Raw genomic sequence first — 115343 nt, 5'->3', positions numbered from 1 at the left:
ACATTTTTTTTGCGTGAAACCAGCCCCAGTTGTTGCAACTCATGCAATGCAGCGCGCACCGTATGGCGGCTGGTGGAGTAGTGATTGCACAGCTCCATTTCCGTAGGAAGGAGACTGCCGACAGGGAAGCGGCCGGAAGCAATGCTCTCTGTCAGATGCTGTGCGATATCAACGAAATTGGATTTTGTTGGCAAATGATTCATACATCAATTATGACGCGGAAGTTCAAATACGTGTTGCGTCATATGTTCGGACATATTATATTCAATATGTCCGAACATAATAAAATATTCATGGGCGAGACAAATCCATTTCGCTATTTATTCATAGGTCTTTTATGTCGATCTCAGCTCTTCCGGCAGCTAGCACGGTTGTCGATTCCATTTTGTTTCGAGATGCTTTTGGAACGGCCGCAATGCGCGCGCTGTTCTCCGACCACGCATTGATTCAACGCTATATCGACGTCGAGGTCGCGCTGGCGAAAGCCGAGGCCCGGGTCGGCGTGATTCCCGCAGAAGCCGCCGCCGTCATTGCTGAAAAATCGACAATTGACCTTATCGACTTTGAGCACATGCGTCATGAGACCGACATCGTCGGCTATCCGATCCTGCCTCTGGTGCATCAGCTGGTCGGCATGTGCGGAGACGCAGGCCGCTATGTTCACTGGGGCGCGACGACACAAGACATCATGGATACCGCCGTCTCGCTTCAGGTGCGTGATGCCCTGGACATGGTTGCGGGCGATATCCGCGAACTGCGCAAGATTCTGGCGGACCTGGCGCTGAAACACCGTGATACGGCAATGGCCGGGCGCACGCATCTGCAGCAAGCCTTGCCTGTGACATTCGGCTACAAGGTGGCGATCTGGCTGGCCATGTTCGATCGCCATCAGCAGCGTCTGGCTGAACTGCGTCCGCGTGTGGCCGTCGTCGAATTCGCCGGCGCAGCAGGAACACTGGCGTCGCTGGGCGACAAAGGATTTGAAGTGCAGCGCGCTCTGGCAGAAGAACTCGGCCTGGGCGTGCCGGCGACGACATGGCACGTTGCGCGTGACGGCTTTGCCGAAGCCATCAATTTGCTGGCGCTGATCACCGGCTCACTCGGCAAGATCGCGCTCGACATCATGATCATGGCATCGACCGAGTTCGGCGAAGTCTACGAGCCGTTCGTAAAGGGACGGGGCGCCAGCAGCACCATGCCGCAAAAGCGCAATCCGATCTCCAGCGAGCTGATGCTGGCTGCCTCCAAGGCGGTGCGCCAGCATGCGGGGCTGATGGTGGATGCGATGGTGCAGGACTTCGAGCGCGCCACCGGACCATGGCACGCAGAGTGGATCGCGATTCCGGAGAGTTTTATTCTTAGCGCCGGCGCCTTGCATCAGGCGAAGTTCGCCTTGGGTGGACTGATCGTCGATACCGACCGCATGAAGGTCAATCTCGGCATCAGCAAAGGTCTTATTGTTGCCGAAGCGGTCATGATGGGCATGGCGCCTTTCACCGGCCGCCAGCAAGCGCACGACATCGTGTACGACGCTTGCCGCAGCGCCAACGAAAACGGCAGTTCGCTGGCGGATGCCCTGGCGGCGATGCCGGAAGTGACGGCGCATTTCGACAGAGCCACGATCGATCGCCTGACCGATCCTGAGAACTATCTTGGCCTCGCTCCGCAGATGGTGGACCAGGCCATTCAATTGTCCGGCGAAATCAAAGCCTGATCGTCGCCGAGGAGACATGATGACTACAACTTTCAAAAAAACACCCTGGTACCGCAAGCTCGGCATGCAAGTCTTGTTATCGCTTGTACTTGGCATTGCGGTCGGTTTTCTGTTCCCTAAATTTTCCCTGCAACTGAAACTGCTGGGAGATATGTTCCTGTCGCTCATCAAGGCCGGTGTGGCGCCGTTGGTCTTTCTGACCATCGTTCACGGGATCGCTTCGGCCGGGGACGTCAAGAGCGCGGGCCGTGTCGGCTGGCGTTCCATCGTCTACTTCGAAGTAATCTCGACCATTGCACTGGTGGTCGGCCTACTGGCGGGGAATCTGCTCGAGCTTGGCAGCAACATGAGCCACGTCACAGCGGGCGTTGCCTCGCCGGCAGCGGCCAAAGCGGAGACACAGAGTTTTGCATCATTCATCATGCACATCGTGCCGGATAATTTCATCGGCGCCTTCGCCAAGGGTGAATTGCTTCAGGTCGTCGTGCTGGCAGTGCTGGTCGGCATAGGTATTCTGGCAATCCCCGAAGGGCGTCGCGAGAAGGTCAACAGCGGCCTCGACTATATATCGGAAGTGCTGTTTTCCTTCATCAACCTAGTCATGAAGCTCGCGCCCATCGGCACATTCGGCGCCGTGGCATATTCCGTCGGCAGCAACGGCACCGCAGTTCTCGTTGCGCTGGCACAGCTGGTGCTGGGTTTCTACGGCGTCATTATCCTGTTCCTGGCGGTTGTTCTCGGTTCTGTTGCGAAGCTGGCCGGCTTCAGCCTGTGGCGCTTCCTGCGTTACATCAAGGAAGAAATCTTCATCGTGCTTGGCACCGCATCTTCCGAGAGTGCATTGCCGCGTTTGCTGATCAAGCTGGAACGTCTCGGATGTGCGAAACAGACGGTCGGTCTGGTGCTGCCTACCGGCTACGCATTCAATCTCGACGGCACATCCATTTTCATGGCGATGGGGGTGATGTTCATCGCGCATGCCTATGGCGTTCCCCTCCATCTGGATCAGCAGCTCGGCATTCTGGTGCTGATGCTGTTGACTTCAAAAGGAGCGGCCACGGTGTCAGGAGGTTCTTTCGTCGTGTTTGCGGCAACGGTGACATCGACAGGTATTTTGCCGATAGAAGGCCTGGCGGTCATCTTCGGCGTATATCGGTTCTTGTCGATGGCGATCGCAACATGCAACACGATAGGTAACAGTGTGGCCACCGTGGTGGTGGCAAAGTGGTCAGGGACCTTCGATGCTGTCACGGCGGAAAAGCATCTGTATCCAGAACGCTATCCCCAAATGATGGCCGAGGATGAAAACCTGAACAGCATCAACAGACCGCAAGACATTCGAATTTAGTTGCAGTTTTTCAGTCGAGCCGACTATCTGTCATGGATAGTCGGTTTTTTACCTATTAATTTGTCAGGGATGGTGTCTCTCGGTTGTTGTGAGCGCCGCAGTGGGGTACAACATGTTTTCAAAAATTTCAATCAAGGCCCGGCTAATCGGAGCGATCTTCGTTTTGGTCTCTCTCATGCTTGCTGTCGGCGTCATTGGGCAAATATCCAATCGCGCCGGCGAGGCGGCCTTGCACGAAACCTATTCTGTGCAGCTCGCTTCAGCGCTGGCGATCGGAGAGTCCAAATACAACCTGGCGGTCGCACGCATCGCCATCGACCGCGCATTGCTGCATCCGGAATCGGGTGACATCAAGGCGCTGGTCGACAAGACCAGGGACTATCTGAAAGTATCCGACAACGCCTGGCGCCGCTATCTAGATCTGCCGAAGACCGCGGAGGAAGAAACGATTGCAAAAGATGTTTCCGCCAAGCGCAATACGTTCATTCAGCAGGCGTTGGAACCCTCCCTGGCGGCCCTGCTGCGCGGTGATGCAACGTCGGCCGATAAGATAACCATGCAAGTTGCTCCGCCAATGGCGCTGGCATTTACCAAGAGCGGAACGCAGCTGGATCAGTATCTGTTAAAGCACGGTCAGGAGAACTACGAAGGGTTCAGCAGCGAGTTTCACGAGATGGGTTTCATCTCCGTCGGCATGATTGTTCTCGGCGTCGCCGTGGGTATCCTGTGCGGCTGGGGATTGCAGCGCGCCATTGCACGTCCGCTGAATCAGGCGCTGACCCACTTCTCGGCAATCGCCGACGGCGATCTGGGCCGCGACATCCTTGTTCAGTCGCAAGACGAGATGGGCAAACTGATGAGCGGCTTAAAAACCATGCGTGACGGATTGCGCGCCACCGTCACCGCCGTGCGCCGTTCGGCCGATTCGATGGCAACGGCGACGAGTCAGATTGCCTCCGGCAATGCCGATTTGTCGCAGCGAACGGAAGAACAGGCTGCGTCGCTGGAGGAGACTGCCGCAAGCATCGAGGAATTGACCGGTACGGTAGGCCAGAATTCGGAAAGCGCGCGCCAGGCAAATGCCATTGCGAGTGAGGCCGAATCGATTTCCATCCGCGGCGGAGAAGTGACCGGCAAAGTAGTGCATACCATGCGCGACATAAAAAGCAGCTCGGATCAGATGTCGGCCATCATCAGCGTTATAGACGGCATTGCATTCCAGACCAACATTCTTGCACTCAACGCCGCTGTTGAAGCCGCCCGTGCAGGGGAGCAGGGCAGAGGCTTTGCCGTGGTCGCCAGCGAAGTGCGGGCGCTGGCGCAACGCTCTGCGGTAGCGGCAAAAGAAATCAAGCAGCTCATCGATGAATCAGTCAGCAAAGTCGACAGTGGCACCGTACTGGTCGAGCAGGCCGGCGCCACCATGCAGGATATTACAGACGCCGTGCGGAAAGTAAGCTCCATCATTCGTGAAATTTCGGTTGCTTCGGATGAGCAAAAAGACGGCATAGATCAGATCAACAAAGCCGTCGCGCAAATGGATGGCGTAACACAGCAAAACGCGGCTCTCGTCGAAGAAGCGGCGGCAGCTTCGATGTCTCTTCAAGAGCAGGCCCGGACATTGCAAGATGCCGTATCAAAGTTTCAGTACGATAGCGCCGAGATCGCCCCCTTCCCGGGGCTGCATACCGGCGCCGGCAAGCTGGCGACGTATTCCGGGCGCGTGTTGCCGGTGCGTTCCCGGCTTGGCTGATTCCTGAGTTCTGTCCAAAAATCAAGTCGGATCACCACTTTCCCGAGTAAAAGATGAGTACATCAAGAATAGAGAAGGATGCTTTCGGTCCCGTTGAGATTCCCGCGGATCGGTATTGGGGCGCGCAGACTCAGCGGACATTAGCGGTGTTCGGTACTGCAGAAGAGCATTTCCCTGCTGCGCTGATTCACGCATTCGGCCTGCACAAGCGTGCAGCCGCGCGCGCCAACCTTGAGTGCGGCGTGCTCGATACGCAACTGGTGAAAGCCATCGAACAAGCCGCTGTCGAAGTGAGCGAAGGGAAATGGGATACGCATTTCCCTCTGAGCATCTGGCAAACCGGCTCAGGCACGCAGACAAACATGAATGCGAATGAAGTCATCGCCAATCGCGCCAATGTACTGCTTGGAGAGGGGCTCGGTACGAAGCATCCGGTTCACCCGAACGATCATGTCAATGCATCGCAGTCGTCCAATGACAGCTTTCCGACCGTCATGCACATCAGCACAGCGTTGCAGCTCACCAGTCAGCTTCGGCCGGCGCTCGTTTCCTTGCATGCAGCGCTGGAAGAGCGTGCGCTGGCGTTCAGCGATGTCGTCAAGATTGCCCGCACGCACCTGATGGATGCTGTGCCGACAACAATGGGGCGTGCGTTTTCCGCATACGCATATCAGTTGCAAGCGGCCGTGCAGCGCATCGATGACGTATTGCCGAGGATTATGCTGCTTGCACAAGGCGGCACTGCGGCCGGCACCGGATTGAATGCGCCGGCACTTTTTGCCGAACGCTTCTGTGCAGAACTTGCCGCCAGTACAGGATTGCCGTTTCAGGCGCATCCAAACAAACTGGAAGGCATGGCGGCGCACGATACGATGGTCGAGGTATCCGGTGTACTCAATACGATTGCGACTTCCTTGGTAAAGATCGCCAATGACATCCGTTTGCTGGGCTCGGGACCGCGCTGTGGTCTGGGCGAGTTGATTGTTCCGGATGACGGACTGACATCGTCGATCATGCCCGGAAAGCGCAATCCGACCATTGCGGAAGTACTGGTTCAGGCATGCTTCCAGGTGATGGGAAACCATCAGACCGTTACCCTTGCAGGCGCATCAGGTTTGTTTGAGCTGAACGTGGCGAAGCCCGTCATCATCTACAACGTGCTGCAATCAATTCGTATTCTGAGCAATACCTGCCGTACATTTTCGGAGCGTGTGGTAGCCGGACTCCAGGTGGATGCGGAGCGTCTGGCCACCAATGTGAGCGATGCGCTGTTGTCCGTTACCGTGCTTAATCCCGTCCTTGGCTATGACGCTGTCGCGCAGATTACTGCGCTCGCGCTGCGCGATCGGATTACGCCGCGCGCTGCAGCGCTGGCCTTGGGATGTATCGATGCAGAGACCTATGACCGCCTGGTTAATCCAATAGAGATAGCCGGCGTACGAAGCCCGGCGTCTTAGGCGCCGGCCATGCAGGCAGGCGCCGCGAAGTCGCTGGTCGGAGAGCCGCCACCGGATCAGCCGACGGTAATCGGTCTTTACGCGCACACATCATCGGGTGTTGTCTTCTCTCGCTGAAAATGAAAACGGCTTGCATCGCTGCAAGCCGTTTTCTATGGTGGTCAGCCGTTCTGTGCCGCAACTTGCCTTAGTGCTTGTCCATCACTGCTTCAGCAAGGTTTCCACCGCCAGAGCAATCGACAACAAGCGACGATCATTGCCGCCGGCAGCAGCCAGTCCCAGGCCGACCGGCGCCGTTCCTGCTGCATGGCAGGGCAAGGATAGCGCGCAGCCGTCGAGGAAATTGATCAGCGTCGGATTGCGCAGGATCAGGCCGTTGGCGGCGTAATAGGCGTCGTCGCTGGCTTGCAGGTCGGCGATCTTCGGCGCGACGATCGGCACCGTCGGCATCAACAGGGCGTCGTAACCGGCCAGCTGCTGCTCCACCTTTGCGATCCAGCGGCGACGGCTGTGCAGCACGTCGAGCAGGTCGGCGGCGCTCATGTCCTTGCCGCGCATGATGCGCGAGACCACGCGCTGGTCGTAGTGGTCCTTGCGTTCGGCGATCAGCTGGCGATGCCAGGTCCATGCTTCGGCTGCGGTGAAGCCGCCCTTGGCATTGATTGCCGCCAGTTCGTTGAAGGCGGGGACGTCCTGCTCGATGATCACGGCGCCGGCTGCCGACAGTTTTGCAATGGCGGCCTGCATGCTGGCGGCGACATGTTCATCCATGCCGTCGCGCACGATGTTGGTCGGATAGAGCAGGCGCAAGCCGCGTAACGGATGCGCCACGGGTGCGACGTATTCTTCGCCGGCCAGCACTGCGTCCATCATGGCGCAGCACAGAACGGTCGGCGCCATGGCGCCGATGGAGTCGAGATTTTCGGACAGCGGCAATACGCCTTGCATCGACACGCGGCGCGCGGTCGGCTTGAAGCCGGTGATGCCGCAGAACGCCGCCGGAATGCGGATCGAGCCGCCGGTATCCGAGCCGACGCCCGCCACTGCCATGCCGTCGGTGACGGAAACCGCAGCACCCGACGATGAGCCGCCGGGAATGCGTCCACCGTCCACATCGCGTTGCCATGGATTGCGCGGCGTGCCGTAGTGCGGATTGATGCCGAGACCGGAGTAGGCAAATTCCGTCATGTTGGTGCGGCCGACAATCACGGCGCCGGCAGCGATCAGGCGTTTGACGACGACTGCGCTCTCGGTCGCTGCGGGATAGCCGCGCAAGGCGACCGAACCCGCCAGCGTGGTTTCACCGGCGACGTCGAACAGATCCTTGATCGAGACCGGCAGGCCTTCGATCGGCGAGCGCACGATGCCGGCGCTGCGCAGCGTATCTGATGCAGTCGCGGCAGCGCGTGCAGAGTCGGCATAGAGACGCGTGAAAACGCGCGTGCCTTCGCCGTCGGCGGCAGCGGCGCGTTGCAGGGCGAGCTCGGTCAGTTCGAGCGAGGAGCTGTTGTCATTGCGCAGCTCTTCGCTTTGTTGATGGAGGCTTGGAATCATGATGGGAATATCAGGAGTGGATCAGGCGACTTCAGCAAGAATTTCTGCTTCATAAGAATGACGCAGTGCGCGTTGGCGGCGCGGATCGAACAACTCCATCGTGAACGACGTCGCAGGACGGATGCCGCCGATGGCGCCGACCGTACCGCAGGTCATGCCGCAGCCATCCGGCAGAATTTGCTTGCCGTCGGTGAAGCGCGCGATCAGGTCTTGCGGCGTGCGCAGGCTGGCCAGTGTGCCTTCCTGGTACAGCACTTCCTTGTCGTCTTCCTTGATCCACGACCGGATCACCAGTTCGTCCCAATAGTCGGCAACATCGGCCAGCTTCCACGCGGAAGAGGCGACGGGTTTGACGCAGGCTTGTTTAGAGAACGCCACGCTGTGCGCTTCCAGCTTGCGGTCGGTGTGATCCGACGCGATGCTGACGTACAGTTCGCCGCCGGCGTTGAAGACGAAGGTTTCCACTTCGCCGGACGATTCGCCGCCCAGCACCTGCACTGCGGACGATTGCGTCAACTGGTTGCTCGACACGCGGTAATACAGCGGAACGGCGCTTGGGCGCTGGATGCCGAGGGCGGCCAGTTCTTCGATGTGATGCTCGATGGCCGCCATGTCGCGACCGGCCCAGCCGGCGATGATCAGCGTGCGGATGTCGATGTTCAGCGATGTTGCTTCAATTTGGAATGAGAGTTTCATAAGGCCACTTCAGGTACGTAAAAAGGGTGCGCCGCCGTGCAGAAACAAACGACAGAGGGGTGGCGGCGCGGGGAAACGAGGGAAACGAGGTGCGCAGTGCGCGGTGCTGCTCAGCTCAGCGCGTCAGACTTTCTTGATGAAGACGATCACCAGGAAGCTCGCGGCAAATTCCAGCGCGGCGACAAAATACAGGCCGGACGACAGCGAACCGGTGCTGGTCTTGAGCGCGCCGATCATGTACGGCGCGACGAAGCCTGCCAGGTTGCCGATCGAGTTGATCAGCGCAATGCCGCCTGCCGCTGCGGTACTTGCCAGGAAGGCAGCCGGGATCGACCAGAACACCGGGAAGGCTGCCAGGATGCCGATTGCCGCCAGTGTCAGTGCGCACAGCGCCATGACGGCGTTGCCCAGCGTCAGGCCGGTCAGGATCAGGCCGATGCTGGCGATCAGGGTAGCGATGGCGCTATGCATGCGGCGTTCGCCGGTCTTGTCGGAATGGATGCCGTTCCAGATCATGGCCAGCGTGCCGGCGATGAAAGGGATGGCGGAGATCAGGCCGATCTGCAGATTGCCCTTGACGCCGATTTCCTTGATGATCGACGGCGTCCAGAAGGCGATGGTGGCGTTGCCGCTGACCACGCAGAAATACACGGCGGCACACAGCCAGACGCGGTAGTTGCTACAGGCATCCTTGAAGGACAGATGCTTGCCGGCAGACTTGTTCTCTGCGATCAGCGCATGGGTGACGGCTTGCTGCTCTGCAGTCGACAACCATTTTGCGTTGGCTGGTTTTTCCGGCAGGTACATCAGCACGAAGATGCCGGCGATCAGCGACGGAATGCCTTCGAGGATGAACAGCCATTGCCAGTTGGCCAGGTGGCCGACGCCTTCCATCTGGCTCATGATGGTGCCGGCGATCGGACCGCCGACGGCGCCCGCAATCGCGAACGAAGTCATGAACAGGCCGTTGACGCGCGCGCGGCGTTGCGCCGGGAACCAGTAGGTCAGGTACAGCACTACGCCCGGGAAGAAGCCGGCTTCGAATACGCCCAGCAGAAAACGCAGGATATAAAAGGAAGTCGGTGAAGTCACATACGCCATCGCCATCGAGGCCAGGCCCCAGAGGATGGTGATGCGCGCCAGCGTTTTGCGGGCGCCGATTTTTTCCAGCAGCAGATTGCTCGGGACTTCAAACAGGAAGTAGCCGATGAAGAAGATGCCGGCGCCGAGGCCGTAGATCGCTTCGGAGAATTGCAAGTCCTGCAGCATCTGCAGCTTGGCGAAACCGACGTTGACGCGGTCGATCCACGCCAGCACGAACAGAAAAACCAGGAAGGGGATCAATCGCCAGGCGATTTTCTTGTAGGTGACTTCCAGGTCTGCGGCGCCAGTGTTGGCGTCGGAGCGCGGTAGGGAGTCCAGTGCTGAGGTTGAATTGGTCATGCTTGCCTTCTCCTGCTTTGAGATTGATTGAGCGGCCATTCATTCTCACAGCACGAGAACACTCCGGACATCAGGAGTATTGGGTGGAAATCGAAGCTGGAAAAATTCCTGGCGGAAATCTGTCGTTTATTTTTGCGCCGGTGTTTGCATCCGGGGCCATGAACGATCTGCTGATCTTGTGTAAATTCAGTATGCGCAGTAGGTCCGGCGCTGTCCAACAAGAAATTGTTGGCGCAAATGATTGGAAAATCTTATGAGCAAAAATGGACGGCTCGCTGCGCAGTTATGGTGCTCGGTTGCAACTTCCTGCAACTGCATCCAGGCCTTGCCGGCATTGACGATGCGAGGAAATCTATTGCGCCTGTGATGGCAGGCGCGCGATCTCGTGTCCCCAATTGAGTGCGAAGTCGGCAGCGGTTTCCTGGGCGATACGGGCCACTGTCTCGGTCAGCGGATTCTCGTTGTCGGAGCGGAAGCAGGCCAGCATCACCAGCGCCGGGAATTCCACATCGACGCGCAGCGTGTGCAGGATTTCTTCATTGAGTTCGCGCTGGATGATTGCCGGCGGCACTGCCGCCACGCCGAAACCGTCAGTCACCAGCCGGATCATGGTGGCGACCGAGGCGATGCAATTGATATGCAGTGCGCCGCGTTCGCTGTCGGAAAAGATGCGCTCGATCGCCGCATGCGGTCCCGAGTTGCGTGCAAAGCTGATGATGGGGAAGGTCGCCAGATCGGACAGGCTCAGGGTCTCGCTGCCGATATTGAGCTTAGGGCTGCCGACCCAGCGCATCGGGAATTCGCACAGGTTGAGATTGGTGATGTGGGTGCCGATGACCGGCTCGGCCTGCAGCACGATGTCCAGCGCGCCCTTGCTGAACTGTTCGCGCAGATGAATGGTGGTGTCGCTGGCGATTTCGATTTGCAGGCGCGGAAACATCTTGTGCACGCGCCCGATGAAATCCGGAAACCAGCTGTGCACGATCGATTCGATCACGCCGATGCGGATCACGCCGGCGTAGACCTGCTTGTCCGACATGTCGTCCTTCATCTCGCGCATCAGTTTGACCATGCGTTCCGCATACACCAGCGCCTTGCTGCCGTCGGTGGTCAGCGTCACCTCGCGCGCGCCGCGGTCGAACAGGCGTACGCCGAAATCCTGCTCCAGCGTCGCGATGCGGCTGGACACCGCCGCCTGCGTGGTGTGCAGGCGCTCGGCTGTCAGGCGGAAATTCTTCAGCTTGGCCAGCCAGACGAAAGTTTCGAGGAAGCGGATATTCATGATGGATGTCGGTCGATGCCGTCTGGAACGATTGCAGCAGAGATGGCTAGATAAGCGAGAGGATACGGCATCGCGCGCCGGTTCGCTATTTTTCAACCCTGTTTGCGCTTCCTGGTCAGCGTTCAGTCAGTGTTTTTTTGCGCCGCCAGCGCCATCGGCGGCGAAGGGATAGAATCCTTCGCACGTCGCGCTGCGCATTTCAGGATGCCCGATGCCAGCCATACAAGTCAAGCCAGCCAGAGGACACTCATGCCAGTCACCGCTATCGATCACATCCAGCTCGCCATGCCCGTCGGAGGCGAAGACGCCGCCCGGCGTTTCTTCGGCGATATTCTCGGCATGCCCGAGTTGCCCAAACCTGCCGCCCTGCAGGCGCGCGGCGGTTTGTGGTTTCAGTGCGGCGTGCTGCAGCTGCATCTGGGCGTCGACAAAGAGTTTCAACCGGCGCTCAACGCGCATCCCGGCCTGATCGTCGACAAGCTGGCGCCCATGCTGGCCGAACTCAAGGCCGGCGGTTTCCCGGTGCAGGAAGATGCGCCGATTCCCGGCTTCATCCGTATCTATACTGCTGACCCCTTCGGCAATCTGATCGAACTGCGGGAAATTGTGCCGCGTTAAGCAGATCATCCGCACTGTCCGCAGTGTCTGTACTGTTGCTGAAATAGCGCATCGCGGACTCTGCTCCTTTGTTTCTCCTCGCGCCGGCATCCAGCCGGCGCTTTGTCATTCGTTTCTGCTTCGCTGCAGCAAAAGCACAGCGAACGGACTTGTCTTGTCTGCGCAAAAATCAGCCGGATTTTCACGATCGTCAATGTGCACCTTGTCAATTTCTCGGCACTTGTTCGTGATGAATTTGCGCACTCCGCTTTGGTGCAGTGCAGCCAATTTTCTCTCTATTGAGGTGCATTTTCACCTTGCATTCGCGTGATAAAGGTGCATCTGTTTTTACTTTCATTTTTGAAAGGATATTTTCTTTACTTTTCAAAATAATGAAAATATATTTACATTTTTGCCGTTATTGCTCATCGGCGCATTTTCATTTTTCCGGGCCGCTTTTCTTTTCAGCGTCGTATGCACAATCAAAAACACGCATCCTTGCAGGGCGGCGGCGCAGTAGCGCGGGTGCTGGGCAAGCTGTATCCGAATCTGTCGAAGGCGCATCGCAAGACCGCCGACTATGTGCTGGCGAACACTTTCCGTGCCGCCACCATGACTATCGACGAGCTGTCGGAAGCTGCGGGGATTTCGCTGGCGACGGCGAACCGCTTTGCGCATGCGCTGGGCTTTGACGGCTATGCGCCGTTTCGCAATGCGCTGGTTGCCGATTTCGCTTCCTCGCTGGCGCCGGTGGAAAAGATGCGTCATGAAGTGCAGAAGAGCGCCACCAGCGCGGAAATTATTTCCGCCGCCTTGAGCAACGACATCCGCAACATCGAAGCGACACGCCAGGCGCTGGTCGCCGAGCATTGCGACCAGGCGGTGGAGATGATCCTGAAAGCCGACCGCATTTTCGTCATCGGCTTCGGCGCCAGCGCTTTCCTGGCCGGGATCATGGTGCATGCTCTGGAACCGTTCTGCCGCACCGTCTTGTCGGGCGTGCATCCGGGCGGACCGTCGCAGACCGGCCGCCAGTTCTTCAAGCTGGATGAGCGCGATGTGGTCATCGCCATGGCGTATCCGCGCTATGCCACCGACACCGTACGGCTGGCGCGCCGTGCGGTCGAGAAGGGCGCCAAGCTGATCGCTTTCACCGATCTGCCGCATTCGCCGCTGGTGCCGCTGGCCGACGTGACGATTTATTCGCAGACCGAAAGACAGATGTCGCCGACGTCCGATGCGGCGGCGCTGGTGCTGATCCAGGCGCTGTGCGACGCGGTCGCGCATCGCGCCAAGCGCTCGGTGCAGGCGGCATCCGAAATGACGGAATTCGTTTTGCCCTGGCTGTACCAGGCGGAACAGTACGAACAAGGCAAGAGCCCGGCGCGCGCAAGCGGCAAGGCAATCAAGAACAACGCGGTTAAAAGCAATGCGGTCAAGAGCAACGTGATCAAGAAAACCGCTGCATCAGGGACAAGCAAAGCATGAACACTCCAGTTATTGCCATACACGGTGGCGCCGGCACCATCACGCGCAGTGCGCTGAGCGAGGCAGATGAGGCAAGTTACCATCGCGAACTCAAGGCCATCCTGACATCGGCGCAAGCTGTGTTGACGGCCGGCGGTTCGGCGCTGGATGCCGTGACCGAAGCGGTACGCTTGCTGGAAGACTGCCCGCTGTTCAATGCCGGCAAGGGCGCGGTCTACACGCGCGCCGGCACGCATGAGCTTGATGCCGCCATCATGGACGGCGCCACGCTGAAAGCCGGCGCCGTCGCCAATGTGACCTGTGTGCGCAACCCGGTCATCGCGGCGCGCACCGTGATGGAAAAGAGCGCACACGTGCTGCTGGCAGGTTGCGGCGCCGATGCGTTTGCGCGCCAGCAGGGACTCGATATCGTCGATCCGACGTATTACCAGACTGAAGCGCGCCACCAGCAATGGCTGCGCGTGCGCGAGCAGAGCGGGATGATGCTGGATCACGATGCGGCGTCGTTCACCTTCAGGGAGTCGGCGCACGGAACGAATAAGGTTGATCCGATTGATCCGGACAACAAATTCGGCACCGTCGGCGCTGTCGCACTCGACATGCACGGCAACGTCGCCGCAGCGACTTCCACCGGCGGCATCACCAACAAGCAAGTCGGCCGTGTCGGCGATACACCACTGATCGGCGCAGGCTGCTATGCCGCCAATGCGACAGCTGCGGTCTCGGCCACCGGTACCGGTGAAGTGTTCATGCGTACCGTTGCCGCCTACGATGTCGCGGCGCGCATGGCATACGCCGGCGCGACCTTGCAAGAAGCCATGGAGCAAGTCGTCATGGAAGTGCTGCCGGCCTACGAAGGACGCGGCGGCCTGATCGCGGTCGACGCCGGCGGCAACCTGGCGCTGACGTTCAACACCGAAGGCATGTATCGCGGTTATGCCCGTGGCGGCGACACGCCGGTCACGGCAATCTACAAGTAGTGAAGGACGCAACAGAAATGGCAACGCAAGATCAAGCATCAAAGAACGCTCAGGGCGCGAAGGATCAGGACGCAAAGCGCGTGCTGACCGTCGACAATCTCGGCGTCACCTTTACCGGTTCCGAGCGTACGGTGGAAGCCGTGCGCGGGCTGACTTTCCACGTCGACAAAGGCGAGACGCTGGCTATCGTCGGCGAGTCGGGCTCCGGCAAGTCGGTGTCGTCGCTGGCGATCATGCGCCTGATCGAGCATGGCGGCGGCCGTATTGTGTCCGGCAGCATGCAATTCCAGCGCCGCAACGGCAGCACGCTGGATCTGGTCAAGGCGCCGCAGTCGACGATGCGCAGCATTCGCGGCGCCGAGATCGCGATGATTTTCCAGGAGCCGATGACGTCGCTGAATCCTGTCTTCACCGTCGGTGAACAAATTGCCGAATCGATCCGCCTGCATCAGAACATGAGTCACAGCGCCGCCAGCGCAGAAGCGCTGCGCATGCTGGAGATGGTGCGCATCCCGGAAGCCAGGCGTGTGCTTGGCCGTCACCCGCATCAACTGTCGGGCGGCATGCGTCAGCGCGTGATGATCGCGATGGCCCTGTCCTGCAAGCCGTCGCTGCTGATCGCCGACGAGCCGACCACGGCGCTGGACGTGACGATCCAGGCGCAGATCCTGCAACTGATCCGTTCGCTGCAGGAAGAAATGCACATGGCGGTGGTGTTCATCACCCATGACATGGGCGTAGTGGCGGAAATAGCCGACCGCGTTGTCGTCATGTGCCGCGGCGACAAAGTGGAAGAAAACGATGTGCGCAGCATCTTCGCGGCGCCTGCGCATCCTTATACACAAGGTTTGCTGGCCGCAGTGCCGCGCCTGGGGGCGATGACGGGCACTGATACGCCGTCGAGATTCGGCATTGCCGCCAGCGCCGAAGCCAAGCCGGACGCCATCGCGGAAGAGTTGCAGGCAGCCTCCGAGATCGCGCAACAGCGCCAGCCCATCCTCAAGGTCAGCGACCTGACCACGCGTTTCGACGTCAAGAGCGGCATCTTCGGCCGCGTCAAACAGCGCGTCCATGCAGTCGAACGCGTCAGCTTCGATCTGTATGCCGGCGAGACGCTGGCCATCGTCGGCGAATCCGGTTGCGGCAAATCGACCACCGGCCGTTCCCTGCTGCGCCTGGTGGAGATCAGCGGCGGCAAGGTCGAGTTCGGCGGCCGCAATCTGGCAGAGTTGCCGCGCGAAGAGTTGCGTGAGTTGCGCCGCGACATCCAGTTCATTTTCCAGGATCCGTTCGCGTCGCTCGATCCGCGCATGACGGTCGGCTATTCCATCATGGAGCCGATGCTGGTGCACGGCATGAAAGAGGGCGCGCAGGAACGCGTCGATGCGCTGCTGACCCGCGTCGGTTTGCTGCCGGAACATGCGCAGCGCTATCCGCACGAATTTTCTGGCGGCCAGCGCCAGCGTATCTGCATTGCGCGCGCACTGGCGCTGAATCCGAAGATCGTCATCGCCGACGAATCGGTGTCGGCGCTGGACGTGTCGATCCAGGCGCAGATCGTCAACCTGATGCTGGACCTGCAGGCTGAGCTGGGCATTTCGTTCATCTTCATTTCGCATGACATGGCGGTGGTGGAACGCATCAGCCACCGCGTCGCCGTGATGTACCTGGGACAGATCGTCGAGATCGGTCCACGCCGCGCTATTTTTGAAAATCCTCAGCATCCTTACACCCGCAAGCTCATGGCCGCCGTGCCGGTGGCCGATCCGGAACTGCGCCATCTGAAGAAAGGTTTGCAAAATGATGAGATTCCAAGCCCCATTCGCGCCATCGGAGACGATCCGCTGGTCGAACCTCTGAAGCAAGTCGGCCCCGGCCATTTTGTTGCAACACATCGTATTTCCGCAGCTTTTTAGTTACTTTTTAGTTCGTCATCGCTTCATTCATCACTTAGATCACTTAGAAACTCAGGAGCCTAACCATGACTACCCAAACTTCCCGTCGCGGCACAACTGTCCTCCGATGGATGGCGCTCGGCGCCATCGGCACCACGCTGCAATTCGCCGCCGTGCACGCCTGGGCCGCCAAGAGCGTCACGCTCGCAGTTGCTTCCACGTTCACTACCATGGATCCGTATGACGCCAACGACACGCTGTCGCTGGCCGTGACCAAGTCGTTCTACCAAGGCCTGTTCGCCTTCGACAAGGACCTGAAGCTGGTCAACGTGCTGGCCGAAGGCTATCTGGTCAGCAAGGACGGCCTGGAATACACCATCCGCCTGCGCCAGGGCGTGAAGTTCCACGACGGCACCGTGTTCAAGGCTGACGCCGTGAAAGCCGTGATGGATCGCGTCACCAATCCCGACAACAAGCTCAAACGCTACAATCTGTTCAACCGCGTCGCCCGCACCGAAGTGCTGAACGATTACACCGTCAAGATCGTCCTGAAAGAGCCGTTCTCGGCCTTCATCAACGTGCTGGCCCACCCATCGGCGGTGATGATCTCGCCGACCGCGCTAAAGCAATACGGCAACAAGGACATCGCCTTCCATCCGGTCGGCACCGGTCCGTTCAAGTTCGTCGAATGGAAGCAAACCGACTACATGAAGGCCGAGAAATTCTCGGGCTACTGGAAGGCCGGTTATCCGAAAGTCGACGAAGTGGTCTGGAAGCCGGTAGTCGACAACAACTCGCGTGCCGCCATGATGCAGACCGGCGAAGCGCAATTCACTTTCCCGCTGCCGTACGAGCAGGCTGAGCTGCTCAAGGGCAAGGGCGCACTGGACATCGTCACCGGTCCGTCGATCATCCAGCGTTACATGTCGATGAACGTCAAGCAAAAGCCGTTCGATAACGTCAAGGTGCGCCAGGCGATCAACTACGCGATCAACAAGGATGCGCTGGTCAAGGTTGCCTTCAGCGGCTATGCATTCCCGATGGACGGCGTGCTGCCGCAAGGCGTCGACTACGCAGTCAAGACCGGCCCATGGCCGTATGACGTGAAGAAGGCCAAGGCATTGCTGGCCGAAGCCGGCTATCCGAACGGTTTTGAAACCGAACTGTGGTCCGCATACACCCACACCACTGCGCTGAAGATCATCCAGTTCCTGCAACAGCAACTGGCGCAGGTCGGCATCAAGGTCAAGGTGCAGGCAATGGAAGCAGGTCAACGCGTAGAGAAGGTGGAAAGCGCACCGAATCCGGATACCGCGCCGGTGCGTCTGTACTACGCCGGCTGGTCGTCGTCGACCGGTGAAGCTGACTGGGGCCTGCGTCCGCTGCTGGCTTCCGAAGCTTTCCCGCCGAAGCTGTTCAACACCGCTTACTACAAGAGCGACAAGGTTGATGGCGACATCGCTCAGGCGCTGACCGTGACCGACCGCGCGCAGAAAGCCGCGCTGTACAAGGATGCGCAAACCGAAATCTGGAAGGATGCGCCATGGGCCTTCCTGGTCACGGAAAAAGTCCTGTACGCACGTAGCAAGAACCTGAAGGGCGTGTATGTGATGCCTGATGCATCGTTCAACTTTGACGACATCGAACTGAAATAAGCCGCCTTTTGCACCAAGTCCGTCGCTCCGACGCAAGCCGGAGTCCATTGTCGATGTTGAACGATACGACGATACGACGATACGACACTGGGTCCCAGCGTTCGCTGGGACGACGGATTGTGTGATTTGCGAGAGCGCCGGATTACACCGTCGCCGTCGTTCCAGCGCACGCTGGAATCCAGTGACGTCAGCAGCAACCCGGCAGCCGCTGAGCGGTAAGCGAACAGCAAACAAGCAGTAAAGAAGTAATAAAAAAGCACCGCGTTACTAACCGGCATCAGTCGGACAAGCCAGCGCGGCAAACGAATTTTCAGCGGAGCGGCGTATGGCCCACACCGGTCAAGGACGCCGCTTCCCGAGTTGTTGAATCATTGCAGGACGCGCCATGTTTTCTTATGTTTTAAAACGTCTTCTGGGCCTGATCCCGACCTTGTTGCTGGTCGCGGTGATGGTGTTCCTGTTCGTCCACCTGTTGCCCGGCGATCCGGCGCGACTGGCCGCCGGTCCGGAAGCCGATGAGACGACCGTGGCGCTGATCCGCGCCGACCTCGGTCTGGATCAGCCAATCCACAAGCAGTTCGTGCGCTTCTTCGTGAATGCGGCGCATGGTGATTTCGGCACGTCGCTGCGCAGCAAACTACCGGTCAGCCAGGAAATCATGGAGCGCTTCTGGCCGACTTTGTGGCTGACCGTGACCAGCATGGTCTGGGCAGTCATCTTTGGTTTATTCATCGGCGTTTTTTCAGCAGTCTGGCGTAACGAATGGCCGGACCGTGTCGGCATGACGCTGGCGGTGTCGGGGATTTCCTTTCCGCCATTTGCGCTGGGTATGGTGTTCATGGAAGTGTTCTCGGTGCAACTGGGCTGGCTGCCGACCGTCGGCGCCGACAGCTGGCGCCATTACATCCTGCCGTCGCTGACGCTGGGCGCCGGTGTGGCGGCGATCATGGCGCGCTTTACGCGCTCGTCCTTCATCGAAATCATGAAGGAAGACTTCGTCCGCACCGCGCGCGCCAAAGGTCTGACCGAGCGTATCGTGATCGCCAAGCACTGCCTGCGCAATGCGCTGATTCCGGTGGTCACGATGATGGGCCTGCAGTTCGGCTTCTTGCTGGGCGGCTCCATCGTGGTCGAGAAAGTCTTCAACTGGCCCGGCATGGGACGCCTGCTGATCGACGCCGTCGAGATGCGCGACTATCCGATCATCCAGGCCGAGATCATGCTGTTCTCGCTGGAATTCATTTTCATCAATCTGATTGTCGACGTGCTGTATGCCGTCATCAATCCGAGCATCCGTTACAAGTGAGGCAGAGCATGTCGACTTCCACTACCCCTGCCGCAAATACCGCCGCTGCAACAACCGCCGCTGCAACAACCGCAATAACGGCGGCCAAACCGATCCGCACGCCCTGGAGCGAATTCTGGCGCAAATTCAAGAAGCAGCCGCTGGCGCTGGTGGCCGGCGGCTTCGTGTTGGTCCTGGTGGTGATTGCGATTCTGTCGCCTTACATTTCGCCTTACGACGCTGAAAACTATTTCGACTACGACGCGCTCAATGCCGGCCCGTCGCTGCAACATTGGTTTGGCGTCGATTCGCTGGGACATGACATCTTCAGCCGTATTCTGGTCGGCACGCAGTTGTCGCTGGCGGTAGGTTTCTCATCAGTGGCGGTGGGCGCCATCGTCGGGACCTTCCTCGGGCTGGTCGCCGGCTACTACGAAGGCTGGGCTGATCGCGTCATCATGCGCATCTGCGACGTGCTGTTCGCTTTCCCGGGCATCTTGCTGGCGATTGCGATTGTGGCGATTCTCGGCAACGGCATGACCAACGTGATCATTGCGGTGGCGATTTTCAGCATTCCGGCGTTTGCCCGGCTGGTGCGCGGCAATACGCTGTCGCTCAAGCAACTGACCTATATCGAAGCGGTGCGCAGCATCGGCGCCAACGACATGACGATCATCCTGCGTCACATTTTTCCGGGCACGATTTCTTCCGTGGTGGTGTATTTCACGATGCGTATCGGCACCTCGATCATCACGGCTGCGAGCTTGTCCTTCCTCGGTCTGGGTGCACAGCCGCCGACGCCGGAGTGGGGCGCCATGCTCAATGAAGCGCGCGCCGACATGATGACGTCGCCGCATATCGCAATCTTCCCGAGTCTGGCGATTTTCCTGACGGTGCTGGCGTTCAACCTGCTGGGCGATGGCCTGCGCGATGCGCTGGATCCCAAGCTTGATCAGAAATAATCAACATCACTGACTGAAACCGAGAGCGCGGACATGGTCCGCCCGCAAGGCAATGAGCAACAATTTTCCTCCCCACATCGCTCCCCACATCGGCACGCTGCCCGCAGGCGCAGGCAACAGCATCGCCGATGTACCCGGCGTCACGGTCGGCCACTGCACGCTGAACTACGGCGGCATCCAGACCGGCGTGACCGTTGTGCGTCCGCATGGCGGCGACCTGTTCCGCGAAAAGATGCCGGCTGCCGCCGTCACCCTGAACGGCTTCGGCAAAAGTGTCGGCCTGATGCAGGTGGAAGAACTGGGTGTGCTGGAAACGCCGATTGCAATGACCAACACTTTTGCCGTAGGTGTGGTTGCGACCGCACAGACGCGGGCCGCGGTGGCGGACAATCCCGAAATCGGCCGCAGTCTGCCCAGCGTGAATCCGCTGGTGTTTGAATGCAACGACGGTTACCTCAACGATCTGCAAGCATTCTCCGTGGAAGAGCAGCACTACCTGCACGCACTGCAAAACGCATCCGACGTGGTTGTGCAGGGCGCCGTCGGCGCCGGTCGCGGCATGTCCTGCTTTGAACTCAAGGGCGGTATCGGCAGCGCCTCGCGCAAGGTCGCCATCGGTTCTGCCGGGTACACCGTCGGAGCACTGGTGCTGGCCAATTTCGGCAAGCTGGCGGATCTGATCATTTCCGGCGATCCGCTGGGACGCACGCTCAAGTGCATGCAAAAGAAAAACGTCGAGCCGGAGAAGGGTTCCATCATCATGCTGATCGCCACCGATGCGCCACTCGATGCACGCCAGTTGCGCCGCCTTGCCGCGCGCACCGGCGCAGGCCTGGCGCGTACCGGATCGGTGTATGGTCATGGCAGCGGCGATATCGCGTTGGCTTTTTCTACCGCGCAGACCGTGCCGCATCAAGTTGAGGCAACATCGCCGGCCATGCAATTCACCTGCTTGCACGACGGCTTGCTGGACCCCTTGTTCCATGCGGTTGCCGACAGTACCGAGCAAGCTATTCTTAACGCCTTGTTTTCTGCCGAAGCAGTCAAGGGGCGGGATGGAAACCAGCGCCGGACATTGAGCGAACTACTGGCCGAACTCGCCACCATGGAGCACGCATGAACGTACTGATTTCTGTCGACATCGAAGGCATTGCCGGTGTCTTCCATCCTGAACAGACACGTCCCGGCAACGGCGAGTACGAACGCGCCCGCCGCCAGATGACCGAAGAGGCCAACGCCGTCATTCGCGGCGCCCTGGCCGGCGGTGCGCAAGAGATCGTCGTCAACGACTCTCACGGCAGTTTCCGCAACCTGTTGCCGGACCTGTTGCATCCCGCTGCGCGCATGGTGCTCGGCAAACCGCGTGTGTTGGGCATGATGGGCGGCGTGGAAGGCCGCATCGATGCTGTCATGATGGTCGGCTATCACTCGCGCTCGCAGACGCGCGGCATCCTGGCGCATACGATCAACAGCTTTGCATTTTCACGCGTAGCGTTCAACGGCGTGGAACTCGGCGAAGCCGGCGTCTATGGCGCGCTGGCAGGCGAGTATGGCGTGCCGGTGATTTTCGGCAGCGGCGACGATGCATTTGTGGAAGAGACGCAGCCCTTGTTTCCCCATGCACACTTTGCTGAAATCAAGAAGGCTCACGGCGCCAACAGCGGTGATTCTCTCTCTCCGCAACAGGCCTGTATCTTGCTCGAAAAGAGCGCTCAGGAAGCCGTGCAGGCGGCGCGCTCCAGGCAGATGCCGAAGTACCGCATCGAAGTGCCGGTCACCTGCCGTCTGCAGGTACAGACGCCGGCGCTGACCGACTTGTTCTGTCAGTTGCCGATCGTGGAGCGGGTGGACGCGGTGACGCTGAAGTTCGATGCACCGACGGTGGAGTTTGCCGTGCGTGTGCTGAACAGTTTGTCGGCCATGTCGTTCATGTTGCGCTAGGTTTGCAGAATTCCAATGAAAAAAGCCGGATAGCAATCCGGCTTTAAATGTATCTGCGCATTGCGACGTTCGTCGATGCCGCGCGCTATACGCGATTTTTAATCGCTTTGATATTTTGGCGAACGCGGTCCGTACAGCATGCCGTTCTTGCGGCCGGCCATTAACAGGCGAGAGCTTGTAATACCTGCGATGTTGTAGCTGGCGTCGGTGCTGGTTGCAATGATCTGGTTCACGAGAGCGGAAACCAGCATGCCGACCAATCCATTATTGTTGCTCTGGTTTTCATTGCTCGACGCTGACGCTTGTCCGTTCCAGATCACTTTTCCGCTTCTCAGATCGATCAGCCTGGCTTCTGCCGTCACCATGGTTACGCTGTTGACGACGACATAGCTGGTGCCGTAGTTCTTGACGGTGACATACAAGCCGGCGTCCGCTCCAAAAATCTCGCGAAGTTTTGCCGGGGCTACTTCGTGAATGTCGGCAGCTGTCGTCAAACCGTTTTGCTTGAACGTTTCATCGACCAGGGTCACCGGCAGGACGTAATAGCCGGACTCTGCCAGCGGGTACGTCACTTGCGACATCATGCCGTAAGTCGCTGCGACCTCGGGCGAGTTATTCAGCGGCGGCAAGACCAGAATAGTACGTGGACGGCTTTCCTTGAATGCGGCGTAGTCATACGGTTTTTGTTGTGTCGCGCAGCCGGCTGCCAGCACCGCCAGCAGCAATGCTGCAGGGATTCCTTTGAATGTGGAGAATTGCATGAGAAGGCCTTTTATTTTTTGAATTTATTAAGCAGAAAGTCCATGTAAGGAGCCGATTCAGGGAAGAGTGTCTTCTCTGTCTGGAACTCCTGAACCACCATGTCATCCTTGCCGGCATTTGCATACAGCAAGCCCAGATGCGCGTGATAGCCCGGTGGCAGCGGCGTGCCCTTGGATCGATTTTTTTGCATGCTTTCTTCCAGCGCTGCAATCTGCTCTTCATTGCTCTTGGTATCGGCCTTGAAATATTGATACACCTGTTGCTGGTAATTGCCCCAGCCGTAAATAGGTTGTTGTTTGGTGACGCATCCCGTCAAGGCGAGCAAGGACAGCGGCAGAAGCAAGGCGAACCGATGGATTGTTTTTGTCATGATGATCTCCTCGCTTATTTGACCGGATTGGCTGTACCGACCGGGCGCCATGCACCGGAATCAATACCCGCGACGAGATTGTTGATCGCTTCACGAATCGCCAGATCCAGCACTTTGCCGTTCAGTGTGGAGTCATAGCTGGCAGTGCTGCCGAAGCCGATGATTTCACGATTCGACAAGCTGTATTCGCCTGCGCCTTGCGACGAATAAACGACTTGCGAAGTCGATACATTGACGATATTCAGATTGACCTTGGCATAGGCGACCTGCGATTTTCCGCGACCGAGAATACCGAACAACTGACGATCTCCGACTTCCTTGCGGCCGAATTCTGTGACGTCGCCGGTGACGACGAAGCTGGCGCCTTTGAGCGTTTGTGCCTGGTTATTGATTTTTGCTTCCTGGCTGATTTCCGCCATGTTGTCGCGATCAAGCACGTCGAAACGTCCGGTCTGTTGCAGATGCGTGATCAGGATCGTCTTTGCTTGTCCGCCAAGCCGGTCGACGCCATCGCTGAACAGGCCGCGCATGAAGCTGGAGCGATTGTCGAATTTGCCGACGGCGATTGCGCTGCGCGGACCTTGATAGGCGATTGTTGCAGCGACCGTCTGAGTAACGGGCACCACGCGGGATTGCTCTTCGGTGACGCAGCCGACGAGTGCGGCCACGGCAACCATGGTCGCAAGGACGGATGTTGTCTTTCTGGACATGTTGTAAAACCCCAAATTTTTATTGTTGATAAAGCATGATCTGGCAAGGCGCGGTCTGCAATTTCTTACTTCAGCCTGATGATGGCTGGAGCAATATCGATAGATTACCGGCTTGCCAATTTTTAACGATCGTTTGAGAAATCGTTATTTTCCCCACGGATTCGCCTGATGAAAATGTCGCCGTCGGCGACGTAATTTATGTGGCAAATCCAAGCATATATTTTTCTGCGGAAACGATTGTAGCCGAGTTCTTTCGTCCTGAAACACCCGTCTGCAAAGGTTTTTCACATACTTCCGAGTAGCTGGATTTTGTCGGCGGATCTTGAATCCGCGCAGATGGGAACGATCTTCTAGCGGCCTGGCATATCGTGGATATCATCGAGCTCGACGACATCGACTGCATCGAGAGGCGATGCGCAACACAGGCAAATCGACAGATGCGGGTGATCGATAACGCGGCAATTCCAAGCTTGCCCGCAAACCGTTTCGTCTGAACTGCCGGCGCTGTTGCAGCGTAATTTGTAGAATGCTTCTTTGCAGCTCCACAGATGGTAAAACGCTTCGGTACGACGCGTATCGGGCAATCCCGCCAGCCAGTGCTGTTCTGTCTCATCGAAGACCGCGCCACTCATTGCGGCAATATCGCGCGGGCGGGTGTTGTCTTCGATATCCAATCCCACGTGGCAGACAGTGCTGCTAACGCAGGCGATCCAGCCGTGGCTGTGCGACAAGCTGAAGTGGAAAGCAGGGGAGGAGTACGGTGCGGGAAGCTTCAGCAACGGCGCATTGCCTTCGCGTTCGGTGATGACGATATCCGCGGCGGCTACGCCAAGTGTTTTTTGTGCGGCATGCCGCAGCAGTATCCGTCCCAGCAGAAATTCTCGCGCCCGTTGCGGGCGGAGGAAGCGGGCATGACGTTCAAGCGCGCTATGCCCCAGGGAAGCACCAAGCGAAGCCAGTCCGGCTTCGCTCACCAGATCGCCGTTCAGCAGCCATAGCGTGGTTGCGGATGTCGGCGAAACAGCAGATATTTTATTTGTCTGCAATTTTGACAAAATCGCCCTTGAGCGCTACGCCGGCAACGAAAGCGCCTGCGTGGCATTCAAACTTGTCGGCACTGGCCATTTCGTCTTTCTTGTAATAGCTCACGATGTTGACCACCGCATTGGCACCCAGTTGTTTTGCGCGGGTTTCGAACGCCAGCAGCGCTGAAAGGAAGGCCCAGTTGCAGGCAACCTCGTCTGGTTTGCCGAAAGAATTGGTTTTGCGATTGGAAAAATCCGTTGCCAGTTTTTCCAGCACGGCAGGGTGTTTTTGGTCGGCAAAATAAAATTTCACTGCTCCACTAAGCTTTGCTTCTGCATCTTTGGTATTCAAGCCTTCTTCGATCGGGAGCTTGTATTGCGTGTCGCGGGCTTGAGCAGAAAATGCCGCAACAGCCAGCATGCAGAATGCAAACGAGAGGGAGATGATTTTCTTCATTGTGTATGCTCCTTGGTTTTGGTGAAGTGGATTCAATTCGGTGCTGCGTGTTTATACCCAGCGCTTGAAGATCAACGATGTATTGATGCCGCCGAACGCGAAGTTGTTCGACATGACATATTCGCAATCGAGCTTGCGGCCTTCGCCGGTCAGGTAATCGAGGTCGCCGCATTCGGCGTCGACCTTGCTCAGATTGATGGTCGGCGCGAACCAGCCATTGCGCATCATCTCAATGCTAAGCCAGGCTTCCAGCGCACCGCAGGCGCCGAGCGTGTGGCCCATGTAGCTCTTGAGCGAACTGATCGGCGTCTTGTTGCCGAACACGCGGGCGGTAGCGTTGGATTCGGCGACGTCGCCCTGGCGGGTGCCGGTGCCGTGCGCATTGATGTAACCGATCGCTGCAGGATCGAGAGCGGCGTCGGCCAGCGCCATGTCGATGGCGATCTTCATGGTGTCGGCATTGGGATTGGTGACATGGCTGCCGTCGCTGTTGGTGCCGAAGCCGACAATCTCAGCGTAGATGCGTGCGCCACGCGCCTGGGCATGCTCCAGGTCTTCCAGGATCAGCGTGCCCGCGCCTTCGCCCAGCACCAGGCCGTCGCGCTGCTCATCGAAGGGGCTGGGAGTGATGGCAGGCGTGTCGTTGCGCACGCTGGTGGCGTAGAGCGTATCGAAGACTGCTGCTTCGGTGGCGCACAATTCTTCCGAACCGCCGGCGATCATGGCGATCTGGCGGCCGCTACGGATGGCTTCGTAGGCGTAGCCGATGCCCTGGCTGCCGGAAGTGCAGGCGCTGGAAGTCGTGACGATGCGGCCGGTGACGCCGAAGAACACGCCCATGTTGACCGGCGCAGTGTGCGCCATCATTTTCAGGTAGGTGTTGGCGTTGATGTTCTTGGTGCTTTTTTCCGCAAACATCATGCTGAAGTCGGCGATGGCGCTCGGCGTGCCGGCGGAAGAGCCGTAAGCGATGCCGACTGCGCCGCTCTTGAGCAAGGGATCGTCGAGCAGGCCGGCGTCGGCCAGCGCCCATTCGCTGGCGCGGGTCGCCATCAGCGCAACGCGGCCCATGCTGCGGGTGGTTTTACGGTTGTAGCGATCGGATAATTCGAACGCTGCTGCCGGTGCGCCCAGGCGGGTATGCAAGCCGCTGTATTCATCCCAGCCCGGCATGCGCACGACGGCGTTGCGATAGCTGCGCAGACTTTCCAGCGCATGCTGCCAGTCGTTGCCAATCGGGCTGATGCCGGCCATGCCGGTGACGACGACGCGGCGTTCAGTAATTGTGCGGGTGGTGTGACCGACGTGATTGATATGACTGGTCGTGCTCATGCCAGACCTCCGTTGACCGAGATCACCTGACGCGTGATGTAGGCCGCGTCTTCATGCATCAGGAAGCTGACGGCGGCGGCGACTTCTTCCGGCTTGCCGGCGCGGCGGGCAGGAATCAGCTTGAGTACTTCTTCCATCGGCAGGTCTTGCGTCATGTCGGTGTCGATCAGGCCGGGCGCGACGCAGTTGACCGTGATGTTGCGCTTGGCCAGCTCCAGCGCCAGCGCCTTGGTGGCGCCGATGATGCCGGCCTTGGCGGCGCTGTAGTTGACCTGGCCGCGGTTGCCGACCAGGCCCGATACCGACGCCAAGGTGACGATGCGGCCCGGCTGGCGGCGCTGGACCATGGGCATGGTCAGAGGATGCAGGACGTTGTAAAAGCCGTCCAGGTTGGTCTTGAGGACGCTGTCCCAATCCTCGCCGGAGATGGAAGGGAAGGCATTGTCGCGTGCGATGCCGGCATTGCAGACCACGCCGTAATAGGCGCCGTATTGTTCAACGTCGCGCAGCAGGATTTCTGCCGTCTGCACCCGTTCGGCAATATCGAATTGCAGGATGCGCGCGGCACGTCCCAGCGCTTCGATGTCTTTGGCCACTGCTTCCGCGGCGTCGCGCCGGCTGTGGCAGTGCAGGACAATGTCATAGCCGTCGCGCGCCAGGCGCAGTGCAATGGCCTTGCCGATGCCCCGGCTGGAGCCGGTGACCAGAATGGTTTTCCCCGTTGTCGTTGTTACGCTTGTCATGCTTCGCTTTCCAGAAACGCTTTGGCGTCATGCGGCTGAAATACCGATACCGTCGCCTGCGCCAGTTGTTGTTGTGTACTGCTTTCCCTGATGATGCAGGAGAACGATCCCAGGCCGTTCTCCGCTTGTAATAATTGTTGCGCTTCCACCTGCAGGCAATCGCCGGCGACAAACCAGGAGCGGCTACATTCGTAGCGGCGCGCGCCCAGCAGGAAACCGATCTTGACCGGTTCGCCGCGCTGTTGCGCATGATAACCGGCGTAGGCGGCAATCGTCTGCGCCATGTATTCGATGCCGACCCAGGCGCCGACGCCGCGTTCGCCGTAGAACATGCTGTCGCCGGTGATGGTGACTTCCGCGCATAGCTTGTCGGCGTCGACGCTGATCACGCGATCCAGCAGCAGCATCGGAGCCGTGTGAGGGACGAGGGTGGCGATGGCGGGCAAATGCATCTCGGCGTTCATGTCAGCTTCTTCCAAAAATCAAGGCCGCGTTGCTGCCGCCGAACGCGAAGGAATTGCTCAGCACGTAGCGCGGCGGGTGACCGAGCGCCTTGCCGACATGGACCACGTTCAGCGCCGGCAAAGCAGGATCGGCCTGGCCGTCCCACAGATGCGGCGGCAGCAGGCCGGCCGGATTGTCGTCTTGCATGGTCAGCCAGCACAGGCCGGCTTCGATGGCGCTGGCGGCGCCCAAGGTATGTCCGGTGAAGGACTTGGTCGAACTGACCGGCGTTGCTGCGCCGAACAACTGATGGATCGCTTTCGATTCCATGGCGTCGTTCTGCAAGGTCGCGGTGCCGTGCAGATTGATGTAATCGATGTGTTCCGGCGTGATGTCGGCGCGTTGCATCGCTTGTCTGATGGCCAGCGCAGCACCTGCGCCTTCCGGGTCAGGAGCGGAAATATGATGCGCGTCGGACGACTCGCCCCAGCCGCAGAGGGCGACTGTCGCCGGCTCAGACGTCATGAGGAAAAGTGCGGCGCCTTCGCCGATGTTGATGCCGTGACGGTTGACGCTGAGCGGATTGCAGCGCCCGGCGCTGACCGAATCCAGCGCAGCAAAACCGGCGATGGTGAATTCGCACAGCGTATCCACGCCGCCGCTGATCACGGCGTCGCACAGGCCCATGTTGATGAGACGCGCGGCACTGGCCATGGCTTTGGCGCTCGACGAGCAGGCGCTGGAGTGGACATAGGCCGGGCCGCTTACGCCCAGTGTCGCTGCCAGTGCCGCCGCCGGCGAGCCGAGCTCTTGCTGGCCGTAGTGGAAATGGGAAGGGAAGGCGCCGTGCTTGACGTAGTGTTTGAAGGCAATCTCGCCTTCTGCAATGCCGGAGGTGCTGGTGCCCAGCACGATGCCGATGCGGTCGGGACCGAAGCGCGCGATCAGCGCGTCGACCTGAGGACGTATCCGCGCCAGTGCGGCTAATGCGAGGCGGTTGTTGCGGCTGCGCTCGCGCAGCGGCAGATGGTCGACGCCCGGCAACTCTGCATCGGTCAGGGCGATGCTGCCCACGTAGCGGGGGGCATCGTTGGACATATAGCGTTCGCTCGCATGCAAGCCGCTATCGCCCGCGAACAGGCGCTGCCGGATGCCGGCGTGCGTATCGCCGAGCGAGCAAATCATTCCCAGTGCATTCAGATAAATCGTCATGGTCCAGTGACAACCGATTGTATGGTCAGCTTGTAGTGATAGCGCAAATTGGTCAGGATCACCTTGCCGCCCCATGCTTTGCGGTCAGGATAATCGATTTGCGTGACCACTTCGCGATTCAGCAGCAAGGTCCGCTGCATGTCCTTCTCCTCCAGCTCCCAACCGTCCGGCAGCGCTGCGCGGATGGCGGCAACGGGCCACAGCGTCAGTTGCACATCTTGCAACACGTCTTCGCCCTGTACCTCCTTGGGCAGCATGAAATGACGCCAGGTCTTCAGCTCTTTGCCATCGTAATGCAAGGACATGACACGCTGGCCGAAAGCCAGGCCGACCAGGTCGAGATGGTCGGGTTCGATTTCGAGCACGGTGTCGATGTCGTCGGTACGGCCGGCGCGTTCCACGGTCAGATGCTGCTGCAGGCTGAGGGAGGTGCCCAGCGATGCCGGTGACAGTTGCAGATGCAGGCGTGCCGATGCAACTGGCGGCTCAGGCGGGGTGGCCGGTGTCGTCGAGCACGCCGGCAACAGGAATGCCGCCATGACGGGAAAAATTGCCGGGCTCAGGCGCATATGCTTTCCAGTGCGGTCAGGCGGCGCTTGCTTTCGGCGACGAAGGGGTTGCTCTGGTCCCAGGCGTAGCCTGCCAGGATGGAGGAAATCATGCGGCGGATCGCCGGCTCCTGGTTCTCGTGGAAGATGACCTTCTGGAAACCGCCCGCATACCAGGACTCAACGAAGGTGCGGAAGGTGTCGACGCCGTTCTTCAGTGGTTTTGCATAGTCGTTTTCCCAATCCACTGTTTCTCCGGCGAGCATGCGTGTCAGGGTATCGGTCGCCAGGCTGGCGGATTTCAGCGCAATCGTCACGCCCGATGAAAAAATCGGATCGAGGAATTCTCCGGCGTTGCCGAGCAGAGCGTAGTTCTTGCCCCACAGCGACGTTACGTTGGCGGCATAGCCGGAGATGTTGCGCGCCGGGGTATCCCACTCGGCGTGTTGCAGCAGTGCGCGCAGGGCATTGTCTTGCATGGCCAGCGTGCGCAACTTTGCCGTCTCGTCGCCGGCGACGTCGTTGAGGAAGGACGATTCCGCCACCACGCCGATGGAGCAGCGGCCGTGCGCAAACGGGATCAGCCAGTACCAGACGTCATGGTGTTCCGGATGAATGGTGATGCGAATCTTGTTGCGATCGAATTGCGGATCGCGGATGCCGTCGGCGATATGCGTGAAGTAAGCGCCGCGCAAGGGGAAGCCGGAGGGCCGCTCAAGATCGAGCAGGCGCGGCAGCACGCGGCCGAAGCCGCTGGCGTCGAGGATGAAGCGCGATTCGATGGTGTATTCCCGGCCGTCGGCGTCGCGTACTTGCGTGCGCGGACGTTCGCCTTCCAGGTCGACCGCAGTCACGGTCTGGCGATAGCGTATCTCGGCGCCTTGCAATTCAGCCTGCTGTGCCAGCAGATGATCGAAGTCGGCGCGCTGCACCTGATAGGTTGTGCCCCAGCCGGAGGAATGCTTGTCGCGGAAATCGAAAGCGGTGTGGCGGTCGCCGCAGACGAAGGACGCGCCATTCTTGAATTGGAACCCGTGTTCCACGACGGCTTGCAGCATGCCGGCCTGTTCCAGATAGGCCATGCTTTGCGGCAGCAGGCTCTCGCCGATGGAAAAGCGCGGAAACTGTTCGCGCTCAATGACCAGCACCTGATGGCCGCGACGGCGCAGCAAAGCAGCGGCAACTGCACCGGCAGGGCCTGCGCCGATGATCAGGATGTCGTGTTGCTCGATATTGCTATTTGGTGTCATAAGTTGGCGGCTGCAAGCCGGCGAAACAGGGTGAAGTAAGCCAGACCAGGGCCATGCCGATCAGCATGGTCAGCCCGAATGCATGCAACGGAGGGCTGCTGCTGAGAGCAAGCAATCCGAAGGAGAGCAGGGCGCTGATCGCCGACAAGCCAACCGTCAGCCAGGCGAAGCGCCGATGACGCTCCGTGGGTTCCTGCAGGAAAATGCCGTAATCGACGCCCAGTCCCAGCAATAACAGACACGCCAGAACATGGAATAGTTGCAGCGGCTGGCCGATGACGCCGAACAATGCCAAAGTCGCCAGCGTCGCCAGCAAAGGAGGCGCAATCGCACGCCACGCGGCACGGCGATAGCGCAAGGACAGCAATATGAAAATGGTGGCGTAGGCCGCCAGCAAGGCCCATGTCATGTACTGCCGGTAATAGCTCAGCACGGACGAAATATCTGCCACCTTGTCGACCCACTGCACGCCATCGATTTTTGGCGCTACGTCTGCCAGCACCTGCAATTGGCGATAATCGCTCAGGCCGCGCACCGCGACGATGCTGGCGTATTGGCCGCCAGTCTTGCCCAGCCACAGATGGCGCCAGGGTTGGCCGGCGGGCGAGGCGATGAAGGTATCCGGCAGCAAGGGTTTGTTCTGTGCGAGCAAGCGCTGCCGCAGGTCTTGTTGCCATTGCGCGCTCTCATCGATGGCGGTCGCGATGGCGGCAAGCGCACCTTGCGGCGCCAGCAATTTGTCGGCTACCAGATCGTGATCGGCGTGCTGTTGCTGTTGCGACGGCACCCAGTTGGAAACGGCCTGCACGCCGCTGATCAGTTTTTTATCGACGGCGGCCTGCAATTGCCGTTTCAGTTGTTCTTCGCGTTGCAGGACGATCTCCGCAGAGTCGCCGCGCACCAGATAGAACTGGGCGGGCGTCGGCGTGTCGAGCAGTTTGCCGAGCTTGATCTGATCGTCGAGCAGGTGTTGCGGCGTCTTTTGCAAGGCGCGGATATCGTCGCTGACCTTCAGGCGCATCAGTCCGGCAACGGCAAACACGATGAACACCGCCAGCAAGACGAAGCCGATACGGTTGAAGCGGAACTGCGGCCATTTGCTGATGCTGTGGCTGTAACGGTCCGCCAGCGCGGTGCTGCGCAAGCTGTCGGCATGGATCAGCGCCGGGAACCACAGGATCACGGTCAGCCAGGCAAACAGTAATCCCAGTACCGAGAACACCGCCATCTGGCGCAGTCCCGGGAAAGGCGTCAGCGCCATGCCGAGATAGCCGATCACTGCCGCCAGCAGCATCAGGCCGAGGCCGGGCAGCAAGCGGCGCAGCAGTTGGCGCGAATCCATGTGCTGGTCCGTGCCAAGGCGCGCGCATAGAAAATAAATCGCATAGTCCTGCGCGATGCCGACCAGGCTGGCGCCGAACACCAGCGTCAGCAAATGCAAACGGCCGAACAGCAGCCAGCTCACCGACAAGGCGCCGAGGCAGCCGATGGCGATCGACAACGCAATCAGCGCAATCGGCTTGAGCGAACGGAACGTCAACCACATCAGCAACACGATGCCGATCAGCGAGCCGGCGCCGATGGTGGTCATTTCACTGCTGGCCTGCCGGCTGCCGGCAGCGGCGTGGAGGATGACGCCGGCGGTGATGACTTCGGCATCCGGCACGGATTGTTTCGCCGCCCGGGTGGCCTGATCGAGCAGGGGAATGACTTGTTCCTGAGCGGAGATCGAGAATGCCGAGGGTTGCAGGTTCATCAGCAGCAGGACATACGAGCGTCCTCCGCTTTCCACGAACAGGCGGCCGTCGCGCGGGCGCACCGGGGTTTCTTGCGCGCGCGCCTGCATCCAGCCGCTGAACAGGCCGAAGGGATCGTCCTGCCATGCACCCAGTTTGGGACCGCCGCTGCCGAACATGCCGTACATCGCGCTCAGCGCCAACTGGCTCCATTGCTGCGGCGAGTCCTGATGCAGTTTGTCGCGTTGTTCCTGCGTGAGCAGCATCAGGCGGCTGTGGTCGAAGGTCGACAGCCACGCGCCTTGCAATTGCGCAGCGTCGCCCGCCATGGGTTGCAGCAGCGACGGCTGTTTGCCGATGACCGTTTCGTATGCCGATGCGGATTGCATGGCCTTGTCCCAGTCGCGTTCGCCGACAAGGACCACGACTTTTTGCTGGGCGCTGTCGACCATGTGGGCAAAGGCTTGCTGCATTACGTCGTCATGGCGTGATGACGGCAGCAGGGCCAGGATGTCGGTGTCCGGACTGACGCGCTGGACCAGCCACAGATACGCGTTATGACCCAGCAGCAGCGCGACGACCAGCAGCCATGCCAGCGCCAGGCCGCGCAGCGCCTTGGGTTTGCCAGGCGCAGTCGTTGTCGATGAACCGGCGTCGCTGTCGGCGCGTTCAGTCAAACATGGCTCCTTCTTCCGGCGTCATGGCCTTGTCGCCGGTCTGGATGTTGGAGAAGACGATATCGGTATGGTCGCCCGAGGCTTCCTGCATGGTGACCTTGTTGACGTAGGCGCCGCCATCCAGCTGAATGTCGCCGATGGCTTTGGCCAGGCCCGGCTCGCGCGCCTTGAGGGCGACATGCCAGTTGCCGTTCCTAATGGCGCCGTCCAGTTCAAACAGCTTGTCGAGCTGGCTCAGGTCACCCGCCAGCAGCGAGAACAGCACGTTGTTGATCATCTTGACGACGGGTTCCTGCTGGGCGTCGAGGCGCATGGCGACGCGGCCGTTCTGCATCTGCACGATGGCGTTGCGCGTGATTCGCAAGGTGCTCGGGAAGGGCTGCAGGGTTTGCCACAGGATGCCCTTGCCGGAGGCGACACAGAAACGTCCGTTCGACAGCAGCGGTTTCTTGATGCCGGTCAGTTGCTTGGTCTGGTCGAAGCGGCCGCACATGACGGCAGGCTTGGCCAAGGTGGCCTGGATCTGGGCGACGGGTGCGGCAGCATTGGAGTTTGCTGTGGCGGCGCAGAATGCCGCCGTCACGGTCAGCGTTCCCAGTACTTTGCGGAGAGAAAAAATCATGTCGGTTCCGGATAAGGTAAGTCCAGCTTTTGCCACAGAACGCGTGGGCTGACGAAGCACATTTCGCGCTTGTCCATCTGCACCGCCACCTGCGTGCTGACGCCGCGCGTGAGGCGCTGGCCGCTGGCGGCATCGGTCACCAGATATTCCATCTTCAGACGGTTTTCCCATTCGGTGATGGCGGCGCGTACCTTGATGCGCTGGCGAAAAGTGGCGGGGTTGGAGTAACGCACCTGGAGGTCGATGATGGGCCACATGTAGCCGGATTCCTTCATTGCCGCATAGTTGTAGTCGATCTGGTCGAGCAGCGCGCAGCGGGCGGCTTCGAAGTATTCGATATAGCGGCCGTGCCAGACCACTTCCATCGGATCGAGGTCGTAGAACTGGATCTGCAGCTCGACCTCGGCCTGCCACGGTGAATTGGCGAGCGTGATCTTGCCGTCGGCGGGCAGCTTAGTCATACAGGCTCCAGGCGCGCTCGCGGATGCGTTGCAGCAGCAGGCGCAGATCCGGTTCCAGCATGCGGTCTTCGGCGACTGGTGCGATGTCGGCGGCGAGGGCTGTCTGCATGGCTGCGAGACGGCCGCCGGGCAAGTCGGCCAGCGGTGTTTCCGGTTGCAATTCGCTGCGCAGCCAGACGCCCTGGCGTACGGTGATCAGCAGCGCGGCGACCACTTGTTCAGTCAGTTCCAGCACGCGCAGGCAGTCGCGCGCAGCGATGGTGCCCATGCTGACCTTGTCCTGGTTGTGGCATTCGGTCGAGCGCGAGAAAACCGAAGCCGGCATGGTCAGTTTCAGCGCTTCGGCGGTCCAGGCGGAGGAGCTGATCTGCAACGCCTTGAGGCCGTGGTTGATGGCCGCGCGCGGACCCTTGGCGCCCGACAGATTGGACGGCAGGCCGTTGTTGTAGCGGCTGTCGACCAGCAGCGCCATCTGGCGGTCGAGCAGGTCGGCGATGTTGGCCACGGCATTCTTCATGCTGTCCATGGCGAAGGCGATATGGCCGCCGTAGAAATGGCCGCCGTGCAGCACGCGCTCGTTATCCGGATCGATAATGGGATTGTCGTTGGCGCTGTTGAGTTCGTTCTCGATATTGCTGCGCAGCCATGGCAGCGCATCGGTCAATACGCCGATGACGTGCGGTGCGCAGCGGATCGAGTAGCGGTCTTGCAGGCGCTTTTCATTGCGCAGCGGCTGATCGCAGGCGAGGTCGGTCTGCAGCCAGCCGGCGACTTGCTGCTGGCCCGGATGCGGCTTGACCGAAAACAGCGTGGCGTCGAAATGGTGGGCGTTGCCGTCCAGCGAGAAGCTGGCCATGGCGGTGATGCGCGTGGCCACCTGGCACAGATATTCGGCGCGTTGGTAGGCCAGGCAGGCCAGTGCAGTCATGACGGCGGTGCCGTTCATGATCGCCAGCCCTTCTTTCGGACGCAGGCGCAGCGGCGTCATGCCGGCGGCTTGCAGGGCGGATGCCGCATCGACTTGTTCACCGTTCTTCCAGACCTGGCGTTCGCCGCACAGCACGGCGGCGAGATACGACAGCGGCGTCAGGTCGCCGCTCGCGCCGACCGAACCTTCAGATGGAATCAGCGGCAGCAGGTCGTTTTGCAGCAAGCCTTCGATCTGCTTGAGCAAGCCGACGCTGACGCCCGAATAGCCCTTGCTGAGCGAGGTCAGGCGCGCCGCCAAAATGGCGCGCGTCTGTTCCGGGGTGAACACGCTGCCCAGGCCGCAGCCGTGATACGTATAGAGATGGTGCGGCAGTTCGGCGATCAGCTCCGGCGGCACGGTCACGGTGCACGAGTCGCCGTAGCCGGTGGTGACGCCATAGACGGTGCCGTCTTCGCGCAGCAGGCGATCGAGGAAATCGGCGCCACGCTGGATGCGCGCCAGGAAATCAGGTGCATCGGACAACGCGGCATGTGCGGAGCCTTCGGCGATGGCGTTGACCTGTTCGATGGTCAGCGGGGTTGCGCCGAAAGTGACAAAGTCGGCTGCAGCAACCGGGGATTTAGTGTTTGGCATCGTGGTTATCCAATGTGGGCAGAGCCCAGAAATCGTAAAAGTTGAACCATTGCAGCGGCGCTTGCAGGCAATGGTGTTCCAGGCGTGCGGCATAGTCGGCCGCGAGTTCACCGAGCAGTTGGTCGCGCTGCTTGCGCGGCAACTGGATCTGATCACGAAAGCCTTCAAAACAAAGTTCTGCGCCGTCGCGCGTGCGACGCGAGAACATCAGAAAAACCGGGCAATGCAACAGGCTTGCCAATACGTAAGGGCCGATGGGGAAGGGCGCCGCCTCTCCCATGAAGGGCGCCAGCGCCACGCGCGGATTGGGCGACACCGGAACCCGGTCGCCGGCGATGACGACAAATTCGCCCTGTGCAACCTTGTCGGCCAGGATCACGGCGGTGGCCGGCGTCATCTCGGTGACCTGCATCAGGTTCATCTGGCTGCTTGGATCGAGCTGGGCCAGCATGTTGTTGAAGGCTTGCGCATGCTTGGTATGCACCAGCACCGTCAGCCTGACGTTGGGATGCCGGCGGCCGAGCAGGCGGCATAATTCCAGATTGCCCAGATGCGTGCAGATCATGAGTCCGCCACGGCCTTGTGCCGCGGCTTCGGTGATCAGCGCGCCGCCATGCACCCGCACCTTGTCCATCGGGAACAGACCGCCCCACAGCAGCATCTTGTCGAGCAGGCTCTCGCCGAATGCCGCGAAATGGCGGAATGCGCCGCGCAGGCCGACCGGCGTTGCCAGCGTCGGATGCGATGCGTGCAGATGGGCAAGGTAATCGAGGGACGCTTTGCGCGCCACCGGATTGCGCGCCATGTACCACACCAGCACCGGATACAGCATCAGCCGGAACGGCCAGCGGCCGAACAGGCGATAGACGGCAAACAGCAGACGCATGCCGGCCACGAAACTGACTTCGTTGATTTGCGCCCAATGCTTGCCGGACCGATGCGGGGGCGAGGGGGGCATGGCCTGCGTTTCTTTACTTGCGCTCATTGCGACGCCGTCCCTCGTGCGGTGGCGAAAAGCTTACGCCTCAGCAGCAACGGTGATCGGAGCAACATGCCGAAGAACAGCACGGTGTGCATGCGAGAAATCAGGACGTTGTCGAGCCAGATTTTGAAATGCGATACGCCGTCCGACGGATAGCGTACGCGCGTTGGCAGATTCACTATCGGTACGCCGCGCCAGTGCAGGCGCACCAGAATCTCCGTATCGAAGTCCATGCGGCTGCCGATTTTCTGTGTCGCGGTCAAGGCTGTGACGGCCGCCAGCGGATAAATGCGAAAGCCGCACATCGAATCGCGGATGTCGAAAGACAAGGTATTGATCCAGACCCAGACATGCGTCAGGTAGCGCGCATACAGGCGGCCTTTCGGCACGCTCTCGTCGTAGATCGGGCAGCCGCTGATCACTGCGCGCGGGTGCGCAACGCAGGACGCAACGAAGCGCGGGATGTCCGCCGTATCGTGCTGACCGTCAGAGTCGATCTGCAAACCATGGCTATAGCCTTGTTCGGCCAGATACCGCAAGCCGGTCATGACCGCATCGCCTTTGCCGCGATTGACGCTGTGGCGCAGTAGCGTGACTTGCCGGGGCGCGTCTGCCGCGAGCTGGTCGAGCACGGTGGCGCATGTGGTGTTGCTGCCGTCGTCGACCAGCACGCAATGCAGGCCATGTTGCAACACCGCTTCCAGCACGCCAGGGATGGCGCGCTCGTGGTTGTAGACGGGGATGACGATGCCGATTTTCGGCGTACTTGTTGCCGTCGTCGGATTCATGATGCCGCTCCCAAGAGAATGCGTCCGCTGGCATGCTGGCCGTCGGCGGAGTGCAGGCGGAATGCCAGCGCGCTTTTTTGAATGTCGTGCTCCAGTTCCAGGCTGACGGTGGCGCCGGGAACAATCACCCGCTGAAACTTCAGCGCCTGCATGCCGATGCAATCCAGCGGCAGGGACAGATATTGGTGCCCCAGTTCCAACGCCCAGTTCACTTGTGCAACGCCGGGCAAGATAGGCGCTTCAGGAAAATGGCCTTCGAAATACAGCAGGTTCTCCGGTACGCGCAGTTGCAGGGTGACCTGGGTTGCGGTGCGCTGCACCAGCGTATGTTCCGGCAGCAGCGGTCGTGCCGATCCCGGCGTTTGCGGCTCTTCCAAAAGCATGGTCAATGCCGCCAGCGTGGTCTTGCCTTGTGTGTTGGCCGGCATGGCGTCGAGATAGCGCCACATGCGCGGCAGCGCGACGCTCTCAATTGCATCTGCCAATACAGCGCGCAATTGCGTGTTGAGCGCTAGCTTGCCTTGTTGTTCCAGTACGCCGCGTCCCGCCGCGGTAAGGACCACGAAAGCGGCAATGCGATCGCGTTGGCCGTTTGCCTGATGCAGCATGACCCGTGCTTCCGCCGCGAGCGGCGATGCCAGCAGCAGGCGCTCGATCTGATCGAGCGAGATGCGTTTTTCTTCCAGCTTGACGATACGGTCGGCGCGGCCGCGCAGCGTAAATTTCCGCCCTTCGGAGAACTCCACCCGATCAGCCATGCGCAGCCAGTCGCTGTCGGGCAGATGCGGCGAGCGCACTTCCAGGCAATCGTGTTGGCTGTTCAAACGTACGTCGACATGCGGCATCGGCTGCCAGCGGTCGTCGCGCGCAGTACCGGAGACAGAAGCGGATACAGATGCGGGCAAGGGCTGGCGCCAGGCGATGCCGCCGGTTTCCGAGCTGCCGTAGATTTCGATCGGACTATGGCCGAATTGCTGATGCGTGACTGCTGCAACGTCGGGCAGCAGGGGGCCGCCGGACGAAAAGATGGCTTGCAGATGCGTGATGTCGGGTTGCACCGGGCTTTCCGGCAAGCGTTTCAGATGCGCCGGGCTGGATAGCAGCAGCCAGGGACGTAGCGGTGCGATCGCTGCCAGGTCTTCGGGGAAGAAAGCGCTGCGGGCATGGATTGCGCGGCCTGCGCACAGCGGCCACAGCACTTTGAACAGCAAGCCGTAGATGTGCTGGTGCGAGACCGTCGAGACGATTTCGGATGTGCCGACGCGCTCGCCGAACAGTGCATCGAGCGTGGCGACTTCGTTCGACATCTGCGAGAGTTTTTTCGGGATTGCTTGTGCGGCGCCGGTGCTGCCGGAGGTGTAGACCACCAGGCCGATGAAGTCGCCGTCCAGTTTGTTGCCGGATGCAACGGCGGGGGCAATGCTTTCTGAATCCGGCGAGGGGAGAGCCAACGGTTTCCATTCTTCCCCAAAATCGCCGATGAAGCCATCAACATCCGCAGCCAGTGCCTTGCACGTATCCGGCAAAGTGTCGCTCGGCAGATAAACCGTTTTGCCGGCTTGCCAGGCGCCGAACAGTGCTGCGGCGAAGGCGATCGTGTCCTGCATGTAGAGCGCAAAGTTGCGGCCGTCTCGGCTTGCCAGCAGATGGCGCCATTGCCCGGCTTCATTGCGGAATTGAGTGTTGCTGACGGCTTCGGTACTACGCCAGCCGACGAGATGGTCGCCGGCGCGCGTCACATGAGGCAGCGCCAGCATGTCGATGAATTCAGGCATGGTGATGACGCCTGACGTAAAAGCGCACGATGTATTCGCCGACGAACAGCACGCCCATCAGCACATAAGAAATCACGCCGGTATACAGCGACCAGATCGCTTCGGAAGCCCACACCGCCGTGGCAAAAGCAATGCCGCCATTGAGCGCAAAGAAGGCGCACCATACCTGCGTGACGCGGCGGGTGTAGGCAACAGCGAACGCCGGCAAATCCGGATCTTGCAGGCGTGCCAGCCGTTCGATGATGGACGGCGGGCGCACCAGGCTGGCGCCGAACAAAGCCAGCATGCCGAAGCTGACGATGACCGGATACAGCTTGAGAGGCAACAAGGCATTCCACAGCAGCGCCGGCGCAGCCAGCGCCAATGCCGCCAGGCTCATCCAGCGGTAGCGCTGGCCGAGTTTGAAGGTCAGCAGGCGCAATACCGCAACGGCGACCAGCGCCAGCGCCAGCATCCGCGGTTCCATCTTCCCGTGCGCGTACCAGATCAGCAGTGGATAGACCAGGATGATCAGCGTGGTCAGGATATTGGCGAAATCAGGCTTTTTCATCCGCCTGCAGCAGCGTCGCAATCACGTTGACCACATCCTGCACGGTGCGTACGGTGCGGAACACGTCGGGCTGGATACGCTTGCCGGTCATCTGGTTCAGTTTGACCACGATATCGACGGCGTCGATGCTGTCGATGTCCAGATCGGTGTAGAGGTTGGATTGCGGCGAGATATTGGCTTTGTCGAGTTCGAACATCTCATGCAGCATGTCGACGATCCAGACGTAGATCTCGTCCTTGTTCATGGTTGGCACTAAGGTTGTCATGGTGAGCCTACTTTACTTATTGGCGTGATTAGCGATCAAGGCTTCCAGGGATTGAACCGAGGCAAAGTGCTTGCGGGTTTCTTCAGAATTCGCGGATAAGACGACGCCATAGCGTTTTTGCAGCGCAACGCCGAGTTCGAGCGCGTCGATGGAGTCCAATCCCAGTCCGTCGCCGAACAGCGGGGCGGCGGAATCGATGTCGGACGGACGGATGTCTTCCAGTTGCAGAACTTCGATAATGAGTTCTTTGATTTCTTCGTCAAGTCTTGGCATCGCCTAGCTTTCTTTCATGAAATAGTTTTGCAGGTAGTACGTGAGCTGGCGCGCTGCCAGGGTCGGGTTCTCGGCCTTGCCGGTCACTTCCCTGATATCGATATCCTGTTGAATTTCGATGTTGAAGTGTGCCATGGTTGGCGGCACTTTCCACCATTTGTTACCTTTGGCGAGCGTTCCCGGGGTGCAACGGATAATCACCGGGGTAATTGCGCATTCGCCGCGTACGGCAACATTGGCCGCGCCGCGCTTGAATATCATGTTGCCGTCGGCGGGAGTACGCGTGCCTTCGGGGAAAATGATCAGGTTGCCGCCACTGCGCAGCGAAGCGATGCAGGCGTCAACCAGCTCCGGACCGTCTTCATTGCTGATATAGCCGGCCGCCCGGACCGGGCCGCGGGTAAAGGGATTGCGCCACAAGGCGCCCTTGACGATGCAGTCAGCTTGGCGCACGAACGCCATCAGCAAGACGGTATCGATCAGGCTGGGGTGGTTGGCGAGGATGAGCAGGCCGCGGCGCTGCAGTCTTTCAAGGCCGGTGATCTCATAGCTGAGTACGCCCAGCGCGCGCATCAGTTCGACGAACGCACGGAAAGACAGGCGGATAATGCGGCGCGACCAGAGGATGCGCCGCTCCTGGTCGCGTACGAGAAGGTTGAGCAGGGGGAAGATCGCCAATCGCAATACCAGCCCGCCGGCGCCAAAGGCAGCAAAACTGATTCCCGTCCCACATACTCGCCAGTATTTGTTGAAAAGGGCGGTTTGCTGCCCGGTCGATCGTTTCGTCGAATGCATGATCAGTTTTTTGCCTGATCGCTTATTCAACCAGTCAAGCATGGCGGCTCCAGCGCCAGTTGCGCCCATTGGCGATACGCGCCAGCTCGGTATCGCGACGCAGGAAGAAGCGCAGGACATCCAGTCCTGCCGGTGCGGCAGCAAGATTCATTGTCGCGCCATCCTGATCGGCGGCGGACCAGGACAGTGAAAAGTATTCGTCTGTGCTGCCAGCCGCATCCTCGTCCGCGGCTTCCAACAGCCACGCCCAGGCGTAGCCTTGTTCCGCGCAATCGTTATAACCGCTGAAAGCAGGTGGCGGCGGGCTGTCCGACATGACCAGCAAGACTTGCGGGGCGCCGTCCGCCAGCAGGCCGCAGGCCTCGATCAAGGCGTGTTCGACGGTGCTCGGACCGGCGGCGATGGCGATGCTGTTGCCGCGATCGCCGCGCGCGATGGAGAGCAGGCCGGCATTGGCGTTGTGTACGGAGAGACTGAATGAAGCAGGGGATAGTGGCGCATTGTTGGCCAGTTCCACCAGCAACTCGACCGAGCGCGCGCATTCGCCGTGACGGGACGCGAAGATGACAGGGATGGCGGATTGCGCCGGCAGGCATTGATAGGCTGTCTCCAGCGCCATTTTGCCGGTCGGGCTGGCGCGGCGGCGCAGCATCGGGGGCATGTCTTTGACTTTGGGTTCGCCAGGCTCAGATGCTTGTTTCCGGTCGTGAGCCCACTCCAGCCATGCGGCAGCGGTGTCTAAACCAGGCGCCCAAGCCGTATGCGATGCGACAGAAAAACTGACATCCCCAAAACGCATATTTCTATTCGAATGCTGTCGATTGCCCATGCTCTCTTCGCAAACGTTATCGTTATGTTAATCAGATAGGGCAGTCGTTATCGGCGTCCGGGGGCGGTTAAGGCACTCCGGCAAGCAATCCTGCCAACTGATCCGATTGTCTGATAATCGCTGCGACCCCCTCGCATTTTTTGTTAATGTGATAACGAGAGCCGGCTTATTGATCGTTAAAAAAAGTAAATCAAATATTACGATAAAAGTCGCTACAAATTTCTATTTCGGGATGAATATTTAGGCCAAAAAAAAGGCAGGGACGAGTTATCGTACCTACCTGTTTTGTTCCTGCAACGCCGACGCTCAATGAATTGAATCAGATCGCCAAGATTGCAGAGAACGCTTGCAATTGTTCAGATTGCCTTGCTACCAGACTGCCTATCGTTCATGTCGCACATTTCGTTTTGCAGATTCATCGCTATCTGAATTTTTGCTGACGATTTCTGTACTGCATCAATACTGCCTGCTCCATCAGCACATTTAAGTGCTGGTGCCGGGAGCCGGAATCGAACCGGCACGGTGTCACCACCGCGGGATTTTGAGTCCCGTGCGTCTACCTATTCCGCCATCCCGGCAACGCAAGACCGCGATTATGACGGATTTTGAGAACACGGGCAAGACCCTCATGCAATTTTGCTCATGCCGCGCTGCGGTACAAACAGGTATCATCGCCGCTTGATCGAAAATTGTCGAAGTATGTGGCACATGAATGCATGTTGAAGATTCGGGAAATTTTGTTGGGCAAGGCCTTGGATCCGCTGAAAAGCGAGACCCGCCATTCTCTGGCGCTGGTCGCTTTTCTGGCATGGGTGGGGTTGGGGGCGGATGGCTTGTCATCGTCTGCTTATGGTCCCGAAGAAAGTTTCCGTGCCCTGGGTGAACACACTCATCTCGGTCTTTACCTCGCGCTGGCGACGGCGCTGACCGTCTTTATCATTGCGCTGGCCTACAACCAGGTCATTGAGCTGTTTCCTACCGGTGGCGGCGGGTATCGGGTGGCGACCAAACTGGTCGGCCCTTATCTCGGCCTGATTTCCGGCGTCGCGCTGATTCTCGACTATGTATTGACCATCGCCATTTCCATCGCTTCCGGTGTAGATGCGCTGGCGTCCCTGTTGCCGCTTGGCTTCCAGGATTACAAATTGTGGGCCGAAGCTTTTTTCGTCGGCATGCTGATCGTCCTGAATCTGCGCGGGCTGAAAGAAGCGATTCAGTTCCTGCTGCCGATCTTCCTGGGTTTCGTCGCGACGCATCTGGTGCTGATCGTCTACGGTATCTTCGTCCATGCGGAATATCTGCCGGCGCTGGTGCCTTCCACGCTGAGCGATACCGGCACGCTGGCGCAGAATATCGGCTGGGCCGGTGTGGCGAGCATGCTGCTGCTGGCGTATTCGCAGGGCGGCGGTACGTATACCGGGCTGGAAGCCGTCTCCAACAACGTCAACATGCTGGCCGAACCGCGCGTGCGCACCGGCAAGGTGACGATGATCTATATGGCCTTGTCGCTGGCGTTCACGGCGGGCGGGATTTTTTTGCTGTATCTGTTGTGGGATGCGCGTCACGTCGATGGCGAGACGCTCAATGCGACCACGTTCCGGCTGATCATCAACAGCATGGGCAGCGGCAGCCAGTGGCTCAACGATATCCTGCTGGCGGTGGTGCTGGCGTTTGAAGCGGGTTTGCTGTTCGTCGCGGCCAATACCGGTTTCCTCGGCGGGCCGGCGGTGTTGTCGAACATGGCGGCGGATTCCTGGGTGCCGCACAAGTTTCGTTACCTGTCGACGCGGCTGGTTACGCAGAACGGTATCCTGGTCATGGGTATTGCCGCACTGATCGTTCTGTTCTGGACGCAGGGCAGCGTGACGCTGCTGATCGTGCTGTATTCCATTTCTGTGTTCCTGACCTTCGCTATTTCACTGTTCGGCCTGTGCCGCTACTGGTGGCGTCATCGCCGCCATCTGGCGCACTGGAAGCGGCGCTTCCTGCTGTCGCTGGTCGGCTTCGTGATTTGCGCCTCGATTCTGACTGTGCTGCTGTTCGAAAAGCTGTTTGAAGGCGGCTGGGCGACGGCGGTGATTATCGCGGCCATTTCTGCGCTGTGCATCTATATCCGTAATCACTACCGCGACACCAAGGAAGCGATCCGTTCGGTCGACCAGATCTTTTCCAGCCAGCCCTTCGGCACGAGCATGGATACGGCTGAACCGGATCCGGTTGATCAGACCGCGGTCTTCATCGTCGGCACTTCGCGCGGCGGAGGTTTGCATGCCTTGCTATGGGTGCAGCGGATGTTTCCGAATCACTTCAAGAACTTCATCTTCGTCAATGCGCGCACGGTCGATTCACACGCCTATGGCGGTGAGGGCGCGGTGGAACAGATGCGTGCCGAGGCCAATGCGACCTTGCAGTTTTTTGTGGATTTCTGCCGCAGCCACGGCATGGCGTCGACCTCGTTCCTGGGTTTCGGCACCGATGCCGTGCAGGAGGTGACCAAGCTTTGCTACGACATCAGCAAGCAATATCCGAATGCGATTTTCTTTACCAGCAAGCTGATTTTTGAGCAGGACAACTGGTTCATCCGCCTGTTGCACAACCAGGCGGCGCTGGCGATCCAGCGCAGGCTGCACTTTGACGGTTTGCAGATGGTGATTCTGCCGATGAAGGTCTGACGGACAAGAAGAGCGTTTTACGAAACGCTCTTTTTATTTGAGGCTGCAGATAGTCTTGATCATCTGCGCGCCGGTCGAACCGGGCACTGTGTCTTGCAGTTTGACGTCGCCATAGGCAAGGTAAGGGGAGAACAGTGCGCCGCCCTGGGCGTCAGCCTTGGCATACATGGTGCGGCTACCGAAACCGATTTGCTTGTCGTCACAGTCGAGATAAGCGATGGACACTTCCGACAAATAATATTTGCCGTGGCCCTGCAGCATTTGCGGCTTGTTCCAGTTCAGCAGGATATTGGCCTGCGTGACGCCGCGGCTGCGGCTAATGCTGGATTTGTCGACAAAGAAGGTGCCAAGGTCGTTGTCGCCGAGCAATGACCATTGCGCGGCAAAAACCTGGTTCGACACCAGCAGCAACGCCAGCACAGCAAATTTCATCATGTCCCGTTCAGTGAATTCGGTGGATGTTGGAAGATATTTCAAGAAAACATGAACGCCAGCATGGCGGCGTCATCTTCCAGCATGATCAGCAAGGTAACCGACCACAGCAGCGCATGGGCGCTCAGTGCTGCGGTGAAATACGTGAACCGGACCTTCATGATCGTAATGGAAATGTCAGCTTATTTTAAGCGGCAAATGCTAACACGGCATGACGGCGCTGTATTTCGGAAAATACCAATGGTGTAAAAAAGCCGACGATCCATGGGATTCGTCGGCCCGGGCTTGACACGGTTGGCGCGGCTGCGGTTATTTGCCGTCCGGCGTGCGGCCGATTTCCTTGTAGATGGACTGGATCAGGTCCTTGCCGATGCGGTCTTCCATCTCGCGGTGGACCTTGTACTGGATCTTTTTCCACGCGTTCTTTTCTTCCTGCGTCATGGTCAGGATTTTCATCTTGCCGGTTTTTTTGATGTCTTCCAGCGCGTCGTCGTTTTCCTTCTTCGCGTTGCTGTTGAAGTACTCGGTAGCGTCGATTACGGCCTTGTCCATAATCGGTTTGATGTCTGCAGGCAGCGCATCCCAGAAGCGCTTGTTGGCGATGAACACGTAGCCGTGATAGCCGTGTTCGGAAATCGTCATGAACTTCTGCACCTCAAACAGCTTGGCGGTGCTGACGATGGACGGTGGATTTTCCTGGCCGTCGACCACGCCGGTCTGCAATCCCTGATAGATCTCCGACCATGGCATCACCTGCGGCAGTGCGCCGACGATGCGGGTGCGCGCGTCGATTACCTTAGAGGACTGGATGCGGATCTTCATGCCCTTGATGTCGGCCGGTTTCATGATCGGCTTGTTGGAAGTCCAGTCGAGAAAACCGCTGTCCCACATGGCCAGGCCGGTCAGGCCTTTGCTGTCGAGCTTCTTGAGCAGGGCGTGACCGATCGGCCCCTGGGTGACTTTTTGCGCCTGCGCCATGTTGTCGAACAGGTAGGGCAGGTCGAATACTTCGAATTCACGCAGGCCCATCGGACCGAATTTGCCGAAGGTCGGCGCCAGCAATTGCACCGAGCCCATTTGCAAGGCTTCCAGCTCTTCCTTGTCCTTGTAGAGCTGGCTATTCGGATAGACCTCGACCTTGACCCGGCCGGCAGTCCGTTCTTCGACAATCTTCTTGAAATATTCCGCCGTCTTGCCCTTGGACGTATTGGTGGCGACGACGTGGCTGAATTTGATGACAATGGGTTGCTGCGCGGTTTGTGCTTGTGCGCTGAAGGCGAATGCTGCGGTGGTGGTGATGGCTGCTACGATGGCTTTCCAGTGTTGCATGGGGTCTCCTCCGTTGATATTGCCTGCATCCGTTTGGATGATGCGGTCGCGCTTCTTGTGAGCGCGATCCGCATCCGGACGTATTGCCGTCGCTAAATCATCAGGCCATCAGATGGCTGCAGCGATGGCCTTGCCGACTGCCGTGGTGTCGCCTGTGCCGCCAAGATCGGCAGTCTTCGGTCCTTCCACCAGCACCTTTTCGATGGCGCTCAGAATGGCATCGTGGGCTTGCTTGTACTTCGGATTGCCGTTGCCGAGGAAGTCCAGCATCATCGCGCCGGACCAGATCGTGGCGACCGGGTTGGCGATGTTTTTGCCGGCGATGTCGGGCGCTGAACCGTGTACCGGTTCGAACAGCGAGGGCATCTTGCGGTCAGGGTTGATGTTGGCCGACGGCGCGATGCCGATGGTGCCGGCGCAGGCCGGGCCGAGATCGGACAGGATGTCGCCGAACAGATTGGGCGCGACCACCACGTCAAAACGCTGCGGGTTCAGCACGAAATGCGCGGTCAGGATGTCGATGTGGTACTTGTCCCATTTGACCTCGCCGTAGTTCTTGCCCATGGCTTCGACGCGCTCGTCCCAATAGGGCATGGTGATGGCGATGCCGTTGGACTTGGTGGCGGAAGTCAGATGCTTTTTCGGACGGCTTTGCGCCAGGTCGAAGGCGTATTTCAGGATGCGGTCGACACCGTGGCGGGTGAAGACCGATTCCTGGATCACGACTTCCCGGTCGGTGCCTTCGTACATGCGGCCGCCGATGGAGGAGTATTCGCCTTCGGTGTTTTCGCGCACGACATAGAAATCGATGTCGCCGGGTTTGCGGCCTGCCAGCGGACAGGGCACGCCGGGCATCAGGCGCACCGGGCGCAGGTTGACGTACAGGTCGAAATCGCGGCGGAACTTCAGCAGGGAACCCCACAGCGACACGTGATCGGGTACGGTGGCGGGCCAGCCGACGGCGCCGAAGAAAATCGCTTCAAATCCCTTCAACTGATCGAACCAGTCGTCCGGCATCATCTTGCCGTGCTGGGCGTAGTAGCCGCAATGCGCCCAGTCAAAATGGGTGTACTCGATATCGATACCGAATTTTTTTGCTGCGGCGTCGACGGCGCGCAAGCCTTCGGGGATGACTTCTTGTCCGATGCCGTCGCCGGCGATGACAGCTACTTTATGTCTGGTCATGTTCTCTGCTCCTTTAAAAACCGAACGGAAATCATAAACGCTATTGCGTGCGCCACACGTCGCTATAATTCACGAATCGGTTACTTCATAAAACACGAATCGTGAACAATCAATCCGCTGCCGCCCCTTTGCTGGAAGACCTGCGCCTGTTCTGTACCGTGGCGCGCAAGAACAGTTTTGCCGAATCCGCCAAGGAACTGGGCGCATCTCCCGCTTATATCAGCAAGCGGATTGCCTTGCTGGAGGCGGCGCTGGGCGTGCGCTTGTTTCACCGCACCACGCGCAGCGTCGTCATGACGGAAGACGGCAGCAACGTGCACGACTGGGCGCGGCGCATTCTCGACGACGTCGATCAGATGATCGAAACCGTCAGTACCGCCAAGCGGGTGCCGCGCGGCTTGCTCAAGATCAGCACCAGCTTCGCCCTCGGACGCAAATATGTGTCGCCGCTGATTTCCGAATTTGCGCGGCTGCATCCCAGTCTGCGGATTCAGCTGGAATTGTTCGATCGCCAGGTCGACATGATCAATGAAGGATTCGACCTCGACATCCGGGTCGGGCCGGTGCATGAGCCGCATCTGTTCGCCAAGCGCATCATCGCCAGCCAGCGCGTGCTATGCGCCAGTCCGGCATATCTGCAACGTCACGGCATGCCGCAGACCTTGTCCGATCTGACGCAGCATCAATGCCTGGTGATCCGCGAGCGCAATCAGTCGTTCGGCATCTGGCGCATGATGGGACCGAAAGGCGCAGAGACGGTGAAGGTTGCCGGCGGTCTGGCTTCAAACCATGGCGAGATCATTCATCAGTGGGCAGTCGACGGGCACGGCATCATCCTGCGCTCGATCTGGGATGTCGCCGCCAGCCTCAAGGACGGCAGCCTGGTGCGCGTGTTGCCGGGGTATTTTCAGGAGGCGGATCTGTGCGCGGTCTATCCGCTGCAGTTGAAGAATTCCGCCAAGGTGCGGGAGTGCGTGCGCTTCCTGCAGAAGCATCTCAATGTCCAGGCGCGTTAGGCAGGCTTTTAGGCAGACTTCCCGCCAACTTCCCGCAGCGTCAGCCGAACGCTTCTTGCAAACTTTGTATCTTGCCGGTATCGGCGCCGTCGTAACCCGCCAGATCGTCCACCACACTGCGGAATGTGGGTGACTGCAGAATATTGACCACGGCCTGCACCAGCGGATCGTTAAGCGACGCGGTCGGCAGGGCGAAGAAATAACGCTCGCGCACCAGCGGGATGAAATCCAGTCCAAAACGCTGCGATGCCGTCTGCACGCCGAAGCCGACGTCAGCCATGCCGCTGGCGATGAAGGCCGCCACTGCCGAGTGCGTGAACTCGGTATTTTCAAAACCATTGATTTTCTTGTGCGAGATACCTCGTCCGGCCAGCATCAGTTCCAGCAGCATGCGTGTGCCGGAGCCGGCTTCTCGATTGACGAAGCGCAGGTCGGTGCGAGTGAGGTCGGACAAGTCATGTATCTGTTTGGGATTACCCGGCGCGACGAACAGACCTTGATTACGCACCGCCAGATGTATTAAACAATCGCTGCGCTTGTTGAGCCATTTTGCGTAGGTAGCGATGGCCGGCTTTTCGAAGTCCCCCAGCGGCACGTGGAAGCCCGCCAGGTCGCATTCCTGGCGCGACAACGCCGCCACGGCGTCGGTGCTGTGGCGATAGCGCACTTCCACCGGCAGCTTGGCCTGATTGAACTGATTGAGCAGGGCGGCAACCGCAAAGCCGTGGCTGGCGTTCAGGCGCACGGTCTGGGATTTGCCTTCGACGGTCTTGCCGAGTTCGATTTCCAGTTCCGATGCCAGGCTGTCGAGCGTGGGCGACAGCCGCGCGCTGACCATGCGGTCGGCCCACAGCAATTTGCTGGCGAACGGCGTCAGTGTGGTGCCGCGGCCACGTCCGCTCTCAATCAGGCTGTGCCCAAACAATTGTTCCGAAGTTCGCAGCAGGCCCCAGGCATGCCGGTAAGAGTGGCGCAATTGCTCGGCGCCCTTGGCGATGGAGCCGCTCTGTTGAATCGCAGTTAACAGATTGAGCAAATCCGTGGTGTCGAGAGGCGTTTCTTCACCGTGAGCGATTTCCCAGTGAGGTTTGATGCGAACTTTATACATGATAAATATGAAATAAATAGCATATTGAGGGCGACGGATTTCAATGATACCTTCGCGGTAGCACGCGTAGTACATAAAAACTATAGGCAATTATTTGCATAAATAGCCGAATTCGTTCGACTTGCATATAATTGCCGCCCCACAACATTAAAGAGGAGGGAATAATGGCCTTCGATTTCCTGCAAAAGGAACACACCATAGCCAAGCCTGGCTTCAACCGCTGGCTGGTTCCGCCTGCCGCACTCGCAATTCACCTGTGTATCGGCATGGCCTACGGCTTTTCCGTCTTCTGGCTGCCGTTGTCCAAGTCGCTCGGTATTAAAGAGTCGATCGCCTGTGCGCCGGGCAGCGGCTTTTTCGACCAGGTGTTCTCCACGACCTGCGACTGGAAGATCTCCATGCTGGGCTGGATGTACACCATGTTCTTCGTCCTGCTCGGCGTTTCCGCGGCGATCTGGGGCGGCTGGCTGGAACGCGCCGGACCGCGCAAGGCCGGTGTCGTCTCGGCATTGTGCTGGTGCGGCGGCCTGCTGATTTCTGCACTGGGGGTATATACCCACCAGATCTGGCTCATGTGGATCGGCTCCGGCGTCATCGGCGGCGTTGGTCTCGGCCTCGGCTACATTTCGCCGGTGTCGACGCTGATCAAATGGTTCCCGGACCGTCGCGGTATGGCGACCGGTATGGCGATCATGGGCTTCGGCGGCGGCGCGCTGGTTGGCAGCCCGCTGGCCGACAAGCTGATGAAGCACTTCGCTACCCCGACTTCGGTCGGCGTGTGGGAAACCTTCGTTGCCATGGCAGTCATCTATTTCATCTTCATGATGGCCGGCGCCCTGGGCTACCGCGTCCCGCCAAGCGGCTGGAAGCCGGCCGGCTGGACGCCTCCGGCAACCACCAACAACACCATGATCACGCAAAACCACGTGCACGTCAGCAAGGTCTGGGGCATTCCTCAGTTCTGGCTGGTGTGGCTGGTGCTGTGTCTGAACGTGTCGGCTGGTATCGGCGTGATCGGCATCTCGTCGCCGATGCTGCAAGAAGTATTCGGCGGGCATCTGCTGGGTGTCAACGTCGGCTTCAGCGATCTGTCGCTTGAGCAAAAGGCGGCGATTGCGGCGATTGCGGCAGGTTTCACCGGTCTGATCAGCTTGTTCAACATCGGCGGCCGTTTCGTCTGGGCATCGTGCTCCGACTTCTTTGGCCGCAAGATGACTTACGTGATCTTCTTCGTACTGGGCTTCATCCTGTACGTCAGCCTGCCATGGTCGGCCAAGGCCGGCAGCATCGCGCTGTTCGTCGGTGCTGTTTGCCTGATCCTGTCGATGTACGGCGGCGGTTTTGCAACAGTGCCTGCTTACCTGGCCGACTTGTTCGGTACGCAAATGGTTGGTGCGATCCACGGCCGTCTGCTGACGGCATGGGCGACCGCCGGCATCCTGGGACCTGTCGTCGTGAACTACATGCGTGAATATCAGCTGTCGCTGGGCATGCCGCGCGATCAGGTTTACAACACCACGATGTACATCCTGGCAGGCATGCTGGTGCTGGGTCTGATCTGCAACTTGCTGGTCCGTCCTGTCGCTGCGAAGCATTTCATGACGCCGGAAGAACTGGCCCGTGAAAAGCAACTGGCGCACGAGAAGTCGTCGTCCGACAGCAATGCAACGATGTCCGATGCAGAACTGTCGCAAGTCGGTCGCGGCGGCAATCCTGCGCTGATCGGTGCTGCATGGCTGGCAGTCGGTATTCCGCTGGTGTGGGGCATCGCCCTGACGCTGCAAAAGACTGCGGTGTTGTTCAAGTAATTTAGCGTTGCAGTAAAGTAGTAAGGCTGCTGCAAGAATAAATTCTTGCGGCAGCCGGTTTCACCAGAAGTGTTCTGTACCAACCCGATGCATCTTGATAGGCAGGGAGAACATGAAACCGCTAGCTCACTCATCGATCAGACAGCGTGCCGCAACGCTCTTCAGCGCAGCGCCTGCACCTCTGATTGTTTGCATCATCTCTGCCGCTGCAGTCCTGGCAGTTGCGCTCTGCAGTATTTTCTTCCCCGGATTTCTGAACTTTGCCATGCCGCTCGTGCAGGCAGGGATCGCCGTATCTATTGCTGCCGGCTTGTTGTCGGCGGCGCGTAAAAAAGCAGCGCAATCACAGCACCCGCAGCAACGTCTCGTTCCAATCAAAGTCAGGCGGCGAGGCTAAGCGCGTATTTCCACGGCCCGGACCATAAAACAACAAACCGGAGCTATTCAGCAGTTCAGCAGGAGACGAAACAATGAACAGAGAACAGCCTTTCGACGTCGGCGCAGTCAGGGATGTGATTGCCGCGCGCCGTCATATGCCCGGCGCGATGTTGCCTATCCTTCATGGGATTCAAGATGCCGTCGGCTTCGTGCCGGCCGATGCCGTGCCGATGATCGCCGACGCGCTGAACGTGTCACGTGCCGAAGTGCATGGCGTGATTTCCTTCTACCATCACTTCCGCCAGCAGCCCGCCGGCAAGCATGTGATCCAGGTTTGCCGCGCTGAAGCCTGTCAGTCGGTCGGCTCCGAAGCATTGGCCAGGCACGCCGAGAAAGCGCTTGGCTGCGCCTTCCACGAAACCACCCCCGACGGCCAGTTCACGCTTGAACCTGTGTACTGTCTGGGCTTGTGTGCCTGCGGCCCGAATGTCGTAGTCGATGGCGAACTCCATGCACGCGTCGGCGCCGACAAGCTGGACCGTCTGCTGCAAGGCAAGCGAGGTGCGCCATGAGTGCGAATTTAACTGTATTCGTTCCCCGCGACTCCGCTGCCATTGCTCTGGGCGCCCATGAGGTTGCCGCAGCGATTTCCGGCGAAGCGGAAAAGCGCGGCATTGAGATCAACATCGTGCGCAATGGATCGCGCGGCATGTTCTGGCTGGAGCCCATGGTTGAGGTGGCGACCGCGCAAGGCCGTGTCGCTTACGGTCCGGTTGATCCTGCCGACGTGGCGAGTTTGTTCGATGCGGGTTTTCTGCAGGGCGGATCGCATGCATTGGCCCGAGGACTGACCGACGACATTCCTTATCTGAAAAATCAGGAGCGCCTGACCTTTGCCCGCGTCGGCATCACCGATCCGGTGTCGCTGATCGACTATCTGGCGCATGAAGGCTATGCCGGACTGCGACGTGCAATCGGCATGAGCAGCGAAGCCATCGTGCAGGAAGTCCTGGATTCAGGCTTGCGCGGACGTGGTGGCGCGGCGTTCCCGACCGGCATCAAATGGAAGACGGTGGCGAACGCGCAAGCGGCGCAGAAGTACATTGTCTGCAATGCCGATGAAGGCGACTCCGGCACTTTCTCCGACCGCATGGTGATGGAGGATGATCCATTCGTGCTGATCGAGGGCATGACGATTGCCGGTCTGGCGGTCGGCGCGACGCAGGGCTACATCTACGTACGTTCCGAATATCCGCACGCCATCGCTGCGCTCAACGAAGCGATCGCCACCGCTGGTCAGAACGGCTATCTGGGCGACGACATCCTCGGCTCAGGCAAGGCCTTCCGTCTGGAAGTGCGCATGGGTGCCGGCGCTTATATCTGCGGCGAAGAGACCGCCTTGCTGGAAAGCCTGGAGGGCAAGCGCGGTGTGGTGCGCGCCAAGCCGCCGCTGCCGGCGCTGGAGGGTTTGTTCGGCAAGCCGACCGTCATCAATAACGTGATCTCGCTGGCGACGGCGCCTATCGTACTGGCGCGCGGCGCGGCGTTTTACAAGAATTATGGCGTGGGCCGTTCGCACGGCACGTTGCCGTTCCAGCTGGCGGGCAATGTCAAATACGGCGGCCTGGTCGAGAAGGCGTTCGGCCTGACATTGCGCCAGCTGCTGGAAGACTTCGGCGGCGGCACTATCAGCGGCCGTCCGATTCGCGCGGTGCAGGTGGGCGGTCCATTGGGTGCGTACATGCCACCGCAGCAACTTGACACGCCGCTGGACTATGAAGCCTTTGCCGCCATCGGCGCAATGGTCGGCCACGGCGGCATGGTGGTGTTTGATGACAGCGTCGACATGGCGCAGCAGGCGCGCTATGCGATGGAGTTTTGCGCCATCGAATCATGCGGCAAATGCACGCCATGCCGCATCGGTTCGACACGCGGCGTCGAGGTGATCGACAAGATCATCGCCAACGACAACCGGCCGCAGCAAGTGCATCTGCTGCGCGACCTGTGCGACACCATGCTCAACGGTTCACTGTGCGCCATGGGCGGCCTGACGCCGTATCCGGTGCTGTCGGCGCTGAACCATTTCCCCGAAGATTTCGGTTCGCCGACTGAAAAAGCCGCCTGAACCTTATTCGCTACGCATCTACGCATTCAGCAAGGAGTTGTTGCCATGAACCAGCTCAACGAAACAGATTACGGCACGCCGGCGCGTGTCTCCGAGATAGAAGTTACTCTTGAAATCGATGGCGTCGCCGTCACGGTGCCGAGCGGCACATCGGTGATGCGGGCCGCGGTGGAGGCAGGCATTAACGTGCCCAAACTATGCGCCACCGATAGTCTGGAACCCTTCGGCTCCTGCCGCCTGTGCCTGGTCGAGATTGAGGGCAAGGACGGCCGCAAGATGAAGGGCTATCCCGCCTCCTGCACCACGCCGTGCGAATCCGGCATGAAGGTGCAGACGCAGACGCCCAAGCTGGCCGATATCCGGCGCGGCGTGATGGAGCTATATATCTCCGACCATCCGCTCGATTGCCTGACCTGTCCGACCAACGGCAATTGCGAATTGCAGGACATGGCCGGCACCGTCGGCCTGCGCGAGGTGCGCTACGGCTACGACGGCGACAACCACCTGGAGATGAAGAAGGATGAGTCGAATCCTTACTTCACTTACGATCCATCGAAATGCATCGTCTGCAATCGCTGCGTGCGCGCCTGCGAAGAAACGCAAGGCACCTTCGCGCTGACTATCAGCGGTCGCGGGTTTGAGTCGCGCGTCTCGGCAGGGCAGATGGATACTTTCATGGAATCTGAATGCGTTTCCTGCGGCGCCTGCGTGCAGGCTTGTCCGACCGCGACGCTGACCGAGAAGACCGTGATCATGATGGGCCAGGCCGAACACAGCAAAGTCACCACCTGCGCTTACTGTGGCGTGGGCTGCTCGTTCAAGGCGGAGATGAAGGGTAACGAAGTGGTGCGTATGGTGCCGTACAAGGATGGCAAGGCCAACCACGGCCACTCTTGCGTCAAAGGGCGTTTCGCCTGGGGCTATGCAACGCACAAGGACCGCATCACCAAGCCGATGATCCGCAGCAAGATCAGCGACCCGTGGCGCGAAGTATCCTGGGAAGAAGCGCTGACATATGCGGCCAGCGAATTCCGCCGGATCCAGGCCAAGCACGGCAAGGATTCGATAGGCGGTATCACCTCGTCGCGTTGCACCAACGAAGAAACCTATCTGGTGCAAAAGCTGGTGCGCGCCGCTTTCGGCAACAACAACGTCGATACCTGCGCACGCGTCTGCCATTCACCGACCGGTTACGGCCTCAAGCAGACGCTCGGCGAGTCGGCCGGCACCCAGACATTCGACTCGGTGATGAAGTCCGACGTCGTCATGATTATCGGCGCCAACCCGGCGTCGGCGCACCCGGTATTCGCCTCGCAGATGAAGCGCCGCCTGCGCCAGGGCGCGAAGCTGATCGTCATCGATCCGCGCACCACCGAGATGGTCAAGTCGCCGCACATCCAGGCCGACTATCATCTCAAGCTGCGGCCCGGTACCAACGTGGCCGTCATCACCGCGCTGGCGCACGTGATCATGTCCGAAGGTCTGCAAAGCGAGGAATATATTCGCGAACGCTGCGACGTCCAATCCTACGAGCAATGGAAAGAGTTCGTGCTGCGCGAGGATAACTCGCCGGAAGCCCTGTCCGCTGTCTGCGGCGTGCCGGCGGACGAACTGCGCGGCGCGGCGAGGTTGTTTGCTACCGGCGGTAACGGTGCGATCTATTACGGCCTGGGCGTGACCGAGCATGCGCAAGGTTCCACCATGGTGATCGGCATCGCCAACCTTGCGATGGCGACCGGCAACGTCGGACGCGAAGGTGTCGGCGTCAATCCGCTGCGCGGTCAGAATAACGTACAGGGTTCGTGCGACATGGGCTCGTTCCCGCATGAGCTGCCGGGTTATCGGCACATTTCCGATTCGACGGTGCGTTCCCAGTTCGAGCAAGCCTGGGGTGTGACGCTCAATCCGGAGCCGGGCTTGCGCATTCCCAATATGTTCGACGCTGCGATGGACGGCAGCTTCAAGGGGCTGTATTGCGAAGGTGAAGATATCGTCCAGTCCGACCCCAACACGCAGCACGTCGCCGCCGCGCTGCAGGAAATGGAATGCATCGTGGTGCAGGACTTGTTTCTCAACGAAACTGCCAAATATGCGCATGTGTTCCTGCCAGGTTCGTCCTTCCTCGAAAAGGATGGCACCTTCACCAACGCCGAGCGCCGCATCTCGCGCGTGCGCAAGGTGATGCCGTCGAAGTCGGGGAAATCCGACTGGGAAGTCACCGTGGCGCTGGCCGAAGCGCTCGGCTACCCGATGCCGTACAATCATCCTTCGGAAATCATGGATGAAATTGCCGCTCTGACGCCGAGTTTCCACGGAGTCAGCTACGACAAGCTGGAACGCCTCGGCAGCATCCAGTGGCCGTGCAACGAAGCCGCGCCGGAAGGCACGCCGATCATGCATATCGGCAGCTTCATCCGCGGCAAGGGCAAGTTCCTCAATACGCAGTACTTTGCGACTGATGAGAAGGTGACGCAGCGTTATCCGCTGATCCTGACTACGGGCCGGATCTTGTCGCAGTACAACGTCGGTGCGCAGACGCGCCGTACGGAGAACTCCCAGTGGCACGATGAAGACCGCCTGGAAATCCATCCGCACGACGCCGAAGACCGCGGCGTGCGCGAAGGCGATTGGGTCGGCATCGAGTCACGCGCCGGGCAGACGGTATTGCGCGCCACGGTGACCGAGCGGGTGCAGCCGGGCGTGGTCTACACCACGTTCCACTTCCCTGAATCGGGCGCCAATGTGATCACCACCGACAACTCTGACTGGGCGACCAATTGTCCCGAGTACAAGGTGACGGCAGTGCAGGTCATGCCGGTATCGCAGCCGTCCGAATGGCAACAGCATTACGAACAGTTCAACCGTGAACAGCTCGGTTTGCTGAAAGGCGAGAAGGCTCCTCAGGAGCCCTTGGTAACTAAATAAATTGACGTCGTCCTGACGAAAGTCAGGACCCAGCGTCGTTACGCAGACTGAGGCAGCGCCTGACGTCACTGGATTCCAGCGTGCACCGGGACGACGGTGATTGTTTAGACGTAGATTGTTTTTTTCTTAGTTTATTTTTGAGTAGCAGAAGCAGGTTTGAAAGAAGATCAGTCAATGAATGCATGTCCCATCCCATCGCCGGCAGATACTGAGTTCGCTACGGCGGCACAGGTCGAAGTGGAGAAGTGGCGCGACGGCCGGCGAGAAGTCATTACTGACGTCGTTGCCGAAGAAGTGCCGATCGCGCTGGAATACAACGGAATCTCGCATGCCGTGATGATGGCGACGCCGGCCGATCTGGAAGACTTTGCGCTGGGCTTCTCATTGACCGAAGGCATTCTGGCTGACCCGAGCGAACTCTACGATTGTGAGATCGTGCAGGGTGCGGAAGGCATCCAGGTGCAGATGAACGTCGCGACGGAACGTTTTGTCGCGCTGAAGGAAAAGCGCCGCAATCTGACCGGCCGCACCGGCTGCGGTCTGTGCGGGGCGGAAACGCTGGAGCAGGCTGTGCGTCATCCCGCAGCAGTGCAGGCCGATGCCTTGCGTTTTTCAGCGGAGACCTTGCACGCCGCACTGGAGTCCATGCAGTCGCAGCAGGAATTGCAGCAGCAAACCGGCGCCACGCATGCAGCCGCATGGCTGGGGCGCGACGGCAAGATCAAGCTGGTGCGTGAAGATGTCGGCCGCCATAACGCGCTCGACAAGCTGATCGGCGCGCTGGCGGAAGACAAGCAAGACTTTTCTGCCGGCGCCGTCATCATCACCAGCCGCGCCAGTTATGAAATGGTGCAAAAGGCGGCCACCGTCGGCATCGGCTTCATCGCTGCGATTTCTGCACCGACGGCATTGGCGATCCGGCTGGCCAAGGAAACCGACGTGACGCTGATCGGCTTCGTGCGCCGGCAGGGCCATGTCGTCTACGCCGGCCCGCATCGGTTGATTTAACATCGACCTGACAACAATATCCCAACACGAGACAACATCATGAATCTTCCGCACCTGATCAAGATGGCCAACCAGATCGGCACGTTTTTCTCGACGATGCCCGATCGTGCGCAGGCGGAGAACGATCTGGCCGCGCATATCAAACGTTTCTGGGAGCCTCGCATGCGCCGCGCCTTGCTTGCGTACGTAGAGCAAGAGGGCGGTTCCGAACTCAGCGAGATCGTGCTGGCGGCTGTGAAGTCGCATGTTGCCGATTTGCAGCCGGCCTGATTTTCGGTTTCTTAAAAGCTCTGCCGCATAGGTTTGTAGCGCGGCACCATATTGATTTCTCATTCGTCTGACAGGTAATGCAAGGGCGGCATTGGTACTCCAAAATGCCGCTATGCACCAATTTCCTGACGCACATTTTTATGCGTTACGGCCTTTTTCATTCATCCTTTTTCATCAAACTTTTCATGTGAAATAGTTTGCAAAAGGATTTTTGCACTGCTATCTTGGAACCGGTTCCAAAGATTCATCATAAAAAAAGAAACCTGGGAACCCGTAGAACAAATCAGCCGATGTATCAGCAGATAACAATCAACGATTTGGCAGGTAGAGTGAGACAAAAATCCAATATGCAACACATGCGCGGCGTTGGCGCGGGCAGGGTCACGATTGCCCAGGTCGCACGCGAAGCGGGTGTGTCGAAGACCAGTATTTCGAGATATCTCGGCGGCGAGCTTGACGCCTTGTCGGAGCCCCTGCGCGAACAGATTCGCAGCACAATTGCCCGGCTCGGTTATCAGCCCAGCCAGATGGCGCGCGGCCTGAAAGGCGGGCGCACACGGCTCATCGGGATGCTGGTGGCGGACATTCTGAATCCGTATTCCGTCGCCGTCCTGAACGGCGCCGAAGCAGCCTGTCAGGAGCATGGCTATACCCTGATGTTGTGTAATACCGGTAACGATGAAAAGCGCGAACTGCAGTCGCTGGCGGCTTTGCATTCTTATAGCGTGGAAGGTCTGCTGTTCAATACGCAAGGACGCAACGTGACGCCGCTGAAAGAGCTGGGACGCGTGGCATTTCCGGTGGTCCTGCTGGACCGGCGCATAGATGGTTGTGATTTCGATCTGGTCGGACTCGACAACGTCAGAGCGGCGCGCATGGCGACCGAGCATTTGCTGACGAGCGGTTATAGCGATATCGGACTGGTGGTGCAGCCCTTATATGGCGTGAGTTCAAGGCAGGGACGGCAAGCAGGATTCTTGCAGGCGCTGGCCGAAAGACCTGATTGTGAAGGCGAGACGCTGGAAGTGCACATTGATCAGCCCGGCCATGTTGCGGCGATGCTGCAAGATTTTCTGAAGCGGCGCAAAGCAAAACGTGGCGCAGGAAAAGTAGCGATTCTGGCCGGTAACGGCATGGTGTCATTGCAGATTGCACTGGCGCTGCAAAGCATGAAGTTGCGTTTCCCCGAAGATGTCGGCTTGCTGTGTTTCGACGAATTGTCGTGGTCGCCGCTGGTGGGCAGCGGCATCAGCACGATTGAGCAGCCGACGTACGAAATCGGTTTTGCCGCCATTGAACGTTTGCTGGCGCGCATCCACGGAGAGCATGCTCCGCGTCGGGAAATTTTGCTGGACGGCCGTCTGATCCAGCGCGGTTCAAGCTTGTCGGCAGGGGCGTTGAAGGAAACGAGAGATCAGATTTTTTAATTATTCTGGAACCGATACCAGAGACAAAAAATGCACGAGCGATGCAGAACTGCACAGAAGAATCGGACGGCAAGGCAACGCAGTCCGATATAAAAACAAGCTGTAAAGAAGAGAAGCAGTAAAGAGGGCGAAAGCCGTTTATTGAGGATGTTTGCAAGTCGCTTCTATCCGGGGCGACGAGCAAAAAAAGGAGACAAGTCATGAGCATCAAGAAACTGTTCAGCACCAAATTCGCCGCGCTGACCCTGGTTGCAGCCTGCGCCGCCAGCGCAGCGGTCAGCGCCAGCGCACAAACCGTGGCTGACCTGATCAAAAAAGGCAAGGTCACCATCGGCGTCGTCAGCGGCACGCCGCCATTCGGCAGCGTCGACGCCAAGGGCGAACCGATCGGCTACGACGTCGATGTGGCCAACCTGATCGGCAAGTACCTGGGCCTGCCGGTGGAAATCGTGCCACTGGTGCCGCCAGCACGTATCCCCGCGCTGGAATCCGGCAAGGTCGACTTCCTGGCAGCGACATTGGCGCCAACGCCTGAACGCGCCAAGTCGGTGATGTTCACGATTCCTTACAGCGGTTTTGAATTGTCCATCGTCGGTCCGGTCGCTTCCAAGTTCAAGAACCTGAACGATCTGGTCAAGAAGAAAGTCGGCGTTTCGCGCGGTAGCACCAATGACACCGCTCTGACACGTCTGGCGCCTGCCGGTACCGTGCTGGTTCGCTTCGAAGATGACTCGACCGTGACTCAGGCTTTGCTGAGCGGCCAGGTTGATGCGATCTCGATCCCGAACACCATGGCGACAGAAATCGTGAAGACACGCGGCGCGGGCAAGATCGACATCAAGTTCCCTTACTCGGTGCAACCGAACTCGATGACCGTGCGCAAGGGTGCTTTCGACCTGCAGCAATGGCTCAACAACTTCATCTACTACGTCAAGCTGAACGGCGAACTGGATGCAATTTCCCGCAAGTGGTCGGGTTCGCCACTGCCGAATCTGCCGGTATTTTAAGAAACGCTTAACGAATCCGGGTCTCGATCCAGTCTGCGAATTTAACAGCACGTCGTCCCGGCGAAAGCTGGGACCCAGTGTCTTGAACAGGCGATCGGCAAGTTCGTCGTAGCCGCCAACGTCGCTGGGTTCCGGCTTTCGCCGGAACGACAAGTTATTGACAGGCGTCGGTGGCCATTTGTCACTAACCGTGATCCGGATGTTTCCGCCGACCGTTGCAACTTCATGGCGGTGTGGTGAATCGGCAAGGAGTAGAAGATGTCTTATGATTTTCAGTTTGCGTTCATCTTTCAGCACATGGACCAGCTGTTGTGGGGGGCGCTGCTCACCATCCGGCTCAGTGCGCTGTCGATGATCTGCGGTTTGGCGGTGGGTATCTTCGGGGCGATCGTGAGCATTCACGGTTCGGCGCCGGCCCGCTTTGCGGTCACGTCCTATGTGGAGCTGATCCGCAGCACGCCTTTCCTGGTGCAGTTGTTCATTATCTTTTTCGGCTTGCCCGCTGCAGGCGTGCAGGTCGATGCCAATATTGCCGCGCTGGTGGCGATGACGGTTAATCTCGGCGCGTATTCGACTGAGATTGTGCGCGCCGGCATGATGGCGGTCCATCCTTCGCAGATCGAAGCGGCGCAGGCGCTGGCGATGACACGCTGGCAGGTGATTCGCCATGTGGTGCTGACGCCGGCGCTGGAGAAAGTCTATCCGGCCCTGGCCAGTCAGTTCACGCTGATGATGCTGGCCTCCAGCGTGGTGTCGGCGATTTCTGCCGAGGAACTGACCGCGAGCGCCAATCTGCTCGATGCCGAAACCTTCCGCAGCTTCGAAATTTACCTGATCGTGATGGTGCTCTACATTCTGCTGGCGTTGCTGTTCCGCCTCAGTTTCTGGCTCATCGGTCTGGTTGTGTTTAAACGCCGCCGCCGTCTTGGCGTAGCGCGGCCAAGGGGGAACCGATGATTGCCGAATTTTCCTGGGACCAGTTTGTTTTCTTGTGGGAAGCCGCGCGCTGGACGGTGCTGTTGTCGGTGCTGGCGTTCATCGTCGGCGGGGCGGCAGGTTTCGTCGTCGCGCTGATGCGTACTTCGCACCTGCAGATCCTGCGCACGGTGTCGGCGGTGTACATCCAGATCATCCAGGGCACGCCGGTGCTGATCATCCTGTTCCTGTCGTTCTACGGACTGGCGATCTACGGCTTCAAGCTGCCGCCGATGGTGGCTGCGACGATTGCGATGACGATTTATACCAGCGCCTATCTTGGCGAAATCTGGCGCGGTTGTATCGAAGCCGTGCCGGTGCCGCAATGGGAAGCCTCGACGGCGCTGGCGATGACACGCTGGCAGCAATTGCGCTATGTGATTCTGCCGCAGGCGGTGCGTATTTCACTGCCGCCGACGGTGGGCTTCCTGGTGCAGATCGTCAAGAACACCTCGATCGCTTCCATTATCGGTCTGGTGGAGTTGACGCAGGCGGGCAAGCTCGTCAGCAATGCAACTTTCCAGCCCTTCCTCGTATTCCCGATTGTTGCAGCGATTTACTTCATCTTCTGCTATCCGCTGTCGCGCTTCAGTTTTGCCCTAGAAAGGAAATTACATGCCCATCGTTGAGATCGAGAACATCACCAAGAGCTTTGGCAGCAACCAGGTCTTGAATGGGATATCGTTGTCCGTCGAGCGCGGGCAGGTCATTGCCATCATCGGACGCAGCGGTTCAGGAAAAAGCACGATGCTGCGTTGCATCAACGGTTTGGAGACCATTGATGGTGGTAGCATCAGCGTTGCCGGTCACAAGCTCACTGCAAAACATGAGCATCTGATCGAGTTGCGCAAGGATGTGGGGATGGTGTTCCAGCACTACAATCTGTTCCCGCATCTGACGGTGGAAGAGAACGTGATGCTGTCGCCGCGCATCGTCAAGAAAGTCGCAACCGAAAAAGCGCGCGAAACGGCGATCAAGGTATTGAAGCAAGTCGGCCTCGATCACAAGCGCGATGCTTATCCGGAACAGCTGTCAGGCGGTCAGCAGCAGCGCGTGGCGATTGCGCGTTCGCTGGCGATGGAGCCGCAGGTGATGCTGTTCGACGAAGTCACGTCGGCGCTGGATCCTGAGCTGACGCAAGAAGTGCTGAAAGTCATGGAAGAACTCGCCCGAGGAGGAATGACTATGTTGCTCGTCACGCACGAAATGGAATTCGCCCGGCGCGTCGCCGATCTCACCGTGTTCATGCATCAGGGCAAGGTCTGGGAAACGCGTCCGTCGAAGGAGTTCTTCGCCGATCCGCAAACGCCGGAAGCACGCCAGTTCGTCGGCGCCGGCAACATCAAATGAAAACCCCGGTACTGGTCGCGGCTTCGGCCTATGGCGCAGATTTTGTGCGCCAGGTCGGCCATGCGCATCTGATCCCCATCGTTGCGGCGGCTGGTGCCGCGGGCCTGGAAATTCGCCGCGAGTTGTTTACCGAGTTGCCGGATTTTGACGAGCTGCATGCGCTGTTGGCGAAGCACAAGCTGTTCTCGGTGTATTCGGCGCCGATTGAATTGTTCCGCAAGGACGGTTCGCTGGCGCGCGATGAGCTGGACGAAGTGATGGGCGAGGCGCAGCAATTGCAGTCGCGTTTCCTGAAGGTGTCGCTGGGACATTTTTCGCCGTCCAGCAATATGCTGGACTGGTCGCGCTTTGTGGCGCAGGCTCCCGTGCCCTTGTTGCTGGAAAACGATCAGACCGAACACGGCGGCAAGCTGGAATCGATCGCCAATTTTCTGGCGGTGTGTTCCGGCACCGGTGTGCCGGTCGGTATGACCTTCGACATGGGCAATTGGCGCTGGAGCGGCGTTGATGCAGAGGTCGCCGCGCGTACCCTGGCGGGGCACGTGCAATACGTGCACTGCAAGGGCGTGTGGAACGACAAGGGCAAGCTCAAGGCGATCCCGCTGGATGAGGACGATGCAGTCTGGCGACGCCTGTTCTCGCACTTTCCGCGCGGAGTGCAGCGTGCCATCGAATTTCCCATTATCGGCAAGGATCTGGAAGCAGTGACCCGCGATTACGTGGCGATGCTGGCTTCGGCGTAGTTTTTCGCCCCTGAGATCCGCTGCCTGACACGGCCTGAATTAATCAGAAAGAAAATAAATGACGCAAGCACAACTGGACGTCGTCACGTACGGCGAAGCATTGGCTTTGTTTGTTGCAGATGAAGTCGGCGATTTTGCCGACGTAGAAAAGTACACGCGCCGTCTGGCCGGCGCAGAAACCAACGTTGCCATCGGTTTGTCACGCCTTGGTCTGAAAGTCGGCTGGGTCAGCCGCGTCGGCAACGATTCCTTCGGCCGTTTCATTCGCAAGCGCGTAGCGCAAGAGGGCGTGGATGTCAGTCACGTCGCCACTGACATGGAGTTTCGCACGGCGATTCAGCTCAAGGCGAAAGCGGTCGATGGCGCCGATCCGGCGATTGAGTATTACCGCAAGGGTTCAGCCGCCAGCCATCTGTCGCAGGTCGATTTCGACGAGTCCTACTTTGGCGGCGCGCGCCATTTGCATGCCACGGGTATCGCTGCGGCGCTGTCGGCCAGCACGATGGCGTTTGCCCATCAGGCGCTGGATTTCATGCGTGCCAAAGGCAAGACAATTTCTTTCGATCCCAATTTGCGTCCCATGCTGTGGCCATCTCAGGAAGTGATGGCGCAGAAGCTCAATGAACTGGCCTTTAAGGCGGATTGGGTGCTGCCCGGACTGAGCGAGGGGAAGATTCTTACCGGCTACAGCGAGCCGCGCGACATCGCTGCGTTCTATCTGGACAAAGGCGTCAAGCAGGTGGTGATCAAGCTGGGTGCGGAGGGCGCGTATTTTCGCAATGCCAGCGAAGAAGGTGTGGTTGCCGGTGTTGAAGTCAAAGAGGTGGTCGATACGGTTGGCGCCGGTGACGGCTTTGCGGTTGGTGTAATCAGCGGTTTGCTGGAAGGACTCTCCATGCCGGAGGCCGTGATGCGCGGCAATCGCATCGGCGCGTTTGCAATCCAGGTCGTGGGCGACATGGAAGGTTTGCCGACACGCGCGCAACTGAATGCCGCTTCAGCCTGATGATTACATTTACCGTTATATAGAGATCTGAAATGAAACAGCATGTCGTCGTGTACAAGTCCTTGCCTGCAGATCTTCAGGATCGTCTGGAGTCGGAGTTCGAGGTCACCAGCTTTGCCGGCATCAATTCCGGCAACCGCGAGCAATTCATCGCGGCGCTGAGGACGGCGCACGGCATGATCGGCGCCAGTTTGCCGATTGCCAACGACATGCTGGACGCTGCGCCGCTGCTGAAGATTGCCTCGACCATTTCGGTTGGTGTTGATAATTTTGATCTGGAATATTTCCGCAAACGCGGCCTTATGCTGGCGCATACGCCGGGCGTACTCAATGAGGCGACGGCGGATGCGATTTTTTCGCTGATCCTCGCCAGCGCGCGTCGCATCGTGGAGCTGGCCGAACTCGTCAAGTCAGGGAAGTGGACCGGCAGCATCGGCGAGTCCTTGTTCGGCGTGAACGTACACGGAAAAACGCTGGGCATGCTTGGCATGGGACGCATCGGCAGCGCCGTCGCGCGGCGGGCACACCACGGTTTCGGCATGAAGATCATCTATCACAACACCCGGCCCAACCCGGAAGCGGAGAGGGATCTGGCGGCGACTTATGTCTCGCGCGAAGAATTGTTCCGGCAGGCTGATTTTGTCTGTCCGATGCTGCCGCTGACGGCACAGACCGAGCGCACGATCGGCGCGCATGAGTTTTCATTGATGAAGACCAGTGCGATTTTCATCAATGCGTCGCGGGGCAAGATTGTCGATGAAGCGGCGTTGATCGATGCCTTGCAGAAAAAGACGATCTATGGCGCGGGCCTCGATGTTTTTGAGACAGAACCGTTGCCGGCGGATTCTCCTTTGCTGCAACTGCCTAACGTGGTTGCATTGCCGCATATCGGCTCCGCCACGCATGAGACGCGGCGTGCGATGGCCGAGTTGGCGGTGCAGAATCTGATCGACGGATTGCGCGGTGCACAACCGCAGTATCTGGCTGCTTAGTCTTTCAGGTCTTCGTAAACCGTATCTTCAGCAACGCCATCCGGCAGATTTCATCTTGTCGGATGTACTGCGGAAAAATCATCCAAAAAGCAATCAAGGGGACTTTCGCTGCGGCGATTTAGTGTGTATGCTTCACACATTAAAAAGAACGATCGTGCTAAATTCGAGTGGTGTCCAGCTTTTGCGCCGCTTTTGCTTTTATAATCACCGTTCAGTTAACGTTTACGTCAATTCGTTTTTTCCAAGGACCAGGCGATGAAAGTATTAGTCCCCGTCAAGCGGGTAGTAGATTACAACGTCAAAGTACGCGTCAAATCCGACGGCAGCGGTGTGGACATCGCCAACGTCAAGATGTCGATGAACCCCTTCGACGAAATCGCGGTGGAAGAAGCCACGCGTCTGAAAGAAGGCGGCAAGGTCACTGAAGTGATCGCTGTTTCCTGCGGCGTCACGCAATGCCAGGAAACCCTGCGCACCGCAATGGCCATCGGCGCCGACCGCGGCATTCTGGTTGAAACCGCAGCTGACCTCGACCTGCAGCCTCTGGCCGTCGCCAAGCTGCTGAAGGCGCTGGCGGACAAAGAGCAACCGCAACTGATCATCCTCGGTAAGCAAGCCATCGACGACGACTCCAATCAGACCGGCCAGATGCTGGCGGCGCTGCTGGGATGGCCGCAAGCGACATTCGCGTCCAAGGTTGTGCTGGAAGACGGCAAAGTCTCCGTGACCCGTGAAGTCGATGGCGGCCTGGAGACATTGGCGCTGACTTTGCCTGCCATCGTGACGACTGACCTGCGCCTGAACGAACCGCGCTACGTCACGCTGCCGAACATCATGAAGGCCAAGAAGAAGACTCTGGATATCGTCAAGCCGGAAGACCTGGGTGTCGACGTCGCTCCGCGCGTCAAGACGCTCAAAGTCACCGAGCCGCCGAAGCGCAGCGCAGGCGTGAAAGTGCCTGACGTCGCAACCCTGGTCGCGAAACTCAAAAACGAAGCCAAAGTCATCTAAGGAAGAGACAACATGACCGCACTCGTCATTGCAGAACACGACAATGTCAGCCTCAAAGGCAGCACATTGAACACCGTCACCGCCGCAGCTCAGGCCGGCGGCGACGTCCATATCCTCGTCGCAGGCCACAACGCCAAGGCAGCCGCTGACGCAGCCGCGCAAATCGCCGGCGTGTCGAAGGTCTTGCTGGCCGACGCGCCGCAATTCGCCGATGGTCTGGCCGAAAACGTTGCCGAGCAAGCGCTGGCAATCGCCAAGGAATACACCCACATCCTGGCGCCGGCAACCGCCTACGGCAAGAACATCCTGCCACGCGTGGCCGCCAAGCTGGACGTGGCGCAGATCTCTGAAATCACCAAGGTCGACAGCGCCGACACCTTCGAACGCCCGATCTACGCAGGTAACGCGATCGCTACCGTGCAATCGTCGGACAGCATCAAGGTCATCACCGTGCGTACGACCGGTTTCGACGCAGCCGCTTCCGGTGGCAGCGCCGCAGTGGAATCGCTGACGGCAGTGGCCGACTCCGGCAAGTCCAGCTTCGTCTCGCGCGAAGTCGCCAAGTCGGATCGTCCGGAACTGACGGCCGCCAAGATCATCGTGTCCGGTGGCCGCGGCATGGGTTCGTCGGAAAGCTTCAAGATCCTCGAGCCGCTGGCCGACAAACTCAATGCCGCCATGGGCGCTTCACGCGCTGCAGTGGACGCAGGTTATGTACCGAACGACTGGCAGGTCGGTCAGACCGGCAAAATCGTCGCGCCGCAGCTGTATATCGCCGTCGGTATTTCCGGCGCGATCCAGCATCTGGCCGGCATGAAAGATTCCAAGGTGATCGTCGCGATCAACAAGGATGAAGAAGCACCGATTTTCTCGGTAGCGGACTACGGCATCGTCGGCGACTTGTTCGAAGTCGTGCCTGAGTTGGTCAAGCAACTGGGTTGATCCAAAAACGGCCCCGCCAGTTTGACGGGGCCGATTAATTTCAAGCATTACAGAAGCGTTGCAAAAGTTGCAGAAGCGCTGAGCGCAACAAGAGATTGCGTATTTGCGTATACAACAAGGAATCAGGAGTCGGAGATGAGCTACGTCGCACCAGTGAAAGATATGCTGTTCGTGATGAACGAACTGGCAGGATTGTCGGAAGTCAACGCATTGCCCCATTGCGAAGACGCGACGCCGGAAACCGTGGAAGCCATTCTGGAAGAGAATGCAAAATTCTGCGGCGAAGTGGTGGCGCCGCTCAATCATCCCGCCGACAAAGATCCCAGTTCATGGAGCGACGGCAAGGTCACGACCAGCAAGGGCTTCAAAGAAGCCTTTAAGCAGTTCGGTGAAGCCGGCTGGCAGGGCGTGCAGCATCCTGTCGAGTTTGGCGGCCAGGGCTTGCCCAAGCTGGTGGCGACGCCTTGCATTGAAATGCTCAATTCGGCGAATCTCTCGTTTGCCCTGTGCCCCTTGCTGACGGATGGCACCATCGAAGCGTTGATGACGGCCGGCACCGAAGAGCAAAAGAATACCTACCTGACCAATTTCATCTCCGGCAAGTGGACCGGCACGATGAACCTGACCGAGCCGCAAGCCGGTTCCGATCTGGCGCTGGTGCGCACGCGCGCGGTGCCGCAGGGTGATGGCATGTTCAAACTTTCCGGCACCAAGATTTTCATCACCTACGGTGAGCACGACATGGCCGAAAACATCGTCCATCTGGTGTTGGCGCGTACGCCGGATGCGCCGGAAGGCGTGAAGGGCATTTCGCTCTTCATCGTGCCGAAATTCCTGGTGAAGCCGGACGGTTCTCTGGGCGAGCGCAACGACGTGCATTGCGTCTCCATCGAGCACAAGCTGGGCATCAAGGCCAGTCCGACTGCAGTCTTGCAGTTTGGCGACCATGGCGGCGCCGTCGGTATGCTGGTCGGCGAAGAGAATCGCGGTCTCGAATACATGTTCATCATGATGAATGCCGCGCGTTTCGCGGTCGGCATTCAAGGCATCAGCGTTGCTGAGCGCGCCTATCAAAAGGCTGTGGCCTATGCGAAGGATCGTGTGCAGTCGCGCGATCTGGCGGGTTCTGCCGGTGCGGTCACCATCATTCACCAGCCGGACGTGCGCCGCATGCTGATGTCGATGCGTTCGCAGGTGGAGGCGGCGCGTGCATTGGCTTACGTAGCTGCGGCAGCCTCCGACGCCGGTCATCATCATCCGGACGAGGCGACGCGCAAGGCCAATCAGGCTTGTTATGAATATCTGGTGCCTATCGTCAAAGGCTGGTCGACGGAGTTGTCGATCGATGTGACATCGACCGGTGTGCAGGTGCATGGCGGCATGGGCTTCATCGAAGAGACCGGCGCCGCACAGTATTACCGCGATGCGCGCATCCTGGCGATTTATGAAGGTACGACCGCGATTCAGGCTAACGATCTGGTCGGTCGCAAAACGGCACGCGATGGCGGTGCTGTCGCCAAAGGCATCATTGCGCAGATTCACAAAACGGAATCGGCCTTGTCGGCTGCCGCGGCAGGAGAGTTCGGCGACGACCTGCAGGCGATCCGCAAGCGCCTGGTCGACGGCGCGCGCGCGTTGGATGAAGTGGTCAATTACGTTGTCGCCAACATCAAGACCGATATCAAAAGCGTGTTCTCAGGCAGTGTGCCTTACCTAAAGCTGGCGGGGGTGGTGTTGGGTGGATGGCAGATGGCGCGCGCTGCGCTGGTGGCAGTGGACAAGCTGAAAGCAGGCGAGGGCGACGCGCAGTTCTACAAAGCCAAGATCGCGACAGCACGGTTCTATGCTGATCACGTGCTGACGCAGGCTGCTTCGCTGCGTGCATCGATTGTCGAGGGCAGCGCCGGTGTCATGGCGTTGACTGAGGCGCAGTTCTGATTAGCAGGACTTGCCGGAGTGATCCGGCAAGTCCGTGGCAAGGAGGCGCATCAAACATCCGCGGCTGCGCAGGCATCAGCCGTAAGCGCCGCCGGTGAACAGCAGATCGAAGCTGCGCGCCAGCAAAGCGATTACCGACATGGCGCCGATGCCGAGCGTCAGCACCAGAATCAGCGCCAGCACCCAGTGCGATTCCGATTTCTTGCCGGATGCCGGGTTATGTTTGGCGTCCCACTTTTCGTCCGGCGTCAGGCCGATGACGAGCGCTTCCAGGAAGCCGCACAAAACCGAGAATACAAACAGCATTCCCATGAACAAAGGCTGGGAATTGCTGAAAATCAAGATGGCCAGCGCCGAAACCGGCAGCGTCGCGGCATGTAGCCAGCCGAAGATATCCTTGCGCCCATACAGATAAAACCGATGCAGGCCGATGCCGCCGGTGACGGCTGCGATAAAGGTGGTGAAGGTTTTGTTCTTGTGCGGAATTGTCATTAAGTTAATTTCTTGAGGGCAAAGACGCGGTTGGCTGCAGTACGAAGCACTACAGTGTTGTAAAAAAACTGCGGCTAGTATAGCCGCGGAAACTTGCCCCGCGAACGAGGTTCCGCGAGGTAAAGTGAATAAAACCGGCGTGTAATCGGCTGGTAAGCGAAATGGGTCGTTCCGGCCCGCTTGGATGGACACGGTGCTTGCCTGGCATTGAACTTGCCGTTTGGCTGACATTTCGGCTATAATCGTCGTCTTTTCCGTGTTCGAACACTTTTTGGAACCATTATGGTCGTTATTCGTTTAGCTCGTGGAGGCGCCAAGAAGCGCCCGTTCTTCAACATCGTTGCAACTGATTCGCGCAATCGCCGCGATGGCCGTTTCATCGAGCGTCTGGGTTTCTACAACCCGGTTGCATCCGGTAAGGAAGAGTCCTTCCGTATCGCTCAGGACCGTCTGGCTCACTGGCAAGGCACTGGCGCACAATTGTCGCCAACCGTTGCTCGTCTGGTTAGCGAAGCAGGCAAGAAAGCTGCTGCTTAATCGCAGTCGCTTTTTAGTTTCGCAGCGATAGTAAGACAGGTTTGTCACGCACATTACAATCAGGCGTTACCGTTCCTTCGGATCTGGTGACGGTCGGTTATGTCTCTGGTGCTTATGGTATTCAGGGCTGGGTGCGAGTCAAACCTTATTCGGCGGATGCTGATGCACTGCTGAGCGCAAAAAACTGGTGGCTGGATAAGCCGGAATTGCGCGATGTCGAGATGATGCAGTCCAAGTACCACAGCGGTGACGTGGTAGCGAAGCTGATGGGAGTGGCGGGTCGTGAAGGTGCTGAAGCGCTCAAGGGTGCTGTGGTGCAGATTTCGCGTAGCCATTTTCCTGCGTTGTCCGACGACGAATTTTACTGGGTCGATCTGATCGGCCTGGCAGTTGAGAACTTGCAGGGCGAGTCCCTGGGCGTAGTGAGCGATCTGATGGATAACGGGGCACACCCGATCCTCCGCGTTGCTCCTGCAAATTCCCCGGCAGAGACTGCCGATAGCAAGGCGGCAACAGAAATCCTGATTCCTTACGTCGACCAATTCGTCAAGTCCGTGACTTTGACTGAGAAAAAAATGGTCGTCGACTGGGGCCTGGATTATTAAACCGGCAATCCGACCTGTGATGCCGGCAGCATTGGAGAAAGTGCCGAATGCAATTTGATGTCGTCACGCTTTTCCCCGAAATGTTTTCCGCTTTGACGCAGTCTGGTGTAACGCGCCGTGCGTACGAGCAAAAGAAATGGGCGTTGTCGTTATGGAATCCGCGTGATTTCACAACGGACAATCACCGCACAGTCGATGACCGGCCTTATGGCGGTGGTCCTGGGATGGTGATGCTGGCAAGGCCTTTGCAGCAGACGCTGGCGGCGGCGAAGCAGCGGCAGACTGATCTGGGTTTGCCCTCGCCGCGTGTCGTGTACCTGTCGCCGCAAGGCAAGCCGCTGACGCATCAACGCGTCATGCAATTTTCACAGGATTCAGGTGTCGTGCTGTTGTGCGGTCGTTACGAAGCGATTGATCAGCGTTTGCTCGACAGCCATGTCGATGAAGAAATCAGCCTCGGCGATTTCGTTTTGTCGGGTGGCGAGTTGCCGGCGATGGCGCTGATGGATTCTGTGATCCGGCAGTTGCCCGGTGTCCTGAACGACGGTTCATCAGCGGTCGAAGACAGCTTTGTGAACGGTTTGCTGGATTGCCCGCATTACACGCGTCCGGAAGAGTATGAAGGCGTAGCAGTGCCGCCGGTATTGATGGGCGGGCACCACGCGGAGATAGTGAAGTGGCGGCGCGAGCGGGCGCTTGAGGCGACCGCAAAAAAGCGTCCCGATCTGATTGTCAAGGCGCGTCAGGATGGTTTGCTGACGAAGTCGGACGAGAAGTTCCTGAACAGTTTGTAGTAGTGCAGTTGTAGCAAAAGTGCAGGCAAGGCCGGAAGATCCCTGAAGGCAGTCTGTTGATAAATCCCCATCCTCTACCGGGCATCTATCGGTTTCAAACCGATGCAGTGAGCGCCGGCAAGATGGTTATTGGAGTAAAAAATGGATCTGATCCAGCAATTAGAGCAAGAAGAGATCTCGCGTCTCGCAAAGAATATCCCTGACTTCGCGCCAGGCGATACAGTCATCGTCAGCGTCAACGTGGTTGAAGGTACGCGCAAGCGCGCCCAGGCTTACGAAGGCGTTGTGATTTCGCGTCGTAACCGTGGTCTGAACTCCAACTTCATCGTCCGTAAGATTTCTTCCGGCGAAGGCGTTGAGCGTACATTCCAGTTGTACTCGCCACTGATCGCTTCGATCGAAGTCAAGCGCCGCGGCGATGTCCGTCGTGCGAAGCTGTACTATCTGCGTGAGCGTTCCGGTAAGTCGGCACGTATCAAAGAGAAGTTGCCTAACCGCCGTGGCACTGCCAAGGCTGAAGCGTAATCTTCATCAGGTCTTTGATATATGCATGAACAAAAGGGCGTCTTCGGACGCCCTTTTTGTATTCCATTTTTAGGATATGGTCTTGGCCAGTTTTGATCCCCTCATTCTTCCGATAGAGTCCGTCGCCGGCGAGGCGCCTCTGGATGCCGAGCGCATGCAGGAAGGCTGGTTGCGTCAGCGCTTTGCCAGCCCGCAGCCCTGGACGCCCGAGATCAACGAAGAGCAGCGCCTGCGCCAGATTGTCGGTACGCCGCGGCCTGCGGCAGTGCTGATGCCGATCGTAATGCGGAAGGAGGGCCCGGCGATGCTGTTTACGCAGCGTACCGCCGATCTGAAGGATCATGCAGGGCAGATCAGCTTTCCCGGCGGCCGCACCGAGCTGAGCGACGTCTCGCCTATCGATACCGCATTGCGCGAAACCGAAGAAGAAATCGGCCTGGCGCGCAGTCACGTGGAAGTCATCGGCAGCCTGCCGGAATATTTTACTGGCACCGGTTATCGCGTCACGCCGGTCGCAGGGCTGATCAAACCGCCGTTTGAAGTCGTTCCCGATCCGCGCGAAGTCGCCGAAATCTTCGAAGTCCCGCTGGCTTTCCTGATGGATGGTATGAATCACCAGCGGCGCACCATCGAACTCTCCAAGGAACTCGGCAGCAGGACCTTCTACACGATGCCTTATCAGCGTTTTTTCATCTGGGGTGCGACCGCCGGGATGCTGCGGAATCTGTTCCTTTTCCTGCGCAGCTGAACGCGTATTTTTCCTTGTATTGATGCCTGCTTCATAGGGAAAATATCTCTTGTGGACAACATAAAGCATCAGCAACTCTTGCCGCCGTTGTATCATTTGCGTGTTTCCGAAGAACGTTGCGCGCCAATTACGCACTTCCGTTCTCCAGACGGGGAAGCTCACAAATAAGACTCACCAAAAGGCGGCTTGATGACATTTCTTTCCATACTCTTTGCGCTCCTGATCGAACAATTGAAGCCGTTGCGGGCGGATAACCCCATCTATGCATGGATCAAATCCTTCGCGGCCCGCATCGAGAACTGGTTCAATGCCGGTCATGCACATCACGGGCGTCTGGGATGGTTTGTCATGGTGGCGGCACTGACCGTACCGGCCGGGGTGATCTACTGGCTTTGCCTGCGCATCAGCCCGCTGGCTGCGTTGGCGTGGAACGTCCTGATTGTCTACATGACATTGGGTTTCCGTCACTACAGCCACTATTTCACTTCGATTCAACTGGCGCTCAATACCGGCGACGAAGTCGCAGCGCGCGCCTTGCTGGCCGAATGGATCAAGCAAGATACGTCCGACATGGACATCACTGAGATTTCCCGCATTGCAGCCGAAAAGGCCCTAGTCACCACACATCGTCATGTATTCGGCGTATTCTTTTGGTTCCTGATGCCGGTCGGTCCGGCCTGCGCCGTGATGTACCGCGTTGCCGAATATCTGGCGCGCGCCTGGAACGAGCCGGATCACATGAAGCAGGAAGTCTTTGGTCGTTTCGCCGAGCGTGCTTTCTACTGGATCGACTGGATTCCTGCACGTTTCACCGCTTCGGCATTCGCGGTGGTTGGCAATTTTGAAGATGCAATCTATGCCTGGCGCAATTTTGCCGATCGCTGGAAAGACGAAGCGGTCGGCATCATTCTGTCGGCCGGTGGCGGCGCGATGGGAGTGCGCTTCGGCACACCGGCGGAATCGGCTTCCGGCGTCTTGCCGATCGATGCTGCGACCGTAGATTCCACGCTGGAAGCCGCAGACGGCTTCCCTGGCGACCAGCCTTCGCCACGTACCTTGCAGAGTACGGTAGGCCTGGTGTGGCGTGCATTGTTGCTGTGGATGTTCCTGCTTTTGCTCTTGTCTGTGGCGGTTTGGCTGGGCTGACCTGACATCGGAAAAATGCCTGAAAGACAAGTTTCTTTCAGGCATTTCATATTTCAGATATAGGTACATTCCAAGTCTTCTATAAGATATAATACTTGGGTTACGAAGGCTTCTTCCCCATCCGGCTGGAAGCTATTTATGTGGCAAGCGCTAGAGAACGAATTGCACGCATGGCTGATCCCATCAATACCACCAACGCGCCGGCACAAGAATTCATCATCATGGGTCTGACCCAGGATGGTAAACAGTTCCGTCCCAGCGACTGGGCGGAACGACTATGCGGCGTCATGTCCTGTTTCCGCCCGGAAGGCACTGGCGGACGCAACGCTCACCTTCAGTATTCCCCTTACGTTTTGCCTACGATGATCAATGGCGTGCGCTCTGTCGTCGTCAATGAAGCGCTGCGCGGTCTTGATCCGCTGGCGTATCATTTTGTGCTCAACTTCGCCAAAGACAACGGCTTGCAGGTCATCGACGCCTGCCTGGTGCCGGAGAAAAAAACCGACAAGCCCTAGGACGCATTACCTCAGTTGCTGTTGCTATCAGGCAGGCAATTGAGATAATGCGTTCTATCAACCTGCCTGCGATCTGGAGCGAGAGGCCATCAGCCGGTGGCGGCCGGAGCGGGAGAACCGGCGTGTACTTCGGTACATGACGACTCTGAGCACCGCACGACGCCGGATCATGGCCTCGCAGTAAGATCTCGGACAGGTTCTAAGTTGTCTCATATCGCTCAAGCTAGCCTGTGGTCGTGCGCCAGAGCCGTACGGGATGTAGCGGTTCTTTTGAACCATATTTCTTGCGGAGAAAAGCATCATGAAACATCGAATGGAGCGTGACACCTTTGGCCTGATCGAGGTCCCCGACGATCGGCTGTGGGGCGCACAGACGCAGCGTTCGCTGCATCATTTCCATATTTCCACCGAACGCATGCCGGCCGAGCTGGTTGTCGCGCTGGCAGCAGTGAAGCGTTCCTGTGCTGTGGTCAATCAAGGCCTCGGCAAGCTGGACGCCAAGAAGGGTGCCGCCATCGTTGCCGCCGCCGACGAAGTGATCGCCGGCAAGCATCCTCAGGAGTTTCCGCTGTCGATCTGGCAGACCGGCTCCGGCACCCAAAGCAACATGAACATGAACGAAGTGCTGGCCAACCGCGCGTCGGAGTTGCTGGGCGGCGTACGCGGCGAAGAGCGCCTGGTGCACCCGAACGACGACGTCAATCAGAGCCAGTCCTCCAACGACATCTTCCCGACTGCGATGCACGTGGCAGCCTGCATGGCCGTTGCAACACATCTGATCCCGATGCTGCACAAGCTGCGCGCCACGCTGGAAAAGAAGTCCGACGAGTTCAAGGACATCGTCAAGATCGGCCGTACGCATTTACAGGACGCTACGCCGCTGACCTTGGGACAGGAGTTTTCCGGCTACGTCGCGCAACTGACGCATGCGGAAATGGCGATCATTTCCACGCTCAATGCCGTGAGCGAACTGGCGGCCGGAGGCACGGCAGTTGGCACCGGCCTCAATGCGCATCCGGAGTTCGGCATGCGCGTGGCGGCAGAGTTGGAGACGCATTACGGCTTCCCTTTCAAGACCGCTCCGAACAAGTTCGCCGCACTGGCCAGCCATGACGCGCTGGTGTCTGCGCACGGCGCCTTGAAAACACTGGCAGCCGCTTTGATGAAAATTGCCAACGATGTGCGCTGGCTGGCTTCCGGACCGCGTTCCGGCCTCGGCGAACTGACGATTCCGGAAAATGAACCGGGCAGCTCCATCATGCCGGGCAAGGTCAACCCGACCCAGTGCGAAGCGCTCACCATGCTCTGCGCGCAGGTGTTCGGTAACGATGTGGCCATCAATATCGGCGGTGCCTCGGGCAACTTTGAACTGAACGTCTTCAAGCCGCTGATCGTGCATAACTTCTTGCAGAGTGTGCGTTTGCTGGCCGACGGCATGGACAGCTTTGACGAGCATTGCGCTCAGGGAATTGAAGCCAACCGCGACCGCATCGCCGATCTGATGGAGCGTTCGCTGATGCTGGTGACGGCACTGGCGCCGCATATCGGCTACGACAAGGCCGCCAAGATCGCCAAGCAGGCGCATCACGACGGCATCACGCTGAAACAGGCCGCACTGGCGCTTGGCTATGTCACCGAAGAGCAGTTCGCCCAGTGGATCAAGCCGGAAGAAATGACGGGGCCGAAGTAAAATCGATGAAAACGAGCTGGCTTCGGCGAGCTTGTTACCAAAGTTTTCCGCTTGTCCGACAGCGCCGCTTTCCAGGAAGCGGCGCTGTCGTTTCCGCTTCCGGCAAAGCCCTATGTATGCGGCTTTGTAGCGCCATGTACAGTATTCTTAAATAGGGTTACGAATTGAAACAAAACCGTTGAAACGTTGCCGTTTTGAGTATATTGAATGCAGAGAGATGGCGTCTGCTGTCTCCGTTAGATTTTCCGTGAAATATTCGAGGCGAATATGAAGAAAGCAGCTTTATTGGGATTGTTTGCGCTGGGTTGCATGGTGGCAAGCGGCGCCAGTTCTGCGCACACCCGTTTTGGCGTGTATATCGGCGGTCCGCTGTGGATTCCGCCGCCGGCCTATTACCCTGCGCCGGTTTATTATCCGCCGCCAGTCTACGTTGAACGCACTGCGCCTCCGGTATATGTGGAGCAAAATCCCGCGCCGGATAACTACTGGTATTACTGCCAGGAAGCCAAGGGCTATTACCCTTACGTGCAAAGCTGCCCCAGCAACTGGATGAAGGTAGTGCCGAACGGCCCCGGCGGCAACCAGCCTCCGCCGCAATAAGGATTCCGGTTAAGGATTCCAATTAACGCGCGCAGCGGCGCCGTGCCATCGCAGTCGGCATAAGCGTTGCATCCGCCGGGCAGTCATTTTCGAGGACAATATCGTGAAACCAATTTACAAGACAACAGGCGCTGTTTCAGCTGTGGCTGTACTGCTGGCGCTGGGAGGATGCGTGAGCGTACCGACCGGCCCATCCGTGATGGCCATGCCAGGCAAGGGCAAGCCGTATGAGCAGTTCCGTGCAGAGCAGATGCAGTGTCAGCAATATGCGCAGGATTCCATCGGCGGCGCAGCACAGGCAACGCAGAACAATACGGTCAATAGCGCAGCGGCAGGTACTGCAATCGGCGCTGTAGCCGGTGCCCTGATCGGCGCGGCATCCGGTAATGCAGGAGCGGGCGCTGCAATCGGCGCCGGCGGCGGTCTGCTGGTGGGTAGTGCAGCCGGCAGCAATGCAGCGGCGGGCGGCAATTATTCGATGCAGCAACGCTACGACATGACCTATAGCCAGTGCATGTACAGCAAGGGTAACCAGATTCAGACCCAGGCGCAGACCACGGTCTATACCTATCATCCGCGCCGTTACTACTATTCGGCGCCTCCGCCGCCTCCGGGATACTACGGCCCGCCGCCAGGTTACTACGGTCCTCCGCCGGGCGCGTACTGATCGCTCTGGCAGGCTGGAAAAACCGCATTGTGCGTATCACGCATTCAATGCGGTTTTTTATTTTGAGGAGGGGGGATGGAAGCGTTCAACCTGGTTGCAATGCAGCACAGGCGCGGATCTTGGTGATATACTCGCCCGATGCAATACCGAATCCCACAAATTCCCTTTACGCAAATCCAGCATTGGTGGCGCACCTGATTAGGGCCTGTTGACCATCAATTTGCGAGTGCGAACGGGCTGCAGGCGTGGACTGTCTAGGCGCAGCGACGCGACATAGCGGTGCTATGGCAAGAAGCTGCAACAACGACAGGCGACGCCTGCTGCTGTTCCCGAAGGGTTCCATCCAGAAAGCGCGCTGGCCGCGTTGCATGGCTTGCAGGTGGGCCCCACCACCTGCTACGCCACGCGCCTTGCCAGCACGCTTTCTGGATGGAACGCATCTCGCAAATTGATGGTCAACAGGCCCCAGGTGGCCCGCTTTTGCACAGCTTTGCAGTACAGCTTTTGTTAATGTGATGCCGCCAGTCCTGGCGGCATTATTTTTTGCTGATCGACTGGCGACATTCTGAAATTTCCGGAGTGACCATGTCTTTGAATGTTTCACCAGCATCCGAATCTTCTGCCCTTTCTACGCCTTCCCGGAAACCTGTCGTTTTAACCGGCGACCGTCCTACCGGTCCGCTGCATCTGGGCCACTACATCGGCTCGCTCAAGTCGCGCGTGCAGTTGCAGCATGAAGCCAGCCAGTTTCTGCTGCTGGCCGATACCCAGGCCATGACCGACAACGTCGGCCGCCATCAGAAAGTCACCGACAACGTGCTGGAAGTCGCCCTCGACTATCTGGCAGTCGGCATTGATCCTGAGAAATCCACGATCTTCATTCAGTCGCAGGTCTACGAGCTGTATGAGCTGTCGATGCATTTGCTCAATCTGGTGACGGTATCGCGTCTGGAGCGCAATCCGACCATCAAGGAAGAAATTCGCCTGCGCGGCTTCGAGCGCGATATTCCTGCCGGCTTCCTGACCTATCCCGTCAGCCAGGCCGCCGACATCAGCGCTTTCAAAGCCAATCTGGTGCCGGTCGGTAACGACCAGTTGCCGATGATCGAGCAGACCAACGAACTGGTGCGGCGTTTCAACAATGTCGTCGGCAAGGAAATTCTGGTGGAGTGCAAAGAGGTCTTGTCCGAAACCGGACGTCTGCCGGGCATCGACGGCAAAGCCAAGATGAGCAAGTCACTCGGTAATGCGATTGCCCTGGGTGCCACGCCCGATGAAATCAAACAGGCCGTCCAGCGCATGTACACCGATCCGAATCACTTGCGTGTGGACGATTCGGGCCAGGTCGAAGGCAATGTGGTGTTCGACTTCCTCGACGCCTTCGAACCGGACCGCGTTGCCCTGGAAGAGTTGAAGCAACACTATCGCCGCGGCGGTCTCGGCGACAGCGTACTCAAACGTCGTCTGGATGGTCACCTGCAAGCCTTGCTGGAACCAATCCGTACACGTCGTCAGGAATGGGAAAAGGAGCGCGGTGAAGTGCAGGCGATTCTGCGCCGCGGTACCGAGCGCGCTCGTGCAGTGGCAGCACAGACGGTGTCCGAAGTGCGTGGCGCACTGGGTCTCAACTACTTCTGATCCGGCTTTCCAGGCGCGCCGTTCTGGCGCGCCTTCCCTGCTCACATATTCTTCAGTTCTGAGCCGGCTTGCTGCGGACTTTGCCGCCGGACTGCTTGAGCGGCAACGACAGCAGCACTTCCAGGCCGCCGTTGCGATAATTGCGCAGATTCAGCAGGGCGCCGTGGTTCTCGGCGATATTGCGCGCAATCGTCAGCCCCAAGCCGGTGCCACCGGTATCGCGCGAACGCGACGTTTCCAGGCGATAGAAAGGATCGAACACCGCTTCCAGCTGGTCTTCAGGAATCCCCGGGCCATAGTCGCGGATACAAATCAGCACGCGGTTGGGCAGCAGGTCGTCCCGCGCAATCGAGACATCCGCACGCTGGCCATATTTGAAGGCATTGTCGAGCAGGTTGGTCAGGCAGCGGCGCAGGGCATTCGGCTGTGCAACGATGAAGGATCGCGTGGTGCCGGTCAGTTGGACCTGCTGACCGGCGTCGGACGCATCGGCGCAGACGCTGTCGAGCAGCGAGTCGATATCCAGGCGTTGCATCGGTTCGGATGAATCCATGCTGCGCGCCAGATCGAGTCCTTCGCGCACCATGCCTTGCATGACGGCCAGATCATCAATCAGTTTTTGCTGCAACTCTCCATCGCTGACCTTTTCCAGGCGCAGGCGCAGACGCGTCAGCGGCGTCTGCAAGTCATGCGTAATGGCCGCCAGCATGTGTGTGCGATGCTGGATCTGACGGCGGATACGTGCCTGCATGGCGTTGAATGCCTTGGCCGCGAGGCGAATTTCCGTCGGGCCTTTTTCTGCCAGCGGCGGGTGATCGATGTCGCGACCGAGTTCCGCAGCGGCGCTGGCGAGTTGCTTGATCGGACGTGCCGTCATGCGCGCCACCACATACGCCAGCATCGCGATCAAGACCAGGAACAACAGGATATAAGGCGTGCCGCTGAACGATCCCATGTCGCCGCCCCGTCCCCGCCATGACGGCGGTTCGCCCGGTATGTGCAGGCGCAGGCGCAGCAACGCCTTATCTTGCAGGCTGACATAGATCACGCGGCAGGTTTCCATGCGCGGCTTGCCGGGCGGAGCGGGCAGGTCCTTGCGAGGTGGCCGCGGCGTGCAGTCGCTCTCGCGTTGGACCACGATCTGACGGTCGGCGCCCAGACGCGCTTTCAGGATGTCCGACATCGGGCTGGAGCTGCGGCTGACGGTATCGCCGATGCTGTCGACCATCGCTGCCTCAAAACCAAAACTGCCTGCTGCCTGCAAGACGTTGCGGCGCGCTTCGGGACTGATCTCGTCAAGTGCTTGCACAAATTGCTCTACGCGCTCTGCGACGTGCTGGTAGCGGATTTCCTTGAGCGTATTGCGGCGTTCGTTGGAAGCCAGCCAGGTGGTAGTGACGGTCGCCACCACAATCCCGGCCAACAGGATCAGAAAGACCCGATTGGCCATCGAGCTAAAAAACGAACTGAAGATATTTTTCATTCAGGGGTTTCCATGGTCACTGTCGTCGCCAGTACATAGCCTTCGTTGCGGATGGTCTTGATGATGGTGGGGGTGCGTGCGTCGTCGCCCAGCTTCTGGCGCAGACGGCTGATCTGGATGTCGACCGAACGATCGAACGGATCGGCCTCACGGCCCTGCGTCAGCTCCAGCAACTGGTCGCGATTGAGGATCCGGTTGGGATGGTCGAGAAAAACCTTGAGCATGCGGAATTCCGCCCCCGACAGCGCCACCACCACGCCGTCGTTACTCAGCAGATGGCGCGCCGTCAGATCCAGCATCCAGCCCGAAAAGTGCATCGCCTTGGCTTCCGAGCGGCTCATGTTGGGCGGCAATGCCTGGGTGCGGCGCAATACGCTGCGGATGCGGGCAAACAGTTCACGCGGCTCAAACGGCTTGGCGAGATAGTCGTCGGCGCCCATTTCCAGGCCAAGGATGCGGTCCAGCGGCTCGCCGCGCGCGGTCAGCATGATTACCGGCACGTTCGATTGCGAGCGCAGGTTGCGGCACAGCGTGAGGCCGTCTTCGCCCGGCAGCGTCAGGTCCAGCACGATCAGGTCGACGCGCGATTCGTCCAGCACCTTGCGCATGTCGGCGCCATTGGTCGCCGTCAGTGTGCGAAAACCATTGGCGTCGAGATATTCCGCCAGCAAGGTGCGGATCTCGCGGTCGTCATCGACCACCAAAATGTGAGAATTTGTGTCCATGGCGGCCATTATGACAATTCCTGTAAAGAGGGCGACGCTGAATTGTATATTGGGATAACAGGGCGGCCGCCAGACATAGAGAGAAACAAAGCCGCCTTTCCCATATACAAAACGATACAAATCGAGCAACACGGGAAAAATCGCGGTTACACCGTGAGCGTTAAATGTGAAGCGTGCAGAAAGCACTCTCACGAAAGGAAACACACTATGTTAAATCTGAAAAAACACCTGATGATCGGCGTTGCCGCCGCAGGTATCGGTCTGACAGCCATGTCCTCGTTCGCCCAGATGCCGCCGGCCGATGGCAACGGCCCAGGCCCTGCCGGACGCCATGCGCCGACCGCCGACCAGATCGCCAAATTCGAACAACACCGCGCCAAGCGCCAGGCACAATTGCATGACAAACTGAAGATCACCGCCGCGCAGGAGGGCGCCTGGAAGACCTTCACCGAGAAGACCACGCCAACGCGTCCGGCCACGCCGCCGGTGCGTCCGAGCAAGGATGAATGGAACAAGCTGACCACGCCGGAACGCCTGGACCGCCATCTGGACATGATGAAGAAAATGGAAGCGCGCATGACGGACCGTATCGCCGCAACCAAGGAATTTTATGCCGTTCTGTCGCCTGAGCAGCAAAAAACCTTCGACCAGGAATTCCGCAAAATGGAAGAACATCGCTTCAAACATGGTCGTTTCGGCCATGGACACGGCGACGACCATGGTCCAAAGAAGTAAGTTTCTTTTGTAATCAAGGCCTTGCGCATACTTTCATGCGCAAGGCCTTTTAATTTTTAAAATGTTTTTTGCGATGCAACGATGAACATTTCCTGCATTTCATCATCGTATCGTCATGCTTCTGCACCATAATATCGAGTTGGCTTTTCCAGCTTCGCTCCGAGAGCCGTTTCTTGGCCTGATTGCTGCAACTGCTTCTGCAACCGCTTTTGCAACTGACGCCGAGCGCATTTTGTGAACACCCGCTACCTGTCTCCCGCGACAATGCTGATGTTCACGAAATGTCTTGATTAAAACCTATCCGTTTCCTGTCTTCCAAGATGACTACCACACCAACTCCCGATAACAAGCAAACGCCATCTTCCTCTTCCTCCGCCGGCAAACCGGGCTTGCTCAGGCGCTGGTGGTTCTGGATCCTGCTGGTCGTGTTAGCGGGCGGCGGTTATTCCTATTGGAGCCACAAGCGCGCGGCGACCGCCGAGCAGGCCCAGGGTCAGGGCGGTCCAGGAGGCCAGGGAGGTGCTGGCGGCCCCGGCAAGGGTAAGCGCGGCGCCGGCGGCCCGGGCGGTTTCGGCACGATGGGTTTGTCGCCGGTCGGTGTGGCGCTGGCCAAGACGGCGGATGTCAATGTCTACCTGACCGGTCTTGGCGGCGTCACGCCGACCGCGACCGCGACGGTGCGCAGCCGTGTCGACGGTCAATTGATGTCATTGCATTTCAAGGAAGGCCAACTGGTCAAGCAAGGCGACTTGCTGGCGGAACTCGATGCGCGTCCTTACCAGGTCGCCGTGACCCAGGCCGAAGGCCAACTGGCACGTGACCAGGCCTTGCTCAATGCGGCCCAGCTCGATCTCAAGCGTTACCGCACGCTGCTGGCGCAAGACTCCATCGCCAGCCAGCAAGTCGACACTCAGGCCGCACTGGTCAAACAATACGAAGGCACGGTCAAATCCGATCAGGGCAACCTCGCCAGCGCGCGTCTGCAACTGACCTATTCGCGTGTCACCGCGCCAGTCAGCGGCCGCACCGGCCTGCGCCAGGTCGATATCGGTAACATCGTCCATTCCAGCGACACCAGCGGCATCGTCATCATCACGCAAGTGCAACCGATCACGGCCATCTTCAGCATCCCCGAAGACAATATCCCAGCCGTCATGAAGCAACTGCAGGCCGGCAAGAAATTGCCGACCGACGCCTGGGACCGCGAGCAAAAGAACAAGCTGGCCAGCGGCACTTTGCTGACCATCGACAATCAGGTCGACGCAACCACGGGTACGGTCAAGCTCAAGGCGCAATTCCCGAATACCGACTTCGCGCTGTTCCCGAACCAGTTCGTCAATATCCGCATGTTGCTTGACACCCGCCAGGGCGCGACGGTAATTCCAAGTGCCGCGATCCAGCGCGGTTCCAAGGGGCTGTTTGTCTATGTCGTCAAGCAAGACAACACCGTCACCGTGCGCAACATCAAGACCGGTCCGACCGAAGGCGACGTGACCGCGATTGAAGACGGCGTAGCCTCCGGCGAAACCGTGGTGGTCGACGGTATCGACCGTCTGCGCGAAGGCGCCAAGGTCGAACCTGTCATGCGCGGCGGCGCTGACGATCCTGCCAACAAGCTGACTGAAAAAGCCGGTCCGCGCCGTCACAAACGCGATGGCGCTGCAGGTGCCGGTGGTGCAGCCGGTGCGCCAGCCGCGCAAGGTGAACAAGGCGGGCAGAGCCTGACACCCGAAGAGCGTCAAAAACGCTGGGCCGAGATCAACAAGCGCATCGACGCCGGCGAGTTCGGCGAAGAAATCAAAAAGCTGCCCGAAGACCAGCGCCGTCAACGCATGATGGAAATGCGCCGCCAGCAGCGCGCCAATGGCGGTGATTCCTCTACCGCTGGAGCTCCCGCTGCAGGCAACGCCAATGCAAACAAATAAAGGCTGAAGCATGAATCCTTCACGCCTGTTTATTCTCCGGCCGGTCGCCACATCGCTGCTGATGCTGGCGATTCTGCTGGCCGGCATCGTGGCTTACAAGCAGTTGCCGCTGTCGGCCCTGCCGGAAGTCGATTACCCGACCATCCAGGTCGTCACGCTGTATCCCGGCGCCAGCCCGGATGTGATGACGTCCTCGGTGACCGCGCCGCTGGAACGTCAGTTCGGCCAGATGCCGGGCCTCAACCAGATGTCGTCGACCAGCTCAGGCGGCGCATCGGTGATCACGCTGCAATTCAACCTCGATCTCAGCCTCGACATCGCCGAGCAGGAAGTGCAGGCCGCGATCAACGCCGGCGGCAATCTATTGCCGTCCGACTTGCCGGCGCCGCCAATTTATAGCAAGGTCAATCCGGCTGATACGCCGATCCTGACGCTGGCGGTGACCTCCAAAACCTTGCCGCTGCCGAAGGTGCAGGATCTGATCGACACGCGTCTGGCGCAAAAGATTTCCCAGCTCTCCGGCGTCGGTCTGGTGAGTCTGTCGGGTGGTCAGCGTCCTGCCGTGCGCATGCAATTGAATCCGCGTGCGATTGCCTCGCTGGGCATGAACCTGGATGACATCCGCACCGCCATCGGCAACGCCAACGTCAATCAGGCCAAGGGCAGCTTCGACGGTCCGACGCGCGCCTCCACCATCGACGCCAACGATCAGCTCAAGTCCGCCGATGAATATCGCAATCTCATCATCGGCTACAAGAATGGCGCGCCAATCCGCGTCTCCGATGTGGCGGAAGTGGTCGACGGCGCAGAAAACATTCGCCTCGGCGCCTGGGCCAACGAGTCCGCCGCCGTCATCGTCAACATCCAGCGCCAGCCCGGCGCCAACGTGATTGCCGTGGTCGACAGCATCAAGAAGATCCTGCCGACATTGCAATCCAGCTTGCCGGGCGCCATTGATGTGCAGATTCTGACGGACCGCACCACCACCATCCGCGCCTCGGTGGACGACGTCAAGTTCGAGCTGCTGCTGTCGATCGTGCTGGTGGTGATGGTGATCTTCATCTTCCTGCGCAATATCCCGGCAACCATCATTCCGAGTGTGGCCGTGCCGCTGTCGCTGGTAGGCACCTTCGGCATCATGTACGCGGCCGGATTTTCGATCAACAATCTGACACTGATGGCACTGACGATCGCCACCGGCTTCGTGGTCGACGATGCGATCGTCATGATCGAGAATATCTCGCGTTACATCGAAGAGGGTATGGAGCCTCTGCAGGCGGCATTGAAGGGCGCGCAGCAAATCGGCTTCACGATCATCTCGCTGACGTTCTCTCTGATTGCCGTGCTGATCCCGCTGCTGTTCATGGGCGACGTAGTGGGGCGCCTGTTCCACGAATTCGCCGTCACACTGGCGGTGGCGATTCTGATTTCGGCGGTGGTTTCGCTCACGCTCACGCCGATGATGTGCGCACGTCTGCTGCATCACGTGCCGGAAGAAAAACAGGGTTGGTTCTATCACAAGAGCGGCGCCTTCTTTGACCGCATCATTGCGCGCTACGGCGTGATGCTGGAATGGGTGCTCAACCGCCAGCGCTCCACGCTGGTGGTGGCGCTGGGCACGCTGGCGCTGACCGTGCTGCTGTACATCTACGTGCCCAAGGGTTTCTTCCCGGTGCAGGATACCGGTGTGATCCAGGGTATTTCGGAAGCGACGCAATCGGTGTCCTTCGGCGCCATGGCCGAGCGCCAGCAGCAGTTGGCGAAAGTCTTGCTGGAAGACCCTGCCGTCGACAGCCTGTCGTCCTTCATCGGTGTCGACGGCATCAACGCCACGCTCAACAGCGGCCGCATGCTGATCAACCTCAAGCCGCATAGCGAGCGCGACATCAGCGCGAGCGACATCATCCGCCGCCTGCAGCCCAAGCTGACTGAAAAAGTCCCCGGCATCACGCTTTACATGCAGCCGGTGCAGGATCTGACCATCGAGGACAGTGTCAGCCGCACGCAATACCAGTTCACGCTGGAAGACGCCGATGCCGGCGAACTCAGCACCTGGGTGCCGAAGCTGGTGGAGCATCTGCGCCAGTTGCCGGAACTGGCCGACGTCGCCAGCAATGTCCAGGATCAGGGTTTGCAAGCCTATGTCGAGATCGACCGCGACGCCGCTTCGCGCATGGGCATCACTACGGCTGCGATCGACAACGCCTTGTACAACGCCTTCGGCCAGCGCCTGATTTCCACCATCTATACGCAATCGAATCAATACCGTGTGGTGATGGAAGTGAAGCCGGAATTCCAGAAAGGACCGGATGCACTCAACAGCATCTTCCTGGTCGCCTCCAACGGCAATCAGATTCCGCTGGCCAGCATCGCCAAAGTGACCGAGCGCACCGCACCGCTGGTGGTTAATCACCTCGGCCAGTTCCCGTCCGCGACGGTGTCGTTCAACCTGGCTTCCGGCTCGTCGCTGGGTGAAGCCGTCAAGGCTATCCAGGCTGCCGAGAAGGACATCAATCTACCCGACAGCATCGCCACCAATTTTCAGGGTGCCGCGCTGGCTTTCCAGGCGTCGCTGTCAAACACGCTGTGGCTGATCCTGGCGGCGATCATCACGATGTACATCGTGCTCGGTGTGCTGTACGAAAGCTATATCCACCCGATCACGATTCTGTCGACCTTGCCGTCGGCGGGCGTGGGGGCGCTGCTGTCGCTGATGATCTCGCGCAACGATCTCGGCATCATTGGCATCATCGGCATCATCTTGCTGATCGGTATCGTCAAGAAGAACGCCATCATGATGATCGACTTCGCGCTCGAAGCCGAGCGCAACGAAGGCAAGTCCCCGCGCGAAGCGATTTACCAGGCTTGTCTGCTGCGTTTCCGCCCGATTCTGATGACGACTATGGCGGCTTTGCTCGGCGCGTTGCCGCTGATGCTGGGTACCGGCGTCGGCTCGGAACTGCGCCAGCCGCTGGGTATCACGATGGTGGGTGGTTTGCTGGTGTCGCAAGTGCTGACGCTGTTCACCACGCCGGTGATCTATCTTGGTTTCGACAGCCTGGCCAAGCGCATGCGCAAGCGTTTCGGCAAGGACAAGCCGCGTGATTATGACGCGAGCGATCTGGACGACGATACACCTGATGCGTCGGCGCCATCCCTGCCGCCGCATGCCTGACGCCGGAACGACATAAGACAGCATGAATATTTCGCGTCCCTTTATCGAACGACCCATCGCCACTACCTTGCTGACCATCGGCATCGCGCTGGCGGGGATGGTGGCGTTCCGGCTGCTGCCGGTGTCGCCGCTGCCGCAGGTCGACTATCCGACCATTTCCGTCTCCGCCTCAATGCCCGGCGCCAGTCCTGAAACCATGGCCGCCACCATCGCCACGCCGCTGGAGCGTGCGTTGGGAGCCATCGCCGGCGTGACCGAGATGACCTCGTCGAGCTCGCTCAACTCCACCCGCATCACGCTCCAGTTCGATCTGACGCGCGACATCGACGGCGCCGCGCGCGACGTGCAGGCTGCGTTGAACGCTGCGCGCAATCTGCTGCCGTCCGGCATGCCGAGCAATCCCAGCTATCGCAAGGTCAATCCTGCGGATGCGCCTATCCTGATTCTGGCGCTGACCTCCGACACCATGACGCAAGGGCAGATGTACGACGCTGCTGACAGTATCCTGGCGCAGAAGCTGTCGCAGGTGCGCGGTGTCGGCCAGGTCAGCGTTGGCGGCAGTTCGCAGCCGGCAGTGCGGATCGAACTGAATCCGACCGCGCTTAACAAATACGGCATCGGTTCGGCCGATGTGCGCACGGCGGTCGCCGCCACCAACGCCAATCGTCCCAAGGGCATCGTCGAAGACGGCGACCGCAACTGGCAGATCTATGCAAATGACCAGGCCAAGACCGCCGCCGAGTACGCGCCGCTGATCGTCTCCTATCGCAACGGTTCGCCGGTGCGCGTGCGCGATGTGGCCGAGGTCAAGGATTCGGTCGCCGACGTGCGCAATGCCGGCTCCGCCAACGGCAAGCCATCGGTGCTGCTGATCCTCAATCGCCAGCCAGGAGCCAACATCATCGAGACCGTTGATTCCGTCATGGCCTTGCTGCCGCAGTTGCGCGCATCGATTCCGCATGCGATCAATCTCGAGGTGATGATGGATCGCACGCCGACCATCCGCGCCTCGCTCAAGGACACTGAGAAAACCTTGCTGATGTCGATCGCGCTGGTGATCATGGTGGTGTTCATCTTCCTGCGCAACTGGCGCGCCACGCTGATTCCCAGTGTGGCGGTACCGGTGTCGCTGATCGGCACCTTCGGCGTGATGTATCTGCTGGGCTACAGTCTGGACAACCTGTCGCTGATGGCATTGACGATTGCGACCGGTTTCGTGGTCGACGACGCTATCGTCGTGCTGGAAAACATCTCGCGCCATATCGAACAGGGCATGAAGCCGGTCAAGGCGGCGCTGATCGGCGCGCGCGAAGTCGGCTTCACGGTCTTATCGATGAGCATTTCGCTGATTGCAGTGTTTATCCCTATCCTGATGATGGGCGGCATCGTCGGCCGCCTGTTCCGCGAATTTGCGGTGACGCTGTCGGTGGCAATTCTGGTCTCGCTGCTGGTATCGCTGACGACCACGCCGATGATGTGCGCCAAACTGCTCAAGCGCGAGAGTGAACAAGAGCGCAAACCGGGAAGATTTTTCTCTGCGGTGGAACGTCTGTTCGATAGCATGCTGCGCGGTTACGAACGTTCGCTGGCGTGGGCGCTGCGCTTCTCGCCGCTGATGATCGTCATCCTGTTTGCCACCATCGCGCTCAATGTCTATCTGTATGTGATCGTGCCCAAAGGCTTCTTTCCGCAACAGGATACCGGCCGCTTGATCGGCGGTATTCGCGGCGACCAGTCGATTTCCTTCCAGGCGATGCGGATCAAACTCAATGAGTTCATCGAGATCGTGCGCCAGGATCCTGCAGTGGACAACGTCACAGCTTTCACCGGCGGCGGGCGGCGCAACGGCGGCAGCATGTTCGTCGCGCTAAAGCCTTTGTCTGAGCGCAAGATTTCAGCCGACAAAGTAATCGCCCGTCTGCGCAGCAAGCTGGCGCACGTAGCCGGCGCCAACGTCTTCCTGCAGGCAGCGCAGGACATCCGCGTCGGTGCGCGCCAGAGCGATTCACAGTACGAGTTCACACTGCAATCGGATGATCTGGAGGCGCTGCGCGTCTGGGAGCCGAAGATCCGTCTGGCGTTCTCCAACTTGCCGCAGCTGGAAGATGTCACCACCGACCAGCAGGACAAGGGTTTGCAGACCACGCTGACGATTGACCGTGAGACGGCCATCCGCAGCGGCGTCACACCGCAGCTGATCGACGCCAGCCTGAGCGATTTGTTCGGACAGCGGCAGATTTCCACGATTTACAGCGGCATGAACCAATACCATGTGGTGATGGAAGCCGCGCCGCAATACTGGCAAAGTCCGGAAATCCTGAACAGCACCTACGTCAGCCTGGCCAACAGCACCGCCAATCTGTCGCCGACGACGTCGGCGCTGGGTACGCCGCCGGCGCTGACGGCGGGCGGTAAACTCAACTCCAATTCGTCGCTGGCATTGACGCTGTCCACGGCGGCATCGAAGCAGGTGCCGCTGACGTCGTTCTCGCGTTTCGCGCCGACGACAACGGCCTTGAGCGTCAGTCACGAAGGTCAGTTCATCGCCTCGACGATTTCCTTCAATCTGGCCGAGGGCGTGTCGTTGTCGCAAGCAACCGAGGTGATCAACGACACGCTGGCGCGTCTCGGCGTGCCGACGGCAGTGCATGGCGCGTTTGCCGGCACCGCCAACGCCTTCCAGTCGTCGATGGGCAGCCAGCCTTTGCTGATTCTGACGGCCTTGCTGGCGGTGTATATCGTGCTTGGCATTTTGTATGAGAGCCTGGTGCATCCGATCACGATTCTTTCCACCTTGCCATCGGCGGGTGTCGGTGCGCTGCTGGCCTTGCTGGCGACCGGGACCGATTTCAGCCTGATTGCGCTGATCGGCGTGATCCTGCTGATCGGCATCGTCAAGAAGAACGCCATCATGATGATCGACTTTGCCTTACAGGCGGAACGCACCCGCGGCCTGTCGCCGCGTGAAGCGATCTTTGAGGCGTGCAGCCTGCGCTTCCGTCCGATCATGATGACCACCATGGCAGCGCTGCTGGGTGCGATACCGCTGGCGCTGGGTACCGGCGACGGCGCCGAGCTGCGTCAGCCGCTGGGGATTTCGATCGTTGGCGGTCTGATCGTCAGCCAGATGCTGACGCTGTACACCACTCCGGTCGTCTATTTGTACATGGAGCGTTTCCGTCTCTGGAGCAAGGGCTTGTTTGAACGCAAGACGGCGCGAGCAGATTCGGCAAATTCGGCGCACTCGGGGAATTCGGGCGCGGCTTAAGCAGCGGCGCCTACGGAGAAATGAAAATGACACACGCAAAAATCAACCGCACTCTGACGATGTTTTCGCTGGCCCCTGTGGTGTTGGCGCTTGCTGCATGCTCGGTCGGTCCCGACTATGTACGTCCGAAGATGGCCGAAGCGCCCGCCGTCTTCAAGGAAGGCCAGAACTGGAAACCCGCGCAACCGAGCGAACTGACCGCCGACGGCAAATGGTGGGAAATGTTTGGCGATACACAGCTCGACGCACTGGTCGGGCAGGTCGATATTTCGAATCAGAACCTGGCGCTGGCCGAAGCAAATTTCCGTAGCGCCATGGCGCTGGTGCAGACCTCGCGCGCGGCTTACTCGCCGACGCTGGATGCCTCGGCTTCCGCTACGCGCAGTCGCTCGGGCAGTAGTTCCAACAATTCTTCCTCGTCCAATGCCGCCGGCGTGCGCAATTCCTATTCATTTGCACTGAACGCGTCGTGGGAAGCCGACGTGTGGGGACGGGTGCGGCGCGATGTTGAGGCCAGCCAGGCCAGCGCACAGGCCAGTGCGGCCGATCTGGCGGCGACCCGCCTCTCGGCACAGGCTCAACTGGCGCAGAACTATCTGCAACTGCGCGTGCTGGACGCCCAGCAGAAGCTGCTGGAAGACACAGTGGAGGCGTATCAGCGCTCCTACCAGCTCACGAAGAACCAGTATGCTGCCGGCATCGTCGCCAAATCGGATGTGATTCAGGCGCAGAGCCAGTTGAACTCAGCTCAGGCGTCGGCGCTGGACAATGGCGTTTCGCGCGCTCAGATCGAGCACGCGATCGCACTGCTGGTCGGCAAGACACCATCCACCTTTAGCCTGCCCAAGGCGCCGCTGGAAGCAACTGCTCCGCCGATTCCGCAAGGCTTGCCTTCGATGCTGCTGGAGCGCCGTCCCGACGTGGCCGCAGCCGAACGTCGCGTCGCAGCGGCCAATGCCAGGATCGGTGTGGCCAAGGCGGCGTATTTCCCAAGTCTGACGCTGTCCGCTTCAGGCGGCTATCAGAGTTCGAGCTTCGCCGACTGGTTCTCGCTGCCGGGCCGCGTATGGTCGCTCGGCCCGCAACTGGCGCAATCGATCTTTGACGGCGGCTTGCGCCGTGCCGCGACCGATCAGGCCATCGCGTCCTATGACGGCACTGTGGCGGAGTACAAGCAGGCCGTGCTGACCGCGTTTCAGGAAGTGGAAGACAATCTGGCTGCGCTGCGCATCCTGGAGCAGGAGGCCTCTGTGCAGAATGAAGCACTGCTGTCCGCACGTCAGGCGGTGCTGCTTGTCACCAATCAATACAAGGCCGGTACTGTCAGCTACGTGAACGTGATTACCGCGCAGACCACCGCATTTTCAGCGGAGCGCACGGCGCTGGATATCCTCAACCGCCGCATGGCCGCCAGCGTGTTGCTGGCCAAGGCATTGGGCGGCGGCTGGAGCGACGCCAGTCTGAATGACTTGCAACCGGTTGCGCGCAAGTAGGGCGCTTGACTCGGCTAACGTAAAATGCAGGTCGAGCTCAATGCGGCAAGTCGACCAGCTGCGCGCGCAACATGCCGCGCAGCGCATTGCACACAACAATCTCTTCTGCACGCGCCAGATCCGCGCGGGTGATGATCGCTTCATTTGCTGCCAGATCGGGATCGGCCAGCAACACTTCGCGCATGACTCCAGGCAGCACGCCCGCCGACAGACCGGGCGTCAGCCAGCGACCATCCAGTTTTACAAAAACACTGCTGCGTCCGCCTTCGGTCAGTTCATCGCGTTCATTGAAAAACAGCATGTCGAAGCCGCCGTGACGTTCGGCGGTTTTCCACGCGTCGTCATAGACCGTGCGGACGGAAGTCTTGTGGCGTAAAAACAGATCATTGCTACTGGTGACGACCGGCGAGACAAATACCTTGAGCGGCTCCACTAACGGCGATAACGGGCCTTGTTGCAGGCGCAGCGCACCATCGCGCTGCAGGTCGAGCCGCAGGCGATGCGGCGTGGCCGGCGGCAGTTGCGCGCAAGCCTGATTGAGCGCAGTGCGGATGGCATCGGCGTCAAACAGGAAGTTGAAATAATCCGCCGAATCCTGCAGGCGTCGCATGTGAAGATCGAGATGGCGACAACCGTCTTCCCGCGTGGCGTAGATGGTTTCGAACAGGCTGAAATCGCTTTCCAGTCCGGTCAGGAAACTCGCCTTCAGTTTGCATTCGGCATATTCATCGGCGGCATTGCTGTCATACACGATGCCGGCGCCGACACCCATTTCACCGTTGCGCACACCGTCTTGAGGCGCCTGCAATACCAAAGTGCGGATCGGCACCGACATGCAGAAATCGCCGATCGCACCGTCATCATCAGCTGCGTCGAACCAGCCGATGGCGCCTGTGTATAGGCCGCGTGGCGTGCTTTCCAGTTCGCTGATGATTTGCATGGTGCGCCGCTTGGGCGCGCCGGTGATCGAACCGCAGGGATAGAGCGCGGCGAATATTTCTGCCAGTGTGGCATCAGGACGCAACTGCGCCGTGATGGTCGAGGTCATTTGCAGCACTTGCCCAAACCGCTCGACCGCAAACAGATGCGGTACGGATACCGAGCCGTTTACGGCGATTCTGCCGAGGTCATTGCGCAGCAGATCGACGATCATCAGGTTTTCAGCGCGATTCTTGTCGTCGTTCGACAGCGCATTGGCGCGCACTGCATCTTCTTGCGCATCGCCGCTGGCGCGCGCGGTGCCTTTCATCGGTTGTGCATGCAGCGTGCCGCGCGCATGGCGCACGAACAGTTCCGGTGAGAACGACAGGATGCAACGCTGATCCGGCAGGCGGATGAAGGCGCCGTAAGGTACCGGCTGACGCGCGCGCAGCTTGTTGTACAAAGCGGTCGGCGCACCATAGACGTCGAAGTGCAGGCGGTAAGTGTAGTTGACCTGATAGGTGTCGCCGGCGGCAATGTAGTCGCGGATACGCTTGATGTCATCAGTGAACTGGGCCTCATCCACGCTGGCGCGGATGTTGGCGGCGCCGCTTGCGTTTGCTGCGTCGGTGTCGGCTTGCTCTTGCAGCCAGGCGGTTGTTTCTGCTGCGCTCAAGAACTGATGTTGTCTGAATAGTAATATTTCTGCCTGTGCCGGTTCAGCATCCCCGGCCGCCGGATGAGGATCAATGCCATGCAGGCCGGTGCCCAGTTCGTAGTGCAGCAAGGAGACCGCGTGCAAACCGCCTTGGATTGCCTTTTCCATCTCGGCAAGCAACACCGGAAGTTCAGCAGCGCTGCGGCAGCTCAGCGTGGCGAGATAGCCCGTGTAAAGGCGTGAGCGCGGTGTCGCGGCGCGCACATCGTTGTCGTCGAGCAAAGCAAAGCAAAGGGGCTGCGTCATGGGACAAAAAGAGCAAAAAAACGGTGCGAATTCACAAGGGATGGCAAGTATGGCGCATTGCGCGAGGCATTGCAGGCGGAGAGGGCGCATCCGCCTGATATGCGTGCCCGGCAGCATCATAGCTTAACCGGTATACTGGAAGACATTTCCCCATATCCGGACCGGTCGCCCGGGTAGTTGCAATCAGCTGCAATTAGTTGCAACCGAAGCAATCACGATCCATTCTCCACTCTCATTTTCGTCCGATGGCATTTCCGCGCACATTCACCATTCCCCTGATCGTTGCCTGCGCTTTGTTTATGGAGCAGATGGATTCCACCGTGATTTCCACCTCGTTGCCGGTGCTGGCGGTGGATATGGCGGTCGACCCGATTTCGCTCAAACTGGCGTTGACGTCTTATCTGGTCAGTCTGGCGGTGTTCATCCCGATCAGCGGCTGGATGGCGGACCGTTTCGGCGCGCTGACGATTTTCCGCTCGGCGATCTGCGTCTTCATGATGGGCTCGATCCTGTGCGGCATTTCGCAGAACCTGCCGGAGTTTGTCGCCGCGCGCTTCTTTCAGGGCATCGGCGGCGCGATGATGGTCCCGGTCGGACGGCTGGTCATCTTGCGCAGCGTCGACAAGGCCAATCTGGTCAAGGCGCTCAGCTACCTGACGATTCCGGCGATGTTCGGCCCGGTGCTGGGGCCGCCGCTGGGCGGCTTCATCACAACGTATTTTCACTGGCGCTGGATTTTCTTCATCAATATTCCGATCAGCATTCTCGGCCTGTATCTGGCCACGCGCTTCATTGAAAACAAAAAAGAAGCGCAGGTCGCGCCGCTTGACTGGCCCGGTTTCATCTTGTCGGCGCTGGGATGTTCGCTGCTGATGATGGGGCTGGCGACCGCCGGCCGGCATCTGGTGTCGGGAGAAATCTCGCTGGCATGTGTGGCGATCGGAGCGCTGTCGCTGGTGGCCTACGTATGGCATGCGCGCCGTACCGAATATCCGCTGATCGATCTGAACCTGTTGAAGATCACGACTTTGCAGGCCGGCGTCGGTGGTGGTTCGCTGTTCCGCCTGGGGATCGGTGCGATTCCTTTCCTGTTGCCGCTGATGCTGCAATTGGGGTTTGGTTTCACCGCTTTCCATTCCGGTTTGCTGACCTGCGCTTCGGCGGCCGGCGCCATGTTCATGAAGACGATCGCGGCAAAATTCCTCAAGCGCTATGGCTTTCGCCGCGTGATGATCATCAACGGCACCTGCGGCGTGATTTCGCTGGCGGCCATCGGCTTGTTTACCCAGACCACACCGTATGCGGTGATGCTGATCGTGCTGCTGATCGGCGGCTGTTTCCGCTCCTTGCAATTCACCAGCCTCAATGCGATTTCTTATGCAGATGTCGATACGCACAAGCTGAGCCAGGCCACCAGCATCGCCAGCGTGGCGCAGCAGTTGTCGGTGGGAATGGGCGTGGTGCTGGGCGGTTTCGCCTTGCAGACTTCGAATCATTTGCAGGGCCATGCAACGCTGGTGGCGCAGGACTTCTGGCCTGCCTTCCTGACGGTTGCGGTGGCGGCTTCGTTTTCGATTCCCTTGCTGATGCGTCTGCCGGCGAATGCCGGCGCCGAGCTGGCCGGACGCGCTTCTGAATCTGCCTCGGCCGCCAAGCCAACTTCGGCATAAGTCAACATAAACGCTGAAAAAATTCTCGACATGCAACTCAAATACAGCGTCTTTCCCCTCGGAGCAGTATTGATCTGGGCCGGCAATACTGTCGTCAGCAAGATGTCGGCGGGCCTGATCGAACCGGCGGCGATTTCCTTTTACCGCTGGCTGCTGGCAGGTTTGATCCTGACGCCGTTCCTGCTGAAACCGGTCTGGCGGCAACGCCGTACGATACGGCCGCATCTGCCCAAGATTCTCGTGCTGGCCTTGCTCGGTATGGTGCTGTATCAGAGCCTTGCCTACTTCGCCGCAGCGACGTCGTCCGCGACCAGTATGGGGATGATTGCTTCGCTGATGCCGTTGCTGACGCTGCTGTTGAGCAGCCTGTTTCTGCGTGAGCCGCCGACCTGGGGCACGCTGGTGGGCGGTGTACTGTCGCTGCTGGGACTGATGATTCTGATCGGCAAAGGCCATCCGATGCAGCTGTTCGAGCACGGCGTGGTGTTCGGCGACATCCTCATGTTGCTGGCGACGGTGGCGTATGCTTTATACGGTGTGCTGCTACGCAAATGGGCGTTGCCGATTGCCTCCTGGCATCTTCTGTATCTGCAGATCTGGATTGCAGTGGTGCTGTTGTTCCCGCCATTCCTGCTGGCGCCGTATTCGCCGGTGACGGCGGCCAATCTGCCGTTGCTCCTATATGCAGCGATTGCCGCATCCATCATTTCGCAGATTCTGTGGATGAACGGCGTCGCGCATCTGGGCGCCAGCCACGCGACGGTGTTCATGAACTTGTTTCCCATTTTTACCGTCATAATCGCAGTGGTGGCTCTGGGCGAGTCCGTGCATTCGTATCATGCTATCGGCGGCGGCATTACGCTGGTCGGTGTGCTGCTGGCGCAAATGCTGAAGCAAAGAATAGTCCGCCCGGCCGTCTGATCGACATCAAAAAAGGTACAACATGATCGAGACAAACATGATCGTCAACTGCACGGTCTACAAGAAGGGTAAGAAGCTGCGCGACATTACCCTGGACGAAATCAGCGACGTGCTGGAGGAGGAGGGCACCTTCGTCTGGCTCGGCCTGCTCGAACCGAACGTCGAGCTGATGAACAAGATCAAGGAAGAATTCAACCTGCACGAGCTGGCGGTGGAAGATGCCTACGCTGCGCACCAGCGACCCAAGATCGAGGAATACGGCGACACTCTGTTCGTGGTGCTGCACACCGCGCAACTGGCCAGCGGCGAGACAAGTGAGATACTGTTTGGCGAAACCCACATCCTGACCGGCCCGCGCTTCGTGATCACCGTGCGCCACGGCGCTTCGCGCAGCTACGCCAAGGTGCGCGAGCACTGCGAGATGTTGCCCGAGCGCCTGGGGCGCGGCCCCAGTTTCGTGCTGTACGCCATCATGGACTTCGTGGTCGACAACTACCGTCCGATCATGGACGACCTCGAGGCCAAATTTACCCAGTACGAAGCGCAACTGTTCGATCCTGCCGCCAATACCGGCAAAGCCTATCTGCAGGAACTCTACCAATTAAAACGCCAACTGATCCGCCTGCGCTCGGCAGCATCGCCGTTGCTGGACGTCTGCAACCAACTGCTGCGCTTCCACGAAGGCCTGATCACCAAGGAAGGCAAGGTCTACTTCCGCGACATTTACGATCACGTAGTGCGCTTCATCGATACTGGCGATCGCCTGCGTGAAATGGTTGAATCGGCGGTGCAGATCAACCTGGCGCAGGTCACCATCCATCAGAATGAAATTGTGCAGACCCTGGCCGGCTGGGGTGCGATTCTGGCGATTCCGACCATGATTTTCAGCCTGTATGGCATGAATTTCGCCAACATGCCGGGCCTGTCCTGGCAATGGAGTTTCCCACTGGTGCTGGTGGGCATTTTCACCGGCTGTTCGCTGCTGTGGCGTCGCTTGCGCAGAGCAGGGTGGCTGTAGCGGCAGGCTCGGGGATGCGGTCCTGGCGGATGAATGCAAAGAAAAAAGAAAAGGGCGGATGTGACCGCCCTTTTTTACGCCTGTACATTCAGGCTATCGGCTCATCCTGCTTCAGTCGAAGCGGCGGTTGTACAGAATATTCAGACCGTTGATGGTGCCCGTACGCGCCACCACCGACCAGCGGCGCGACAATTGCCAGGTTGCCTTGGCGATGCTGGCGGCGCCAGTCAGGCTTTGCTCGTAACCGACCGAGAGCTTTTCCGAAATCGCCTTGCCGAGATTGACGACCTGTTCGTCGGAGAGCCCCGATTCGCTCGCGCCGATGGAGAACTGATCGAGGCCGATGTCCTTGGCGATCTTCTTGCCGCCAAAATTGCCGACGAAGGCGAGCGCCTGACTGCTGGCGCTGCGCTGGCCGAGGCCGGAGCTGTCGCTGCCGTGGCCGAACATCATCCATGACAGTTTTTCATCGTCCGGCACGTTCGGTTCCGACACCAGGCGCACGCGCGGCTGGTTGGCGTTGCCGGTGACTTCGACGCCGGCTTCGACATCCTGATTGCGGCGCATCGCGAGGATGTTCAGATTCGGATTGCTGATGGGGCCCTGGAAGTTGATGATGCCGCGCTCGATGTTAAGCTTGGTGCCGAAGGCTTCGTAAGTGCCTTCCGCAACGTTGATGGTGCCGGTGGCGCGCAAGGGGAGCAAAGGTTCGCTGCGCACCGTCATGTCGCCGCGCAGACGCAGGTCGGCGCCGCTGCCGTTAAAGCGGAAGTTGTTGCCCAGATCGACCTGGATATTCATCACCGGCGCAAAACGGCCGGCGGGCTTTTCGGTGGCGGCGGTCAGTTTTTCTTTCGACGTCGCGGCGGCGCCGGCTTTGGCCTTGCTGCCTTTGCGTACGATCACAACGTCGTCGCCGAGTTTGGGGGCGCTGCTCTTGGGCAAGTCAAACAAGGCCTTGTCGACCACGAATTTGCCGTCGATGCGCAACTGTTCGTTGACGTTGGCCAGCTTGGCCTGGCCCGACAGCATCAACTGGCGGTCGGGGCTGGCAAACAGTTGCAGGCGGTCGGCCACAATGGTGGCGTTAAGGTCGGGATCGGACGCGCCGAGCTGCACTTTGCCGGTGGCGCGCAAGGTGCCGTCGCCGCCGTGGAATTCGATCTGGCGCAAGTCGATGACATTGTCGTCCATGACGATGCGGGCGATGCCATCCTTAAGCTGAATACCCTGATCGAACAAGGTCACGGCCAGGTTGTCGCCGTTGATGGAACCCGACAGGCGCGGTTTGGCCACCGTGCCGCCGGCGTTCAGTTCCATCGCCAGCTTGCCGTTGAGACTGTATTGCGGGCCGAGCAGGGCGCCGATGGTTTTGACGTCAGGTACGTTGAGTCGTGCTTGCGCCTTGAGCGGCGAGTCCGCAGTCAGTGCGAGGATGCCATCCTGCCGGAGGAAGCCGGCCTGGCCGTCTGCTTCCACCGTACCGATGCGGCTGGCGGCCATGCGGCCGTTGAATTTTGCTTCCTGTCCGGCCAGGTCAATGCGCAATTGCAACGCCGACAGCCCCAGCGCCACCAGCGAACTGCCGGTGTTGACGGAGACATCGCCGCTCTTGCGCGCAATTTGCAGGAAGCCGCTGGCGCTTTCCGCCAGAGCGAAATTCCAGTCGGCATCGAACACCAGATCGGTCTTGACCGGCGGCGGCGTGCCCGTCATTTCCTGCACCAGTTCCATCAGGCGGCCGACATCGACGGCCTTGGCGCTGCCTTCCGAGCGGATGCGGCCTTGCTGATAGCTCAGGTTGCGCAGGTCGATGGCCATCTTGTCGATGTTGAGCCGTGTCGCACCGGCGATCACTGTATCGGGCGCCAGCGTCAGGCTTAGCGGCGAGGCCAGGGCGATGCGCGGCAGGCCCTGATTATCCAGCTTGTCGATGACGCCGTTCCAGCCGTAGCCGGTCTTGTCTTCAGTGATTTTGCCATGAGCATTGAGCTGCAAGGCCAGTGTCTGATCCTTGATGCGGCCATCGGCTTGCAGCGCCAGCTGGTGGCTGCCGTAGGTGCCGGACAGATTCAGTTTCAGTTGCTTGAGTACGGCGTCCGGACCGCTATAGCCTTCGCCGTTCAGACTCAATTGCAGTTTGTTGTTGGCCGATGCCACACCGCCCGCCAGGTCAGTTTGCAAATCGGTTTGTCCATCGAATTTGTTCAGATGATGCGGACCAAACGCCAGTTGTTCGCCGCGGTAGGTCGCGCGCAGATTCGGTCGCTGCATGGTGCCGGTGACCTGGCCATCCAGCTTCAGCAGACCGGAGATGCCGAATCCCAGCCGCGCCAGCTGAGGTGCGTTGATATGTACGTCGAGACGGTCTGACGGCGCGCCGAACGCACCTTTAAGTTGCAGTTGATTCCCTGCCACCAGCAAGTCGACGGTGCTGGGCAGCAGGCGCTTGCCGGCCAGTTGCACTTTGCCGTTGCCGCTCATGGGCAGATTGTCATAGCTGCTGTCGTGGATATTGAAGGCCAGCTTCGCTTGCAGTGCGGGAGAGAGCGAGCCGCTGGTATCGAAATCCATGTTGATGCGTGCCGAGATTGATCTGTCGCCGGCGTTTTTCGCACCCTTGCTGCCGGCGCTTGCCGGTACCGTGCCGGTGCGCATCCACAGAGACGGATCGAAGTTGCTGAGTTTGCCCTTGAATGCATAATTCATCGCACCAACCGTACCCAAGGTGCCGGCCAGTTCAAGCCGTGCTTTGGCGGCGGTCAGCTGGACTTGATTCAGCGTCACTTTGTCGGCGGTGATGGTGGTGTCAGCCTGGACGTTGTAGACGGCGTCCTGCAGTTTGAGGACGATATCTTGCGCATCCGGCTTCAACCGTACGGTGAGCGGGCCGCGCAGCGCGGTCGGCTTGAGGTCGCGATGGATGGCATGCAAGTCCAGATTGGCAATCTGGAAGTCAAAATTGCCGGCCTTGTCCGCTGGGCGAAATTGCCCTTTGCCGGTGATGCCTGCCTTGTTAAGCAGCGCGATGTGCAGATCCGACAACTGCTGGCTGTCCACGCCCAGATCGACACTGGCCTTGACAGACGTCAGCGGCAAGCGCTGCTGATCAATGCTGCCCGGAATGGCATTGCTGATTGTCACATCGCCGGATACGCGCAAATTGTCGGCGGTAGCCCCGGCTACCGGCGCCAGATCGGCGTGCAGTCGCAGATCCGCTTTCGGTGCGCTCGCGCTGAAGGTTTGCGGATTGATGTGTTGCAGGTCGACCTTGGCCTTCTTCAGCGGGACGGCGGCGAAAGGTGTGGCGACGACATCGGCGGAGCCATTCAGTTTGTCGCCGGTAGCGGTCAGGGCAATACCGAGTTCTTCAAGGGAGCCGGACAATTGCGCAGCCAGCTGAAATTTTTCCTGCAGCTTTTCTTGCTGATACAAGCCTGCCAGCTCGAGGCCGCCACTAGTGGCAAAAGGCCGTTTGCCGTTCAGATGCAGCAGGGCTGTCGCCCGGCCGAAGGCCGTGGTGAGCTTGTCCAGCACCAGGGTATGTTGCACGCCGTCGGATGTGCCATGCAATTGCAGGCCGCTGAGTTCGGTGATGGAGGTGCCTGTTTGCAGGCGCAGCTGCTGCAGCGAGATGTCGTTCAGGTTCAGGGCCAGCGGCAGGCTCAGTGAGGACGGGAGAGCAGTTGGCGTTGGCGGTGTCGGCTGCTTGTTGATGTCGACCGTACCGACGTGCAGATAAGACACCGTCAACCGGCGTTGACGCAAAGACAGATGCCAACTGGACTCGATGCGATCGATATCCAGCTGCATGGCCGCATCACGGTAGCGCAGATCGCGCAGGCGTATGCCGTCGGCCAGATTGCCGCCGACAAGCTGCCCGGACAACTTGCCTTGCATCGCCCAGACCGCAACACGCCATGCATTGCGTGTACCGCTGTCGGTGCCGGCCAGCCAGGCCGTTGCTGCCGTCAGCGCGAGCAGTGATGCAATGACGGCCACCAGCAGCCAGCGTCCGACATGCCTGCTTTTGCGTGGAGCAGGGGCAGGCGCTTGCTGGTTGTCGTTGGCGTCAGATACTGTCGGAGCGGTCATGCGTACGTCGTGTCGATGTGAGAATAAAAATTAAAAGGCGATGCCGAGCGAAATATGCGGACGGATCTGCTTCTTCTGGACGCCATACGCCAGATCCAGATTCAGCGAACCGACCGGGCTGCGCCAGCGTGCGCCGGCGCCGACGCCGTTATAAAAGGTCTTGTTGTTCCAGTTGTCGGCAGCGGCGCCGACATCGTAGAACACGGCCGCACCCCATTTTTCCGTGAACCAGCGCTGATATTCGGCGCTGCCCGTCACGAGATATTTGGTCGGATAGACGGTGCCGTTTTGTTCATTGCCGATGCTGTCGTAGCTGTAACCGCGCACCGACTCATTGCCGCCGGCACGAAACAGCAGCGACGCCGGGACCTCCGACGCAGAGCCTTTGGTGAAGACACCGCCCAGTTCAGTGCGGAAGATGATCAGGTCGCGTTTGGCGACCGGCAGGTATTGTTTGAAGCGGCCATAGATGCGGCCGAAAGTCTGGTCGGTGATCACGCCTTTCAGCGCAAAACCGGTTTCTATCGTCAACAGATTGCCGTGGCGCGGAAAGATGGGATCGTCGACGTTGCGGCGTGCCCATGAGAATCCCGGCACCAGTGCCTGGTGCTTGCCTTGTGAAATAACAGTGTCGCTTGGCAGGGTGGCGCCGTTCTCCTGTTGCAGTTCGTCCCGGTAATAGGTCAGGGTGTAGGCGGTGTCGTACAGCTCGCCGGTGCGCGCTCGTTTGATGCCGGCGCGCAGGCTGCGCAGATCGACGCCTTCGAGCCGGGTGCGTTCCATCGAGGTGTTGACGCTATTGACGAAATTTTTGCTGTCCGGCGGCATGGCCAGATTGAGCAGGCCATACTGGCGTTTTTGTTCCAGCCGCAATTGGCTGTCGAATACGTAAGCCTTGTTGAAGACGTTGTAATGCGTATAGCGGCCTTCAACCTGCGCGCCGGTATCGGTGGCGTAACCGACACCGGTGCGGATACGCTGCGTGGGGAATTCTGTGACCTGCACCTTGACCGGCGCCATGTCGGCGTTCTCAGGATCATTATCGATGCCGACGATGGCGTTGCTGAAGTAGGGCGTGTTCTGGATCTGGCGCTGCAGCGACAACAGGCGATTGACGTCGTACTCCTCGCCGACATTGAGCGGGTTGACGTTGCGGATGATGCTTTCCGGATAGCGCTTGGTGCCGGTAATCTGCAGCGGACCCAGCGTAAAGCGCGGGCCGCTGTCGTATTGCACCGCCAGGTCGGCCTGCTGGTCGTCGGGATCGACGCTGGCCTGCGACTGAGCGATGCGGGCAGCGGCATATTTATGCTGTTGCAGCTTTTCCAGCCCCTGGTTCTTCGCCGTGTCCCAGTCTTCCTGGCGGAACGGCGCGCCCGCAGGCAAAGACCAGTTTTTCTGGATATCGGCGATACGCGAGGGGTCTTGCTGGGCCGCGGCGCCCGTTGCAGTGATATCGACCGATCCGATCTTCGTCTGCGGGCCGGCTTCTACATGCAGTTGCACGTGCTTCGTGCGTTTTTCATCCTGGGCTTGTTCGACCTTGATCGTGGTCTTTGGGGTGAAATAGCCTTCGGTCGAGGCCAGTTGCACCACCTGATCACTGACGGTGTCGAGCAGAAACTGCAGCTGTTCGTCGCTCAGGTCGGCACGATCCTGGTAGCGCACCAGATCGAGATATTCCTTGAGCATTTTTTGCAGTGGTGCGGGAGCATCGATGTCGACTTTATATGCGGCATGGGCGGATCCTGCTGCGCACGACAAAACAGCAATGGCTAATCGACAAGTCCATTTCATTGGGGTGTTCGTAAATCCTGAAATCTTAGTAATCAAAGCACTCAGATGAAAGTGCAGTTAGGATGTTGTTTATTGTATTAACTAGGCTCTGCCGGGGATAAATAGTTCCCTGATCCGGTTCGGGGAACAGCCGGTGGCGAGGTAAGTCGGGGTTGTCGTTATTGTATCCGGCAAACCAGAAAATCGAAGCAGTAGCAGGAAAATTGCTGCAATTTTCAGAGTTTTCTTAAAAAATATGGAAGAGAAGGAGCAGGTTGGTGAGTGAGCAAACAATGGCAACGGACAAGGCAACGCAGGAAAGTCTTATTTCGGTCCGTCGCTGGACGGACAAACTGCTGAGCTTCAGGACGACACGCCCGGCGGGATATCGTTTTACACCGGGCCAGTTCGCGCGCCTGGGTTTGCTGATCAATGGCGAGATGGTCTGGCGCGCCTATTCGATTACATCGGCAGAAGCCGAGGACCAACTGGAGTATTACGCCATCATCGTCCCAGACGGCCTGTTCACATCGGCGTTGGACAAGCTCCAGCCGGGTGATCCGGTATGGGTGGAAAAACTCAGCTACGGATTCATGACGCCTGATCGTTTTACCGATGGCGAGGATTTCTGGATGCTGGCGACCGGTACAGGCCTCGGGCCATACATTTCGATCCTGCAGCAGCGTGAAGTGTGGCAGCAGTTTCGCAATCTGATTCTGGTGCATTGCGTGCGCCACGAAGAAGAATTGACCTATCAGGAAAAATTTGAAGCGTTGCGCGCCGAGGCGGCATCGCAAAATTTGCCGGCGCAGCTGCAACTGATTCGGATGACCACCCGGGACGAGGGCGCGGCGGTATCGGATCGTCTGTATGGCCGTATTACTACCGCGTTGCGTGAAGGCAGTCTTGAGCGTGCTGCCGGTCTGGTGATCACGACTGCATCGTCACGGCTGATGGTATGCGGCAATCCGGACATGATTACGGAAGTGCGCGAAATATTGAAAGAGCGGGGGCTTGGCCCTTGCCGTCGTGCAGGTGGCGGGCAATTCATTACGGAAGATTATTGGTGATGGCGCGCGGGTGATTGTATGGCGCGAGGCGTGAAGCGATGGAGATGACTGCTCCCATCGCCTTTTTTTTGCGTGGATATTCGTTCTGGCATTGAGAAATACGCCACGAAAATGAACGAAAGGTGTCAGCGATTCTTGTCGGTATATTGCAGCCGAAGCATCGACAGCAAACTCATCCGATAGCGATGATTTCTATCCATGTACGCGATGACTATGTCATCAGAAAGCAGAGGAAAAATTGCATAGCTTTTGATGTGAGATTCTCTTTCTCGAATATCTGCATTCTCAAAAAAATGGATGGCAACAGGAAAAATATTCCTAAAAATAAGAATTTTCCTAAAGATTTCTGAAGTACTCCCTTCCTATACTGGCCTTGTTATGAATTCATTTTTAAATGAATCTCGTAAATCGTTGTTGCTCCATTGCGTTGATTCCTGATCAAGAAATATTTTTTGGTGTGCTCTCATTAAAAGCATTGCCCATCGACATCAGGAAACGAAAAAATGCCGGAAACCAAGCGCAAAGACAATGCGTGGATTGTTGAGTGTCATGTCTCACATGCGCGAGGTATCCATGCCTGGAGTAACTGACTACCCGAGTTGATGACAGGAGAAGCCATGAGTTTAAATTTGAATAAAGTATTGCAAATCGCAATTGCCGACGATCATCCGGTCGTATTGAGTGCCCTGAAAGCGGAGCTGAGCCGCTTGCCGGAATTTCGCATCGTGTTGACGGCGCAGACCGGAGAAAAATTGCTGGAGTCCCTGCAGCGTACCCCGTGTGAAGTCGTCATCACGGACTTCGCCATGCCGACCGACGATAAGGACGAATCGGACGGCTTCGTCCTCATCAAGCGCATCCGCAACGACTATCCGTCGACCAAGCTGATCGTCTACACGGCGATGAGCAACAGCGCAGTAGTAAAGCGCCTTTACCGTATGGGGGTGTTTTCGGTAATCGGCAAGAAAGAAAAAGCAGAAGAGCTGATCAACGCCTGTCTTGCGACGCAAACGAGCAAGCAGGTTTATTTCCCGGTTTCCTTGCGCGGTGAGCTGGAAATGACTTGGGCGCAAGGCGATGCGTTTGCCCAGAACAAGGAGCTGACCATGAGCGAACTGGAAGTCGTGCGTTTGTTTGTCGGCGGCAGTTCGTTGAGCGACATCTGCGAGCGTCTTTCGCGCACACCAAGCACGGTGAGCACGCACAAGAACAACGCCATGCGAAAGCTGGGGTTGGGAACGGATGCGGATTTGATCAAGTATGCTTATGCGACGGGGATGATCTGAAGCGCGCCAACGCTAGCAGTAATGAAGCCTTTCCACGATAACTGCGGGCAGGCTTTTTTGAGAGCATCGGCCGGCAGCTGGTCAATCAAGATTTATTTGACGGGTTCCTGCTGTGCTGATGGCGTGAATTCTTCGGTGCCCGTCGGCTTGATTTCTCTTCGGACGAGCGGGAGCGGGGGGGGGGGGCGAAAGACAGCTTCTGAAAACAAAAAAGGACCGAATCCGGTCCTTGATTATTTGTTGCTGAGATTTTGTAAGCGCTGACCGCTTTCTCGCTTTTGCAGTAATGGGGTGGCTGACGGGGCTCGAACCCGCGACAACAGGAATCACAATCCTGGACTCTACCAACTGAGCTACAGCCACCACTGCATGACAAAGACCTGTTTCTGTCTTAAGTCAGTGAAGCAAAAGATTATACAAAACTGTGAGGCTTATGGCAAATAAATTAGTCATTCAATTTTTGCAAGACGTGAATGCCGGCATTTTCAGGTGATCTGGACGATCTCGGGCCGTAATTTCAAGAGACTGGCAAAGATCGTGTCGAGCGTAGAGACGCTTGCCGTCGTATAAGCCGTCAGGGAACCGCTCGGAGCGCCGGTGTTGGCGGACGAGCGCTCTTCCAGCAAACGCTGCAGCTGGCGTGTGACGGCTTCGCCGGTGTCAATGATGACGGGCGAGGCCAGGCCGGCGTGATGGGCGGCGGATTCAATCAGCGCGCGGACAAAAGGGTAGTGCGTACAGCCGAGTACCAGCGTGTCGGCGCCTTGTCCGATGAGCGGGGATACATATTGATCGACCAGCTTGGCAGTGGCGGCGGAAGCCAGTTCGCCTTTTTCGATCTGATCAACAAGTCCGACACAGGCCTGGGGCAAGAAACGCACGTCGCTGCTTGCCGCAATTTGCTCGCGCAGCTGGATAAAGCGCTTGCTGGCCAGGGTGCTGCGTGTGGCAAGTACGCCGACGATTTTGCTTTTGCTTTGCGCTGCAGCCGGCTTAAGGCCGGGTTCGATGCCGACGACGATCAGTTGCGGCCAATGCTGGCGAATGGCCTGAATGGCAGCGGCAGTTGCCGTATTGCAGGCGACGACCAGCGCCTTGATGCCGGCCTCCACCAGAAAGCCGGCGACCGCCAGCGAGCGTTCAACGATTTGCTGCTCGCCCTTGTCGCCATAGGGCGCATAGCCGGAGTCGGCGAAATAAAGCAGTTTCTCTCGGGGCAATGCCACGCGGACATGGCGCAGCACTGACAAGCCGCCAATGCCGGAATCGAAAATGCCGATGGGCGCATCGGCGGCCATCGGCATCGGTATTGCCTGCAATTGCGGCTGTGAAGCTGCGCCGGTCATCAGTGAATGATCTCCGGTTGCAGCATCATCGCCTTTTGCAGCGTCATCATGCAGTCGTGACAGGAATCTTGCTCAGCGCAGTGTTGGTCGCGATCTTTTCCTTCCACTCGGCAGGACCGGTGTTGTGCACCGAAATGCCGTTGGCGTCGACCGCTACGGTAACCGGCATGTCCTTGACGTCGAACTCGTAGATCGCTTCCATGCCCAGATCTGCAAAGCCCAGCACCTTGGCCGATTTGATCGCCTTCGATACCAGATAAGCCGAGCCGCCGACTGCCATCAGGTACGCCGACTTGTGCTTCTTGATCGCCTCGATGGCGGCAGGGCCGCGCTCCGACTTGCCGATCATGGAGATCAGGCCGGTTTGCTCCAGCATCATGTCGGTGAACTTGTCCATGCGTGTCGCCGTTGTCGGGCCGGCAGGGCCAACCACTTCGTCACGCACCGGATCAACAGGACCGACGTAGTAAATCACGCGGTTGGTGAAGTCGACCGGCAGCTTCTCGCCCTTGGCCAGCATTTCCTGGATGCGCTTGTGCGCAGCATCGCGGCCGGTCAGCATCTTGCCGTTCAGCAGCAGGGTCTGACCAGGCTTCCACGAGGCGACTTCTTCCTTGGTCAGCGTGTCGAGGTTGACGCTCTTGGACTTCTCGGTGTCCGGCACCCAGTGCACTTCAGGCCACTCGGACAGCGACGGCGGTTCCATGTAGGCGGGGCCGGAACCATCCAGCACGAAGTGGCCGTGACGTGTCGCAGCGCAGTTCGGGATCATCGCGACCGGCTTGGAAGCCGCATGCGTCGGATACATCGCAATCTTGACGTCGAGCACGGTGGTCAGGCCGCCGAGGCCTTGGGCGCCGATACCGAGTGCGTTGACCTTGTCGCACAGTTCGATACGCAGCTCTTCGGTCTTGTTTTGCGGACCGCGTTGCTTCAGCTCGTACATGTCGATGTCGTCCATCAACACTTCCTTCGCCATCAGCATGGCCTTTTCGGCAGTGCCGCCGATACCGATACCCAGCATGCCCGGCGGACACCAGCCCGCGCCCATGGTCGGCACAGTCTTCAGGACCCAATCTACCAGCGAGTCGGATGGGTTGAGCATGACGAACTTGGTTTTGTTCTCGGAACCGCCGCCCTTGGCCGCGATACGCACGTCAACGGTGTTACCCGGCACCAGTTCCATGTGGATGACGGCAGGGGTGTTGTCCTTGGTGTTCTTGCGGTCAAATTGCGGGTCGGCGACGATCGATGCGCGCAGCACGTTGTCCGGATGCATGTAGCCCTGACGCACACCTTGATTGACGGCGTCGGCGATAGAGCCGCTGCCGAAACCTTCAAAGCGCACGCCCATGCCGATCTTCAGGAACACGTTGACGATGCCGGTATCCTGGCAGATCGGGCGCTTGCCTTCGGCGCACATGCGCGAGTTGGTCAGGATCTGAGCGATGGAATCCTTCGCGGCCGGGCTTTGTTCCAGCTCATAGGCACGCGCCAGATGCTGGATATAGTCCACCGGATGGTAGTAGCTGATGTATTGCAGCGCGGCGGCTACGGATTCGATGAGATCGTCTTGCTTGATGATGGTCATGGCTGGTTCTCTCGGGTTGAATGAATTAATGCGGAAAGAGGGCTGTGTCAGTGCTGGTCAGGCGACCCCGGCGGCTCCTGCGGATGGCTCATGAGCCGGTCGCAGTACGCGATCGCCATGGCGGACAACAGAAAGGTGATATGGATGCCGGTCTGCGCCAGCAGGGTCTTGACGTCGTACAGGTTGGCGTTGATGAAGGTCTTGAGCAGATGGATCGATGAGATGCCGATGATCGCCGTCGCCAGCTTCACCTTTAGCACGGAAGCATTCACGTGCGATAGCCACTCGGGCTGGTCGGGATGGCTTTCCAGATTCATGCGCGAGACGAAAGTCTCGTAGCCGCCCACGATCACCATGATCAGCAGATTGGAAATCATCACCACATCGATCAACGCCAGCACCACCAGCATGATGGTCTGTTCATTGAGCTTTTCGGGACGCAGCGCACCTTCGATGGCGACAGCATCAAGGATGTGCTCCAGCGATGCGGCATTGCCCAGCGCAGCGCCGATCAGATCGCTCAGCTCGACCCAGAAGTGATAAACGTAGACGCACTGCGCCAGAATCAGGCCAAGATACAAAGGCAACTGCAGCCACCGGCTCATGAAAATCAGATTGGGCAGGATGCCGATCTTTTTCTTACCGGAAGAAGCGGGGCGGGTGTCTTTCATTGGCGAGAATCTTAAAAGTCGTAGAGTTGAAACCGGAGGTGTCTGCTGGGCGCGATTACGGCGGCGGCTTGTTCAGTCGTTGCCGGTACGTAAGTGGTACTCGCTCGGCACCTTGTCTGCCGCGCCGTCGCATGCTGCGGACGAATTCAGGCCGCTATTTTACACTCCCTTGCCGCTCTCTTGGCGGCGGGACGCGATTCCATCAGCCTTGCTGCCGATCTTGCCTGCAAATGCGATAATGCAGCCAGGCAATATGGCAACGCAGACGCAACACAGACCTATCGCAAACTTCACAGCATCGCCATGGTCTGACCTTTGGATAAGCTTGAATCCTGCAGCGAACAGCGCACCGACGCCGGTTCCGGCGGATCACCAATCCAGAAGGTGTAAGGACTGAGTAAGTGAAAACGCCTATGTTTTGCAAAACGCAAAAATCAGAAGTTGAGCGTTCCGCAAAAACAGATCGGTTTTTAAGGTAATTAAATACCGGCATTCGCGGCACGCAAAACGGACCGGCTTTTGCAAAAAGCAAAAATCATCAATCGCAGGAGACTAATCGTGGCAGATATTCAAACCTTCAAGCAGGAAAACCGTGTATTCGCTCCACCGGCAGAATTCGTAAAGAATGCCACCGTATCCGGCATGGATGCCTACAACGCCTTGTGCGCCGAAGCAGAGCGCGACTACGAAGGCTTCTGGGCCAGACTCGCGCGTGAAAACCTGCAATGGAAACAGCCTTTCACCAAGACCCTGAACGAGTCCGATGCACCGTTCTACAAATGGTTTGAAGACGGCAAGATCAACGTTTCGTACAACTGTCTCGACGTCAATCTTGAAAACGGCAACGCCGACAAGACCGCCGTCATCTTCGAATCCGACGACGCCAAAGTCACCCGCGTCACCTATCGCGAACTGCACAAGAAAGTCTGCCACTTCGCCAACGGCCTCAAGTCGCTCGGCGTCAAAAAAGGCGACCGCGTTGTCATCTACATGCCGATGTCGGTCGAAGGCGTCGCCGCCATGCAAGCCTGCGCCCGTATCGGCGCCACGCACTCGGTGGTGTTCGGCGGCTTCTCCGCCAAGTCGCTGCAAGAACGTGTGATCGATGCCGGCGCGGTCGCCGTCATCACCGCGGATTATCAAGTGCGCGGCGGCAAGCAACTGCCATTGAAATCCATCGTCGACGAAGCGATCGCCATGGGCGGTTGCGACACGCTCAAAAACGTCGTCGTCTACAAGCGCGCCGGCGCTGATATCAACTGGGTCGAAGGCCGCGACCTCTGGTTGCACGACGTAGTCGCCAACCAGTCCGACGTCTGCGAACCGGAATGGGTTGACGCCGAACATCCTCTCTTCATTCTCTACACCTCCGGCTCCACCGGCAAACCGAAGGGTGTGCAGCATTCGTCCGGCGGCTACCTGCTGTGGGCCGTGCTGACGATGAAGTGGACCTTCGACATCAAGCCAAATGACATCTACTGGTGTACCGCCGACATCGGCTGGATCACCGGCCACACCTACATCGCCTACGGCCCGCTGGCTGTCGGCGCGACCCAGATCGTATTCGAAGGCGTGCCGACCTATCCCAACGCCGGCCGTTTCTGGGACATGGTCCAACGCCACAAGGCCACCATTTTCTACACCGCGCCGACCGCGATCCGCTCGCTGATCAAAGCCGCCGACGCCGACGAAAAAATCCATCCGAAGCAATACGACCTGTCTTCGCTGCGTCTCCTGGGTTCCGTCGGCGAACCGATCAATCCGGAAGCCTGGATGTGGTACTACAAAAACATCGGTCATGAAAAATGCCCGATCGTCGATACCTTCTGGCAAACAGAAACCGGCGGCCACATGATCTCGCCGCTGCCGGGTGCGACACTGCAAGTGCCGGGCTCCTGCACATTGCCATTGCCGGGCATTACTGCCGCCATCGTCGATGAAACCGGCAACGACCTGCCCAACGGCACCGGCGGCATTCTGGTCGTCAAGCGCCCATGGCCCTCCATGATTCGCACCATCTGGAACGATCCGGAGCGCTTCAAGAAGAGCTATTTCCCTGAAGAATTCGGCGGCAAGGTCTACCTCGCCGGCGACGGTGCAATCCGCAACAAGGAAACCGGCAACTTCACCATCACCGGCCGTATCGACGACGTGCTCAATGTCTCCGGGCACCGCATGGGCACGATGGAAATCGAATCCGCACTGGTCGCCAATCCGATCGTGGCTGAAGCCGCCGTGGTCGGCAAGCCGGACGAAACCACCGGCGAATCGATCTGCGCCTTCGTCGTCCTGAAGCGTCCACGCCCGACCGGTGACGAAGCCAAAGCCATCGCCAAAGAGTTGCGCGACTGGGTCGCCAAGGAAATCGGCCCCATCGCCAAACCGAAGGAAATCCGTTTCGGCGACAACCTGCCCAAGACCCGCTCAGGCAAGATCATGCGCCGCCTGCTGCGCGTGCTGGCCAAGGGCGAGGACATCACCCAGGACATCTCGACACTGGAAAATCCGGCCATCCTGGATCAGTTGAAAGAAGCGCAATAAGGCTTGGCCGAATGGCGGGAGGAACAGGCGGGCAGCGCATCAAGCCCGTCAAATCCCGACGATCGATAGCAATCAGGCAAGTGTTAATGGCGGCGCAACAATGCGTCGCCATTATTTTTTAGTGGGTGAGGGGAGAAAACCGTCTCATTTTCTGAAAAATGTTGCTATAATCAGCGGCTTCGCTAAAAACGAAGCCAAATTCCGGAGAGATGGATGAGTGGTTGAAGTCGCACGCCTGGAAAGCGTGTATAGGTTAATAGCCTATCGGGGGTTCGAATCCCCCTCTCTCCGCCAGAATACAGACAAGGCCTCCAGACATGGAGGCTTTTTCATTTGTGCTACTCAGCATAGGTTGTGTCATTCGTCGTTTGCCATTGCAGACTTACAAACATCACCCTCAGCCATCCATCCCATGAAAAAGCGCATCGTCAGGTCCGATAAAGCGCGGGGCTTTCCAGGTCGCGTCTTTGAGGGAATGCGGCACTTGGTCCGCGACGCCGAGCAGGGATGCGAAAAGCGCCATGCGGATCGGGATGCCGTTGTCGGTCTGGCGGAAGATCGCCAGGCGCGGGTCGTGCAGAAGGTCGGCGCCGAGATCGTTCGCACCCGGGCGGCTGTCGCGTGGCAGGGGGTGCATAATCAGCGTATCAGTCTTGCAGACGGCATTGACCAGCGCCTGATTGATTTGGAAATCAGGCGTATAGCCCTCGATGGCCTCGTTGCCGAAGCGTTCTTTTTGTATCCGCGTGGCGTACACGACATCCGCGCCGCGTAACCCACTCGCGAGATCCGATGTTTGTTCGACGACGTTGCCGTTGATGGCGATGCGTTCGACGATGTGCGTTGGCATTTCCAATTGTTGCGGAGCGATCAGCGTGAATTTGATGCCGCGATAGAGCGCCAGCAATTTGCTCAGGGAGTGGACGGTGCGGCCATATTTCAAGTCGCCGACCATGGCGATGTGGGCGCCGTCGACCAGCTTGCCCAGGCGGGAGAATTCGCGTTGTATCGTGTACAGATCAAGTAGCGCCTGACTGGGATGTTCGCCGGGGCCGTCGCCCGCATTAATGACAGGGATGTTGGTTGCGCGCGCGAATTCCGCGACGGAGCCCTGGTCTGGATGGCGCACTACCAAGGCGTCGACATAACCGCTCAGGACACGGCTGGTGTCGTAGATCGACTCTCCCTTCGCCATGGAGGAGAACGTGAAGCCGGTCGTGTCGCACACCGAGCCGCCCAGCCGGCAAAAGGCCGCACCGAAACTTACCCGCGTGCGCGTACTCGCTTCGAAAAACAGATTTCCCAGCACGGCGCCTTCCAATACGCGCGACACTTTTTGTCTGCGTGCGATCGGCTGCATCACGTCTGCCAGTCGAAACAGCGCTTCGGCGGATTCGCGTGAAAACTGATCGACGGAGAGCAGGCAGGGCTTGCCTTCATGCGAGATGCTTAAATCGGAGGGGTAATGTACGCTTTGTGTATAGATTGAAGTATTCGCGCTGAGAATTTCAGTCACAAAGCGTTCGACGATGTCGGGCATGCGCCGGAATTCCTGCGATTCGTCCGGCAACAGCCAGGTGTCGAGAGCTCTACGGCTGACGCCAATTCGGGAGGAAAGCACCTCCCGCGTCATGTTCAGGCGACGCATGGCATCGCGCAGGAAGCTTTGTTGTTGAATAGTCATTGCCATTTTTCAATATTGTACGCAATGCGTATTTTATTGATTGTTATTGTGGATGACAATGATATTTATATACATATTGCGTAGATATTTGTGAGGGGCAATCCGTCCGTTGTCAGCCTCTGCCGACGAAGGGCATGTTGCTCGCCATCACCGTGAGATTGAGCACGTTGGCGCTCAGCGGCAGCGAGGCCATGTAGCGCACGGCATCGGCAACGTGCTGGACGTCCATCATCGGCTCCGTGGCGGTGGCGCCATTGGCCTGCAATACGCCTTTGGTCATGCGCGCCGACAGTGAGGTCAAGGCATTACCGATGTCGATCTGGCTGCAGACGATGTTGTACGGCCGACCGTCCAGCGCGATGCTCTTGGTCAGACCGGTCACGGCGTGTTTGCTGGAGGTATAGGCGGAACTGAGCGGGCGCGGCGTATGCGCCGATATCGATCCGTTGTTGATGATGCGTCCGCCTTGCGGCGATTGTTGCCGCATCAGGCGAAACGCGCCGCGCGCGCACAGAAACGCTCCCGTCAGATTGGTGTCGATGACGTTCTTCCACTGGTCGACACTGAGTTCATCGAAGGGTATAGCGGGCGCATTGACGCCGGCGTTGTTGAACAAAACGTCGAGTCTGCCAAACGAGGTGGAGATGTTTTCAAAGAGGGCATCGACACTTGCAGGATCGCGTATATCCACCGGCATCGCGACGGCATGGCGACCGGCGGCCTGTGCGGTGGCGGCGGCTTCTTCCAGCACTTCGCGGCGGCGTCCGGCAAGGATCACGGTGAAGCCGTCGCTGAGCAAGGCCTGGGCGACAGCCAGGCCGATGCCGCTGCCGGCTCCCGTGACGAGGGCGATTTTCGATGCGGCGGGTTCGGTAGGCTGAGTCATTGCAGATCCTTTGGGCAAGAGAGGGGGCGGTAACGTGATGCAGATGGAGGCCGCATCACGTTACCGCAGATCAGGCGATTTCGCTGACGCGATGGCAGGCGACCAGGCTACCCTTGAACGGTTGCAGAAGCGGAGTCTCGTGACGGCAGCGTTCGACGGCGTGCGGACAACGGCTATGGAAGGCGCAGCCGGGCGGCGGCGCGAGCGGTGAGGGCAGTTCGCCGTCGAGCATGAGGCGCACCTGGCGTTGCGCCGGGTCGATGCGTGGCGTGCTC

General features: G+C 58.9%; 100 protein-coding genes and 3 tRNA genes (2 of these 103 running past the window's edge). 57 read left to right on the top strand and 46 right to left on the bottom strand.

Going from position 1 to position 115343, the window contains the following annotated elements; genetic code table 11:
* Nucleotides 1-203, bottom strand: the 5' portion of a protein-coding gene (locus tag AC1RN6_RS02080; RefSeq protein WP_493002686.1) for a GntR family transcriptional regulator. Its footprint begins 535 nt before the window's first position; the window shows 203 of its 738 coding nt (coding positions 1-203); it begins with the start codon at nt 201-203; its stop codon lies off the left edge, out of view.
* Between the two features lie 134 nt (nt 204-337).
* Here AC1RN6_RS02080 and AC1RN6_RS02075 point away from each other — a divergent pair, with 134 nt between their 5' ends.
* The 4 genes from AC1RN6_RS02075 (at nt 338) to AC1RN6_RS02060 (ending at nt 6272) form a co-directional block, all read left to right on the top strand.
* Complete coding sequence (locus AC1RN6_RS02075; RefSeq protein WP_493002685.1) at nt 338-1714, top strand: class-II fumarase/aspartase family protein; 1377 nt, start codon at nt 338-340, stop codon at nt 1712-1714.
* A gap of 19 nt (nt 1715-1733) precedes the next feature.
* Complete coding sequence (locus tag AC1RN6_RS02070; protein WP_493003493.1) at nt 1734-3062, top strand: cation:dicarboxylate symporter family transporter; 1329 nt, start codon at nt 1734-1736, stop codon at nt 3060-3062.
* Between the two features lie 112 nt (nt 3063-3174).
* Nucleotides 3175-4815, top strand: a complete 1641-nt coding sequence (locus AC1RN6_RS02065; protein ID WP_493002684.1) for a methyl-accepting chemotaxis protein — start codon at nt 3175-3177, stop codon at nt 4813-4815.
* 53 nt (nt 4816-4868) lie between these two features.
* Nucleotides 4869-6272, top strand: coding sequence for a class II fumarate hydratase (locus tag AC1RN6_RS02060; protein WP_493002682.1), 1404 nt, complete (start codon nt 4869-4871; stop codon nt 6270-6272).
* A 201-nt stretch (nt 6273-6473) separates the two neighbouring features.
* Here AC1RN6_RS02060 and AC1RN6_RS02055 read toward each other — a convergent pair whose 3' ends face one another.
* The 3 genes from AC1RN6_RS02055 to AC1RN6_RS02045 form a co-directional block, all read right to left on the bottom strand.
* Complete coding sequence (locus tag AC1RN6_RS02055) at nt 6474-7826, bottom strand: amidase (protein WP_493002680.1); 1353 nt, start codon at nt 7824-7826, stop codon at nt 6474-6476.
* A 21-nt stretch (nt 7827-7847) separates the two neighbouring features.
* Nucleotides 7848-8522: a DUF2848 domain-containing protein gene (locus tag AC1RN6_RS02050; RefSeq protein WP_493002679.1), complete on the bottom strand. Its 675-nt coding sequence runs from the start codon at nt 8520-8522 to the stop codon at nt 7848-7850.
* Nucleotides 8523-8645: 123 nt separating this feature from the next.
* A complete protein-coding gene (locus tag AC1RN6_RS02045; RefSeq protein ID WP_493002678.1) occupies nt 8646-9965 on the bottom strand; it encodes an MFS transporter in 1320 nt (439 codons plus the stop codon).
* A gap of 83 nt (nt 9966-10048) precedes the next feature.
* Between AC1RN6_RS02045 and AC1RN6_RS02040 the strand changes: the two genes are divergently transcribed.
* Nucleotides 10049-10222 carry a hypothetical protein gene (locus AC1RN6_RS02040; RefSeq protein WP_493002677.1) on the top strand — a complete coding sequence of 58 codons (174 nt, stop codon included), beginning with the start codon at nt 10049-10051 and terminating at the stop codon, nt 10220-10222.
* A gap of 95 nt (nt 10223-10317) precedes the next feature.
* Here the strand turns inward: AC1RN6_RS02040 and AC1RN6_RS02035 are convergent, their stop codons facing one another.
* A complete protein-coding gene (locus AC1RN6_RS02035; protein ID WP_050475884.1) occupies nt 10318-11247 on the bottom strand; it encodes a LysR family transcriptional regulator in 930 nt (309 codons plus the stop codon).
* 249 nt (nt 11248-11496) lie between these two features.
* Here AC1RN6_RS02035 and AC1RN6_RS02030 point away from each other — a divergent pair, with 249 nt between their 5' ends.
* The 9 genes from AC1RN6_RS02030 (at nt 11497) to AC1RN6_RS01990 (ending at nt 22050) form a co-directional block, all read left to right on the top strand.
* Nucleotides 11497-11865, top strand: coding sequence for a VOC family protein (locus AC1RN6_RS02030; RefSeq protein WP_493002675.1), 369 nt, complete (start codon nt 11497-11499; stop codon nt 11863-11865).
* A 453-nt stretch (nt 11866-12318) separates the two neighbouring features.
* On the top strand, nt 12319-13332 hold the full coding sequence (locus AC1RN6_RS02025) for a MurR/RpiR family transcriptional regulator (protein WP_493002673.1): 1014 nt from the start codon (nt 12319-12321) through the stop codon (nt 13330-13332).
* Nucleotides 13329-14312, top strand: a complete 984-nt coding sequence (locus tag AC1RN6_RS02020) for an isoaspartyl peptidase/L-asparaginase family protein (protein WP_493002671.1) — start codon at nt 13329-13331, stop codon at nt 14310-14312. The genes AC1RN6_RS02025 and AC1RN6_RS02020 overlap by 4 nt, the downstream gene beginning before the upstream one ends.
* A gap of 17 nt (nt 14313-14329) precedes the next feature.
* Complete coding sequence (locus AC1RN6_RS02015) at nt 14330-16228, top strand: dipeptide ABC transporter ATP-binding protein (RefSeq protein ID WP_493002670.1); 1899 nt, start codon at nt 14330-14332, stop codon at nt 16226-16228.
* A gap of 110 nt (nt 16229-16338) precedes the next feature.
* The gene (gene gsiB, locus AC1RN6_RS02010; RefSeq protein WP_493003492.1) at nt 16339-17862 is read left to right on the top strand and encodes a glutathione ABC transporter substrate-binding protein GsiB; all 1524 of its coding nucleotides are present in this window, start codon (nt 16339-16341) and stop codon (nt 17860-17862) included.
* Nucleotides 17863-18247: 385 nt separating this feature from the next.
* Nucleotides 18248-19168, top strand: coding sequence for a glutathione ABC transporter permease GsiC (gene gsiC / locus AC1RN6_RS02005; RefSeq protein ID WP_493002669.1), 921 nt, complete (start codon nt 18248-18250; stop codon nt 19166-19168).
* Nucleotides 19169-19176: 8 nt separating this feature from the next.
* On the top strand, nt 19177-20109 hold the full coding sequence (gene gsiD / locus AC1RN6_RS02000) for a glutathione ABC transporter permease GsiD (RefSeq protein WP_493002668.1): 933 nt from the start codon (nt 19177-19179) through the stop codon (nt 20107-20109).
* Nucleotides 20110-20161: 52 nt separating this feature from the next.
* On the top strand, nt 20162-21229 hold the full coding sequence (locus tag AC1RN6_RS01995) for a DmpA family aminopeptidase (protein WP_493002667.1): 1068 nt from the start codon (nt 20162-20164) through the stop codon (nt 21227-21229).
* Entirely contained in the window at nt 21226-22050 is an 825-nt protein-coding gene (locus tag AC1RN6_RS01990) for a M55 family metallopeptidase (protein ID WP_493002666.1), read from the top strand. The genes AC1RN6_RS01995 and AC1RN6_RS01990 overlap by 4 nt, the downstream gene beginning before the upstream one ends.
* A 98-nt stretch (nt 22051-22148) precedes the next feature.
* On the opposite strand, the gene AC1RN6_RS01985 is transcribed toward AC1RN6_RS01990, so the two are convergent.
* The 24 genes from AC1RN6_RS01985 to AC1RN6_RS01870 all read right to left on the bottom strand — a co-directional run bounded on the left by AC1RN6_RS01985 (nt 22149) and on the right by AC1RN6_RS01870 (nt 42798).
* Nucleotides 22149-22811, bottom strand: coding sequence for a DUF799 domain-containing protein (locus tag AC1RN6_RS01985; protein ID WP_493002665.1), 663 nt, complete (start codon nt 22809-22811; stop codon nt 22149-22151).
* Nucleotides 22812-22822: 11 nt separating this feature from the next.
* Entirely contained in the window at nt 22823-23182 is a 360-nt protein-coding gene (locus AC1RN6_RS01980; protein WP_493002664.1) for a DUF4810 domain-containing protein, read from the bottom strand.
* Between the two features lie 14 nt (nt 23183-23196).
* Nucleotides 23197-23892 (bottom strand): CsgG/HfaB family protein, encoded by a 696-nt coding sequence (locus AC1RN6_RS01975; RefSeq protein WP_493002663.1) that lies wholly within the window; start codon nt 23890-23892, stop codon nt 23197-23199.
* A 350-nt stretch (nt 23893-24242) separates the two neighbouring features.
* Nucleotides 24243-24866, bottom strand: a complete 624-nt coding sequence (locus AC1RN6_RS01970; RefSeq protein ID WP_493002662.1) for a 4'-phosphopantetheinyl transferase family protein — start codon at nt 24864-24866, stop codon at nt 24243-24245.
* A 58-nt stretch (nt 24867-24924) separates the two neighbouring features.
* Nucleotides 24925-25374 (bottom strand): excinuclease ATPase subunit, encoded by a 450-nt coding sequence (locus tag AC1RN6_RS01965; RefSeq protein ID WP_493002661.1) that lies wholly within the window; start codon nt 25372-25374, stop codon nt 24925-24927.
* 51 nt (nt 25375-25425) lie between these two features.
* Nucleotides 25426-26706: a beta-ketoacyl-ACP synthase gene (locus AC1RN6_RS01960; RefSeq protein WP_493002660.1), complete on the bottom strand. Its 1281-nt coding sequence runs from the start codon at nt 26704-26706 to the stop codon at nt 25426-25428.
* On the bottom strand, nt 26703-27449 hold the full coding sequence (gene fabG, locus AC1RN6_RS01955) for a 3-oxoacyl-ACP reductase FabG (RefSeq protein ID WP_493002659.1): 747 nt from the start codon (nt 27447-27449) through the stop codon (nt 26703-26705). The genes AC1RN6_RS01960 and fabG overlap by 4 nt, the downstream gene beginning before the upstream one ends.
* Entirely contained in the window at nt 27446-27913 is a 468-nt protein-coding gene (locus AC1RN6_RS01950; protein WP_493002658.1) for a hotdog family protein, read from the bottom strand. Before AC1RN6_RS01950 ends, fabG begins: the two co-directional genes overlap by 4 nt.
* Before the next feature lies 1 nt (nt 27914).
* A complete protein-coding gene (locus tag AC1RN6_RS01945) occupies nt 27915-29105 on the bottom strand; it encodes a beta-ketoacyl-ACP synthase (RefSeq protein WP_493002656.1) in 1191 nt (396 codons plus the stop codon).
* Nucleotides 29102-29674: a DUF3261 domain-containing protein gene (locus tag AC1RN6_RS01940; RefSeq protein ID WP_493002655.1), complete on the bottom strand. Its 573-nt coding sequence runs from the start codon at nt 29672-29674 to the stop codon at nt 29102-29104. Before AC1RN6_RS01940 ends, AC1RN6_RS01945 begins: the two co-directional genes overlap by 4 nt.
* Nucleotides 29665-30903, bottom strand: coding sequence for an NAD(P)/FAD-dependent oxidoreductase (locus tag AC1RN6_RS01935; protein ID WP_493002654.1), 1239 nt, complete (start codon nt 30901-30903; stop codon nt 29665-29667). The genes AC1RN6_RS01940 and AC1RN6_RS01935 overlap by 10 nt, the downstream gene beginning before the upstream one ends.
* Entirely contained in the window at nt 30890-33316 is a 2427-nt protein-coding gene (locus AC1RN6_RS01930; protein WP_493002652.1) for an MMPL family transporter, read from the bottom strand. The genes AC1RN6_RS01935 and AC1RN6_RS01930 overlap by 14 nt, the downstream gene beginning before the upstream one ends.
* Nucleotides 33309-33938, bottom strand: a complete 630-nt coding sequence (locus tag AC1RN6_RS01925) for an outer membrane lipoprotein carrier protein LolA (RefSeq protein ID WP_493002651.1) — start codon at nt 33936-33938, stop codon at nt 33309-33311. The genes AC1RN6_RS01930 and AC1RN6_RS01925 overlap by 8 nt, the downstream gene beginning before the upstream one ends.
* Complete coding sequence (locus AC1RN6_RS01920; protein WP_493002649.1) at nt 33935-34399, bottom strand: acyl-CoA thioesterase; 465 nt, start codon at nt 34397-34399, stop codon at nt 33935-33937. The genes AC1RN6_RS01925 and AC1RN6_RS01920 overlap by 4 nt, the downstream gene beginning before the upstream one ends.
* On the bottom strand, nt 34392-35963 hold the full coding sequence (locus AC1RN6_RS01915; RefSeq protein ID WP_493002647.1) for an HAL/PAL/TAL family ammonia-lyase: 1572 nt from the start codon (nt 35961-35963) through the stop codon (nt 34392-34394). The genes AC1RN6_RS01920 and AC1RN6_RS01915 overlap by 8 nt, the downstream gene beginning before the upstream one ends.
* The gene (locus tag AC1RN6_RS01910; RefSeq protein ID WP_493002645.1) at nt 35950-36948 is read right to left on the bottom strand and encodes a lysophospholipid acyltransferase family protein; all 999 of its coding nucleotides are present in this window, start codon (nt 36946-36948) and stop codon (nt 35950-35952) included. The genes AC1RN6_RS01915 and AC1RN6_RS01910 overlap by 14 nt, the downstream gene beginning before the upstream one ends.
* Complete coding sequence (locus tag AC1RN6_RS01905) at nt 36945-37733, bottom strand: glycosyltransferase family 2 protein (protein ID WP_493002644.1); 789 nt, start codon at nt 37731-37733, stop codon at nt 36945-36947. The genes AC1RN6_RS01910 and AC1RN6_RS01905 overlap by 4 nt, the downstream gene beginning before the upstream one ends.
* Entirely contained in the window at nt 37730-39508 is a 1779-nt protein-coding gene (locus AC1RN6_RS01900; protein WP_493002642.1) for an ApeI family dehydratase, read from the bottom strand. Before AC1RN6_RS01900 ends, AC1RN6_RS01905 begins: the two co-directional genes overlap by 4 nt.
* Nucleotides 39501-40058: a COG4648 family protein gene (locus AC1RN6_RS01895; RefSeq protein WP_493002641.1), complete on the bottom strand. Its 558-nt coding sequence runs from the start codon at nt 40056-40058 to the stop codon at nt 39501-39503. Before AC1RN6_RS01895 ends, AC1RN6_RS01900 begins: the two co-directional genes overlap by 8 nt.
* A complete protein-coding gene (locus tag AC1RN6_RS01890) occupies nt 40045-40323 on the bottom strand; it encodes an acyl carrier protein (protein WP_493002639.1) in 279 nt (92 codons plus the stop codon). Before AC1RN6_RS01890 ends, AC1RN6_RS01895 begins: the two co-directional genes overlap by 14 nt.
* A 12-nt stretch (nt 40324-40335) precedes the next feature.
* A complete protein-coding gene (locus tag AC1RN6_RS01885; protein ID WP_050475909.1) occupies nt 40336-40596 on the bottom strand; it encodes a phosphopantetheine-binding protein in 261 nt (86 codons plus the stop codon).
* A 3-nt stretch (nt 40597-40599) separates the two neighbouring features.
* A complete protein-coding gene (locus AC1RN6_RS01880; protein WP_493003491.1) occupies nt 40600-41391 on the bottom strand; it encodes a lysophospholipid acyltransferase family protein in 792 nt (263 codons plus the stop codon).
* Nucleotides 41392-41425: 34 nt separating this feature from the next.
* Complete coding sequence (locus AC1RN6_RS01875) at nt 41426-42190, bottom strand: beta-ketoacyl synthase chain length factor (RefSeq protein WP_493002638.1); 765 nt, start codon at nt 42188-42190, stop codon at nt 41426-41428.
* Nucleotides 42191-42711: 521 nt separating this feature from the next.
* A tRNA-Leu gene (locus AC1RN6_RS01870) sits at nt 42712-42798 on the bottom strand.
* A 138-nt stretch (nt 42799-42936) separates the two neighbouring features.
* Here AC1RN6_RS01870 and AC1RN6_RS01865 point away from each other — a divergent pair.
* The gene (locus AC1RN6_RS01865; protein ID WP_493002636.1) at nt 42937-44892 is read left to right on the top strand and encodes an APC family permease; all 1956 of its coding nucleotides are present in this window, start codon (nt 42937-42939) and stop codon (nt 44890-44892) included.
* A 33-nt stretch (nt 44893-44925) separates the two neighbouring features.
* On the opposite strand, the gene AC1RN6_RS01860 is transcribed toward AC1RN6_RS01865, so the two are convergent.
* The 3 genes from AC1RN6_RS01860 to AC1RN6_RS01850 form a co-directional block, all read right to left on the bottom strand.
* On the bottom strand, nt 44926-45327 hold the full coding sequence (locus tag AC1RN6_RS01860; protein ID WP_493002635.1) for a surface-adhesin E family protein: 402 nt from the start codon (nt 45325-45327) through the stop codon (nt 44926-44928).
* Nucleotides 45328-45633: 306 nt separating this feature from the next.
* Complete coding sequence (locus tag AC1RN6_RS01855; RefSeq protein ID WP_493002634.1) at nt 45634-46653, bottom strand: DctP family TRAP transporter solute-binding subunit; 1020 nt, start codon at nt 46651-46653, stop codon at nt 45634-45636.
* A gap of 108 nt (nt 46654-46761) precedes the next feature.
* Nucleotides 46762-47838, bottom strand: coding sequence for a tartrate dehydrogenase (locus tag AC1RN6_RS01850; RefSeq protein WP_493002633.1), 1077 nt, complete (start codon nt 47836-47838; stop codon nt 46762-46764).
* 101 nt (nt 47839-47939) lie between these two features.
* Between AC1RN6_RS01850 and AC1RN6_RS01845 the strand changes: the two genes are divergently transcribed.
* On the top strand, nt 47940-48854 hold the full coding sequence (locus AC1RN6_RS01845) for a LysR family transcriptional regulator (protein WP_493002631.1): 915 nt from the start codon (nt 47940-47942) through the stop codon (nt 48852-48854).
* A 40-nt stretch (nt 48855-48894) separates the two neighbouring features.
* Here the strand turns inward: AC1RN6_RS01845 and AC1RN6_RS01840 are convergent, their stop codons facing one another.
* Nucleotides 48895-49962: a substrate-binding domain-containing protein gene (locus AC1RN6_RS01840; RefSeq protein ID WP_493002629.1), complete on the bottom strand. Its 1068-nt coding sequence runs from the start codon at nt 49960-49962 to the stop codon at nt 48895-48897.
* Between the two features lie 164 nt (nt 49963-50126).
* On the opposite strand from AC1RN6_RS01840, the gene AC1RN6_RS01835 reads away from it, so the two are divergent.
* From AC1RN6_RS01835 to AC1RN6_RS01750, 18 genes are all read left to right on the top strand, one after another.
* On the top strand, nt 50127-51770 hold the full coding sequence (locus AC1RN6_RS01835) for an OFA family MFS transporter (protein ID WP_493002627.1): 1644 nt from the start codon (nt 50127-50129) through the stop codon (nt 51768-51770).
* Between the two features lie 112 nt (nt 51771-51882).
* Nucleotides 51883-52167, top strand: a complete 285-nt coding sequence (locus AC1RN6_RS01830) for a hypothetical protein (RefSeq protein ID WP_493002625.1) — start codon at nt 51883-51885, stop codon at nt 52165-52167.
* Nucleotides 52168-52240: 73 nt separating this feature from the next.
* Nucleotides 52241-52720: a formate dehydrogenase subunit gamma gene (locus tag AC1RN6_RS01825; RefSeq protein WP_493002624.1), complete on the top strand. Its 480-nt coding sequence runs from the start codon at nt 52241-52243 to the stop codon at nt 52718-52720.
* The gene (locus tag AC1RN6_RS01820; protein ID WP_493002623.1) at nt 52717-54273 is read left to right on the top strand and encodes a formate dehydrogenase beta subunit; all 1557 of its coding nucleotides are present in this window, start codon (nt 52717-52719) and stop codon (nt 54271-54273) included. Before AC1RN6_RS01825 ends, AC1RN6_RS01820 begins: the two co-directional genes overlap by 4 nt.
* A 45-nt stretch (nt 54274-54318) precedes the next feature.
* Entirely contained in the window at nt 54319-57198 is a 2880-nt protein-coding gene (gene fdhF / locus AC1RN6_RS01815; RefSeq protein ID WP_493002621.1) for a formate dehydrogenase subunit alpha, read from the top strand.
* A 174-nt stretch (nt 57199-57372) separates the two neighbouring features.
* Nucleotides 57373-58206: a formate dehydrogenase accessory sulfurtransferase FdhD gene (gene fdhD / locus AC1RN6_RS01810; RefSeq protein WP_493002619.1), complete on the top strand. Its 834-nt coding sequence runs from the start codon at nt 57373-57375 to the stop codon at nt 58204-58206.
* A gap of 39 nt (nt 58207-58245) precedes the next feature.
* Complete coding sequence (locus AC1RN6_RS01805; protein ID WP_493002617.1) at nt 58246-58476, top strand: formate dehydrogenase subunit delta; 231 nt, start codon at nt 58246-58248, stop codon at nt 58474-58476.
* 347 nt (nt 58477-58823) lie between these two features.
* Nucleotides 58824-59903, top strand: coding sequence for a LacI family DNA-binding transcriptional regulator (locus AC1RN6_RS01800; protein ID WP_493002615.1), 1080 nt, complete (start codon nt 58824-58826; stop codon nt 59901-59903).
* Between the two features lie 200 nt (nt 59904-60103).
* Nucleotides 60104-60910, top strand: coding sequence for a transporter substrate-binding domain-containing protein (locus AC1RN6_RS01795; protein WP_493002613.1), 807 nt, complete (start codon nt 60104-60106; stop codon nt 60908-60910).
* A gap of 258 nt (nt 60911-61168) precedes the next feature.
* Complete coding sequence (locus AC1RN6_RS01790) at nt 61169-61867, top strand: amino acid ABC transporter permease (RefSeq protein ID WP_007879909.1); 699 nt, start codon at nt 61169-61171, stop codon at nt 61865-61867.
* Nucleotides 61864-62514 carry an amino acid ABC transporter permease gene (locus AC1RN6_RS01785; protein WP_493002612.1) on the top strand — a complete coding sequence of 217 codons (651 nt, stop codon included), beginning with the start codon at nt 61864-61866 and terminating at the stop codon, nt 62512-62514. Before AC1RN6_RS01790 ends, AC1RN6_RS01785 begins: the two co-directional genes overlap by 4 nt.
* A complete protein-coding gene (locus AC1RN6_RS01780) occupies nt 62501-63235 on the top strand; it encodes an amino acid ABC transporter ATP-binding protein (protein ID WP_050475927.1) in 735 nt (244 codons plus the stop codon). Before AC1RN6_RS01785 ends, AC1RN6_RS01780 begins: the two co-directional genes overlap by 14 nt.
* The gene (locus AC1RN6_RS01775; RefSeq protein WP_493002611.1) at nt 63232-63978 is read left to right on the top strand and encodes a sugar phosphate isomerase/epimerase family protein; all 747 of its coding nucleotides are present in this window, start codon (nt 63232-63234) and stop codon (nt 63976-63978) included. Before AC1RN6_RS01780 ends, AC1RN6_RS01775 begins: the two co-directional genes overlap by 4 nt.
* A 58-nt stretch (nt 63979-64036) precedes the next feature.
* On the top strand, nt 64037-64984 hold the full coding sequence (locus tag AC1RN6_RS01770) for a sugar kinase (RefSeq protein ID WP_493002609.1): 948 nt from the start codon (nt 64037-64039) through the stop codon (nt 64982-64984).
* Between the two features lie 32 nt (nt 64985-65016).
* Nucleotides 65017-65976, top strand: coding sequence for a 2-hydroxyacid dehydrogenase (locus tag AC1RN6_RS01765; RefSeq protein ID WP_493002607.1), 960 nt, complete (start codon nt 65017-65019; stop codon nt 65974-65976).
* Nucleotides 65977-66231: 255 nt separating this feature from the next.
* A complete protein-coding gene (locus tag AC1RN6_RS01760) occupies nt 66232-66987 on the top strand; it encodes an electron transfer flavoprotein subunit beta/FixA family protein (RefSeq protein WP_493002606.1) in 756 nt (251 codons plus the stop codon).
* Nucleotides 66988-66999: 12 nt separating this feature from the next.
* Entirely contained in the window at nt 67000-67929 is a 930-nt protein-coding gene (locus AC1RN6_RS01755; RefSeq protein ID WP_493002604.1) for an electron transfer flavoprotein subunit alpha/FixB family protein, read from the top strand.
* Nucleotides 67930-68064: 135 nt separating this feature from the next.
* Entirely contained in the window at nt 68065-69867 is a 1803-nt protein-coding gene (locus tag AC1RN6_RS01750; RefSeq protein ID WP_493002603.1) for an acyl-CoA dehydrogenase, read from the top strand.
* 75 nt (nt 69868-69942) lie between these two features.
* On the opposite strand, the gene AC1RN6_RS01745 is transcribed toward AC1RN6_RS01750, so the two are convergent.
* Complete coding sequence (locus AC1RN6_RS01745; protein ID WP_493002601.1) at nt 69943-70359, bottom strand: hypothetical protein; 417 nt, start codon at nt 70357-70359, stop codon at nt 69943-69945.
* A gap of 282 nt (nt 70360-70641) precedes the next feature.
* Between AC1RN6_RS01745 and rpsP the strand changes: the two genes are divergently transcribed.
* From rpsP to trpS, 11 genes are all read left to right on the top strand, one after another.
* Nucleotides 70642-70896, top strand: coding sequence for a 30S ribosomal protein S16 (gene rpsP / locus AC1RN6_RS01740; protein ID WP_007879928.1), 255 nt, complete (start codon nt 70642-70644; stop codon nt 70894-70896).
* A 41-nt stretch (nt 70897-70937) separates the two neighbouring features.
* The gene (gene rimM, locus AC1RN6_RS01735; RefSeq protein WP_493002600.1) at nt 70938-71501 is read left to right on the top strand and encodes a ribosome maturation factor RimM; all 564 of its coding nucleotides are present in this window, start codon (nt 70938-70940) and stop codon (nt 71499-71501) included.
* A gap of 47 nt (nt 71502-71548) precedes the next feature.
* Entirely contained in the window at nt 71549-72295 is a 747-nt protein-coding gene (gene trmD, locus AC1RN6_RS01730; protein ID WP_493002599.1) for a tRNA (guanosine(37)-N1)-methyltransferase TrmD, read from the top strand.
* A 141-nt stretch (nt 72296-72436) separates the two neighbouring features.
* Nucleotides 72437-72820: a 50S ribosomal protein L19 gene (rplS, locus tag AC1RN6_RS01725; RefSeq protein WP_007879931.1), complete on the top strand. Its 384-nt coding sequence runs from the start codon at nt 72437-72439 to the stop codon at nt 72818-72820.
* Nucleotides 72821-72902: 82 nt separating this feature from the next.
* Complete coding sequence (locus AC1RN6_RS01720; RefSeq protein WP_493002597.1) at nt 72903-73568, top strand: CoA pyrophosphatase; 666 nt, start codon at nt 72903-72905, stop codon at nt 73566-73568.
* A 189-nt stretch (nt 73569-73757) separates the two neighbouring features.
* Complete coding sequence (locus AC1RN6_RS01715) at nt 73758-74714, top strand: CobD/CbiB family protein (protein ID WP_493002596.1); 957 nt, start codon at nt 73758-73760, stop codon at nt 74712-74714.
* A 170-nt stretch (nt 74715-74884) separates the two neighbouring features.
* Complete coding sequence (locus tag AC1RN6_RS01710; RefSeq protein ID WP_493002595.1) at nt 74885-75229, top strand: DUF3579 domain-containing protein; 345 nt, start codon at nt 74885-74887, stop codon at nt 75227-75229.
* 301 nt (nt 75230-75530) lie between these two features.
* Nucleotides 75531-76919: a class II fumarate hydratase gene (gene fumC, locus AC1RN6_RS01705; RefSeq protein WP_493002593.1), complete on the top strand. Its 1389-nt coding sequence runs from the start codon at nt 75531-75533 to the stop codon at nt 76917-76919.
* A gap of 267 nt (nt 76920-77186) precedes the next feature.
* A complete protein-coding gene (locus AC1RN6_RS01700) occupies nt 77187-77519 on the top strand; it encodes a hypothetical protein (RefSeq protein ID WP_493002591.1) in 333 nt (110 codons plus the stop codon).
* 103 nt (nt 77520-77622) lie between these two features.
* Entirely contained in the window at nt 77623-78186 is a 564-nt protein-coding gene (locus AC1RN6_RS01695) for a glycine zipper family protein (protein ID WP_493002589.1), read from the top strand.
* 585 nt (nt 78187-78771) lie between these two features.
* A complete protein-coding gene (trpS, locus tag AC1RN6_RS01690) occupies nt 78772-79824 on the top strand; it encodes a tryptophan--tRNA ligase (protein WP_493002587.1) in 1053 nt (350 codons plus the stop codon).
* Nucleotides 79825-79876: 52 nt separating this feature from the next.
* Here trpS and AC1RN6_RS01685 read toward each other — a convergent pair whose 3' ends face one another.
* Complete coding sequence (locus AC1RN6_RS01685; protein WP_493002586.1) at nt 79877-81307, bottom strand: ATP-binding protein; 1431 nt, start codon at nt 81305-81307, stop codon at nt 79877-79879.
* On the bottom strand, nt 81304-82032 hold the full coding sequence (locus AC1RN6_RS01680; RefSeq protein WP_493002584.1) for a response regulator: 729 nt from the start codon (nt 82030-82032) through the stop codon (nt 81304-81306). Before AC1RN6_RS01680 ends, AC1RN6_RS01685 begins: the two co-directional genes overlap by 4 nt.
* A gap of 207 nt (nt 82033-82239) precedes the next feature.
* Between AC1RN6_RS01680 and AC1RN6_RS01675 the strand changes: the two genes are divergently transcribed.
* The 5 genes from AC1RN6_RS01675 (at nt 82240) to AC1RN6_RS01655 (ending at nt 92628) form a co-directional block, all read left to right on the top strand.
* Nucleotides 82240-82767, top strand: a complete 528-nt coding sequence (locus tag AC1RN6_RS01675; protein ID WP_493002582.1) for a Spy/CpxP family protein refolding chaperone — start codon at nt 82240-82242, stop codon at nt 82765-82767.
* A 320-nt stretch (nt 82768-83087) separates the two neighbouring features.
* The gene (locus AC1RN6_RS01670) at nt 83088-84692 is read left to right on the top strand and encodes an MdtA/MuxA family multidrug efflux RND transporter periplasmic adaptor subunit (protein ID WP_493002580.1); all 1605 of its coding nucleotides are present in this window, start codon (nt 83088-83090) and stop codon (nt 84690-84692) included.
* A 10-nt stretch (nt 84693-84702) separates the two neighbouring features.
* Nucleotides 84703-87867 carry an MdtB/MuxB family multidrug efflux RND transporter permease subunit gene (locus tag AC1RN6_RS01665; protein WP_493002578.1) on the top strand — a complete coding sequence of 1055 codons (3165 nt, stop codon included), beginning with the start codon at nt 84703-84705 and terminating at the stop codon, nt 87865-87867.
* A gap of 22 nt (nt 87868-87889) precedes the next feature.
* Nucleotides 87890-91135 carry an efflux RND transporter permease subunit gene (locus AC1RN6_RS01660; RefSeq protein WP_493002576.1) on the top strand — a complete coding sequence of 1082 codons (3246 nt, stop codon included), beginning with the start codon at nt 87890-87892 and terminating at the stop codon, nt 91133-91135.
* 26 nt (nt 91136-91161) lie between these two features.
* Nucleotides 91162-92628, top strand: coding sequence for an efflux transporter outer membrane subunit (locus AC1RN6_RS01655; protein ID WP_493002574.1), 1467 nt, complete (start codon nt 91162-91164; stop codon nt 92626-92628).
* A 37-nt stretch (nt 92629-92665) separates the two neighbouring features.
* On the opposite strand, the gene pabB is transcribed toward AC1RN6_RS01655, so the two are convergent.
* The gene (gene pabB / locus AC1RN6_RS01650) at nt 92666-94513 is read right to left on the bottom strand and encodes an aminodeoxychorismate synthase component I (protein WP_493002572.1); all 1848 of its coding nucleotides are present in this window, start codon (nt 94511-94513) and stop codon (nt 92666-92668) included.
* Between the two features lie 245 nt (nt 94514-94758).
* Between pabB and AC1RN6_RS01645 the strand changes: the two genes are divergently transcribed.
* From AC1RN6_RS01645 to AC1RN6_RS01635, 3 genes are read left to right on the top strand one after another with little or no spacing between them, the layout of a single operon-like run.
* Nucleotides 94759-96183 (top strand): DHA2 family efflux MFS transporter permease subunit, encoded by a 1425-nt coding sequence (locus tag AC1RN6_RS01645; protein WP_493002570.1) that lies wholly within the window; start codon nt 94759-94761, stop codon nt 96181-96183.
* A gap of 30 nt (nt 96184-96213) precedes the next feature.
* On the top strand, nt 96214-97104 hold the full coding sequence (locus AC1RN6_RS01640; RefSeq protein ID WP_493002569.1) for a DMT family transporter: 891 nt from the start codon (nt 96214-96216) through the stop codon (nt 97102-97104).
* A 22-nt stretch (nt 97105-97126) separates the two neighbouring features.
* Complete coding sequence (locus AC1RN6_RS01635) at nt 97127-98122, top strand: magnesium and cobalt transport protein CorA (protein ID WP_493002568.1); 996 nt, start codon at nt 97127-97129, stop codon at nt 98120-98122.
* A 111-nt stretch (nt 98123-98233) separates the two neighbouring features.
* On the opposite strand, the gene AC1RN6_RS01630 is transcribed toward AC1RN6_RS01635, so the two are convergent.
* Together AC1RN6_RS01630 and AC1RN6_RS01625 are read right to left on the bottom strand one after the other, a co-directional pair.
* A complete protein-coding gene (locus AC1RN6_RS01630; protein ID WP_493002567.1) occupies nt 98234-102217 on the bottom strand; it encodes a translocation/assembly module TamB domain-containing protein in 3984 nt (1327 codons plus the stop codon).
* A gap of 30 nt (nt 102218-102247) precedes the next feature.
* A complete protein-coding gene (locus AC1RN6_RS01625; RefSeq protein ID WP_493002565.1) occupies nt 102248-104014 on the bottom strand; it encodes an autotransporter assembly complex protein TamA in 1767 nt (588 codons plus the stop codon).
* A 272-nt stretch (nt 104015-104286) separates the two neighbouring features.
* Here AC1RN6_RS01625 and AC1RN6_RS01620 point away from each other — a divergent pair, with 272 nt between their 5' ends.
* Together AC1RN6_RS01620 and AC1RN6_RS01615 are read left to right on the top strand one after the other, a co-directional pair.
* Nucleotides 104287-105063: a ferredoxin--NADP reductase gene (locus AC1RN6_RS01620; RefSeq protein WP_493003489.1), complete on the top strand. Its 777-nt coding sequence runs from the start codon at nt 104287-104289 to the stop codon at nt 105061-105063.
* 617 nt (nt 105064-105680) lie between these two features.
* Nucleotides 105681-106349: a response regulator gene (locus tag AC1RN6_RS01615; protein ID WP_493002564.1), complete on the top strand. Its 669-nt coding sequence runs from the start codon at nt 105681-105683 to the stop codon at nt 106347-106349.
* 287 nt (nt 106350-106636) lie between these two features.
* On the opposite strand, the gene AC1RN6_RS01610 is transcribed toward AC1RN6_RS01615, so the two are convergent.
* The 4 genes from AC1RN6_RS01610 to AC1RN6_RS01595 form a co-directional block, all read right to left on the bottom strand.
* A tRNA-His gene (locus tag AC1RN6_RS01610) sits at nt 106637-106712 on the bottom strand.
* 122 nt (nt 106713-106834) lie between these two features.
* Nucleotides 106835-107695 (bottom strand): glutamate racemase, encoded by an 861-nt coding sequence (gene murI / locus AC1RN6_RS01605; RefSeq protein WP_493002563.1) that lies wholly within the window; start codon nt 107693-107695, stop codon nt 106835-106837.
* Nucleotides 107696-107741: 46 nt separating this feature from the next.
* Complete coding sequence (locus AC1RN6_RS01600) at nt 107742-109286, bottom strand: fumarate hydratase (protein ID WP_493002562.1); 1545 nt, start codon at nt 109284-109286, stop codon at nt 107742-107744.
* A 47-nt stretch (nt 109287-109333) separates the two neighbouring features.
* Nucleotides 109334-109957: a YqhA family protein gene (locus AC1RN6_RS01595; RefSeq protein WP_493002561.1), complete on the bottom strand. Its 624-nt coding sequence runs from the start codon at nt 109955-109957 to the stop codon at nt 109334-109336.
* A 558-nt stretch (nt 109958-110515) separates the two neighbouring features.
* Here AC1RN6_RS01595 and acs point away from each other — a divergent pair.
* The gene (acs, locus tag AC1RN6_RS01590) at nt 110516-112498 is read left to right on the top strand and encodes an acetate--CoA ligase (RefSeq protein ID WP_493002560.1); all 1983 of its coding nucleotides are present in this window, start codon (nt 110516-110518) and stop codon (nt 112496-112498) included.
* A 203-nt stretch (nt 112499-112701) separates the two neighbouring features.
* A tRNA-Ser gene (locus AC1RN6_RS01585) sits at nt 112702-112792 on the top strand.
* Nucleotides 112793-112895: 103 nt separating this feature from the next.
* On the opposite strand, the gene AC1RN6_RS01580 is transcribed toward AC1RN6_RS01585, so the two are convergent.
* From AC1RN6_RS01580 to AC1RN6_RS01570, 3 genes are all read right to left on the bottom strand, one after another.
* Nucleotides 112896-114182, bottom strand: coding sequence for an aspartate carbamoyltransferase (locus tag AC1RN6_RS01580; RefSeq protein ID WP_493002558.1), 1287 nt, complete (start codon nt 114180-114182; stop codon nt 112896-112898).
* 112 nt (nt 114183-114294) lie between these two features.
* On the bottom strand, nt 114295-115068 hold the full coding sequence (locus tag AC1RN6_RS01575; protein ID WP_493002556.1) for an SDR family oxidoreductase: 774 nt from the start codon (nt 115066-115068) through the stop codon (nt 114295-114297).
* A 70-nt stretch (nt 115069-115138) separates the two neighbouring features.
* Nucleotides 115139-115343 carry the end of a dipeptide ABC transporter ATP-binding protein gene (locus AC1RN6_RS01570; RefSeq protein WP_493002554.1) on the bottom strand. It continues 815 nt past the right edge of the window, so only the last 205 of its 1020 coding nucleotides appear in the window; its start codon lies off the right edge, out of view; the stop codon is at nt 115139-115141.

It is taken from the genome of Herbaspirillum sp. GW822-FHT03A08, assembly GCF_058801885.1.
The sequence above is the reverse complement of the archived record's forward strand: the minus strand, read 5'-3'. Positions and strand labels throughout refer to the sequence as shown.

Excerpts from the sequence above, each read along its gene's own strand:
- trpS (WP_493002587.1), top strand. The coding sequence starts at position 78,772 with ATGTCTTTGAATGTTTCACCAGCATCCGAATCTTCTGCCCTTTCTACG.
- AC1RN6_RS01665 (WP_493002578.1), top strand. The coding sequence starts at position 84,703 with ATGAATCCTTCACGCCTGTTTATTCTCCGGCCGGTCGCCACATCGCTG.
- AC1RN6_RS01785 (WP_493002612.1), top strand. The coding sequence starts at position 61,864 with ATGATTGCCGAATTTTCCTGGGACCAGTTTGTTTTCTTGTGGGAAGCC.
- AC1RN6_RS01790 (WP_007879909.1), top strand. The coding sequence starts at position 61,169 with ATGTCTTATGATTTTCAGTTTGCGTTCATCTTTCAGCACATGGACCAG.
- AC1RN6_RS01890 (WP_493002639.1), bottom strand. The coding sequence starts at position 40,323 with ATGACAACCTTAGTGCCAACCATGAACAAGGACGAGATCTACGTCTGG.
- AC1RN6_RS01575 (WP_493002556.1), bottom strand. The coding sequence starts at position 115,068 with ATGACTCAGCCTACCGAACCCGCCGCATCGAAAATCGCCCTCGTCACG.
- rpsP (WP_007879928.1), top strand. The coding sequence starts at position 70,642 with ATGGTCGTTATTCGTTTAGCTCGTGGAGGCGCCAAGAAGCGCCCGTTC.
- AC1RN6_RS01675 (WP_493002582.1), top strand. The coding sequence starts at position 82,240 with ATGTTAAATCTGAAAAAACACCTGATGATCGGCGTTGCCGCCGCAGGT.
- AC1RN6_RS01990 (WP_493002666.1), top strand. The coding sequence starts at position 21,226 with ATGAACGTACTGATTTCTGTCGACATCGAAGGCATTGCCGGTGTCTTC.
- AC1RN6_RS01595 (WP_493002561.1), bottom strand. The coding sequence starts at position 109,957 with ATGAAAGACACCCGCCCCGCTTCTTCCGGTAAGAAAAAGATCGGCATC.
- AC1RN6_RS01920 (WP_493002649.1), bottom strand. The coding sequence starts at position 34,399 with ATGACTAAGCTGCCCGCCGACGGCAAGATCACGCTCGCCAATTCACCG.
- fdhD (WP_493002619.1), top strand. The coding sequence starts at position 57,373 with ATGAATGCATGTCCCATCCCATCGCCGGCAGATACTGAGTTCGCTACG.
- gsiB (WP_493003492.1), top strand. The coding sequence starts at position 16,339 with ATGGCGCTCGGCGCCATCGGCACCACGCTGCAATTCGCCGCCGTGCAC.
- fumC (WP_493002593.1), top strand. The coding sequence starts at position 75,531 with ATGAAACATCGAATGGAGCGTGACACCTTTGGCCTGATCGAGGTCCCC.
- AC1RN6_RS01780 (WP_050475927.1), top strand. The coding sequence starts at position 62,501 with ATGCCCATCGTTGAGATCGAGAACATCACCAAGAGCTTTGGCAGCAAC.
- AC1RN6_RS01630 (WP_493002567.1), bottom strand. The coding sequence starts at position 102,217 with ATGACCGCTCCGACAGTATCTGACGCCAACGACAACCAGCAAGCGCCT.
- AC1RN6_RS01830 (WP_493002625.1), top strand. The coding sequence starts at position 51,883 with ATGAAACCGCTAGCTCACTCATCGATCAGACAGCGTGCCGCAACGCTC.
- AC1RN6_RS01710 (WP_493002595.1), top strand. The coding sequence starts at position 74,885 with ATGGCTGATCCCATCAATACCACCAACGCGCCGGCACAAGAATTCATC.
- AC1RN6_RS01580 (WP_493002558.1), bottom strand. The coding sequence starts at position 114,182 with ATGACTATTCAACAACAAAGCTTCCTGCGCGATGCCATGCGTCGCCTG.
- AC1RN6_RS01865 (WP_493002636.1), top strand. The coding sequence starts at position 42,937 with ATGTTGAAGATTCGGGAAATTTTGTTGGGCAAGGCCTTGGATCCGCTG.
- AC1RN6_RS01825 (WP_493002624.1), top strand. The coding sequence starts at position 52,241 with ATGAACAGAGAACAGCCTTTCGACGTCGGCGCAGTCAGGGATGTGATT.
- AC1RN6_RS01645 (WP_493002570.1), top strand. The coding sequence starts at position 94,759 with ATGGCATTTCCGCGCACATTCACCATTCCCCTGATCGTTGCCTGCGCT.
- AC1RN6_RS01995 (WP_493002667.1), top strand. The coding sequence starts at position 20,162 with ATGAGCAACAATTTTCCTCCCCACATCGCTCCCCACATCGGCACGCTG.
- AC1RN6_RS01880 (WP_493003491.1), bottom strand. The coding sequence starts at position 41,391 with ATGCATTCGACGAAACGATCGACCGGGCAGCAAACCGCCCTTTTCAAC.
- AC1RN6_RS01905 (WP_493002644.1), bottom strand. The coding sequence starts at position 37,733 with ATGAATCCGACGACGGCAACAAGTACGCCGAAAATCGGCATCGTCATC.
- AC1RN6_RS01915 (WP_493002647.1), bottom strand. The coding sequence starts at position 35,963 with ATGCCAAACACTAAATCCCCGGTTGCTGCAGCCGACTTTGTCACTTTC.
- AC1RN6_RS01945 (WP_493002656.1), bottom strand. The coding sequence starts at position 29,105 with ATGACGATTTATCTGAATGCACTGGGAATGATTTGCTCGCTCGGCGAT.
- AC1RN6_RS01985 (WP_493002665.1), bottom strand. The coding sequence starts at position 22,811 with ATGCAATTCTCCACATTCAAAGGAATCCCTGCAGCATTGCTGCTGGCG.
- murI (WP_493002563.1), bottom strand. The coding sequence starts at position 107,695 with ATGACCGGCGCAGCTTCACAGCCGCAATTGCAGGCAATACCGATGCCG.
- AC1RN6_RS01770 (WP_493002609.1), top strand. The coding sequence starts at position 64,037 with ATGACGCAAGCACAACTGGACGTCGTCACGTACGGCGAAGCATTGGCT.
- AC1RN6_RS01750 (WP_493002603.1), top strand. The coding sequence starts at position 68,065 with ATGAGCTACGTCGCACCAGTGAAAGATATGCTGTTCGTGATGAACGAA.
- AC1RN6_RS01625 (WP_493002565.1), bottom strand. The coding sequence starts at position 104,014 with ATGAAATGGACTTGTCGATTAGCCATTGCTGTTTTGTCGTGCGCAGCA.
- AC1RN6_RS01615 (WP_493002564.1), top strand. The coding sequence starts at position 105,681 with ATGAGTTTAAATTTGAATAAAGTATTGCAAATCGCAATTGCCGACGAT.
- AC1RN6_RS01745 (WP_493002601.1), bottom strand. The coding sequence starts at position 70,359 with ATGACAATTCCGCACAAGAACAAAACCTTCACCACCTTTATCGCAGCC.
- AC1RN6_RS02035 (WP_050475884.1), bottom strand. The coding sequence starts at position 11,247 with ATGAATATCCGCTTCCTCGAAACTTTCGTCTGGCTGGCCAAGCTGAAG.
- AC1RN6_RS02025 (WP_493002673.1), top strand. The coding sequence starts at position 12,319 with ATGCACAATCAAAAACACGCATCCTTGCAGGGCGGCGGCGCAGTAGCG.
- AC1RN6_RS01875 (WP_493002638.1), bottom strand. The coding sequence starts at position 42,190 with ATGCGTTTTGGGGATGTCAGTTTTTCTGTCGCATCGCATACGGCTTGG.
- AC1RN6_RS02020 (WP_493002671.1), top strand. The coding sequence starts at position 13,329 with ATGAACACTCCAGTTATTGCCATACACGGTGGCGCCGGCACCATCACG.
- fabG (WP_493002659.1), bottom strand. The coding sequence starts at position 27,449 with ATGACAAGCGTAACAACGACAACGGGGAAAACCATTCTGGTCACCGGC.
- AC1RN6_RS01775 (WP_493002611.1), top strand. The coding sequence starts at position 63,232 with ATGAAAACCCCGGTACTGGTCGCGGCTTCGGCCTATGGCGCAGATTTT.
- AC1RN6_RS01660 (WP_493002576.1), top strand. The coding sequence starts at position 87,890 with ATGAATATTTCGCGTCCCTTTATCGAACGACCCATCGCCACTACCTTG.
- AC1RN6_RS01840 (WP_493002629.1), bottom strand. The coding sequence starts at position 49,962 with ATGTATAAAGTTCGCATCAAACCTCACTGGGAAATCGCTCACGGTGAA.
- AC1RN6_RS01855 (WP_493002634.1), bottom strand. The coding sequence starts at position 46,653 with ATGCAACACTGGAAAGCCATCGTAGCAGCCATCACCACCACCGCAGCA.
- AC1RN6_RS01965 (WP_493002661.1), bottom strand. The coding sequence starts at position 25,374 with ATGAAGAAAATCATCTCCCTCTCGTTTGCATTCTGCATGCTGGCTGTT.
- AC1RN6_RS01900 (WP_493002642.1), bottom strand. The coding sequence starts at position 39,508 with ATGCCTGAATTCATCGACATGCTGGCGCTGCCTCATGTGACGCGCGCC.
- AC1RN6_RS01640 (WP_493002569.1), top strand. The coding sequence starts at position 96,214 with ATGCAACTCAAATACAGCGTCTTTCCCCTCGGAGCAGTATTGATCTGG.
- AC1RN6_RS02015 (WP_493002670.1), top strand. The coding sequence starts at position 14,330 with ATGGCAACGCAAGATCAAGCATCAAAGAACGCTCAGGGCGCGAAGGAT.
- pabB (WP_493002572.1), bottom strand. The coding sequence starts at position 94,513 with ATGACGCAGCCCCTTTGCTTTGCTTTGCTCGACGACAACGATGTGCGC.
- AC1RN6_RS01715 (WP_493002596.1), top strand. The coding sequence starts at position 73,758 with ATGACATTTCTTTCCATACTCTTTGCGCTCCTGATCGAACAATTGAAG.
- AC1RN6_RS02070 (WP_493003493.1), top strand. The coding sequence starts at position 1,734 with ATGACTACAACTTTCAAAAAAACACCCTGGTACCGCAAGCTCGGCATG.
- rplS (WP_007879931.1), top strand. The coding sequence starts at position 72,437 with ATGGATCTGATCCAGCAATTAGAGCAAGAAGAGATCTCGCGTCTCGCA.
- AC1RN6_RS01935 (WP_493002654.1), bottom strand. The coding sequence starts at position 30,903 with ATGACACCAAATAGCAATATCGAGCAACACGACATCCTGATCATCGGC.
- AC1RN6_RS01895 (WP_493002641.1), bottom strand. The coding sequence starts at position 40,058 with ATGAAAAAGCCTGATTTCGCCAATATCCTGACCACGCTGATCATCCTG.
- AC1RN6_RS01620 (WP_493003489.1), top strand. The coding sequence starts at position 104,287 with ATGGCAACGGACAAGGCAACGCAGGAAAGTCTTATTTCGGTCCGTCGC.
- AC1RN6_RS01635 (WP_493002568.1), top strand. The coding sequence starts at position 97,127 with ATGATCGAGACAAACATGATCGTCAACTGCACGGTCTACAAGAAGGGT.
- AC1RN6_RS01655 (WP_493002574.1), top strand. The coding sequence starts at position 91,162 with ATGACACACGCAAAAATCAACCGCACTCTGACGATGTTTTCGCTGGCC.
- AC1RN6_RS01680 (WP_493002584.1), bottom strand. The coding sequence starts at position 82,032 with ATGGACACAAATTCTCACATTTTGGTGGTCGATGACGACCGCGAGATC.
- AC1RN6_RS01800 (WP_493002615.1), top strand. The coding sequence starts at position 58,824 with ATGCAACACATGCGCGGCGTTGGCGCGGGCAGGGTCACGATTGCCCAG.
- AC1RN6_RS01980 (WP_493002664.1), bottom strand. The coding sequence starts at position 23,182 with ATGACAAAAACAATCCATCGGTTCGCCTTGCTTCTGCCGCTGTCCTTG.
- AC1RN6_RS01940 (WP_493002655.1), bottom strand. The coding sequence starts at position 29,674 with ATGCGCCTGAGCCCGGCAATTTTTCCCGTCATGGCGGCATTCCTGTTG.
- AC1RN6_RS01765 (WP_493002607.1), top strand. The coding sequence starts at position 65,017 with ATGAAACAGCATGTCGTCGTGTACAAGTCCTTGCCTGCAGATCTTCAG.
- AC1RN6_RS01755 (WP_493002604.1), top strand. The coding sequence starts at position 67,000 with ATGACCGCACTCGTCATTGCAGAACACGACAATGTCAGCCTCAAAGGC.
- AC1RN6_RS01670 (WP_493002580.1), top strand. The coding sequence starts at position 83,088 with ATGACTACCACACCAACTCCCGATAACAAGCAAACGCCATCTTCCTCT.
- AC1RN6_RS02075 (WP_493002685.1), top strand. The coding sequence starts at position 338 with ATGTCGATCTCAGCTCTTCCGGCAGCTAGCACGGTTGTCGATTCCATT.
- AC1RN6_RS01850 (WP_493002633.1), bottom strand. The coding sequence starts at position 47,838 with ATGACCAGACATAAAGTAGCTGTCATCGCCGGCGACGGCATCGGACAA.
- AC1RN6_RS01760 (WP_493002606.1), top strand. The coding sequence starts at position 66,232 with ATGAAAGTATTAGTCCCCGTCAAGCGGGTAGTAGATTACAACGTCAAA.
- AC1RN6_RS01885 (WP_050475909.1), bottom strand. The coding sequence starts at position 40,596 with ATGCCAAGACTTGACGAAGAAATCAAAGAACTCATTATCGAAGTTCTG.
- AC1RN6_RS01910 (WP_493002645.1), bottom strand. The coding sequence starts at position 36,948 with ATGAGCGCAAGTAAAGAAACGCAGGCCATGCCCCCCTCGCCCCCGCAT.
- AC1RN6_RS02055 (WP_493002680.1), bottom strand. The coding sequence starts at position 7,826 with ATGATTCCAAGCCTCCATCAACAAAGCGAAGAGCTGCGCAATGACAAC.
- AC1RN6_RS01795 (WP_493002613.1), top strand. The coding sequence starts at position 60,104 with ATGAGCATCAAGAAACTGTTCAGCACCAAATTCGCCGCGCTGACCCTG.
- AC1RN6_RS02050 (WP_493002679.1), bottom strand. The coding sequence starts at position 8,522 with ATGAAACTCTCATTCCAAATTGAAGCAACATCGCTGAACATCGACATC.
- AC1RN6_RS02045 (WP_493002678.1), bottom strand. The coding sequence starts at position 9,965 with ATGACCAATTCAACCTCAGCACTGGACTCCCTACCGCGCTCCGACGCC.
- gsiD (WP_493002668.1), top strand. The coding sequence starts at position 19,177 with ATGTCGACTTCCACTACCCCTGCCGCAAATACCGCCGCTGCAACAACC.
- AC1RN6_RS01820 (WP_493002623.1), top strand. The coding sequence starts at position 52,717 with ATGAGTGCGAATTTAACTGTATTCGTTCCCCGCGACTCCGCTGCCATT.
- AC1RN6_RS01700 (WP_493002591.1), top strand. The coding sequence starts at position 77,187 with ATGAAGAAAGCAGCTTTATTGGGATTGTTTGCGCTGGGTTGCATGGTG.
- AC1RN6_RS01960 (WP_493002660.1), bottom strand. The coding sequence starts at position 26,706 with ATGAGCACGACCAGTCATATCAATCACGTCGGTCACACCACCCGCACA.
- AC1RN6_RS02065 (WP_493002684.1), top strand. The coding sequence starts at position 3,175 with ATGTTTTCAAAAATTTCAATCAAGGCCCGGCTAATCGGAGCGATCTTC.
- AC1RN6_RS01975 (WP_493002663.1), bottom strand. The coding sequence starts at position 23,892 with ATGTCCAGAAAGACAACATCCGTCCTTGCGACCATGGTTGCCGTGGCC.
- AC1RN6_RS01950 (WP_493002658.1), bottom strand. The coding sequence starts at position 27,913 with ATGAACGCCGAGATGCATTTGCCCGCCATCGCCACCCTCGTCCCTCAC.
- AC1RN6_RS01835 (WP_493002627.1), top strand. The coding sequence starts at position 50,127 with ATGGCCTTCGATTTCCTGCAAAAGGAACACACCATAGCCAAGCCTGGC.
- fdhF (WP_493002621.1), top strand. The coding sequence starts at position 54,319 with ATGAACCAGCTCAACGAAACAGATTACGGCACGCCGGCGCGTGTCTCC.
- AC1RN6_RS01685 (WP_493002586.1), bottom strand. The coding sequence starts at position 81,307 with ATGAAAAATATCTTCAGTTCGTTTTTTAGCTCGATGGCCAATCGGGTC.
- AC1RN6_RS01860 (WP_493002635.1), bottom strand. The coding sequence starts at position 45,327 with ATGATGAAATTTGCTGTGCTGGCGTTGCTGCTGGTGTCGAACCAGGTT.
- AC1RN6_RS01805 (WP_493002617.1), top strand. The coding sequence starts at position 58,246 with ATGAATCTTCCGCACCTGATCAAGATGGCCAACCAGATCGGCACGTTT.
- gsiC (WP_493002669.1), top strand. The coding sequence starts at position 18,248 with ATGTTTTCTTATGTTTTAAAACGTCTTCTGGGCCTGATCCCGACCTTG.
- AC1RN6_RS01600 (WP_493002562.1), bottom strand. The coding sequence starts at position 109,286 with ATGACCATCATCAAGCAAGACGATCTCATCGAATCCGTAGCCGCCGCG.
- trmD (WP_493002599.1), top strand. The coding sequence starts at position 71,549 with ATGCAATTTGATGTCGTCACGCTTTTCCCCGAAATGTTTTCCGCTTTG.
- AC1RN6_RS02060 (WP_493002682.1), top strand. The coding sequence starts at position 4,869 with ATGAGTACATCAAGAATAGAGAAGGATGCTTTCGGTCCCGTTGAGATT.
- AC1RN6_RS02030 (WP_493002675.1), top strand. The coding sequence starts at position 11,497 with ATGCCAGTCACCGCTATCGATCACATCCAGCTCGCCATGCCCGTCGGA.
- AC1RN6_RS01925 (WP_493002651.1), bottom strand. The coding sequence starts at position 33,938 with ATGATTTTTTCTCTCCGCAAAGTACTGGGAACGCTGACCGTGACGGCG.